We start from the raw sequence: 115,343 nt of genomic DNA on the forward strand, positions 1-115,343 counted from the left end.
TAGTGGATATGGTGCGGTTGGGGCCCATATTTCGTAGGGCCTTTGAGGCCCAAGCCGGTAACAGTCCCTTACAGGGACAGAGCAAACCACCGGCTGAGCCGGTGGTCATGATTTTTCATCTTGTGCACCCTTTCTATCAAGTGAGTCTATTTTTCACAATCCATATTTTTCGTTAGATACTAGGCAGAGCCTACCTGTGTAAAGGCTTCAAATCCGTTTTCGGAAGTTATATCGTGTTATATTTTATCAAGAATAGGGTGGGTGATTGACCCGAAATTGAATATTGGATGAATTAATATAAATTCACTATTATAAGAAAGAAGAAGGAAAAGTTCAATTTATAATTGAAGAAGTTATAATTCGCTTATTTTTTAATTTCTTGGTAAAATAGAAACAGAAAGAAGCATTACTTTGTCGATTGTAATTATCATAAATGGCATATTATAATCAGATATAAAATAGGAGGTGAGTCCAATGACAGCAGAAGAGATTTTTGTCGGTGAGACCGATAATGTTGAATTCAAAGAGGACATTCCAGCTAGAAGCGAAAAGTATATGAAAACAGTTGTTGCTTTTGCCAACGGTAAGGGTGGCAAGTTGATTTTTGGCGTGGAGAATAATACATGGAAGGTCACTGGTTTCACAAAAGAAGAGGTCTTTCAGAAGATGGATGCTATTACCAATGCCATCTTTGATAGCTGTGAGCCGAAAATCACGCCCAATGTTGGTGTGCAGGAAGTAGACGGTAAGGCAATTATTGAAGTGGAGATCCTGCCCGGTATGCCCCGGCCTTACTATATCAGGAGTCAAGGCATTTTGGATGGAACCTATATCCGAGTAAGTGGAACTACTCGCCATGCAGAGCGCTATCAGGTGCAGGAATTGATTCTGGAAGGGCAGAACCGACACTATGACTGCGAACCTGTGGAAGACCTCACGCTCACAGAAGAAGATATTACAAAGCTGTGTGCCAATATGAAGGAAATGGCTATCCGAAATGCTGTATCGGAGGTTGAGAAGGCTAAAGTCCGTGATGTTACCAAGAATACCCTGCTTTCATGGGGGGTTTTGTCCGAAAAAGATGGAGCAGTTATTCCTACCAATGCGTATGCGTTGTTGACAGGCAGGGCACAAGTCCAGCCTGTTGTGCAGTGTGGAATTTTCAAAGGCAGTGATCGAGCTTACTTCGTAGACCGTCGTGAGTTTAAAGGCTCCATACAAGACCAGATGGAGGCTGCTTTCCAGTATGTACTGGAGAAAATCAACCGTGGTATGACAATACAGGGTGTGCAGCGGCAGGATATGTATGAACTACCTTTGGACAGTGTACGCGAGTTGATTGCAAATTCGATTGCCCATCGCAGTTACTTGGAGCCAGGCAATATCCAGATTGCTTTGTTTGATAATCGGCTAGAGGTTACTTCTCCTGGTATGTTGTTGAATGGTGTTTCCATTGCTAAGATGAAGGAAGGGTATTCCAAGATCAGGAACCGTGCCATTGCCAATGCATTCTCTTACATGAAAATTATTGAGAAATGGGGCAGCGGTATTCCTCGTATTATCCGAGAATGCAAAGAATACGGGCTTCCGGAACCAGAGTTTCTTGATTTTGATGGAGATTTCCGGGTGAATATGTTCCGGCAAACCACTTCCAACGTGAAAGGTATCAGTGATACCAAAAATGAGACCAATGATACCAAAAATGATACCAATGAGACCATTGCAATGAGACTGATAGATGAAAATCCAGCAATCACCCAGAAAGAAATGAAAGAGAAGATGGGGGTTTCATTGGCGACAATAAAGAGGCTCATGTCGAATTTGCAAAAGAGTGGAAAAATTCAAAGACAGGGATCCAGTCGAAGCGGAAAGTGGTTGATTGCAGACCCGAAGGAGTAACTATAGCAGAGAACCAGGCTGAGTCTTGTGCTCAGCCTTTTTGTGTTAAGGGGAAGTATTTACGTACACATTAGTCCAGCTACTTGAACAATTTTCAGAAAAAATTCGACTATTGGAGCAGAGCTATCACTAAGCCCCGATTTGTCAACTACAACGGGAAAGCTATTTGATGAAAAAGGGAGAATAATACCATTATCATCAAAATATAATTCTGCTCTTGCAATGGAGTTATGGGAGTATAGTTTAACATTCTAAGTAAGTTAGACAGATACAGAAAAATGTTTAAACATGTACAGCTGGAGATAAACTGTAGATTGATTTTAGATGAGTATGAGCAGATGCCGCCGAAGGAAAGTGTGTATATATTCTTTGACCGTGTATATAATCTCATTGAAGAGAATACGGATAGGATTGAGAAAATGTTCAAGAATAACAAAGAGACGGACTATGCCTTTAGCAGCTTTCAAACTTATATGAGATCAAAAGTCAGAGAAATCTTCGATAAGTGCGCTCACTCATCTGACTATAAGATTCCAGCGGGAATGGTTGCGGAGCATTACAGTAATATTCTGCTGCTTGTAATGGAGTGGAGCTTTTGGAAAGGTAATAAGCTAAGCAGAAAGCAGGCACATGAATATTTGAGGGCTCTTATTGGAAATCAATAATAAAATATCAAATGAATTCTTGCTGATATTTAATAGCGTTATGAATTACTTCCAGAACTTTATCTTCAGCGACCTCTAAGGTATTCTCAACGATTGCTAGAGTTGGAATTACTCCTTTGCGATATGGAACCGTTTGGATGGGATTGTAACCAAGTTCATGCACACCAGTACTGCCTCGGCCTAGATCACCAAGGCATAAGTGACCAAAATTACGGCAGTACGTGTCAAACATAGGAGAATAGGGCTCATCGTGATAGTGAAGGAGACCATCGGTGTGCCCGCACTGCATTAATGGCGTTAGCGTAGCCAAGGCATCGTACCAACCTTCGCCAGCAATTAAGATATCTTCTGGCAGCTGCGACTTTAGGGATTTGATGAAGGAACTAATACCTTCAAAATCATCATAAGATTGTTCATTAGTCCAGGCAGCGGAAATGTCAAAAAACATGGCATCATAGGCAAAATCCCGATGAAGTGAAAGAACTTCTTCAATAAGATGAGTTTGCCACCCTGGTGCACCAATTGTCAGCATTGCATTGAAACCGTGGAGATAGTGTCTCGAACCATCCCAATCTACTAAAGTATACTGAGGGATGCCAGAGACATTCATAGAAAGAGAAGGTTGCCCCCATTGTTCAAAGTTCTCGCAAGTTTTGCTAACCATATTCATTCCGACCATTAACATAGTTCTAAACCCCATGTTGTTTAACTGAGTCATCATTTCCTCAAAGCCCTTTCTTCCGCCCATTGAATCGGCGGGAGAATATTCACCGTAATTCCAGTAATAGCGTCCATCCCAACCTGGAAGATAAAGAAGAACATTGCGTGGATTTATATGTTTTGCAATCCAGTGCGCCTTTTCAATGACGGTACGATAAGTATTAAATGTATATCCGGTCCAGTGTTCCATGTGGATTGTAACAATTAAAGAGATTTCTCTGACCCACTTGGGCACATCTGTGCGAGATTCCCAAGTGGGTATTTTGTATGTATCTTGAAGATGTTGTTGGTGCCTTTGATATATAAGGGTATCGTCAGAGCAAAAACCAAATTCCCATGGAGAAACGGAAATACTTGTAGATAAATTCTTTCCTGTTTCTTCGTATATCATTTCTAGAACCATTAGGTTCTCTTGAGGAAGTAAGCAAAAACGTTTTTCACGAACCCTTGTATCTAGTGAGCGTGCAAAAAAATAGTCATTTTCAGCATGTTTAAAAATCATAAGTGGAGTGTATAGACCTCGCCAACCACTAGGATATGTATATATAATACCCTCGTCAGGTATAGCGGTGACTCCCTCTCGCAAATTCGTGATTTCCCCACGTGGTAAGTCTAAGATAGATATTTTGACAGAGCGAATTGTTTTCGATAAATGGCAGGAAAGAGAAAACGTGCAAGATGTGGCAACAGGACAAGATATTACTAAATCATTAGAAGAAGTGCAAAAAGTTTCTGATGAAATTGAGCGTTAACAAGTAGATATATATTTTCGATATTAATATGTTAGCAAAAGAACCGGTATAAAATATAGCGGTTCTTTTGTTCCCAAAGCTGATTATCCCAAAGTATAAAGGAAGTTCTCATAATTTTGTACATAGTATTTCAGATTAGTTCTCCCACGCTGAATAACTGTATGGCCTTCGCTTTCCAGCATTTCTTTTTGCGCCAGAGTGCCGCCGGGGTATTTAGGGTTCAATTCCCCCCGGGCTTTTAAGGTTCGCCAGTAGGGGATTTTATCACTATCACGTTGATGGCTTGCCCACGCAGCAATGGATACAAATATCCCTGCGGTAATTGGTTCCGTAAAATCTGCACCGCTTTGCGTTGCGAAGTATCCCCGTATTTCTCCAATCGTGATTACCTTTCCAAAAGGCACTAATCTCATAACTTTATCGTACTCGATGGGAGGAGCAAAATACATTCTGTCCCCGCCGTACTTAGCAATACTTCTTGTATCAGTGATGATCTGGATTTTAGGCATATCCTTACTGTCGTAAAGCATCGCATTAAAATCTTTCTTATCTTCATTTGCCATTTTCAACACCTCCATATCAAGCATAGCCTCCTTTTGCGTTTCATGCAATGAGGCAATTTGAAAATTATTCTAAGACTTATAAAGCTGACGAAAGCAGTTTTTAATACCTTATGCTGCTTGCTTAACCCATTTCCGAAGTATTTCATCGCATCACCCCAACACTGCCAAGGTAAAAGCAATTGTTGAAAACAAATTACAGCCACAATGAAAGTATATACTCAAAGATATATTTTTCTTCTTATAGCTGATATATGCAACTGGTAAAAAGGCCAATATACGAAAAATATTGTTGAAAGGCAGCCAGAAATGATATAAAGAGAACAATATCGTTATTAGCACTGGCTTGATTGTACCTTGCATTTTGTAATGAGATGTCAAATAGCCTCTGAAATACAACTCTTCTGTAATCGGTCCAATCAACACGTTAAAAATACCATAGTACAGGCAAGTGGATATTAGTATTGGCCTAGAGAAAGATTTCAAATACTCATAATTTGTCCAGTCAAATCCTATTGGCAAATGGTTAAGTAAAGCGGTCCTCGCGTCGGCAAAAATACGATTTTCGATAGGGGCTACAAACGCAGATAGTAGCCCAGCGATCCCAACGAATGCAAGCACGATTATCAGTACTTGCCATGCCGGCATTTTTACCTGTCCACGTAGCACGCTTCCAAAGGAATAAACACCGGTTTCCTTTTTGCCGGCGTATAAAAGCATTCCTATCTCCATGGGAACCAAAACCACAGTGCCCAAAACGCAAAACAATAACAGATGCGGTATGTGGCAAAACCGGCCAAGCAACAAGTACAGCGAAGAAAAAACTATCGTGGGTACAAAAACCATCACCAGGAGTTGTTTAGTATTTATTGTGTTTGTCATGAATGCTCCTTTCAGGCTGGTCTTTTATTCCTTTGACAATCTATTGAACGCCCATGCAAAGCTGATACCCGACATAGCAATAAGCAAGATGATTACCTTTATCATATCCGCATATATGACTGTGCTTTCCAGTATCAATGCCCTTAACGCATTAATTACATGGGTGAATGGGTTCAGGTTCACAGCTATTCCCAATCCACCCGTTAAAGTATTAGCCGGAAACAGGGCGGTGCTTAAAAAGAATATCGGTAGTACAATTGCGTTCATTGCTGTTTCGTAGACTACCTCGTTAGGTAGTATCAAGCTAACTGCATAGGCCAATCCCGCCATAAAGAAAGCCGACAGAAATATGATGATTATGATAAATACAATGCCGATTACACCGGACGCAATTTTCACAGAAAACAACAGGCTCACTAAAAACATAATGCCGATTTCAAGAAACGTACATAATACAGCTTCTAATATCTGTCCAAGCACAATGGAGCTTCTTTGTATCGGTGCGATTAACACGCGGTAAAAGCTGCCGTTTGTTTTCATCAGGTAATTCATAATGCCGCCGCTGCTGCAAGAGCTAAAGATAACTAAAACTACAAGTCCGGGGAAAATAAACGCGGTGTAGTTTTCTATTCCTATACCCTGCATGGATTGTCTGGCGACAGCACTATACAGGACAAGCCAAAGCATGGGCTGCAAAATTGTTATAACAATTGTAAATACATTGTGAAACCGCCACTTAATATTTCGGTAAAGGATAGGCAAAATGCTCATTAACCCACCTCCTTTGCTGGGTTGCTTGTCAGACGGATAAAAACATCTTCCAATGTCGGTTTTACAATTCCTATTCCCGTAAAGATGATTTGATTGTCCAGTAAAAAATGGTTGGTTCGCTCTAACTCCATAAGCCCGTTATCCACATTGAAAACAATCTGGCTTTCCCGCACTTCCATCTTTTTGATATTCAGGCTTTGGGCGAGGATTGCGGTATGTTCCTTTGCTTGCCCTTTCGTGGCAAAGCTGATTTGCAGCATATCCTGCCGTAAATATTCACGCAAGGCCAGGGGCGTACCCTGTATGATTTCTTTTCCGTCTTTCATAATACAAATGCTGTCGCTTAACTGGTCTGCTTCTTCTAGATAATGTGTTGTCAGAAAGATAGTTGTTCCAAAGTCTGAACGAATTTTTTTCATCATATTCCACATAGCCAAGCGGGATTGAATATCCATCCCAACCGTCGGCTCGTCCATAAACAGGATTTTTGGATTTGACATCATATTCAGTGCAATATCAAGCCGTCGCTTTACGCCGCCGGAGTAAGACGAAACCGGGTATTTCATGTATCGCTCCAATCCAAAAGCAACAATCAGAGCTTTCATGCGCTCGGTGGCTTCCGCTTTCGGTATCTTGTAGAGCTTACTTTGGAACATCATGTTTTCAGTCAAGGACAAATGGGTATCTATTGATGTGCGCTGCGCTACACAAGCGATTTCTGAGCGGATTTCGGCGGCGTTTTTGTAAAGGTCTTTGCCAAGCATACGAGCATTGCCGCTTGTCGGGCGAAGATAGGTTGTAAGTATGTTTATCAGCGTGGACTTTCCTGCCCCATTTTCACCTAAAAGCGTAAAGACTTCACCTGTTTGAACGGAAAGGGAAAGTCCCTTTAGAGCTTGTACACCATTTTTATATGTTTTTTCAAGAGCTTCAACACAAATCGCGGTCATGTTACCCCTCCTGTATCGGGAACAGGATTTCCGTTACATATTTTTCGGGATTGCCCTTTAACATCATTCCCGGTCCCTTGATAAACACTTCCCGAAAGGGAGGCATTAACTGCAAGCCATTTTCAGCGGTATATCTGTCAATCTCTGCATATGCGTTATTCAGCGTTTCATAAGAGCCGATATGTGTAACACAAACCGCTTTAATTCGCGGCATTTCCTTTACCTCTATCCCATTTCCGACGGGGATTTCGGCGGTTGGCACACACAATTCCATTTCTCCAATTCTGCTTTCTGGGTTCATGAATAAGTAACTGAAAAATGGCGCACCATTTGTTTTTCCACGGACAGACTGAAAGACTTTTGGAAAAACCTTATTGGCTTCGATAGCAATTCCCTGATAGCGAATATAAGCTACGCGGATAGGTTCAATATCTCTAACTTCAATTTCATAATTCACAGGTCAATTCTCCTTTTCTTTTTTGACTGCAATCCATACTTCGGAATGGCCGCTTTGTTGGATATCTTTTCCGATAGGGTATACTTCAATGTCCGGCAGCTCCGCATAAACATATCCCGAAAACGGAAGCCATTCGGTAAGAAAACGGCGGAAAACACTTTGCACACTTTCTTTGAACCGTCCCTCGCTCTCAAAGATTACCCATGTGGAAGCCGGTATTTCGTATTCATACATTCCGGGCGGAACCGGCTTGTCTGTCGCGGCAGCAATGTAATAATAGATTTCATCGGGGGTTTGATATGCGGTAATTCCAAGTACGCCAACCGGGGAAGTATTTGAAAGCTCGCATATTTCTCCGAATTGCTTATCTTTTATTACATTATTCCAAAATGCGGGTGCAATCTGTTGATTTTCTTCCATGTTCTCCGTTATCGGCACTCTTGCGCCGACAATACGCATGGACGATTTTTCTTCAATACGATACGGCATGGCATGGCCTCCTGTAATTTGTACAGAAAATTTAATAGAGGGATAAGCGTTGAGTAATGTACCTTGCAGCTTTGCGGCGGCGTATATATTCAGACAGCGATATACCGGCTACATACGAAAACATGCGCCTAAAGTAGAATGTCGAACAATATGCAATTTTTGCAGCTTCTTCATGTGATATTTCACTATCTAAATTGTTTTCTATATAGGCAACAGCCTTTTCCAATCGCATTAGCCAGTCCATATTCTCACCCTCTGAATTGATTGTAGCATAATAAAAAATTACCTACCTCTCTTTTCGTGTTCTGTTTTGTAAACTCGAAAATAAAAACAATGTATTTTATCATATTAGACCTATGTCAATTTTTTGCGTCCACACTTATATACTAACACCAATGTGTGGTCTTACCTGGGATAACATTGATTTTTAAAAGCTGCATAGACAACAGAAAACCCTGCAAACACTAGGGCTTGCAGGGTTACCGTTTATAGTTATCTAAAGGAATGAGAGTAAAGTCTACATCTTTTTGATGCAACTTTATGAGGGGGGTGATAGATGTGTTATTCATCTATCTGAGACCTAGTATAAGGGATAAATATGTTCAAAGTTTGTCTGAAATCTTAAAGAAAACAGAAGATTCTTATGGAATGCTTAAGAAATCATCTTCATATTATATTAAGAAATTCCAAAAGTTTATCTTAAAATACTTCTGTTAATCTTGTATAGTATAAGGGAGGTGATGAAAATGAACAATATATTAGTATGTGATGATGATAAAGAAATCGTAGAAGCAATTCAAATATATCTGGAACAGGAAGGCTATTGTATTTATAAAGCATATGATGGAATGGAAGCTCTTCAAGTTTTGGAAAGGGAGGAAATTCAACTTCTTATTATCGATGTGATGATGCCAAAGCTGGATGGAATTCGGGCAACACTTAAGATTAGAGAGAAGAACAATATTCCAATCATTATTTTGTCAGCAAAATCAGAGGATGCAGATAAAATTCTTGGATTAAACGTAGGTGCAGATGATTATGTTACAAAGCCTTTCAGCCCGTTAGAGCTTGTGGCAAGAGTAAAATCTCATATGCGAAGATACACAAAGCTGGGAAGTGGAATGAATGAAAAAAAGGAACAAGTATATTCCACAGGCGGGCTGATGATTAATGATGATTTAAAGGAAGTAACAGTTGATGGAGAAGCGGTAAAGCTTACACCAATAGAGTATAATATCTTATTATTACTTGTGAAAAATCAGGGGAGAGTCTTTTCTATTGATCAGATCTATGAAAATATTTGGCAGGAAGACGCAATTGGTGTTGATAACACGGTAGCAGTTCATATTCGCCATATTCGGGAGAAGATTGAGATTAGTACAAAGGATCCCAGATATTTAAAAGTAGTGTGGGGAGTCGGCTATAAGGTGGAAAAGCTTTGAAAGGATAAAATATGAAGAAATGGTACAAAAATAATTTGACAAAAGGTATCCTGATTGTTCTTTCCTACATTGGGGTTTTGGTTATGGGGATATGTTTTACAGGAATGGCATTTTTTTCGGGAGATATCAGTGATTTATTTTCCTTAAACGCTCCGAAGAAATATGAAGAGACCGTTACATTTGAAGAGCAATTTTATAATGATATTTCTCATATTATTAATGGGATAGCCTTGAATGAGAATGTAGAAAATGAAAAAATAATTGATTTAGAACAATATTATAATTTTAGAGAGATTACCGAAGGGAAAAATGCTACGGTAGCTTACAAAGGAAGTGATTTGGTTAAGTGGGCAGATTCAGGTAGTGCACATACAACGGAGCAAAAAGACCAATTGTATGTTTTATCCCACCAAGGTGAATATACATACTATACCTATGAGGAATTGGAAAAAAGAATTGAGAATAAAATTTTAGTTCCCAATTATGATGAAGGTCAGAAGGAATTATCCACCCAGGAAGTGATACAGCTTTTTGAAAATGGAACAATGTATACTGTCATGAGCGGGATAGTCGATAAAGAGCGGGAAACGGTTTATGATGAAATATGGTTGTTTGGAGAAGAACTTTTAAAGGAAGAGTATAAGCCACAGGGATATGAAAGTCTGGTGGAAATTGCAAATACTGTTCCGGAGTGGAATGGAAGACTGGATGAGCTTTATCAAATGGTAGAGTCCTGTATTTATACTTTTGCAGACGAGTATGAAGAGGCAGTAGATGTAAATCGTTCATTTTTGGAAGGGAACACAAGCTTATCTTATATCTATGAGGATCACGAAAACAAAAAGACTTACACGAATGTAAAAGATAAAGATATAGAGGATTTAAAAAAGACAGGATTCTACGTGTCAATCAGACCCACTCTAAAAGAAGCAGAGACGAATATTAAAAACTTAAGTAAACAAAAGTGGTATGGGATGATAAAAGAGTCCGTGAGCAGTGAAAATTATACATTTATTGCCAATATAAATATTGAAAAAGGAATTCCGGATTACTATCAACAAGGGGAAGAGAATTTTAACACCTTTGGAAAGAATTTAGGTAACTACGGAAAAGGTGCCGGGGCTGCATTGTTCTTAATTCTTGTTTCTTTAATCGGACTCACCGCTGGGGCAGGAGAATTAAATTGGTTTGATCGATGGAAAACAGAGATTGGAGCAGGATGTGTAATCTTTGCCTGGATGGGAACGATGTTTACAATTGGAAGCAATCTCAATGATATCGGGCAGATAAATAGGATGGAACCCGCTGTAATAACAGCTATTTCAATTGGCTTTCTAATAAGCTGGAGTTGTTTTTTAATTGGATATTTAAGCTTGGTTCGCCGCATTAAGGGAAAAAACCTATGGAGTAACAGTGTTTTAAAGGCTTTCTTGAGTCTGGCAGGTATGCTGATTCGAAATATAGGGACGTTGTGGAAGACCCTGATTGCATTTATCGTATGGATTCTGCTTCACTATACTGCATTTGGCAGTGTGGGGACCGGTTATATCTTCATGCTTTTTGCCATTGATGCATGTGCATTGATTTATATGTTACGGCAGGCATATGGGAAAAGTGTTTTGTACAAAGGGATAAAAGCGATTGCAGAAGGGGATTTAAATTACAAAATATCTGTAAAGCATCTCAAAGGAACCCAAAGGGAGATGGCAGAGAGAATCAACTCTATTGGCGAAGGCCTTGAAAAAGCAGTGGAAGAAAGTCTGCGAAGTGAGCGAATGAAGACAGACTTAATAACGAATGTATCTCATGATATAAAAACACCTCTTACGTCGATTATTAATTATGTGGGTCTTTTAAAGCAGGAGGACTTTACAGATGAAAAGATTAGGCGTTATATAGAGGTATTGGAAGAAAAGGCAGAGAGGCTTCGGGTTTTGACGGAAGATGTAGTAGAGGCGTCTAAAGTAAGCTCAGGAAATGTTAAGCTGGAGTTTATGGACATTAATATTGTGGAAATGATTCAACAGGTAAGCGGAGAGTTTGAGGATAAATTAAAAGAAAGAAGATTAACGGAGATTTTAAATTTACCAGACCGGGAACTAATGATTTGTGCAGATTCGAGACACACATTCCGGATACTGGAAAATCTATATAATAACGTAAGCAAATATGCATTAGAAGGTACCAGGGTTTATGGAGATTTAAAAGTTGATGGGAATCAAATAGAATTTAGCCTTAAGAATATTTCGGAAGAGGCACTGAATATTACGCCAGATGAACTTACCGAAAGGTTTATCCGAGGTGATGAATCCAGGACAAAGGAAGGCAGCGGACTTGGTTTATCGATTGCAAAAAGTCTGACAGAGCTGCAGGGTGGAAGCTTTGCCCTACATTTAGACGGAGATTTATTTAAAGCAGTATTACGTTTTAATATCATAGGAAAAAAATAATAAAGCATTGAGAAATGGGTTGGAGCAAATTGCACAACCCATTTCTTGCCTTTCAAAGAAAAAAACAGTAGAATATAGATTATGAAAGAATTAGAAAAAATAGTAAATAAAATAGTAGATGAGAATTTAATCGATATAGTATTGAGCAATTCAAGAGAGAAAGAAAAAGAACAAAAAATTAAAATGCGTCCGGTTCAAAAAGGGACAACTCAGCTTTTTCAGGTTGAGACGTTTGTTGGGAAGCAAGTTTTTCATCAAAATTTACAAGGAGAGGAAGCGAAACAAGTCCTTCAGGAGAAGCTGGAGTTATACAGACAGATGCAGGCAAGAACTACATCTGCCTTTTATAATGTCATAATCAGTAAAAAAGGAAAGGTAACAGTAAAAACAAGAAAAGAGGAAAATAAAAAAATAGACGCTTCTCATAATCGGCAGAAAAACTATATTATCAATGAAGGGGATTCTGTGCCATTTCTACAGGATCTTGGAGTTATGACGAAAGAAGGGAAGATTCATAAGGAAAAATACAGTAAGTTCAAACAGATCAATCGATTTCTTGAGTTCATTCGGGACGTGCTTCCCCATCTGGACAAAAACAAGAAACTTAGAATCATAGATTTTGGGTGCGGGAAGTCTTATCTTACTTTTGCCATGTATTATTATCTGAAGGAACAACTTGGTTATGAAGTAGATATGACGGGATTGGATTTAAAAGTCGATGTTATACAGCATTGCAATCAGCTTGCCCAGAAGTATGGATATCAGGATTTGACCTTTATGATAGGCGATATTAAGGATTATGAAGGTGTTAATGAGGTGGATATGGTCGTTACATTGCATGCATGTGATACTGCGACAGATTATGCTTTGGCAAAGGCAATTCAATGGAATGCAAAAGTAATATTATCGGTTCCATGCTGTCAGCATGAATTAAATGGACAAATGAAAAGTGAACTGATGAAGCCAGTTTTTAAATATGGCTTAATTAAGGAACGCATGGCTGCCTTGTATACAGATGCGCTTCGTGCTATGTATTTGGAGAACAAAGGATATCAGGTTCAAATCTTAGAATTCATTGATATGGAGCATACGCCGAAGAATATTTTGATTCGTGGCGTGAAAGGTAAAAGTGAACAAAAGAACCAGAAAGAGATTGAGCAGCTAGAAAGCTTTTTACATGTTGATCCAACAATTAAGAAATTACTGAAATAAAGAGGTTTCCAGATGAAAATAAAAGAAAGAATTATAAATGGAGGAGTCTTGATACTCATCTTTGTAGTGGCTGTATTCATCTTTACAAAGGTTACGAACAGAGGAAATGATAGTATGACTGCAGATATGAGCAAAGCAACGCTGCCGCAAATATCTTTTTCGGCTAAGGAGTATCCTGTCAATTTGCTAAGTGGATACACAAAAGAGATGGATATTGCAGGAATGCGTGATACAATTACCCCGGTTTATAACGAAAAGCTAAAGGTGACAGTTTTGCCCTATGAGAATGAAGTACCTAAGGTTGGATACAAGATTTACACTCTCAATGGAGAAGATATTTTAGAAGAGGGAGAGGTCAAGAATCCGAAAGAGGAGATGGAACTGGATTTGTCAAAAGAGGGTCTTCTGGATGAAGAAAGAGTACTTAAAATAGAAGTATTCACAGGGACAAAGAATGCTACTAATTTTTATACGCGAATCGTAAGAGGAGATACCGGCTATTCTTATGAGTGCATAAATTTTGCTCATCAATTTCATGAAGATGCAATTACAAAGAAAGAAGACAGTGATATTGCCACATATCTAGAGCCGGAAACAAAAGATGCGAACGAAAATTATGCAGTTGCATCGATACATTCCAATATTGAGAAAATAAACTGGGGGAGCTTAAACCCGGTACAAGAGGGAAAGATATATTATGATATCACAGAAATAAGACCGTCATACACATCTGTAAAAATGCGGTATCAAGTAAGCATAGAAGTAGGGGATGGAATACAGAAAAAATTTAGTGTGGTGGAATTCTTTAAAGTCCGGTATGCTCAGGATGCAAATCTATTCTATTTACTGGACTATGACAGGACGGTGGAGCAGCAAATTGATGACGGAGGAGATATTCTTACAGAAAAAGGTGTAATTGTGGGGATTACAGGAGCTCAAACACCTTATTTGATTAACAGCGAAGGAAGTGCAGTTTCTTTTGTACAAGCAGGAGAAGTGTGGTGCTACGAAAAAACGACAGACGAGCTTTCTCATGTATTTGGATTTGAGGATGCAGAGAACAAAGATCCACGATCTACAATCCAAAACTATAGCATAAAACTTTTGAGTATTGATAAAAAAGGCAACACAACATTTGTTGTTAATGGTTACATGAATCGAGGGGAACATGAAGGAGAGGCAGGGTCTTCAATTTACTATTTTGATATAGAAAAAAATTCAATTGATGAAAAGCTTTTTATTGCTTCGGATCAATCTCCTCAAAGTGTTCGGTATAATATGGGAGAACTTCTTTATTACAGTGTGAAAATGGACTCATTTTATGCGTTAGTAGATGGAACTCTTCACAAAATTAAGCGGGAAGATAAAGGAAAGAGTCAAGAAATTCTTGTAGAGAACTTAAAGAAAGATGAGTATGTTTATTCAGCAGACGGAAGGCAAGTTGCGTATCAAGAGAATGAAGAAGTGGTTCTGTTAAACTTAGAAAGCGGTAAAGAGAGGCGAATTGCAGGGGAAGAAAAAGGAAAAATCAAGCCGCTCGGGTTTATTAATGAAGACTTTTTATACGGATATTCCAGAGAAGGAGACCAAGGGAAAATACTTACTGGTGAAGAGGTGATTCCGATGCATCAGCTTGTAATTGAAAATAAGAAGGGCGAAGTAGTTAAGACCTATGAAGGAGAGGGGATTTATATAACAGATATAGTGCTGGAAGAAAAAATGGTGACATTAAAGCGTGCGGTTTGGTCTCAGAACACTTATACACCAATAGGAGATGACTACATTATCAATAATGAAGAAGAGAAGGAGAGTAACATCAATTTAGAAAAAGTACAGACAAAGAGCTTAGGCGTGCAGACCAGAATTACATTTGCAGATGGAATTGAGGATCAAGAACCGAAGGTTTTGCGCCCAAAACAGGTGCTGTATGAGAATCCTCTAACGATATCTTTTGAACGGGAAAGTGAAAAAGAAAATTACTATGTGTTTGGCTATGGAGAACTGAAGGGAATCTATGCTGCTGGCGGAGAGGCAATAAATGCAAGCGGAAAGTATAATGGGGTCGTTACAACTTATGGGCAACGGTATTTGTGGGAAAGAGGAAACCGTTTGCTAAACTATCAGCTGGTGGATATGGATGGGACAGTTTCTTCTATTACAGAGAAGTTAAAGGCGGGACAACTTCCTCTGGATGTACTAAATGAGATGGAGGGTTATAAAAGTGTTAGCTTGAGTGGCGCTTTAACAGAAGATGTTCTTTACATTCTTGCACAGAATAAGCCAATAATAGGAGTCTTGAAGGATGGCAATATGGTAGTGCTGACAGGATACAATGAAACCAATGTTTTTTATACGGAAGTGCAAAACGCTCAGGGACAAAGCGTGCCCTATAAAGATATGGACAATATGATAAATGACTATATTGGATATGTGGAAGAGTTTTGACATCCGATAGTGCGTATGATAAACTAGAAAGAGCGTAAAATTAACGAGATTGTCGAGGTGAGAAACTTTGGATAAATACGAATATAAAGTTAAAACAGAACAGATGCTTGAGTATATGGAGAACAAACAATACGATAAAGCAATGGAGATTGCAGATACAATTGACTGGAGAAGAGTGAAGAACGCTTCGATGTTGAATAGTGTAAGTGAGATCTATGAACAGTGTAAAGAATATCAAAAGAGCAGGGATGTCCTTTATATTGCCTTTGACCGTTCTCCTACCAGCCGTAAGATTATGTATCGTCTGGCGTTACTGGCACTGAAAGTCAATGAAGTTGAAGAGGCTTCCGATTGCTATGATGAATTTGTTAAGCTTGCACCGAGAGATCCGAATCAATATATACTTAAGTATAAGATTTTGCGGACACAAGGTTCAAGCATTAATGAGCAGATTGGTGCATTAGAAGAGCTGAAAAAAGCGGAATATGTTGAACGCTGGGCCTATGAATTGGCAGAGCTTTATGATAAAGCCGGTATGACGACAAAGTGTATTGAAGAGTGTGATGATTTGATTCTTTGGTTCAGTGAAGGAAAGTATGTGTATAAAGCCATGGAGCTGAAAATGAAATACAAACCATTAACTCCTATGCAGCAAGACAAGTACGACACAAGAGAAGGGGCCAAGAAAACTTTTGAAATGCCGGAAGCACCCAAGAAGGAACCGACAATAGAAGAACTTGACCAAAAGGCGTCGGATGAAGATACGGTAGAAGATGTAGCAGAAGAAACAGGGGACGAAGAGCCTGAGGCTGAAGCTGTGGAAGAACACACCGAGGAGGCTGAAGTAAGTACACCTGTATCGGGGATTCCATTGGAAGAAGATACCCAGAGTATGAAGGAAAAAGACGAGGAGCTAAAAGCTTCTGGTCAGATGAAAATAGAAGATATCCTTGCGGAATGGGAAGAAAAGCAAAAAGAAAATGCTGCAGCCATTAAGGCACAGCGTGAGATTGATAAAGTCAGACTGGACCGGGAAAAGAAAGAAGCAGAGGTCAGAATTGCTGCAGAGCGAAAGAAGGTTGAAGAAGCAATTCAAGAAGAAAGACGGAAGCAAGAAGAAGAAAAAGCAAAACGTCAGGCTATTGATAACACATCACCGAGAGATATTATGGATGAGCTGGATGCCTTGGGTGAAGAAGAAGACTTCGAAGACTATGACATGGATACAGAAGTGGAAATCATTAATGAGTTTGATGATGATGAAGAGCTGGAGATTGTGGCAGAAGACAACCAGGAGGAAGACACAGAAGAAGATTTCGAAGACTTTGAGGAAGAGATTTTAGAAGAGTCAGAGGATTTGGAAGACTTTGAAGAAGGCGAAGAGCTGGAGGTTACAGAAGAGCCAGAAGAAGTAAGCAGCTTAGAAGAAGATGACTTAGAACTTGCCCCAGCTGAGGATATCAAAGAAGTTGAAGATGATTTTGATGAAGACGATTTCTGGGATGCAGAAGAAGATTTCGATGAGGAATATGACGACGATTTTGAGGAAGACTTCGAAGAAGACGATTTTGCAGAAGAAGAGTTTGAAGAGGAGATAGAGGAAGCGGACTTTGAAGAAGAGGCCCTGACTGCTTCAGACTATGAGGAAGAAGCCGAAGAAGAGGAAGAAGAACTGGATTTAGAGCTTGAATTGGCAAGAGCCATGGGGGAACCCACAGAAGAAGAAATCCAAAAGAGAATTAAAACTTCCAAGGGTGGTGTTCCTTTTGATACAGGCTTTGTTGTAACGGGAAGATACGATTTAAGTGCAACCAGTGAAATTGGTTTAAAGGCCGGCCTTACAGAAGAGCAAAAGAAACTATTTTCTTACTTTGTTCCGGTTCGTGGAATGAGCGAGCAGATTGTAGAAGTATTAGATAATGATCGTAGAGCAAGAAAAGAAGGTACATCTAAGACAGGAAATCTATTGATTGTTGGACGGAAAGGCTCAGGAAAGACGGTTTTAGCAGTAGATATCGTAAAAGCGATTCAAAAGCAGCGTAATCTCAAGCAAGGAAAAGTTGCAATCGTAACAGGAGATTCCTTGAATAAGAAAGAATTAACGAACATCATACAGAAGCTGAAGGGTGGAGCAATTATTATTGAAAAAGCCGGGAAGCTAAATTCCAGAACAATTAAAGAATTAAACATGTTGATGGATAAGAAAACAGGGGAGCTTCTCTTTGTTCTTGAGGATCAGAGAAAACCACTGGAGAGAATTCTGACAGCAAATCCGGAGTTTAGAAAGAAGTTTACCTCAAGACTGGAACTGCCAATTTTCATCAATGATGAGTTAGTTACCTTCGGTCAGACGTATGCGAAGGAAAATGGATATAAGCTGGATGAGATGGGAATCTTAGCACTTTATAGCAGAATTGATGCAATGCAAAGAGAAGACCATGCAGTAACGGTTGCGGAAGTAAAAGAGATTATGGATGAGGCAATTGATCATTCACAAAAAGCAAATGTGAAGCATCTTGCAAGAAGAGTATTTGGAAAAAGTACGGATGGATCAGATAGAATCATTCTAAAAGAAGAAGATTTCAAATTATAAAATTAAAAAGAAAGAGTATTGTTAAGGGAAACTCTAGCAAAACTCTTTCTTTTTTTATAGGGCAAGAGTATAATTAATTCAAACATGCAAAGGGGATTATCATATGGAAAAAGATTTTATTTATCAAGAAATTGGAGAATTAGATCACTATCTGTTTGGACAGGGAACACATTATGATATCTACAAAAAATTAGGTGCTCACATAGGAGAAAAAGACGGTAAAGCGGGAGTTTATTTTGGAGTTTGGGCTCCAAGAGCAAAAGAAGTTTTTGTTGTTGGTGAGTTCAATGGCTGGGATAGGAATCAAAATCCTATGGAGAGACAAGAACCTCTGGGCATATATACGTGTTTTGTTCCAAATGCAGCGATTGGAATGCTCTATAAATATTGTATAAAAACGTATCAGGATGAATATATTTATAAGGCAGATCCTTTTGCAAATTATGCAGAGCTTCGTCCTGGGACGGCATCAAGAATAGTGGATATCAGTAACCTGAAATGGACCGATCAAACATGGATGGAAAAACGTGAAACATTTAAGTGTGAAGAGGCGCCAGTGTCCATTTATGAGGTACATATGGGGTCATGGAAAAAGCACCCTCATGAGAACTTAGAGGAGGATGGATTTTATTCTTATCGGGAATTTGCGAAAAGTGTTACCGAATATATCAAAGAGATGGGATACACACACATAGAGTTAATGGGAATATTAGAGCATCCCTTTGATGGCTCATGGGGATATCAGGTGACAGGATATTTTGCGCCTACCTCTCGATACGGCAGTCCAGAGGATTTCGCATGGATGATTGATTATTTTCATAAGAATCAAATTGGTGTAATCCTGGATTGGGTTCCGGCTCACTTTCCAAAGGATGCTCATGGACTGGAAAATTTTGATGGAACTCCAACCTTTGAATATGCAGACTCAAGACTGGGAGAGCATCCAGACTGGGGCACAAAGATTTTTGATTATAGTAAAAACGAAGTGAGAAACTTTTTGATTGCTAATGCAATGTTTTGGGTTGAAGAATTTCATATTGATGGATTAAGAGTGGACGCAGTAGCATCCATTTTATATCTGGATTATGGAAAGCAGGACGGCCAATGGGTTGCCAATAAATATGGTGGAAATGAAAATCTGGAAGCAATTGAATTTTTCCGTCACTTAAATTCTGTGGTGTTGGGAAGAAATAAAGGTGCTATGATGATTGCGGAAGAATCCACAGCCTGGCCCAAGGTAACCAAGCCTGTGGAAGAAGGTGGACTTGGCTTTTCTATGAAATGGAATATGGGATGGATGCATGACTTTTTGGAGTATATGAAGCTCGACCCATATTTTAGAAAAGGGCACCATAATCAAATGACTTTTGCGATGAGCTATGCTTACAGTGAAAATTATATTCTGGTGTTATCTCATGATGAGGTTGTACATCTAAAAGGATCTATGATTGAAAAGATGCCAGGTGTAGGTGCAGATAAATTTGCGAATCTAAAGGTAGGATACGCATTTATGATGGGACACAATGGAAAGAAGCTTCTTTTTATGGGACAGGATTTTGGACAGTTTCGAGAATGGAGCGAGAAAAGAGAACTGGATTGGTATCTACTTGCTGAAGAAGAAAATAAGACACTTCAGACGTGGGTGAAGGATCTTTTAGGATTGTACAAGGATTATAAGGCTATGCATGAGCTGGATGACAGCTATGAAGGTTTTGAGTGGATTAATGCAGATGATGGGACAAGGAGTATTTTTAGTTTTATTCGAAAGAGTAAATCAAAGAAAAAGAATCTACTCTTTGTGTGCAATTTTACACCGGTAGAACGTGAAGATTATAAGGTAGGTGTACCAAGTTTAAAGGAGTATCAATTGATTTTAAACAGTGACGCCAAGAAGTATGGCGGAACTGGAAAAAGAAGAGCGAAAACATATAAGGGGATTAAGGGAGAGTGTGATAACAGACCGTATCATATTTCCTATAGTCTGCCACCTTACGGTGTAGCTGTTTTTGAATTTTAAATGAAAAAAGTAAAAGAAGCCTCGCAATTCTATCAGCCTTTTGGATTGCGGAGCTTTTTTGTTATACGGGCCATTGGAAGATAGTGAAAAGACGAATAGAGGAGTATTTTGTGGAATTCGTTACACTTAAATATTAACTGGGTACAATTTCCTTGAAAGGCAGATTCACATTTGGCATAATACATTATGGGGCTCGCAGTTTGCGCCTAAAAATAAAAACACCTCGCATTTATTTCAAAGTTTGTTATACTACAAAGGATGTAATAAATTAAGGAGGTTAAAAATGGAGGCGTGTAATACAGGAATAGAAAATGAACAAACGGCTGTCCAGACATGGGATATGGAAGCGGCTCGTAAGAAGCTCTTTCTCTATTGTGAGAGACTAAGAGAGGAAGAGAAAAGCAAAGCGACTATTGAAAAATACAAACGAGATGTGAAAAAGTTTTTACTTTTTCTGGAAGGACAGTGCAGTAGTGTGGAAGAGATGAATAAAGCGATCCACGGGAAATGGTGAGTTAAAAGGAATCTATATCAGGGCATATATTCCAGAAGTTGCTCAGTATATTTCCCACATGGATTCAAGAGAAGGTGCGTACGGTGTGATTCAAGGAAGAGAGCACGTAACTTACTTTATTTCTAGCATGGCACCGGGAGAAGAAAGAGACTTAAGTATTAATTATCGCCTTCATACTTGCCGGAAGGCAGAAAGTACCATTACCCCGAAATGGTATTATGAGGTGACAGGAGGAGACCAAAGACCATCCACAAACGGTTTTCGAAATCCGGAAGAAGTCATAACGATGCATGAAATTCAGGGACTTTAATCTCTAAAAAAGAGAAAGGGTGAAGAAGAATGAATGTACTTCTTGTAATCACAATTGTTGTAGGAAGCTGTATTTTCTATGGATTCTTTTTGAATCGGGGATATGTGGAGTGGGCCTGTGCAGCTCTGATACTTCCTATGGTGGTTTTGGGCGGGTATTTAGCCATTACCCTGACTATTAATGGAATGCCTCCTCTTATTATTGCTCTAATCGGAATGGGAATTGTCATCCTTCCTACCCAGATTTTCTATCGGGTACTAAGAAAGACGAAGAGATTGGTATCACCCTTTCCAATCCAAAAAGAGGCAGACAACAGAGAAGACTTGTGTCAAAAGGCAAGAAGCTTAGGACAAGAGATTGAGATGGAAGAGCGGAAGCCAAAGTTGAAACAGAAGCCTCAGCCTAAACCTCAGCCTAAACCTCAGCCTAAACCTCAACCCAAAACATCATCCGTTCCAAAACAAGTGAAGAAACCAGTGGAGAGAACGATGCCAAAATCTGTGGACGATCCTCACAGTCAGGAGATGTTCCAGAAGGCAAAGCTCCTTTTTGAAAAGGAACAGTACCGTCTTTCCTATGAGTTGTTAAACTATTGCATGCAGAATATAACGGATTTTCGTACTTTGCAGGAGCTTGTAAGCTATAAGCGCCGTTGCATGGAAGCCCTTGAGAAACAAGAGAAAAAGCGAGAGTATGAGACTGGGAGAAAAAATTCATGAACAAAAAAATGTTAACAGAAGAACCCTATTATGAAGTCAGCCAGATGTTAGCATCTGAGATAAAAGGAGGAAAGAATCCTTATCCGTTCAGACGGTTTTTTTACGGTGTTTACGAACCGCAAATCAAAAAAGTAATTTATCGTGCTCACGACATTGAAACGAAAGAGGAAATTTTCTTTTATGAAAAAGAATTTGCCGTTCAATGGTGTGAAAATGGAAAATAAAAAATATTCCTACAAACCCATCAGTCTTTGCCGTATGACATCAAAGCTGAATTCACCTGCGTTAAGTGCCCTGGCGTTATCCGGCTCATTCACGATTTCCATTATAAGGTTGAGTTCCTCTTGTAACGCACTATTAGAAAGATTAAACACATCCTTGGTTAATGGATTGGCTTCGGAAATAATTCCAGCTACTTCTCGCACGTTATTATATATCCGCTCACTGTACAGAGGCCTAGTCCTCTGGTCAGTGAGTTTTTCGCATATCACTTTAAAAAGATAGTCATTGGAAAACGAGATTACACCGTCACACACTTCAACCAGCCGCTCAATACCTGCTTCGGCTTTTGCTATACGTTCTTCTCCTTCAAAATCGAAAGGCGTAATTGCCATAGATATCACTAAGCAACCCATTTCTTTGGCAATCGTAGCAATTTGGGGCGCAATGCTTGTAGCAGTAGTCCCGCCAACACCAGCCACAAGGATAAGCAGATTAGCATTACGCAAGGCCGCTAAAATACTCTCCATATTCTGATTTACAGCAAACATGCCTAGGTCTATATCAGATGACTGCTCATAGAACCCCTCTAATTTCAACAAAACTTTATTGGTGCAGAGATTTTCTTTAAGTATAAGTTCGTCGGTATCCATGACGATAAAATCTATTCCTTTGTATATGCCAGTGTTCTGACAATTTGTCGATAGATCATATACAATGTTTGTACCGGCGCCGCCAACGCCGATGATCTTTGTTTTCTGGATCATTGGATTCAAATTTTCGTTTTCATCCCAAAATCCATCTAAGTTAATCCACATAGCGGGTCGAATATTTGGTACACCAAACCACATCCAAGGCATAGTATCCTCCAACGCCTTTTCACCATGACCATTGATGGCACCGTCCTCATCAACGTGACATGGTCCATAAAGGCCTGTCGTGCGAAGCCACCATTCATCCGAACTGCGACGATCCAAATCATTTTTAAAATACTTTTGAGCCTCATCAGCAGAGAGTAAGAATACTTTATCGCAAGTATCATTACCCTCGTTTGTGCCTAACCAATCATTTATGTTTTTATTAGTGACTTCCAACACTCTAGAACGAACAGCCGCCGGAAGGATACGATAAAAGTCATCATTAAGCCACGCCCGGAGGCTACAGTTTTCCCAGGTTTCGTGATACGTTCCATTGTCATCATATCTGTGATAATGCATAAACACGATGTTATTGGTGGTTACGGCAAGTACACGATTTTGAGTTTCATCAAAGTCTAAAATCCGCCAGTTCCATTCACCATTGACGGCATCTTGTATGGCTTTTAAAGACAGTAGATTCAGTTCATATTCATTCAGCAAATCATTTATTCTGCGTTTGGAAGTGTTCATATGGATAAAAATCGTCTTTAGATGGTCAATTGCTTCCCACAGTTCTGCAATGCTTCGTCCTCTAGGCTCATGATCAGGATTATATATTTCCATCATGCTGGGTTTTAGGTAGTCAGGTGCTTCTTTATCAAACAGAGTTAAGTTCAAACTTCGAATTGCATCAGTAAGATCCACAATACGAAGATCAAGTTGACCAATCTGACGCTTCAAAGTCTGGGCTATATCATTGGGGGGGTTATCATCCAGAAACTCCTTGACCGTTTTCATGACAATGCCTTGCCATGATTCTGAGATATGTAGACTTAAGTCATCCATAGCATGACCTCCTTATACGTTTATATGATGATTATCTGCCGCCAGAATAGTTATATTTTGTTGCATCTGCTCCCAATCGCGTGAGCAGGCACCAACTTTCGAGGCAGGAACACTTAGTAAAAATGCGCGAAGCCGAGGCAGGGACTTGCGTATACATCTTCCAGCAACAACCAAAACAGGAGGCGTTTCAAGAAACTTGGTCCAGCTCAAATGGTTGTACTCCTGGGTGGCGACAATTATTTGCTTCTCTTGCTCGAACACGTTGCTCCACGCGGATATTGCCATCCGAATGAAAGTCTCATCACCATCTTTCAAAAAATCCTGCATGTCTGACCCTGTGCTAAAACAAGAGTAAAGCACCAACGCATCTCTGAAGTGGGCGCATTCCTCCTCGCTGAAATCCTCATAAAGCCTGTAGCGCCAGATTGCTTTGACGACGTTGTAGAGGGTGGAAGCAAACTCAGCTTGGCCGTATAAATCATTCCCCCAAAGATCATGTCTTATGGCTGTAAGCCCATTTATGCAGTTAAATCGGATTACGGGTAGGCTGAGCTTGAAGGATGTCCCGCACTCCTTGCTGTAAAATGGAAGTCGGGGATTGTCATTTTCGGATTCGAGCATATAGTGGCAAAACAGCGAGGCGATGGATGCGTCTGCTGGTGTGCTTCTTAACTGAAAGCAGTGGGCAAAAACAAGATTCCATTGATTAATGTGTTTCGGGTCTTTGAAGTGCTTATTCAAATGATTTGCCAGAAAGTTCAGATGCTGTGCACCTTTCAGCCTTTCAACAAGCATCCAGTCTCCACGTTTCTCATCAAAGCTTCCGTATCTTCGCTTGTGTTCACGGGAAACATAATGGGCAATTTCGCTTAGATAAGTGGAAAACGATGATGTAAAGCGACACATCTCTCCGTCCTGTTGAAAAGAAGCAGACCATGCACACAGTGCGGTGTCCATTAACTCGCAAATAGCATCGTTTTCCGCAAAATTCTCCAGCTGTACAAACTTGGCGAATAATATCCGTTTGCTGTCTAGACCGTTTTTTGTAATATATTTGCGAATTTCATCTGGTGAATCAGGTCGTTGCACGAAGGCGTAAGCGTATTGCGCAACGCTTATATCGGTAAAAAAACGTTCTACGATTTCTTGTGTGGACAGCTGATTGATATTTAAAGTGTTCATTTTGTATTCTCCTCCTCACCAATTGATTTTTTAACTAACATATCAACAGAATATCCTGCAAAAAAATCACTATAATCGCATTTGAAGATATCAGTCAGTGCTAATAATTCGGTAAAATTGACATTATATCGACCCAATTCGATTTGTGAATATTGGCTTCTAGTCATGTTTATTCCATACAATTGAAATTTAATTACAACGTCTTCCTGTGTTAGATTATTCTTGTATCTAAGTTTTTTAAAGTTTTCCCCAAAATTTAAATCTTGCTTAACTTTCAATTCTTCCTCCTTATTGAAAACATATTAGTTATTATAAACTCTTGATATTCACTTTTGTGCTATGTATTCATTTCACAAACAAATTGTTAATATTAATTTACTACTATTATTCAAAAATATCAAAAGACGAATCGGCAATTGAACATGAGTGAGGAAGACGGATTACGAGATAACTTTAACTTTGAGAGTATTAAAATGTATTAGTAGAGAAAAACTCCCCAGTGTATCAATACCTAGGGAGTTTTCATTTATCATATCTTATATATACAATTGTTTAACAGCCGGGATTGTTTCGGAAATCAATCGACCAGTGCGGTATGATGCAAGGACAGCACCCTTTTGGTTCAGAGTCTGATAGAAGTCTGAGCCATCTAAGACAATCAGATTAGCTGGTCTTCCCACAGCAATGCCATAATTTTCGCCTAAGTGCAAAGTCTTTGCAGCATTGGTGGTCACAAGCTTGTAGCTATCAAGGATTTCTTGATACCCCATCATTTGGCATACGTGTAGTCCCATAAAAACCACATCCATCATATTGCCGGTTCCGAGAGGATACCAAGGATCAAAGATATCATCATGTCCCATTGAAACATTACAGTTGTTCGCTAATAATTCCTTGACGCGGGTTACACCACGGCGTCTTGGATAGGTATCCGTGCGTCCCTGTAGATGTGTATTTACCAGTGGGTTACATACAAAGTTAATTTCACTCATGGTGAGCAAACGAAATAACTTCAGTGTATAAGCGTTATTATAGGAATGCATTGCAGTGGTATGACTTGCAGTGACCCTATCTTTCATTCCAGACTCTAATGCTCGAGTCGCTAAGGTTTCCAGGCCGCGAGAGGCTTCGTCATCAATTTCATCACAATGAACATCAACAAGAACATCATATTTTTCAGCAAGTTTCATTGCCATATTTAAAGATTCTACACTGTATTCCCGGGTAAACTCATAATGAGGAATTGCACCCACGGCATCAGCTCCCATACGAAGAGATTCTTCAAGGAGTTTGGCGCCATTGGGATAGGAAAGAATACCTTCCTGAGGAAACGCTACAATTTGTATGGTGACATGATCTTTAAATTCTTCCCGAAGCTCAATGAGGGCTTCCATTGCGGTTAACTTGGGGTCGGTGGTGTCAACATGAGTGCGGACAAATTGTACACCGTTTGCAACCTGCATCTTAATAGCACGGCGAACACGTTCTTTTACATCTTCTTTGGTCAGAGATTCCTTGCGCTTGGACCAACATTCGATTCCTTCAAAAAGTGTACCGCTTTCATTCCAACAAGGTTGCCCAGCAGTTAAGCAAGTATCCAGATGGACGTGAGATTCGATAAAAGGAGGAAGGGCTAATTTACCGAAATAATCCTTTACCTCCTCCCCGTCTTTTGCTGTTAGACTGGGAGCAATTTCCTTGAAAAGTCCATCTTCGATTCGAACATCACTTGTTTCTTTATTATTTTCAATATGCAATCCTTTTAGTAACATATTAACTCCTATCTGTCTGCTATTAGCAGGCGTATTAATTCGATTCCCCGGGCATTTCCCAAGCGCTGCCTGGAATCTGTTCTTTCCTTCTGTCTAGTAAGGCGCCGATAAAGTAAGATATTGCTGCAATGACCATTGCATTGATGGATGAAATACCGATTGGAATAAAATTCGCACCAATGGCACCAGCAATTACACCAAGTATGGAAAAAATGCGGAAATCCTTTTGAGGTTCTTCGGATTCATAGTCTTTTTTCCGACAAAAGTAATCAAGAATCAGGATGATTCCGACTGGAGGAAGAGTCGTATTGAGAAGATTTAACCAACCTACAAAATTGTCATAGAGCCAAAGGGCAGCAACTGTTCCCAGTATTCCTCCAACCAAAGTGGTGATTTTCTTGGACTGACTTGTGATATTTGAAAGCCCGAGACCAGCAGAATATAATGCATTATCGTTGGTGGTCCAGATGTTAGCACCAAGTACTAAAATAGCAGGTATGGTAAGTCCTTGTGCAATCATTACGTAAAAGATATCTTCACTATTTGTATAGGCACCGCCAATTGCTCCAAAAAGGAACATTAAGCAGTTACCTGCAAAAAATGCGGTTACGGTAGTTGTAACAGCAATCCCCTTGCTTTTTGCAAAGCGGACAAAGTTTGGAGTGGTAGTTCCGCCACTGACAAAGGATCCAACAACAAGACCAACAGCAGTTAACATTGGCATCTGATCCGTGCCGAACATGCTTGATAAACCGCCAGATTGTGTAATAGCCATATACATAGAAATGATTCCGAGAATGGAGATTAACGGAACCGAAATACTACTTACAATTGTTAAGGCATCAATGCCAAACCAAGCCGATACAGTCATCAAAACACCGGCGATTACAACAAAGATGATTGGTGAAATCCCAAAAAGTTCGCTTAATGGATAGGCAAGCATTGCGACACCGACACCAAACCATCCAACTTGAGTTAAGGCAATCATTGCAGAGGGTAGATAAGAGCCTTTTTTCCCAAAAGAATAGTGAGCCAGTAAATCCATACTAAGTCCGGTGGAACTGCCCACATAAGCTAATAATCCTGTATATGCTCCTAAAATAACACTCCCAATTAAAATAGCTGTTAAAAAACCTGAAAATGATAAAGAATTTCCAAGTCTTGCACCAACGCTCATGCTGGCAGAAAAAAAGGTGAAACCAAGCATAATCACAAAGAGAGATAAAAATCCTTTGCGCTTGCTCAGAGGCACCTGAGATGATTCGAAATCTTTGCTTTCTTTGGTCTGTTGAACCATGATATTTCCTCCTAAGTTAAAATTATTAGTAAGAGTATACCATAAATGAATATAGCAGGAAAGAAAAAATCCAGACATCGTAGATAAACCCCTGCTAACCATAAGGATTAGCAAGGGTTTGCAATTTTCTAAATATAAAAATTATCTGCCGCTTCCATGCATTTTTTTAATAACCTTCAGTCTTGTAAACTCTTCCCGTTCCTTTTCTTCCAGCGCATTATTAATGTTTCGCACAAGAGAAGAATACATGGGAATGGTAATGTTTTTAAGCGCATTGGCGCGTTTTTGAGTCTTTTTGATATTTGTTGCAAGACGATACGCTGCATTTTCTACCATAGAAAGCTCAGCAGTCAGCTTTTTTACATCCCGAAAAGCTGCTCTTGTCATATCAATGGATTCGTGAGTTGTGCCGAAGGAATAAGTCATTTCATTTTTTCGCATATCATATTTCACGTGAGGTATTTCTGTTCCCATGATACTTCTGAGTTGTATCTGTATATTATCGTCGATTGGAACAGTAAAAGCAATTTCCTGTACTTTACTAATACCATTCTCAATATTAGCACGCTGTAAACTTTGATATGCTTTTGTAAAGGTGGAATCAATTTTATCCTGAATCTCTTTTGCCTGGTCAATAAGCCCCATAAGCTCTTTCAGAAGAATGTTTCTCTTCTTATCCATGAGGTCGTAACCCTGGTGTGCCAGAACAAGAGAGTTCTTTGCTAAAATCAAATTACCCTTTGTGGGAAACTCTCGTGGATCCATAGGCTACCTCCCTTAAATTTCTGGTACTTCATCAGGTGAATTATGATAGTACTTGTCAATAATCTTTGTATCAATACGGTCTAACTCTTCTTTTGGAAGAAGGGATAGAAGCTTCCATCCAAGATCTAAAGTTTCTTCAACCTTTCGGTTTTCGGTAGGTCCTTGTCCAATATAATGCTTTTCAAATTCTTTACCGAATTCCAGATACTTTTTGTCAATGGGTGAAAGTTCGTCTTCACCAATAACAGAAGCTAAGTTTCTTGCCTCTCCTACTTTAGCATAAGAGGAGAAGAGCTGATTTGCCAAGTCTTGATGATCTTCTCTGGTATATCCTTTACCGATACCATCTTTCATAAGACGGGAAAGGGAGGGAAGGATACTAATAGGCGGATAAATAGATTGACCGTTCAGATTACGATCCAAAACTACCTGTCCCTCGGTAATATATCCGGTTAAGTCTGGAATTGGATGGGTAATGTCATCATTTGGCATGGTTAGAATCGGAAGCTGTGTTACCGATCCTGAAGCATCCTCTATAATACCTGCACGTTCGTATATGGTTGCCAGCTCACTGTAGAGATAGCCGGGATAACCTTTTCTGGAAGGAATCTCACCCTTTGAGGAAGAAACCTCACGAAGTGCCTCACAAAAAGAGGTCATATCCGTTAAAATAACAAGAATATGCATATTACATTCAAAGGCCAGATACTCTGCCACAGTAAGGGCTACCCTTGGAGTAATTAATCTTTCTACTACAGGGTCATTTGCTAAGTTTAAGAACATACATACGTGGTCAGATACACCACTTTCATCAAAAGTTTTCTGGAAGAATTCTGCTACATCGTGTTTTACACCCATAGCTCCAAATACAATTGCGAATTCTTCGTCGGAGTTGCTTCCAAGAGAAGCTTGTTTTACGATTTGTGCTGCGAGCTGGTCATGAGGAAGACCATTTCCGGAAAAGATGGGAAGCTTCTGCCCACGAATTAAAGTGGTTAATCCATCAATTGCTGAAATTCCGGTGTTAATATAGTTTCTGGGATATTCTCTTTTTACAGGATTAAGAGGCAGACCATTTACGTCCCGGAAATCTTCTGAAACTACGGGACCCAATCCGTCAATTGGTTTTCCTACACCATTAAAGGTTCGTCCAAGCATATCTGGGGAGACACAAACTTCCATGGTATGCCCAGACAGACGGGTATGGGTGTTTTCAAGAGACATGTTTTCGGTTCCTTCAAAAACCTGAATAATTGCCTTATCCTCATAAAGCTCGATAATACGTCCCATTTTCCGTGTTGTATCATCAACAAGGAATTCTACTATTTCATCAAAAAATGCGTCCTGCAGGCCTTCCAGCACGACGAGAGGGCCGTTAATATTACTGAGTCCAAGATATTCTATAGCCATAATTTTCCCTCCTACGCATTTTTACTAATTACATTATTGTAAAACGTATCAATATCACGTTTATACATATCCAATAGTTGCAAATTATCATTTGGTACATCGTATTTGATTGCAATAACCTTTTCAAAAATACCCTCAGACTTTAATACCGACATAGGCATTCCCATTGCAATAAGTTTACGGCTTACCTTGTAAAGATACAAAATGACATCCATCATCTTAAACTGTTTTTCCAAAGTGACACTCGTGTCATCTTTATGGAATGCATTTTGCTGTAAGAATCCCAGACGGATGACCCGGGCAATCTCCAGAGTCAGCTTTTGATCATCAGGGAGAACATCTCCACCAATCAGCTTTACAATCTCCATTAATGAGCTTTCTTGATTTAAAAGTGTCATAAGACGATTTCGATAGTCAATAAATTTTGGAGACACATTATCGGTATACCATCCGCTTAAATCATTTAAATATTCACTGTAGCTGGTAAGCCAGTGAATTGCAGGGAAGTGTCTTGCATAAGCCAAAGACTTATCCAGACCCCAGAAGCAGCGGACAAACCGCTTTGTATTCTGTGTAACCGGCTCCGAGAAATCCCCACCCTGAGGGGAAACAGCTCCAATAATGGAAACGGAGCCGGTGGAACCATTTAAAGTCTGCATCATGCCTGCACGCTCATAAAAAGCAGAGAGACGAGAGGCCAGATAAGCAGGGAAGCCTTCTTCGGCAGGCATCTCTTCCAAACGTCCTGATAATTCACGAAGAGCTTCTGCCCAGCGTGAGGTTGAGTCTGCCATGATGGCTACATCATAACCCATATCACGATAATATTCTGCCAAAGTTAAGCCTGTGTAGATAGATGCTTCACGGGCTGCAACAGGCATATTGGAAGTGTTTGCAATTAACACCGTACGATCCATAAGAGGGTTTCCAGATTTCGGGTCAATCAATTCACCGAATTCTTCTAAAACCTGAGTCATTTCGTTTCCACGCTCGCCACAGCCAATATAAACAATGATATCGGCATCAGACCATTTTGCAATCTGGTGCTGAGTCATGGTTTTTCCAGTACCGAAGCCACCGGGAATTGCGGCAGTACCACCCTTGGCAATTGGAAACATGGTATCAAGGATTCTTTGTCCTGTTACCAAAGGAATACTTGCTGGATAACGGTGATGCACTGGGCGGGGAACACGAATAGGCCATTGTTGTGTCATCGTTAAATCGACGGTTTCGCCGTTGTTTTGCTTTAGGGTTACTAATACTTCGTCAATGGTATATTCTCCGTCTGGGACAACCTTAATGACCGTTCCGGAAATATTTGGAGGAACCATACATTTGTGAACAATTGCCTGAGTTTCAGGTACTTCAGCAATGATAGTACCACCACTTAAGACATCTCCCTCGTTGACAGTAATGTGGGTTTGCCACTTTTTCTGCTTGTCCAAAGAGTCAACGGAAACTCCTCGTGTAATAAAGGCGCCTCCTTCTTCTGCAATGTTCTCTAAAGGCCGTTCGATTCCGTCAAATATATTATTTAAAATACCGGGTGCCAAGGTTACCGAAACGGCACTACCAGTAGATTCTACATGTTCTCCCGGACGAAGGCCGGAGGTTTCTTCATATACTTGAATCGTTGTAGTATTTTTATCCAGAGAAATAACTTCTCCTACAAGATGCTCATCACCTACATGTACCATTTCTGACATCTTAAATGAAGTCTTTCCCTTTAGGTAGATAACGGGACCATTGATGCCATGAATTACTCCTGTACTATTCAATTCCCCCACCTCCCTTGAATGCGAAATTTTCGTACTCTGTTTCCAGAGCATCTTTAAAAGCATGATCGATTAAGATATTACGATCTTGAATGACACAGCGTACACCACCAATAAAATCCTCAGAGCTTAAGGTGAGCTTCATCCCGGTTACTTCCTGAATATGCGCCATCTTGCCTTCGTCGGAAGGGTTGATATAGATCGTCATAGAAGCACCGTTAGCATACCTGGCAGCCCCTTGTATGTAGTTGATTAGTAAATTTTCATAAGCTGGGGTTTTCATATAATCATCCAGAAGCTCACGAACTTCTACAAACAACTTTTTTTTCAGCTGCAACTGTGTGCTGCTGAGTTCCTTTTTCAGCTCTAGCTGAGCTTTTGAAGATGCCATATTTAGTTGCTGTTTTGCTGAAATACGCTCTGCCTTTATACGGGTTTCCTTTTGTAGAAGAGTCTCTTGTTTATGCTGATTAAAGACATCATTCAGAGCATTTTCGTGCTGCTTAATAATTGCATTGCCTTTTGCTCTGGCTTCCTCCATTGCAGCCTCTCTAAGAAGATCCAGTTTCTTTTCTATATTCACTCACTTCACCTCTTTACAGTTTTAGTCCTATTGCTTCGTTTACATAGGAAGTGATAAAATCTTTTTTACGTCCGGTTCCGTGTCTGTCAGGAATCTCAATCAAAAGAGGCATGGTACGTTCTAACTTAATTTCATCAATTAAGTCGGGAAATTCTCTTCCGAATTTCTCGGTCAGCAAAATGATTCCAATGCTTTTATCATTCATCGCATCTTCAATTGCGTTCCGAAGCTCTTCTTTCTCATGAACAACGATGCCGTCAACACCAGCGAGGCGCATCCCTGTCAGAGTATCGATATTATCACTGATTAAGTACATTTTCATATTAAAGCTTACCTATGATCATGAAGGAGATGATCAGTCCATAAAGACAAACACCTTCTGCAAGACCAACGAAAATTAAGGACTTACCAAGTGCGCTTGGGTCTTCACTAATTGCACCAAGTGCAGCACTGGCAGCGCTGGCAACGGCAATACCACCACCTACACATGACAAACCGGTTGAAAGTGCAGCGGCCAGATAGCCAAAGCCTGTTGCGTTAGAAGCGGCAGACGCAGTCTCAGCAGCGAGTACAGAATCGCCACCGAATAGCATAATTCCGCCGATTACAAGAGCTCCAAAGAAAAAGAAAACATTGGTTCCAATTGCCTTTTTGTATCTCTTTTTATTTTTTTCTCCGATTAGATAATATCCGAAAGGAATAATAATACTTAGAATAAGAGTTGCAACTAATAATAATTTGATTGGTAAAGTCATGATAATATCCTCCTAATTTTTTACTTTACTTTATTGTGGTTATTAAAGGGTTTAAATTCACGACCCGTCCCCTTATAAAACCGGCTAAACATTTCATAATATTCTAAACGTAGTACTTGGATGCCTACGATTAGTCCTTCAATTCCGACTACAATTAAATTTCCTACAATGATTCCAATCCAGTTAATCTGACCTTTATCAGCACCTGCCAGCATTAGAACAACCTGCATAATTGCAGCATGACTGACAGCGAAGGCACCAATACGAACATAGGATAAGGTATTGGAGAAATAGCTTAATAGTGTTTCAAAAAGTTCAAAAAATCCTTGAACAAGGAACATACCTTTTCCTTCTTCGATTTTCTTGTGGTTCCGGGTGACCAGATTTGTCAGTGGCTCCTTGAAAACAAAGAGAATAATCGGTACTCCTAAGAAAATAGCTAATATTATATTGCTTGGTGTCTTGTGTCCGGTGAAGTACAAAAAGACCACGAAGGCAAGAAAACCATAAAATACCAATCCTGCGACGCCGTTTTGTGAGAACCAGAGATTCTCTGTGTCTTTTGCACGGATTGAGTTGATAATCTGAAAGATCATTACCAGCAGATTTAATGCAATACCAAATGCAATTGCAACAATAAATACGGTATTAAGCTGTCCAACAAAAGGAAGCTTTGTCATTGCATGTACTGGCCTTAACCAGTGAGCTTCAATAATGTCTTCAAATCCAAATACACTTCCAAACATTAATCCGAAGAACATCGAAAAAATTCCTGCAATGGAAATGATTCCAGCTAAATTAGACTTTTTCGTGAAGTAAACGAGTCCACCAATGAGGAAAAGGCAGAAGCCCTGACCTAAATCACCAAACATTGCTCCAAAGATAAAAGTGTAGGTAACAGCTAAAAAGATGGTAGGATCCATTTCGTTTTGATCCGGAAGACCATACATACGTACAAACATCTCAAAAGGCTTGAAAAGTTTTGGGTTTTTCAGTTTGGTAGGAGGTTTTCCGAAGAATTTCTCTCGATCCTCCTCTACAACAGCAAAAACTTTTTCATCATGTTCGATTTCTTTTAAAAATGATGCAACATCTTTTTCCCCCATCCAACCACAAATAATGTAGTGATCTTCTTGGTTGTTTTTAATGCGGGCTGCCATTTTACGAACATCAAAGTTGTTGGAAAGCTCTTCCAGGCGATGTTTAGCCGCGATTAAGTTAGTGCTATGATCCACAACTAATTGCTTCATCTGTTTATCAAGAGCAATCATTTCCTGCTTCATACCCTTTACCTGCTTATCCAACTCATTGTATGCAGAAGCAGGGGAGCCAGTATAGGCGTCAGGCAATCGGATGCGTTCAAAATGCAGAGAACTGAATATGGAGTCTACTTTTCCCATATCTGCGTTCGCAACGAAGTAGCAGCCATATACGTAATTCTCATCTCTGGTAGATTCGATAAAAATCGCCTTAATATCTTTAAACAGATATTTTTCCAGCTTTTGATAATAATCAATGCCAATACGGCCAAAGCGTGTTTTGATAAATTCATAGTTTAAAACCTGGTGCAAATCCATTTCTAAAGAACGAAAGGGAAGAAGTAAATTTCTCTTTTCTTTCAGGACTGCACGGTCTTTGCGGATTTTATCCTGCTTATCCTGTAGCTCAATTGTTTCATGATTGAGTTCACGGATTAAATCTAAAATTTCCTCTGTGGATAATTTTGTTTCAGGAGTATCTTTATCCGGTACATCCAGAGCAGCTACAAACTTTTCGGCTTTTGCCAGTGCATCCCGATAAGGGTTCACGTCCACAAAGGGCATAAGGTTATCTGTAGTTTTTAACTCTGTTACGGCATTTTCAAGCTGCATCTCATACTTACTAAGATAGAGATCACTTACTCTGTCGATATCTGTCCTTGGACCTGTGATACTTAAAAACTTCATTTTGACTATCATTGAATCACACCTCCTATATATCCTAATATTTCTCTTGAAGATAAGCCGTAACGAATACATTCAAGGGCTGTTGTTAGTTTGGTGATTTCAGTTTCCTTTAGAAAAAAATACGTATTAATAGAGGCGACAGAATAAGGATTACTCCTTCTATCTGCCAAATAAAGCTTAATCATACAATCGTTATACATTTGTTCCAGTGTTTTGGTATTATCGATGTTATATTTCTTGGCGTAAGAAGTCTCTTGAACCTTTGCAATAAACTCGTCTACGCTTGGGGCTTCTACAAGATCCTTGAATTCATCCACGCTGAATCGATATTGTACGGGGATGGTCATGGAATAGATATCAGGAGCCAGCATATTGTAATACTTTTTTGCTCTGTATATCCATTGTAGATTTATTAAATCAATGGCTGTACCCATATCTCTTGTAAATAAATCTAATTCCTTTTTGTTAAGAGCCCTTTTTCTGGATTTCCAAATGGCGGAAAAAGAGTACAGCTCCAGTGCTAAATCATAATCAAATATGGTAGCTGCTCCAGACTCATGTATTTGTTGCAGTGGTTTATAATATTCCGTGTCCTTAATATTCTCAATCAGGTCATCTACACTTTTGGAGGTAACCAACCGATCAATTGAAAGCTGAGAGTATTGATCATAAAATGGTTTTTTATAGTCCAGGTCAAAGGGCCAGTCGTAATGGTTAAACAAAATACGAAGGCAGTAGTTAATTAAATCCACTTCGTAGTGCTTAATATAAAACTTCATGAATTTTCGTTGTGTTGCATTTGCAAAACGGTAAACTCTTGTGTAATCATCATAAAGTGATTGAATTAACATCTTTTCAACGTGACGCCGATGATATAAGGATGGATCCATCTGGTTAATATATTTCTCGTAACCAGGGCGCTGCTTTAGAAATTCAATTACCTCAGGAACATTTTTCATATTGGAGATTTCCTCAAAATCCTGCTCCGTCAAAAGCTTTGCTTCCATTGCTTTGATTTTGGTTACGATTCCACTGTATGCCATCATACTACTCATAATTATACCCCTGCCGTGATTCGATGAAGGATTTCACCTGCATACTTGCCGTGGTTCTCATCATAATCAGCGATTAATACATCGATGGTGTGCTGATTTTCTTTTTTTTGTTCTGCAAGTAAATCTGCCATCTTTTTTTCTGAATTTTGACGTATATCGCCAATTTCTTTTTTTAATTCGGCATCAAAATTACTGTCAAATTGATTTCGATTATTCTGAAGTGACTTTTCCACTTCGAATTTTTGTTCCTCAGCATGGCTTACAATAGCTTTTGCAGTGTTTTCGATTTCGGTTAATTTTTCAACTATGCTATCCATTGCGTGCCTCCCTTTCTTCATATTAAATACGGTACAGTCAATTCACTAACATATAATACACCATATAATAAAAAATACTATAGTAATTATACACCTATTTTGTAGGTATAGAATAGTTAAATTTAGCTAAATTAAATACGAAGAGGCAGTTATGACTTGACTTTTCGTTAATTTCTACATAGACTGGAAAAGATTAATCACATTGGAGGAAATTGATAATGAGACTCAGAAATATTCCCAGAGCCGACGAAGTACTTAAAGAGAACGAAAATGTAGTAAACAATCCACAAAAGAGAAAAGGGAAATGGAAGAAAGAGTTTGGAAATGAGAACCCTATAGAAGTGGAAATTGGAATGGGAAAAGGACGATTTATTTTAACCCACGCATCAAAAAATCCAGATAAGAACTATATTGGTATTGAACGATATTCCAGTGTGCTTTTACGAGGCGTGGAAAGTATAGAAGAATACGTAGAAAATCTCCGCCTTCTTTGCCAAAACGCAGTAGAATTAGAAGAACTCTTTGAGAAGGAGGAAATTGACCGTATCTACTTGAATTTTTCAGATCCATGGCCAAAGAAGCGACATGCAAGGAGACGCCTTACATCAAGAGAGTTTTTAAAACGGTATTATTGTATACTTAGAGAAGAAGGAGAACTGGAGTTTAAGACAGATAATAGGGATTTGTTTGAATTTTCCCTGGAAGAAATAAAGGAGTCAAAGGAATTTGAACTGTTAGAGCATACTTTTGACTTACACAATAACGAAGAGATGAATCAAGGAAACGTGATGACAGAATACGAAGAAAAATTTTCTGCCAAGGGAAACCCTATCCATAAGCTAATTGCAAGAAAAACAGCGCTGAAATGAGTGAAATCATAACAGCGCTTTTAAATTATATGGATATTTATAAAGATTTAGACTTTTCAGTAGCAGCAGTAACACAATCCATAACGGTGCCGCGAAACGCACCGTCTTCCAGAGCTTGAAGACCAGCCATTGTTGTACCGCCAGGGGAAGTAACCCCATCCTTTAAGACGCCAGGATGCATATCCTCATCTAAAATCATTTTTGCTGTTCCAAGACAGGTTTGTGCGGCTAAGCGGTAAGCGGTTTTTCTGGGAAGACCCATTTTTACAGCTCCATCAGCTAAAGCTTCAATGAAAACAGCGACATATGCAGGGCCTCCGCCACTTAGTCCGGTTACGACATCAATAAGAGATTCCGAAATCCATTCTACGACTCCGATAGAGGAGAAGATTTCTGCCACCTCTTTTTTGTCTTCCTCTGTGGCATTTTCATAGGGAGCTATTCCGTAGGCGCCTTCATTTACCAGAGCTGGAGTATTGGGCATAATACGAATCAGGCGTGGACGTACGTCCATCATTGCAAATAAGCGTTCACTTGTAATTCCAGCAACGATAGATAAAAATAATTTGTCCGCATCGATTTTACCGCAGTTTGCGAAAACATCTTCTGTATACTGGGGTTTTGTGGCCAAAAGAATGATATCTGCATTTTTAATTACTTCTGTATTATCCTTAGCCACATGAATTCCTAATTTTTTTGCACGGTCGGTTGCTTCAGAAGAAATGTCATAAGTAGAAATGTTTGATGCAGCAAGGACACCCTTTTTTAATGCACCTGTTATAATAGCACTGGCCATATTTCCAAACCCTATTACACCAATTTTTTTTGTAATCATTTTTTATTCTCCTTTGTATTTGCCTTTCAGGACGTCCAGGTATTCTTGTCCGAAAGTGTTTATATAATCTTTCTTTGCATTCTCAATAATCTCTGTGGCATCCTCCCCTAATTCCTTTTTCAGAGTACGACTAATGCTGTATAAAAGATGAGCTGTATGGAAATTAAAGTCCTTTATACAAGAATCGCCAAGAGCGGTCTTTTTTTCGTTTAAATAGATGAGCTCTTCATCTGTAATGGGATTTTGCCAGTCAAACTCACAACGCTGACCACCCCAGCTCATAGGCGGGGTAAGCTGTGTACAGACATTGTCGGGATTAAAGCCCTGATACCAAGCGTTATCAATATTGGAGCAATAATACTTTCCATATTCCATGAGATTGTGTTTTTCCCAAGCATCACACCAGGCACATTTGGCGATATAAGTCTGAAGAGTGGGGGTGGTTTGCATTCGACCAAAATCCATTTGGCCATCATAATCTGGCACCCATTCACCGTAGACTTGGCTCATGGCGGTACTTAAGTGATCTCCGTTTGCCAAGGCATTTCCAGCCATACGTGCACCCCGTTCTTTTCCATAGATGGTCATAGCCTTTAAAATAACTTTTTCGCCATCCTGTGGTCTTTTTTCAAATGTCCGTTTTGACAAATAGGCAAATAAAACAGCATGATGTTCAATTTTACAATTTATCTCTGTGGTTTCCATAATTCATATAGCTCCTTTCTGAATATTCGTAAGTCTATCATATCATATTTCTTTTTTTGCTTCATGGATTATTTCGGGATTTTGAATCAGTTTATAGGCGCCGTTACTCATTATCTTCGCTGCATAAATCATTCCCTTGTGTCCAATGCTCATACCTGCCTGGGCAGCGGCAGCAGGGTGATGAAGGGGAGTTCCTTTGCACATAGTTGCAGCACTAATGGTAATGGTTGGGATATCGTGGCTTATCTCAGAAACATCTGTTCCGATGGCGATTGGAACAGGGGAATCCTCTAAGGGCTCCAATCCTGTAAAAAGAGGAGAGGAAGCATTGGGATTTATCTCTTCAGAGATTTTTGCGGCAAAAGAGAGTTCTGCTTCGGTATAGGAGGGAACCTCCAGCTCCTTCATTACCTCAAAAAACAGGTGGTTTAGTGTGGAATTAAGCTTCATTTCTTTGCAATAGGAAACAAGTTCGATATCTACAGTGGTTCCAGTCATTAAGGCAGCACCTTGGGCACAGGCATCCACGCGTTTGCTTACTTCTTCCGTCAGAGCTCTTTTTGAAGACCGAATAAAGTAATTGGTTTTGGCATAGTCTGGGACAACATTCGCAGGGATTCTATTATCCAGATAAGCGTAATGCATGCGCACATCTGTGGGGACATGCTCCCGCAGATAATTTACACCAATATTCATCAGCTCTGCAGCGTCTAAAGCAGAACGACCCTTGTCAGGGTTCTTGGAGGCATGGGCACTAATGCCGTGAAATGTGTAATTCTTAATATCCTGAGACTGCCAGATATCATTGCTGATTCGGTTGCGGTCAAAGGGATGCCAGGTAATTGCGGTATCAATATCATTGAATAATCCAGCGTCTTTCATCTTTATTTTACCAGAGAGTATTTCCTCAGCAGGACAGCCGAAAACCTTTATCGTTCCTTTTAAATTTTCACGGATCATGCGATCCTTTAAATCACAGGCAGCACCGACAACGCCACTTCCAAGGAGGTTGTGTCCGCAAGCGTGTCCTAATTCTGGCAGAGCATCATATTCCGCAAGAAAGCCTAAAACAGGGGAACCCTCTCCCCAAGTGGCACAAAACGCTGTGTCAATATTAGCGACAGGAGCAGTAATTGCGAAGCCTTCTGATTCCAAGAAATGAATTAGGCACTGAGAGGATAAAACTTCCTGATAAGCCGTTTCAGGATGAGAAAAAATATATTCGGCAAGTTTGATAACAGATGAGGTGTGAGCATTTAGCCATTGATTCATGGGAAATCTCCTTTCGATTCGAATATCGTAATCTCACTATAATTAATTTTGAGAAGTACGTCAATGGATGAGAATGCCTATTTTAGCTAAAAAGGTATAATATAAGTAAGAAATAGTGTATAATGAATTGACGTTAAAAATAGGAGGAAATGAGAAATGAAAAAAATGAAACGAATGACAGGAGCAATATTGGTGATGATATTGACTCTTAGTGTTGCACTTGGAGGATGTGGAAAAAAGGCGACTCCAGAGAATTTATTTGGGGATATTGTTAAGAACTTTGAAAAAACAGAGTCTACTTCTTCTAATCTAAAGATTGAAATGGAAGTATCGGTAATGGGAATGTCTGGAACAGTAGGAATGGATATGGATATTGATACGATAACCAAACCTTACGCATGTAAAATCTTGGGAACAGTAGATGCGGATATGGCAGGTGAGAACATGTCGATGGACATGGAAGTGTATCAGGTTGAAGAGAAGGAGAAGCTCATGACCTATCTCTATACAGATGGATTATGGGATACATCAGAAGAAGACATTGAGGATAAGACCGATATGGCAAATCCACAGGCGTATCTGGCGCTCCAAAAGGATGCGGAGAAATTCACCTTGGAGGAAGAAAGTTCAAAGGTAAATGGGAAAGAATGCTTCCGTTTAAAAGGAGAAATTAGCGGAGAAAATCTTTTTGCTCTGATTGATGGAGAGCTGATGGATTCCATGGGAGCAGGCGAGCTTATAGATATGGATGAGATTAAAAGCGAAAGTTTCCCATGCACAATTGATATTTATAAAGATAAAATCCTTCCGGCAGCTCTATCCTTTGATATGAAGAACATGATGAACGGGATAGAGGGCGCGGATTCCTATGGCATGGAAATTGATAAATATCTGATGACTCTTACGATGAATGAATACAATAGCGTTAAGAAAATTGAGGTTCCGAAGGAAGCATTGGAGAACTAATTATTTACTCCATGATGAGGGGCATAGCTTTCACGGTCAAGAGCCTTAAAGACATAGCCGAGATTTTGGTAATGCTCAATAATGCGGGGAAGAGCCTCTACAGTTGTTTGCTTTGCTGCAGAGTCATGGGATAAAAGAACAATATTATTCTCAACACCAGTAGTTGCTTGGGCAACCAGCTGATCAGCAGAGCGAACGGCTCCATCACCAGAGCTTACATTCCAATCGTAGTATTGGTAGCCCTGGGCTTGCACTTCTTGAACTAAAGCAGACATAATTCCGTGAGTATAGGATGCGGAAATGGTATTGGATGAGCCGCCAGGGAAACGAATAAAGCATGGTACATATCCAATTTCTTCTTTTACGAGATTTCCTATGGCATCCAAGTCGGCAAAATAGGCATCAACGGAAGAATATACAGAGGGATAGTCATGGGAATAGGTGTGCAAAGCAATGGTATGCCCTTTGTCATACGTTTCTTTAATCATGTGGCGGTGCTCAGGCATGGCACCTGTTACAAAAAAGGTGGCCTTTACCTTGTAGCGGTCCAAAATATCTAAGACGGATTGTGTATTTTGGGAGGGACCATCATCTAAAGTTAAATAGACAACCTTTTCATCTGTCGGAGTAAGTGAACCGGCAGGAATTTCCGGATTTACAGCGAAGCTGGAGCGATCGGGAAGAATGGCCTTAGGCTCTTTGTCTTTCAGATGAAGAGCCTTTGTTTTATGTGGCACTTCTTTTGAAGGCTTTGCCTCATTTTTGGGGAACAACCTATAGGTAGCGAGAACGCATAAAAGACAGATCACTGCAATTGGGATTAACAGATAGCTGCTTTTTCTGTTTTTTCTTTTTCTTCTTCGTTTTGACATAGAAACCTCTTTTCCATTCATTTAGTACTTTTATTATTATAGCGAAAAAAAGTATGCTATACTAGCCCTTGAAGAGAAAAAAGGAGTCTAAAAAGGGAATGGAAAAAAGAGAACATGCAAGAGGAACGGCGCTTGCAATTATTGGTGGAGTATTCTGGGGATTCTCAGGGGTTTGTGGTCAATATTTATTTCAGGAAAAGTACCTTACTGCAAAGTGGCTGGTATGTGTACGGCTTTTAATAGCAGGAGGAATTTTACTATTTACAGTATATCGGAAGCAAGGAAGGAATATGTTTTTGATATGGAAGAATAAAAAAGATGCTGTTGCACTGTTGCTGTTTGCAATTTTTGGTATGGCAGCATGTCAGCTCACTTATTTCTCAGCAGTAGAGACTTCTAATGCGGGAACTGCAACGGTGATTCAGTATACGGCACCTATTTTGATTATGGCTTATACTTCTTACATCAAAAAAAGGCTTCCAACGAAGCTGGAAGCTTTGGCACTGATTATGGCGGTAGGGGGAACCTTTATTCTGGCAACGGGGGGAGATATTAAAACGATGGTGCTTTCGAAGGAAGCGCTCCTTTGGGGAATTGGCTCTTCGATAGCAATGGCTCTATACAATTTAATTCCAACCTCAATTATGCCAAAATACGGTACCTTTTGTGTGGTAGGGTATGGAATGCTGATAGGGGGAATTCTTTTAAGCCTGTTTGTGCATCCATGGAACATCGTGGGACACTGGGATGGAGGAACCTTTGCTGCATTGATAATTGTAATTATTATTGGAACTTTACTCTCTTTTGCATGCTATATGGAAGGGGTTCGAATCATAGGTCCGGAAAAAGCCAGCCTTTTTGCGGCAGTTGAGCCAGTAACAGCAACTATTGCGGTGGTGGTATTTATGCATGTTGCCTTTGGTGTTACCGATATTTTAGGTCTTGTTTGCATAATTGGAGCCGTATTTCTCCTTACAAAAGCTTAAAATCCTTATAATAAACTTGATTTTTGCCTCTATGTTTTGCTTCATAGAGGCATTTGTCTGCCCTGTCCAGAATAGAAGACATCGTATCTTCAGGTCTTGAAAGTGCAACACCTATGCTGACAGAAATCTGAATATTATTGCGAAACTTTAATGAGTGAACTGCTTTCCGCCCACGTTCGGCAATGTCAAGAGCTTCTTTAAGCTCAATGTTGTGGAGAATTACAACGAACTCTTCACCACCAAATCGAGTTAATACATCGTAAGGTCTTAATGTGCGTTGGATAGCAGCGGCAAATTCAACGAGCACAATATCGCCGAAACCATGGCCATAGGTATCGTTTATTTTTTTGAAATCATCTAAATCAAAGAGCAAAACACTCAAGGTTTTGTTGTTTTCTTTACAGGAAGATAACTCTGTTTCCAGGAACCAATCCAGATAGCGGCGATTGTATACCTTGGTCAAAGCATCCCTCTTAGACAATTCTTCTAATTGTTCATTTGTCGAAGTGAAGGCGTTACTTATGGAAGCGCTCATAATAGAAAGTCCAGCCAGGGATAGAATAAGAGCTACTAGCAGGTCTAAGAGTTTATCAAAGGGGGTATTGTGGGCAATAATCAGGGAAGGGTTAAAGTACTGAATTAAAATGCAGACCACCCATTCGAATATATTGGCTCCGACTAGAAATATCCGGATTTTTCCTCTAAATGTAATGGAAACCAGAAAAAATGCAAGAGGTGCAAAAAAAAGTGCTGTTCCATCATATCCTGCTGTTTGGAAAAAGAGGAAGGGAATATAGATAAAAGAAACGATTAATAATACAGGGTAATAAGTTTTCAAACGCGTACTTCTGGACATAAAAAGTAAGAGGGTGGACAAGGCAATAAAAGTCCATTGGAAAATAATTCCAAGTAACCCCTTTCCAAGTAATGTATTTGTTGTGGCAGAAAGGATTGATATAAAATAGCTTTCTAACAAAAATATCATATAAACCCGATATTCCAAGGGCTGATTTTTATCCAGTATATTATCATAAAAATAGGTTTTGACTCTTTTTAGCATGGCGGTTACCTCATTCATTTACGGTTGATATATAATAAGATTATACCTTAATATTCTTCCACAAAAAAGGAAAATGTGCTAGAATGGTTCAAATTGACAAAAGATTAGGGAGTGAATAAAATGAACGAGATTGAAAAATGTCGAGAAGAACTGGATTTGTGTGATGATCAGATTTTTGAGCTGTTATTGAAAAGAAATGCAATTGTAGAAGAATTAATGGTTTATAAAGAAGCAAGGCAGATTCCGATTTTTCAACCGGAACAGGAAGAACGAAAAAACAAGAAATGGCAAGCCAAGCTGGAAGGGAAAAAGCACCCGGAAGAAATTATGGGGATTATGAACCGTATCATCAGAACCAGCAAGAGAATACAGGCCAGAAAATTATTTTCACATAACATTGTACTAATCGGCTTTATGGGAGCAGGTAAAAGTACCATATCAGAATTCCTGAGCACTATGTTTGCCATGAAGATAGTGGAAATGGATCAAGTAATTGCTGAACGGGAAGAAATGAGCATCCCAGATATATTTGCAACTTATGGGGAAGAGTACTTTAGAAACTTAGAGACCAAACTTCTGATTGAGCTTCAGGAAGAAAAGAACACCATTATTTCCTGTGGAGGCGGTGTGGCAATGCGCAAGGAAAATGTGGTAGAGATGAAGAAGAACGGAAAGGTTGTGCTTCTAACGGCACAACCGGAAACCATTTTAGAGAGGGTAAAGGATAGTGATGAAAGACCTCTTTTGAATGGAAATAAAAATATCGAGTTTATCCGGGAGCTGATTGGGAAAAGGCGTGAGAAGTATGAAGAGGCAGCAGATGTTATTCTTCATACAGACAATAAGACCATTATGGCAATTTGTGAAGAGCTGATTGAGAAGCTGACGGAATAGAGAAAAATAAGTGCGCTCCATTTGGAGGCACTTATTTTTCTATGCTCATACTTTGTATAAAATCAATAAATTGGTTGGTAACCGGAGAGTGATATTTTTCCTTCATATAAGCGAGATAGATAAAGCGCTGATAATTTTCCTCTTCCAATTGGCGGATTGTTACAGGAAAAGAGTTTAACATCGGAATTTCCGGCATAATAGCAAACCCAAAGCCTTCGGAAACCAAACCTGCAATTGAGGAATCTTCACCAATCTCATAGGCAATGTCAGGAACTATGTTTGCGGATTGGTAAAGCTCCTCGATAGTCGGGCGGAGACCACTTGATTTGGTAAAAGTAATAAGAGGTTCTTCCTTTAAATCATGAAGGCACAGTTTCTTTTTCTCACCAAGTGGATGGTTCTGGGGAAGTACCACGACGAGCTTTTCACGTATGAAGGGGACAAAGATGATATCGTCCCGTAATCGTTCTTTGGAGCAAAAAGCAACATCATAAAGTTCTGATTGAAGCCCTTTAATGATATCTGTAGAATTACCAACAGAAAATTGAAAAGAAACATCATAGTTGCTATTTTGTGTTAAAAAGTTTCGCACAAGCTTGGGTGCAAGAGAACTTCCTAAAGTATAGATATATGCGAGATTGATACTTCCGGAGTTTTCTCCTGCCATTGCCTGAATCTTACGTTTTCCGGCATCGAGTGACTGAACACAGTTCTTTGCATAATCAAGGAAAAGATAACCATATTTTGTCAGGGATATATTGCGTCCTTTTTTTTGGAATAGCTTCACCTGTAATTCATTTTCAATTGAGTGAATCGCATGGCTTAAATTGGGTTGACTGACACCCAATTGATCCGAAGCCTTTGTATAGTGTTCCAGCTCCGCTAAAGTAATGAAGTAATGCAAATGGTGTGTATTCATATTTTTATAGATAACCTTCTCTTTCTAATATGTTTAAAATATTTCGACCTTCATGAACACCTTCAATAATTCGTCTTGCCCGTACACTGTCTCCAATGTTGGAAAGAGTAACATCCTCACCGAAAGCAAGGGCAAGAGAATCATAAACTGGTGAGTATGCTTTCATACCCAAGCAGACAAAGCCATAATCAAAGTCTAAATCTTGTGTGGTACCATCAGGATTTTTTACAGAAAAGGCAGAGTCCTTAACCTCTAAGAGAGCGGTATTGGTCAGTTGCGTCACATTATTGTCTGTCATCATTGTTGTCATCTGTACTTTCGATACAGGATCCAAACCATTTCCAATGATTGGCATCATCTCAACGATGCTTACATCAGCCCCTCTTGGTGCAAAAAATTCTACCACATCAAGTCCTACTGCGCCGCCGCCGATTACCACGATCTTCTTTCCTGTCAGGTCATCACCATAGCAATCAATATTTTCAATCATATGGGTGATAGAAGCTACTTTTCCACCGGGCTGATTCATACGCTCATGGAGTCCCTTGATTGGCGGCAGAAGTGGCGTGGAGCCAGTTGCATTGACAATAATGTCAGGATGAAGATTTTGAATAAAGGATACAGTAGGCTCTGTTTCAGTAAATATACTTAGGTTCTTCAAATTCTTCGCTCTTTGAATCATATAGTTTGGAAAATCAGCCAAACGTTTCTTTTCCGGAATCTTCGAGATCTGAAGGGCAAGTCCGCCAAGTTCTTTTTCCTTTTCAATGAGGAAGGTCTGACAGCCAACCTCGGCAGCAGTACAAGCGGCTTCCAGTCCAGCAGTTCCACCACCAATAATCACAACGTTACAAGGTTTTGACACATTTTGCTTTTTGTATACTTCCCCAGAAAGTGTAGAGGGGTTTACAGTACAGCGAATGGGGCGGTTGTTTCCAATTCGATTACCGGCACATCCAATATTACAGGAAATACATTTACGTATCGTTGAGACATTTCCTTTAGCTGTTTTATTTACCCAGTCAGGATCGGCAATGAGTCCGCGTCCAATTCCGATTAAGTCCGCATCTCCTCGCGCAAGAATATCCTCAGCAGCCTTTGGATCACGAACATTCCCCATAGCCATGCAAGGCTTATTGAACTTTGCCTTTACGGCCTTCGCCATGTAAGAACGCCATCCATCTTCGTAGTAACTGGCGTCAATTTGTTTGTGTATCGATCCATTAAGCCCGGCAGATACATCAAATATATCTACCTCTTCACCGATAAATTCAAGGTACTTTAAGGTATCCTCCAGGGTGTTTCCACCGGCTAAAAATTCATCCGCACTGACACGCATGATAATGGGGAAGCCGGGACCGACTTGAGAGCGAACTTCTTCTACAACCATCTTTGCAAAGCGGGAACGATTTTCAATAGAACCACCAAATTCATCCTCTCTTTTATTGGTAAGAGGGGATAGAAATTGGCTGATTAAATAAGAGTGTCCAGCATGAATTTCCACAGAATCAAAACCGGCAATTTGAGCACGTCTCGCAGCCTGGCCATATTTTTTGACAATTTCCTGGATTTCCTCTTTCAGAAGAGGACGTGGGAGCTCGCCGCCGTCTTTAGAGGGAATGTTGGATGCAGATACTGGCTGCATCCCTGTTCGTGATGACATTGCAGATGCACCGGCATGGTTAATCTGTACAGCAATACAGGCGCCATGGTTGTGTACGCTTTCCGTAAGCTTATAGAGCTGAGGCAAAAAACTATCGTGATCAATACGAATCTGGGTGGTCCCATTTGAGCCTAGCGGATAATCGATGCCAATATTTTCAACGATAATCAGACCAGTGCCTCCTCTCGCCCGTAGTTCGTAGTAATGAATATGATCGTTGCTGATTTCGCCACTCTGAGACCCGTAATTCGTTCCCATAGGTGTCATGACGATTCTGTTTTTTAAGGTCATATTTCGAACTTGAAGGGGCTCAAAAATATGGCCAAAGTCTGATTTGTTCATTGTGTATCCTCCTAATTTACATTTTTTAACTTTGTTAATTTTATGTTAAAGGAAGAAAAACAATAAAACAAATTGGTAAATATAGGCAAATCCATAAATAAAATTTATGGATTTATTGAGCATTGTCCAGAATGTACTGTTTAAAAGCTTGAGCGGCAGGAGCAACGTAAGTGTTTTTTAAGGTGGCAATATAGAAGTTTCGTTCCCATACTGGAGAGATAAGAGGGATTGCTTTTATATCCATATGACTTAATAAGGGCATGTTGGGAATAACTGCGATTCCAAAACCATGGGATACAAATCCGGCAACCACTTGATCTTCTTCGATTTCATACGCAATCTCAGGAAAATGTCCAATACTGCGGAACAGTTTATCAATAATGGATCGAAGACCACTTCGCTTGCGAAAGAAAATATGTGGATAGGGAAGAGTTTCTTCTAAATGAATGCTTGTCTGGTCTGCAAGGGGATGGTTACTGGGAACAGCAACGACTAAATCCTGTTTTGAAAAGGGGGTAAAGTCGATGAGAGGTTCATTCTCCATTTTTGAACAGAGCACAAGGTCATAAACTCTATCTTTAAGTCCAGTTAACAAATCCGGGGTCAAACCATTATCACCGGATATGTGAAAGTCAATGTTTGAATTGGGATTCTGATCTAAAAAGCCCTTGATGAGTCGAGGGACTAAATCAGAGCCTAAAGTTCGAAGAAAGCCAATCTCAATCACACCTTCACCTTTTCCAACAAGCTTTAAATTGTTAATACTAGAATCTAATATGCGCAAAGATGCCTCTACCTCTAAGAGAAAGCTTCGTCCGCATTTTGTTAAAGCGATGTTTCGACCAGCTTTTTCGAATAGTTTTACACCCAATTCTTCTTCAATGGAAGAAATGGCATGGCTTAAGCTTGGTTGAGTTATCATTAGTTGTTCAGCGGCTTTTGTATAGTGTTCCAGATGAGCTAAAGCGACAAAGTAACGTAAATGATATAGGTTCATACGGGCTCCTTTCATAATATATTCTTAAAATTTGGTATGATTGTACCATGACCTATTAGAAAAATCTATGAATTCCGACAAGAATATCAATTTGTTTTTTATTTAACGACCCAATATAATTATTTTAATAACAAATGCAACAAGATTGGACGAATATTCGAAAAAAAATGTTCAATTTTTACAATGGAAGGAGAATTGATATGTCAAAAAAATATCCAATAACAATAAGTTCATGGACATTAGGAGATCAATGTAAATTTGAGGAGCGGGTAATAGCAGCGAAAGAAGCAGGTTTTGAAGGAATCGGATTAAGAGCAGAAACCTATGTGGATGCCTTGAATGAAGGATTGTTTGATGAAGATATCATGGAAATACTTAAAAAGCATGATATGAAGGTTACCGAGGTAGAGTATATTGTACAGTGGGCAGATGACAACAGAACATACGAACAAAAATACAAAGAGCAAATGTGTTTCCATATGTGTGAATTGTTTGGTGTTAACCATATCAATTGCGGGTTGATGGAAGACTATACAGTTGAACATACTGCACAGAAACTGAAAGAGTTATGCCAAAGAGCAGGTAAATATACAATTGGTGTAGAGCCAATGCCATACAGTGGAATCCCGAATATGAAAAAAGGATGGGATGTTGTGAAAATGGCAGATTGTGAAAATGCAAAATTGATTTTAGATACATGGCACTGGGTAAGAGCAAACCAACCGATAGATCTTGAGGTGATAAAAGACATACCTGCTGATAAAATTGTGTCCGTTCAGATTAATGACGTATGGGACAGAGCATATGCAGAAGCTATTTTGAGAGATGAGTCAATGCATGACCGCTTAGCACCAGGTACAGGAATTGGTTCCACTGCGCCGTTCTTAAAAATGATTAAGGAAAAAGGAATTGAGCCAAAGGCAGTAGGAGTTGAAGTAATCAGTGATGCTATTTTAGCAACTGGTGTAAAAGAGGCTGCAAAGCATAATTTTGAAAATGCGAAGAAAGTAATCAACGAAGTTTGGCCGGAATTGTTAGACGCATAGAAAGAGAAGTGAGGTAAGATTTATGAAATTTGAAAAAATGTATGAGTCGATTCAAATCGGACCAATGACGGTAAAGAACAGGTACGTTGTTCCCCCTATGGGAAACAATTTTGCCAATACAGATGGAACATTAAGTGATCAGTCTAAAGCTTACTATACAAAAAGAGCAAAAGGTGGATTTGGGCTTATTACGATAGAAGCAACTGTTGTTCACCCGGGGGCAAAGGGGGGACCAAGAAAACCTTGTCTTTATGACGATTCAACAATTGAAAGCTTTAAAAAAGTAATAGACTCTTGTCATAATGAAGGAGCAAAAATTTCCATTCAGTTACAGAATGCAGGTCCGGAAGGAAATGCAAAGAATGCAGGAGCCCCCATCAAGGCGGCATCTGCAATCCCTTCTGTAGCAGGAAAAGATACACCGGAAGCTTTGACAACAGAGGAGATATATGAATTAGCCAAAGGATACGGCGCCGCTGCAAAGCGTGCTATGCTCGCAGGAGCGGATGCAGTGGAAATCCATATGGCTCATGGATATTTAGTGAATACCTTCTTATCTCCAAGAACGAATAAAAGAGTGGATGAGTTTGGTGGAAATCTTGAAAATCGTTTAAGATTCCCGAAACTGATTATTGAAGAAATCAAAAAAGAAACCGAGGGGAAAATTGCAGTTCTTGCTCGTATTAATAGTACAGAGGATATCCTTGGCGGAATGGATGTTAATGATAATGCCACTTTAGCAGTCTGTCTGGAGTCTTATGGTATTGATGGACTTCATGTATCAAGAGCAGTACATATTAAAGACGAGTATATGTGGGCACCTACAGCAATTCATGCAGGATTTTCATCTGATTTAGTGAAGAAGATTAAGGACATGGTTTCTATACCAGTTATCACAGTTGGACGTCATACAGAGCCTTATTTTGCAGAAATGATGGTGCGAAAAGGAATGGCAGATCTTGTAGCATTTGGAAGACAGAGTCTTGCAGATCCTGAACTACCCAATAAGGCAAAAGAAGGACGGCTGGAAGATTTAAACCCATGTATTGCCTGTCTGCAGGGATGTGTGGCAAATATGTATAAAGGTGAACCAATTTGCTGTCTTGTAAATCCAGAGCTTGGACATGAGTCGGATGAGGTGACAAAAGCAGGGGAAGCAAAGAAGGTTATGGTTATTGGTGGTGGTGTTGCCGGATTATGTGCAGCATATACTGCAGCGGAAAAAGGTCACGATGTTACTTTGTATGAGGCATCAGATGTTTTAGGTGGAAATATGCGACTTGCAGCTTATCCTCCTGGAAAGGGAGATATCGCCAATATGATTCGCAGCTACATAAAAAGAGCAGAGAAGGCTGGCGTGAAAATATTAATGAATACAGAGGCAACTCTGGATACAGTAAAAGAGGAAAAACCAGATTCTGTCATTGTTTCTACTGGATCAAAGACATTAATTCTCCCAATAAAAGGAATTGAGGATCCGGCAATTATCCATGGCTCAGACCTTTTAGATGGAAAAACAGCAGCCGGAAAGAAGGTTCTTGTAGTTGGAGGCGGAATGGTTGGTTGTGAAACTGCGGCCTTCCTGGGAGAGCAAGAGCATGATGTGACAGTAATTGAGTTTAGAGATACCGTTGGAGCGGATGTAATTCACGAGCATAGGGTATTTCTGATGGAAGATTTTAAACAGTATGGCATTAATGAAATTACAGGTGCAAAGGTATGTGAGTTCTTCACAGATGGCGTAGCTTATGAGACCAGTGACGGAGTAAAGCATGAGACGAGAGGTTACGATTCAGTTGTGCTCTCTATGGGCTTTAGAAACTATAATCCATTTGCAGAAAAGCTAGAGGAAATGGGTGAAAATGTATTCGTTGTAGGGGATGCAACAAGGGCAAGAAGAGCCTTAGATGCGACGAAAGAAGCGTATGAAGCGGCAGTACAAATATAGAAAATGCGGGGAAATATAATTATGGAAAAGAGAATTACGGGAAGAACAGGTTTACTGGCATTGTTTGGAAGTCCGGTAGGCCACTCCGGATCACCAGCAATGTATAACTTTAGTTTTCAGCATGGAGGACTTGATTATGCTTATATGGCATTTGACATCAAAGAAGACCAGATGGAAGAGGCACTAAAGTCAGTTAAGCTTCTAAATATGAGAGGCTGTAATGTAACAATGCCTTGTAAAAACATCGCAGCAAAGCTTGTGGACGAGATTTCACCGGCAGCAAGAATTATTGGAGCCTGCAATACCATTGTGAATGACAATGGAACCCTGGTTGGACATATCACAGACGGAACCGGATTTGTACGAAATCTGGAAGAAGAGGGTGTGGACATAAAGGATAAAAAGCTTGTGGTTCTTGGTGCAGGCGGTGCCGGAACAGCACTTCAGGTTCAGTGTGCTTTAGATGGAGCAAAAGAGATTGCGATTTTTAATGTAAAGGATGCATTCTTTGAAAGAGCGTTGGATACCGCAAAGAAGATTGAAAAAGAAGCACCCAATTGTGTAGTGCATGTTTATGACATTGAGGACAAAGGATTGCTAGCAAAGGAAATTGAAAGTGCAGATATATTAGTGAACTCTACCATGATAGGTATGAAACCTTATCAAGACAGATCTCTGGTAGAAAAAGAATGGTTAAGAAAGGATTTGGTTGTGGCAGATACAATCTATAATCCGGAAAAAACAAAATTAATCCTGGAAGCTGAGGAAATAGGCTGTAAGGCAATCGGTGGAAAAGGAATGCTTTTGTGGCAGGGAGCGGCAGCTTATCAGCTTTATACCGGTCAGGAAATGCCAACAAAAGAATATCAGGAGTTTCAACGAAGCCAGATATAGAACAGAGTTAAAAGGAGAAGAGGAATGAAAGAGAAAAAGTATATATTATCATTAGTAGTAGTTTATCTGTGCTATTTTACCCATGGTATGCAGGCAATTATTCTACAGCAGAATAAGGCGAATTTCTTTACACAGTGGGGATATACAGATGAAGTATTAGGGGCTGCCGCTGTATCATTGGTGGTAACAGCTACCGGATTTGGTAAGCTTTTAACCGTATGGATTGGTGGAGAAATATCCGATAAAATCGGGCGTAAGGTTATGGCAGTTGCAGGTGGAGTTTTATACGTAATCTGTTTTGCATTACTTTATTTTTCCACAAGCTTTACCGCAGCTTGTGTGGCTGGGTTTTTAATGGGAGTTGCAACATCAGGTTTTTGGGATGCATCTTTATATCCAGCTGTTCAGGAAGCAGTACCGAAGTATTCGGGTTCCGCACTGGTTGGAATCAAGTTGTTTGTGTCTATATCCGGAATTATATATCCGCTATTGGTTGTGTATTTCGCAGACCAGGGCAATTGGAAAATCAATATTTTGATTCCACTTGTATTGTCAATTGTATGTGTTGTTGTGTCAGTAATTGCACGTTTTGCTTATGATGATGAGCTAAAGACTGTAGATAAAAAATCAGTAACGGATAAGAAGAAATTTGTGGATCCAGAGGTGGAGAAGGCAAAAGCAAGACAGCTTGTGCCTCCAAACACTATGGTACAGATTATTACAATGGCATATGGTTTCTTATGTATGTTTATTATGTTCGGTGCACAACAGTATACAAAGGCATTTGGTATGAATAGTCGTGGACTTTCGGAAATGCAGGCAGCAGGATTGACATCTATTTATACAGCAGGATCTATTGTTGCAGTTATCTTTTGGGCGATTATGATGGGAAAATTGAAATGGAATCCACTCAAGGTTGTTTTGATTGATTCGATTTTCACAGCAGTAGCCTTAGTGATTACATTATTGGTACAAAACGTTATGGTTGTTTATGTTGCCATTGCTCTCTTAGGCTTCTTTGCGGCAGGTGGAGCTCTTCAGACAGGATTGGGTGTACGACAGCTCTTTTGTCCTGGCCCAAAGGGGAGAAATACAGGAATCTATTATACATTTATGAGTCTGGCAAGTTGTTTCCTTCCCTACATTGTATCAGCAATGACAAAATCAATTGGAGAAGCAGCAGCAGTAAATACGATGATGGGATTGTTGTTAGCAGCAGCAGTAATCTGTATTCTTGCAATGAGCTATCTTGTGGTACAGCATAAGAAAATGTACGGAGTAAGTGCTCTTAAGAAGGCAGAATAGTAAGAAATAATGTGGGGAGACTGTCGCAGGTACAATACCTTCGGCAGCTCTCTTTACTATTGAAGAAGAAATATACTTTTTTGTCTTTTTAAGTTAAAATAATAACAAAGTGATTTCAGGAGGTGGAACTTATAGTGAAAGTGATAAAATGGCTGGATAAGCATTTGGAGGAAGGAATATTACTGGTATTCTTAATATTAATGGTTGTAATAATGGGCATACAGGTAATTGCCAGATACCTTTTTTCGGCATCCTTATCATGGTCAGAGGAATTAACCCGCTATTTGTTTGTCTGCTCTGGATTTTTAAGTGCAAGCTATTGCATAAAACATAGTTTATCCATAAAAATTATACAGCTTATTGAATTATTACCGGAAAAGCTGATGCATATCTCTAAGCTCATCAGCTATACAATTCAAATGTTCTTCTTTGCTTATTTAACACCCTTTGCAGTTAAATTTGTAGTATCTGCCATTGAAAGTGGGCAAAGAACGGCTGCGATAGGTCTTCCTATGTGGATTGTGGAATCCTCTACAGTGCTTTGCTGTATTCTTTCCGTAATTAGATTGCTGCAAAAATGGGTGGAAAGAGTAAAATTAATGAAGGGTAGGTCGGGGAAATAATGTCATCAGGAATTGTAATGCTTTTATTTGTAGTTTGTTTATTAATTGCAATCCCCATTTCTACTTCTTTGGGAATTGCGTCTATATTACCAGGACTTTTTGATTCCTCATTTACGGCAAGTGCAACGTACGTTATCCGCTCAATGTTTGGAGGGCTGGACAGTTTTCCACTTTTAGCAGTGCCGATGTTTATTTTATCTGGACTTGTTATGGCAAGAGGAGGAATTTCAAAAAGACTATTTGATTTGTTTTCCTACTTTTTGGGAAAAAGAACAGCTGGATTGCCTTGCGCAGTAGTGGTAACCTGTCTGTTTTATGGGGCGATTTCCGGCTCAGGAATTGCCACAACGGCAGCAGTAGGAAGTATGACTATACCCATTCTGGTAAATCTGGGATATGATCGGAAGTTCTGTACAGCATTAGTAGCAGTAGCAGGAAGCTTAGGAATTATTATTCCGCCAAGTATTCCCTTTATTATGTATAGCATGTCCTCTAACGTATCGGTGAGTGATATTTTTATTGCAGGGATTATTCCAGGAGTTTTGATTGGTGGAATGCTCATGGTTTACACCTTTATTTATTGTAAGAAAAATGGTGAGGATAAGGAAAAGATTAATGAAGAAATTGGAAAGCTTCATGAAAAGGGATTATTTAGTATTTTCAAAAGCAGCTTTTGGGCATTGCTATCACCAGTAATTATCCTGGGATGTATTTATGCAGGGATTACTTCTCCTACAGAGGCAGCAGTTATTTCGGTAATCTATTCTTTAGTCATCAGTGTCTTTGTGTATAAATCCATCAAGCCGAAAGAAATCATGGGTATCTTTATTGAAGGACTGCGTACGTATGCTCCAATTCTTTTTATCTTGGCGGCATCAACTGCATTTTCAAGGGTATTGACTCTTATGCAGGTACCTCAAAGTATCAGTGGTTGGATTATGAGTCATTTTAACAGCTATGTTTTGATTATTTTGGTGATTAATGTATTTCTTCTTATTGTGGGTATGGTTATGGATACTACGCCAGCAATATTGATATTAACTCCCATTTTACTTCCTATTGTAGAAAGCTTTGGAATGGATCCCATTCATTTTGGAATTATGATGACGGTAAATTTAGCCATTGGTTTTGTTACGCCACCGATAGGTGTAAACCTGTTTGTCGCCAGCTCGATTACGGATATACCTGTAATGGAAATAGCAAAAAGAGCGATGCCGATTATTGGCTTTTTTATCCTTGCATTGCTTCTCATTGCTTTTATCCCAGAAATCAGCCTTGTTTTACTGAATTAGTTAAGGAGACTTTATGAATAGACGAAAAATAATTGGAATTCTAGGAGTGATTTCTCTGTTAGGAGGAATACTGATGGGATGCCAGAAAATAGGAGAAGCGGAAGAACAGCGCTACGCCTGGCCCCTAGCAACAGCCAGCACAGAGGATACCGTTACCCATGTATTTGCTACAACCTTTGCTGAGGAGGTAGAGCGTTTAAGTGATGGAGAGATGAAGATTACCGTGTATCCCCAAAGTACTTTAGGAGTGGACCGGGAGCTTTTAGAAAGCTGTAAGGATGGGGATATTCCTTTTATGGTACAATCACCAGCGACCCAGGTAACCTTTATGAAGGGGCTTTGTATCTTTGATACACCTTGTATCTTTGAAAATACAGAAGAAATCCGAGCGGCGATTGACCAGCCAGAGTTTCAGAGTCTGATACAAGATATTTATGTGGATTCAGGTTATCGTCTTTTGGGAATTTCGGATCAAAACTTTCGTGTAATGACCTCCAATAAACCATTTATAGGCATGGAAAGCTTTAAGGGGCAAAAAATCCGGACGATGGAGAACCCTTATCATCTTCAGTTTTGGAAAGAGGTAAAGGCAAATCCAACGCCCATGACCTTTAGTGAGGTATATATAGGGTTGCAGCAGGGTACAATTGATGCCCAGGAAAATGCATATACATTAATTGATAGTGCTAAAATATATGAACAGCAGACGTACTTAATTGAGACGGATGTTGTCCCAGATTATACAACCCTGATTATCAGCGAGGATTTTTTTCAAGAGCGAACGGAAGATGAGAAAGAAATTTTAATTGAAGCGGGGAGATTTGCCCAGGAAAAGACAAGAGAAGCTTCGGATGAAAGATGTGCGGCAAAGAAGGAAGAGCTGCAAGAAAAAGGAATGACTCTTGTACCTGTGGATGAGGAAACAAGGGAAGAAATGCGAGAGGCTAGCAAGCCAGTATATGAAAGCATTAAAAAGGTAGCAGGAGAAGAATTATTTCATTACTATACGGGTATGAATTAAATTGTTAAAAAAATAACCAAATGGGTAGTGCCTCTTACGTTTTGTGGATTATAATACATCTATAACGTAAGGGGGTGACCGTATGGAAATAGTAACTGTAGAGTGCCCTACATGTAGAAAGGTTCATGACGTAAACCCAAATACAGATTTCTTTTGTGTTGGATGCTACAATCATTTCTTTGTTTACAAAGAGGGCAAAACTGTTCAAGTAAATGACATACACAAAAATAGAAAATCACACCAATGAATGAAGGAAAAGAGAAACTCAAAAAATTTGGGTTTCTTTTTTTGCGTGAATAGGATACCATAAAAGCAAATATTGGAAGAGACGTTAATAAAAAGGAGTTCAAGATGAAGCGTTCAGAAATCAATAATGCATTAAAAGACATGGAAAAATTAGTGAAGGACAACGGGTTTAATCTTCCACCTTTTTGCAATTTTACTCCTCAGGAGTGGGAAGAAAAGGGAGAAGAGTATGATGAAGTAAGAGATAATATGCTGGGCTGGGATATTACGGACTATGGTGAAGGTCGTTTTGAGGAGCTATGCAGAAAAGTTGCTTATGCTAAAAGAAGGACAGCATTCTCCAATGCATTTTCACTGGGTAAAGAGTGAGGATATTATTAATAGAGGTGGTGGAACGCTGATTATCCATGTCTATAACGATAAAGACGGTGAATTAGATAATACGGATGTGTTAGTAAATTCAGACGGACGCTCTTACTACGTTCCAGCAGGAACAGGAGTAGAATTAAAGCCAGGAGAAAGTATTACTTTGTGGCCTCATCAATACCATGATTTTGATATTAAGCCTGGAACCGGTGATGTACTCATTGGTGAGGTTTCTATGTCCAATGACGATAATACAGATAATCGATTCTATGAAGAGCTGGGACGTTTTCCAACAATCGAAGAGGATGAGGAACCATACAGACTCCTTTGTAATGAATATCCCACAGGTAAGAAGTAGGTTTATTTTTAACCAAAGAGCAAAAGTTTATCTTTTGCTCTTTTTTAACATTTAGACTCATAAAAACAACAAAAATGTATAACACATACAAAAGAAAATGGATATAATGACTCATATAAGACATAAGTGCACAAATGTTTTTGGATTTGGAAACTGATTTTAAACAATATACACAAAACGGAGGCATCGTATGAGAAAGAGAATTATATCAATGATATTAGTTTTAACATTGTTACTGTTAACCGTTGTAGGATGTACAAATTCAAAAGATACGAAAACGGGAGAGACATCCACCAAAAAGAAAAGTATTACTCTTGCGATATGGGATAAAGTTCAGGAGCCTGGAATTCGTAAAATATGTGATGATTTCACAGAAAAAACAGGCATTAAAGTGGATATTCAGATTACGCCTTGGGATCAGTACTGGACAATGCTAGAGGCTGGGGCTACAGGCGGTTCTTTGCCAGATGTTTTCTGGATGCATGTACGGGAAATAGAAAAATATGCAAGGGCAGACATGCTTTTAGATTTGTCATCGCGAATTGAACAAAGTAGTGAAATTTCTTTGGACAACTATTTTGAAGATGTAACAGCAGTGTATCAGTATGATGGAAAACAATATGCAATACCAAAGGATATAGATACTATAGCACTTTGGTATAATAAAACACATTTTGATGAGGCAGGTATTTCTTATCCAGATGATACATGGACATGGGAAGATTTAAAAACAGCAGCGGAAACATTGTCTAATGACGAGCATAAAGGATTTGGATCTCGAATAAAGAACTATCAAGAAAGCTGGTATAACCTAGTGTATGGAAATGGTGGATTTATTATTAATGAGGGTAAAACAAAGTCGGGATTTGACGATCCGAAGACGGTAGAATCCATTGAATATTTTGTAAACCTTGTAAAAGATGGATCATCACCAGACAATACAGTTACAGCAGAAACGGACTTAATTGCACTATTTGAATCTGGGGCAATATCTATGTCATTGATGGGGTCATGGACAGCAGGAGAACTTACTGGAAATGACTACGTAAAGGAAAATTGCGCAGTAGCATCTATTCCTATGACTGAGGATGGAACAAGAGTTTCCATTTACAATGGCTTAGGCTACGCGGCGGCAGAAAATACGGAGAATGAAGAGGAAGCTTGGGCTCTGATCGAATATCTTGGCTCAAAAGAAGCACAGGAAAAACAGGCTGAATATGGGGTGACACTTTCTGCATATCAAGGAGCGTCAGAAAAATGGGCAAGCCATGCAGAGGGATTTGATCTTTCACCTTATATTGATGTTATGGAAGATACTTTAGTTTTTTACCCTCATTCTACGAACACAACAGCTTGGGAAGATATGGCAATGGAATCTTTAGTAGAAGCTTGGAATGGAACGAAGAGTACAAAGGATGTTTGTGCAGAAATTGCAGGAAAAATGAATACTTTACTTGAGGAAGAATAAATGAAAAAAGCGAATCGGAACGAATTTATATGGGGATGGCTATTTATATTACCTACGATGATAGGGCTCCTAGTGCTTAATATCATACCGATTTTTCAAACCATTTATCAAAGTTTTTTTAAGACAGGTGATTTTGGAAAAGGAAATATATTTATCGGATTAGATAATTATAGCAGATTGATACAGGATGATGCTGTATGGCAATCATTGATTAATACAATCAAATATGCAGTTATTGAAGTTCCTTTTTCTGTAATTATAGGCCTGCTTGCAGCAGTGTTGCTAAACCGTAAGATGAGAGGGCGTACAGTATTTAGAACAATCTTCTTTCTCCCTATGGTTATGGCACCAGCGGCAGTTGCAATGGTGTGGAGGTGGATGTATAATTCGAAATTTGGTTTACTGAATTTTTTGCTAGGTAAGATAGGACTTGGTCCAGTGAATTGGATTTCTGATCCGAAAATCGCAATTATATCTATTGCTGTAGTTGGAATATGGTCTGTTATTGGATACAATATGATTTTATTTTTAGCAGGTTTACAGGAAATCCCACGAGATTATTATGAGGCGGCTGAAATCGATGGGGCAAGCCCTGTTCGTCAATTTTTTCAGATTACTATTCCGCTGATTTCACCAACCATGTTTTTCGTCTGTATTACAAGGGTGATTGCTGCATTTCAAATTTTTGATTTGGTTTTTATGATGATGGATACAACAAATTCAGCACTACCAAAGGCACAGACTCTTTCGTATCTCTTTTATAAGTATTCGTTTATGCAAAATAATAAGGGATATGGGTCTGCGATTGTAATCTTGCTTCTGGCACTTATATTGGTGATTACCTTTGTACAGATGAAGATTGAAAAGCATGTTAATTATGAGTAGAAAAGGGTGAGAACAATGAAAGATTCAAAAAAAAGAACGAAGATATTGATTTATCTCATTATGTGTATTGGTGCTGTGGTTATGATTGTTCCTTTTATTTGGATGATATTAACGGCGTTTAAAACGCCTACAGAAGCCACCAGCTTAAATCCTTTTGTGTTTTTTCCAAGGAAGTGGAAACTAGATGCTTTTATAGATGCATGGTCAAAGATGGATTTTATCAAACTATACTTAAATACGATTTTGATGATTGTTGGAAGAGTAATCTGTGCAGTAGTGACAGCGACAATGGCTGGATATGCTTTTGGACGACTGAACTTTAAAGGTAAGAATTTTGCATTTTCACTGGTTTTGTTTCAGATGATGGTTCCACCCCAGATTTTTATTATTCCTCAGTATTTAATCGTGAATAAGCTAGGGTTATTGAACACAACATTTTCGCTAGTGTTTCCAGGTTTAGTATCTGCGTTCGGAACATTTTTGCTACGTCAATCTTTTAAAAGCCTTCCGAAAGACTTAGAAGAGGCAGCTAGACTAGATGGATGTAATATAGGGCAGACATTCTTACACATTATGATGCCACTTGCAAAATCGAATATGGTTGCACTAGGAATATTTACAGCAATCTTTGCTTACAAGGATTTGATGTGGCCGCTGGTTGCAAATACAGAACAATCCTCTATGCCACTATCCAGTGCATTGGCAAAGCTACAGGGACAATTTCAAGCGAACTACCCACAATTGATGGCAGCTGCACTAATCTCATGTATTCTTATCGTTGTAATCTATTTAATTTTTCAACGACAGTTTATTGAAGGGATTGCAACATCTGGTGGAAAACTATAAATAATATTTGGAGGTATGTAACACGATGATTAAAATTACTTTTATTGGTGCAGGAAGCACAGTATTTGCAAGGAATGTTTTAGGAGATTGTATGTGTACTCCAGCACTAAGAGAAAGCGAGATTGCACTTTATGATATTGATAAAGGAAGACTGGAAGATTCGGAAACCATTCTAAATGCAATCAATCAAAATATAAATAGCAATAGGGCAAAGATAAAAACATATTTAGGGGTTGAAAATCGGAAAGATGCCCTCAAGAATGCAGATTTTGTGGTTAATGCAATACAGGTAGGTGGATATTCACCAAGTACGATTATTGATTTCGAGATTCCAAAGAAATATGGTGTAAACCAAACAATCGCTGATACTTTAGGGATTGGAGGGATTATGAGAGGGCTTCGCACGATTCCTGTTTTGAGGGATATTGCAAGAGAGATGGAGGAGGTGTGCCCTGAAGCGCTATTTTTGAATTATACAAATCCAATGTCAATTTTAACTGGATACATGCAGAGATATACAAAAATCAAAACAGTTGGTTTATGTCATAGTGTACAAAAATGTACAGAAGAATTATTTACAAACTTGGACATTAAAGACCAGCTAGAGGGACATACAGAATTCATTGCAGGAATAAATCACATGGCATGGCTTCTTGATATTAAGAATAAAGAAGGAAAAGATATGTACCCGATGATTCGAAAGATGGCAAAAGCAAAAAATGAACAAGAGAAACATGATGATATGGTTAGATTCGAGTATATCAATAATTTTGGTTACTATTGTACTGAGTCTAGTGAGCATAATGCGGAATACAATAATTTCTTCATTAAAAAGCAATACCCAGAATTGATTGAAAAATATAATATTCCTTTAGATGAATACCCAAGACGATGTGAAAAACAAATTGCGGAGTGGGAAGAAGAAAAAGCGGGTATTTTAAAAAATGGAGAAATTACCCATGAAAGATCTCATGAATATGCTTCCTATATCATGGAAGCGATTGTAACAAATAAACCCTATAAAATCGGGGGAAATGTAATGAATACAGGGCTGATTACCAATTTGGTAAGCGATGCTTGTGTGGAGGTGCCATGCTTAGTGGATGGGAGCGGTGTTACACCTTGTTATGTAGGAGAGCTTCCAACTCAACTGGCAGCAATGAATATGACCAATATTAATGTGCAGCTTTTGACAATTCAAGCGGCAGTAACGAAGGATCGAAATTATATTTATCAAGCAGCTATGCTGGATCCTCACACTTCTTCAGAACTTACTATTGAAGAGACGAAAAGAATGTGTGATGAATTGATTGAAGCACATGGAGAGTATATGGTGGATTACCAATAAGTATAGAGATAAAGAGGAAGCGTTGTGCTTCCTCTTTATTTGAACGTGTGCTTTTCTTTGTGGACATCCAGTTGCTTTTTGTTTTGTGTCCATACTTTTTTGCGATAATCTCGAGGTGATATCCCTTGCCTTTGCTTAAAAGCTTTAGAAAAAACCAGAGGATTTTTATATCCGCAGGACGAGGCGATATTTTCAATCGATAAATCAGACAAACTCAACATATCCATCCCTCGGTCAAGACGAAAATCCGAAAGATATTTTTGTGGTGATATTCCCAGCTCTTTCTTAAAGAGAGTACATAGGTAGCTTCTGTTTATGCAGACAAAGTCGGCAACATTTTGTACAGTGATTTCATGCACATAGTTATTACCAATATATTCTAGCGCCTTTTTGATATAGAAGGTTTGTTTTTCGTTAGGCTTGTAAGGCAACTCTACGGTTAATTCTTTTGCAAGGTAACCAAGAAATTGATAAAAATAGCCTTGTAAAAAGTAGTCATGGTATTCGCCAATTTTACTATGATTGAGCATTTCTACAATAAGAGATTTGAGTTCAGTGCCATAGCTTGTTTTGAAAATAGGGTGCCCCATATTGATGCCTAATTTTTGCAGATATTCAGGACATTTCGTTCCATTAAATCCAATCCAAATGTAGGACCAAGGATTCTGTGAGGAAGCCTCATAATAGGTGCGTACATGGGGTTCAATTAAAAATCCTTGCCCTTTTTGCAGATGATACACTTTTTTATCTACATGAAAAGTGCCTTCTCCCTCTAAGATTACATGTAGGACGTATCCTGTTCGTGCGGCAGGACCAAAGCTATGACTAGGAGAGCACTCGCCATATCCACAAAAACACAAATAAAATTCCTGATGTTTATTTTCACTTTCGTTTAATTGAAGAACATATGCATTTTCCATAGAAGGAATCCTCCTGAATTTTTTAATATGTCATAGGGAAAAACCCTCTAATATCCATGATCAAAATGTTCCCAGTCACCACTTTCGTTCCGAATAAGAACCCAACTCCAATCACTGTAAGTTGAATTTGGGTTAAAACCATCTCCAGCAAAGGAATTAACATCAAAGGATGATAATATTACGATTACTTCAGCACTATCCCAATCTTTATATTCATCGAGGTAGGTATCTCCGGGGTAATAAAGTTCTGTTAGTGTACAGCCACCAAATTCACTATGAAAATAGTCTTTTATTGTTTGAAAGGCTGATTCAATTTCAGCATTTGAATATATTTTAGAGGGGTTACCATCAGAAATTTGAACATTGTGAATATTTCCTCTACTATTTTTTAAAATAAATACAGTAAACAATAACGTAACGAAAGCTATAATAATAAGTACTTTTTTGAGCAATTTGCGGGACCTCCAACATATTTAGAATTGAGTGCGCAGAATACTAATGACAAGGACAATCAACCAAATGATCGTTTACCATCCCAATTGCTTGCATATACGCATAGATAATCGTGCTTCCCACAAAGTTGAATCCCCGCTTCTTTAGGTCCTTACTAATCTCATCAGAGAGAGGTGTATTTGCTGGAACCTCTTCAGGTGTCTTGAAATGATTAATGATGGGTTTGCCGTCTACAAAGCCCCAAAGGTACGCATCAAAGCTGCCAAATTCTTCGACAACAGGAAAAAAAGCTTTTGCGTTTTGTATCGCCGAGCGAATTTTCCTCTGGTTTCGAATGATGCCAGCATTTTCCATTAAGCTCTTCACTTTTTCTTCGTCATAGTCAGCAATTATCTTTGGATCGAAATAATCATATGCCTCGTCGAAAGCTTTTATCTTTTTTAAAATCGTAACCCAGCTTAGGCCAGCCTGCTGACCCTCTAAAATAAGCATGCGGAAAAGCTGCCGATCATTATGCTCGGGCCTTCCCCATACCGTATTGTGATATTCCATTTCTAGCTCACTTTGCAGTGCCCAGTCACAGACTCTTTCGATGTGTTTCATCTATCCTCTTTCCTTCCATCTGGCAAACATTTGCTCGTTTAATCTGATGACTTCTATATCATCAATGCTTTCCACGAAATTATAGAATTGCGTATATCCGTAGTCTTTTACCTTAAAGCCTTTAAATTCCTCGCGAAGATCCCGTCCCAGAGTTCCAAGAGAGACTCCTTTCTTTGGAGCTTGTTTAACATAATTCTTAACGAATTGACGAACCTTATGCTTTTCGTCTTCATTTTCCCGGATTTCTACGAATACGTGATTGTTATTCTTTGTACTAAGATGAAGCTTAGGCATAGTTTCTAAAAATTTCGAGAGTAAGCTATACCCATAGCGTCTAACGTCAAAGTCAGGATAAAGCTTAACAAGACGATTCCCTACCTCTGCTAAGCCTGTTTTCTTATTGTTGTTTTGGTTTTCGGAGATAATCTGTATGATATCACTTTCAATCTTCTTTTTCCCGATAATGGTGATGTCTCCATTCCGTGTATCGTTATGATTTTCAGCTTCTTCCTCATCATCTCCCATAAGGGTTTCCAGAACTGTAAAAATATCACAAGCACTTCGCAGAGCCTGTGGTGTTTTCGCTTCACCTATTCCAATGACCATCATGCCACCTTCCCGCAGGCGTTCGGCCAGTTTTGTAAAGTCGCTGTCACTGGATACAAGGCAAAAGCCCTCCACCTGTCCGGTATAAAGCATATCCATTGCATCGATAATCATTGCGGCATCAGATGCATTCTTACCCTCTACGTAGCGGAACTGTTGAACTGGTGTGATGGAATTTTCCAGTATGTTATTTTTCCAGCCGGCGCGACTGGTATTGGTCCAGTCTCCATATATTCTTTTATACGTTACTTTTCCGTATTTGGACATTTCTGTCAAAATAGGCTTTATATATTTGGGTGATATATTTTCTGCATCAATAAGCAATGAAAATCTCGGTTCCATAGGCATACCTTTATCTTTCGTTTCTTTTTACTATAACATATTTTACTTCAATTATGGAATGCTTGGTGTTATCTTATTGCTTTCTTTGACCGATAATCATTATAGAAAGTAAATTTATGTTTGGGAGGGGCTTATGAATATTAGTAAAAGGATTTTACTGCCAACAATTTCGGTAGTTATTGGAGCGATTATCATTGTTCTAGGTGTGGTGATAGGAGTTTTTTCGAATTATTCCAAAAAGGTTTTGATGGAGGATGTTAAAACGTATTCATCTATTTTGGAAAATGAGTTTGCTGGGTTATGGGAAGGCTCAAAAGCTAGTGCTGTTATGATTGCAGGGGACGATAAAGTTCAGGAGGCACTACTGGCCGGGGATAAACAAGGGCTAATGGATCGGGTTACCGCTCTTGATAAAGAGGCAGAGATTGACTTTGTAACAGTAATGGATAGAGAAGGCAATGTGGTATTACGAAGCCACAATCCAGATAAATCCGGTGATAGTCTTGCAAAGCAGGAGAATACAAAGAAAGCATTAGCAGGTGAGACTTATACAACGGTAGAAAAGGGGAACGAAATTGCCTTATCCATACGTACTGGCACACCGATTAAAAGTGAAGATGGGAAAGTGATTGGTGTAGTATCTGCGGGATTTCGCCTAGATACCTTTGATTTTGTGGATTCAATGAAGGAATTGATGAATGCAGAGTTTACGGTGTTTAGTGAAAACGAGAGACTCTCGACTACAGTAATGGATGAGAACGGAGAGCGGGCTATTGGAACTCAGGCAGCGGAAGAAGTAAGTGCTCAGGTACTTGCTGGACAAACTTTTGAAGGAAAAACAGAGGTACTGGGAAAAAATGCCTTTGTCAAATATACTCCACTGAAAAATGCTGAAGGTGCGGTAATCGGTATGCTGTTTGTAGGGGAATACACCTCGGAAAGTATGGCGGCTATTCTGAGTATGCTTTGGATAGCAATTCTTGTAGCAATTATTTTAGTAGGAGTAGCATTTGTACTAATACGAAGAACATCAAGGAAGATTTCTACCCCAATAAAGCGCATGGTTGATGCAGCAGAGGAGTTAGCAGAAGGTGCTGTCGATCTTAGTGTGGAACCAGGGACTAACCTTTTAGAGATTACCGAGTTATCCAGAGCATTTAATGAGATGATTGTTGCTTTTAAAAATCAATCTGTGGCACTTCAGGAAATTTCAGAGGGAGATTATTCCATTGATATGGAGCTGGCCTCAGAAAAAGATATCGTGGGGAAAGCAGTGGTGCAAATCTTGGAGAATAATAATAGTCTGGTTCACGACATCAGAAATTCGGCTAATCGGGTATCTAATGGTGCCCAGCATTTGGCTCAAGGTGCTCAGGAGCTAGCCAGTGGTTCTACTGAGCAAGCAGCGGCAGTAGAGCAAATTTCAGCGTCTGTTCAGCAGGTTCTATCTCAGGCAGAAGAAAGTGCAGGTGAGGCAGGGCAAGCTTATGATGAAATTCAGAAAGTTGTGGAAAATGTAAATGTAAGCATTGAGTCGATGGGAGAAATGACTCGGGCTATGGGGGAAATTAATAAAAGCTCCAGAGATATTGAAAAAGTAATCAAGGTGATTGATGATATAGCGTTTCAGACAAATATTTTAGCTTTGAATGCTGCGGCAGAAGCAGCTCGGGCAGGTAGTGCAGGAAAAGGGTTTGCAGTAGTGGCCAATGAGGTGAGAAATTTGGCAAGTAAAAGTGCTGAAGCCGCCAGAGAGACATCAGAGTTGATTAAGGCGAGTTTAGATAAGGTAGTAGAAGGAACTGAGTTTACGGAAAAAACAAGTGAGAGCCTGCAGCAGGTGGCAGAAATTTCAAATAGTAGTGCAGAGGCTATTAGTAAAATTAATGAAATGTCTCAAGCACAGAAAGCTGCTATCACAGAAATCAGCAGCAGTGTAGAGCAGATTGCTACGGTTACTCAGGCCAATTCTGCCACTTCGGAAGAGGCGGCAGCATCATCTGAGGAAATGGCTACCCAGGCACGCAAACTTAATCGAATTGTAGACAAATTCAAACTGCGAGAGAAAAGCGGTGATTTGATCTATTATGATCGAGAAAAAAGAGCAAGATAGAATGAAAGAGATTGGTATGGATATTTCCCAATACCAATCTCAAAAAAAACGTCAAAAAAGTTCAATAAAGCCTTGCAATTTCCTGAGGCATATAATATAATATTCCTTGCGTTACATTTTATGCGCGATTAGCTCAGTTGGTAGAGCACCTGACTCTTAATCAGGGTGTCTGGGGTTCGAGCCCCCAATCGCGTATTTATAAGTACTGTTTTTGAGACTGGAATGAGCTCGGGGGCGGTGCTTTTTTTGTGCAAAAACTCAAGCAGTGCAAAGCATTTCTGAGTTGCACTGCTTGGGAGATTGTACAATCTACAACTTCATTTCTTCTCGAACTTCTTTAAAGCACTTCACAACAAAATCAATATCCTCTTTCGTATGAGAAGCACATACTTGAGTACGAATTCTTGCTTTTCCCTTTGGAACCACAGGATAGGAGAAAGCCACAACGTAGACATTTTTCTCCATCATACGTTTTGCAAATTCAGCAGTAGTCTTTTCATCATAAAGCATTACTGGAACACAAGGATGAGTTCCGGGGATAATATCGAAATTATTTTCCACAAGAAGCTTTCGATAATAAGCAGTGATTTCCTCTAAATGATCACGAAGAGAGGTATCCTCACTAAGCATGTCCAAAAGCTCGATGCTGGCACCTGCAATAGCAGGGGCAAGTGAGTTGGAAAATAGGTAAGGACGGCTTCTTTGACGCAATAAATCAATAATCTCTTTTCGACCAGAGGTGTATCCACCAGAAGCACCACCTAGTGCCTTGCCAAGAGTGCCAGTAATAATGTCTACACGACCTTCAACATTACAGTATTCAGGTGTGCCTCGGCCGTTCTTGCCGATAAAGCCAACAGCATGGCTGTCGTCAACAAGAACTAAGGCATTATACTGATCAGCTAAATCACATACGCCTTGCAGGTTACAAATAATACCATCCATAGAGAATACACCATCGGTAGCAATAAGTTTTATTCGTGCTCCATCAGCATCAGCAGCCTTTAGCTGCGCTTCCAAGTCTTCCATATTATTGTTTTTATAGCGATATCTTTTTGCCTTTGAAAGACGGATTCCGTCGATAATTGAGGCATGGTTTAATTCGTCGCTGATTACCGCATCTTCTGGACCAAGGATGGTTTCAAAGAGACCACCGTTTGCATCGAAGCAGGAGGAATATAAGATAGTATCCTCTGTATGTAAGAAATCAGACAGTTTCTTTTCGAGAGTTTTATGTATATCCTGTGTACCACAGATAAAACGTACAGAGGCTACACCGTAGCCTCGCTCATCATAAGTTGCTTTAGCAGCAGCAATGAGTCTTTTATTATTGCCAAGACCGAGATAGTTGTTAGCACACATATTTAAAACCTCTCGACCATCTGTTAAGGTGACCTTGGCATCTTGAGCAGAGGCAATGGGAACTTCGCCTTTAAAAAGGCCGGCTTCTTTTATAGCTGCTACTTCACTAGCATAAAAGTCCAGTGTATCTTTCTTTGTAAACATTTTTATATCCTCCATATCTATTAGTTAATATTTTCCCAGTTTAAAATTACTTTTCCAGCTTGGCCGGAAACCATAGCATCAAAGCCTTTTTGGTAGTCTTGGATATCAAAGCGGTGGGTGATAATTGGAGAAATATCCAAGCCAGCCTGAATCATTGTCGACATCTTATACCAGGTATCCCACACCTTTCTTCCGTATATGCCACGGAGAACTAAGCCGTTGAAGATCACAGTTTCCAAATCGATTTGCGAATCCTTTGGTTGAAGTCCCAGCAGAGAAATGTGTCCACCGTGCTTCATATGATGAATCATATCTGAAAGTCCTCCTGGATTTCCAGACATTTCTAAGCCCACATCAAAGCCTTCAGCCATTCCGATTTTTTTCATCACATCATCCAAGCGCTCTTCTTTGAGGTTTATTGTGTGTGTTGCCCCTAGTTTCTTTGCCAAATCTAAACGATATGGATTGAAATCAGTAACGACAACATGCCTTGCCCCAGCAAATTTTGCAATCGCAGCAGCCATACAACCAATAGGACCAGCACCAGTAATTAGCACATCCTCACCAATCAAATCATAATAAAGTGCGGAATGAGTAGCATTTCCAAAGGGATCAAAAATAGAATAGAGTTCCTCGGGAATATTTGGGTTACATGGCCATACATTTACATGAGGGATAACCAGATATTCAGCAAAGGCACCATTGCGATTTACACCGACACCCTTAGCATCTCTGCAGTTTTCTTTATGCCCTTCCAGACAGTTTCGGCATTTGCCACAAGTGATATGACCCTCCCCAGAGACCAAATCTCCTGGCTTATAGCCTCGAACGCCAGCACCGACTTCTACAACTTCCCCTACGTATTCATGTCCGGCAGTTAAGCCAATTGGAATAGTGTCTTGTGCCCATTGGTTCCACTCATAAATGTGGACATCTGTTCCACAAATAGCAGTTTTGTGAATTTTAATTTTCACATCATTGGGTCCGACTTCGGGAATTGGTACGCGCTTCATCCATAGACCGACCTCGGGCTTTTCTTTTACAAGAGCCCACATTTGACCATCGTCATTTTGCATATTCATTCAATTTACCTCCTCTAATGATACATACTTAGACCTATTATAGTACGTAAAATTGTCGAATTCAATAAAGAGAGTGTGCTATTTCCACAAAAAACTAAAAATAATTTAGGTAATATCATTAAATTTTAGAAAAAAGATGAAAAGTACTTGAAATAATACATAAAGAAGAGTAATATTTGCTCAAAGATGATAAAAATAGGCAAAAAACATAGTATTTAGACAAAAAAGCAAATTATAAGTTCAAAAAAGTCCTATTTAAAAAGGGAGGAAAGTATGAAACAGAAACAAAAAATCAAAAAAAGCACTGCACTATTGCTGGCAGGAGTGCTGGCAATAAGTACAGCAATTGCAGCGATAGGAGCAACTTTAGCAGCAAAACCCATTAACTGGACAGCTACTGCACCAGAAGGAATGCCCACGAATGAGAGATATCATGTAGATGCGGCAGGTATTAAGGATAACAAGAAAAAGCAATTATCCTTTGGGGCATCAAGTTCTCATACTTGGGGAAGCAGTAACATCGGAATTGCACGGGTAAAAGAAAGTACAGGGAGTAAGGCTACTTATTTGGCGGCAAAACCAGGAATTTTTATTGCCTATAGAAGCACCGAAGAAGGACAATTGGGAAGTACCACAGCCATGGTCTATGATTCCACAAAGCCTTATACCTATAGTATTTCTAAAAACCACTCGGTGATTCAGTCAGTTGGAAAAACGGATCAAATTCCAATTACCATGAAGGATATGAATGGTGCAAAGCTTGTTGATGCTGTTACCTGGTCTTCAGATGATACGGATATAGCAACAGTGACGGAAACTACGGGAGAGATTACTGCAGTAGGTGAAGGCTTAGCAAATATTCGTGGAAGTTTTGTGGATTGCTATGGACAGAGTAGAGAAATACACTATTTAGTATCCGTGAACAAACCAGTAGCGGATTTATTTGCAAGGAGAATTATATTAAAGCTGTCGAATGGGATGGAAATTGAAAGTGGAGATAAGGAGAATGTGGCAGCGGCTACGGATATTAACTTAGAAGATAGAAATCCGGCAAGTATGTTAGTTGAAGTAGGCAAAAGCCAGGAAGCACCGGAAGTCACAGTAATGCCAGAAAGTGCAGAGAACAAAAAGGTAGCATGGGAGAGTTCAAAAAGTAATATTGCTGAGGTGGATTCTGCTACTGGAGAAGTGACAGGTGTAGAGAGTGGAGTAGCAGTTATTACTGCAACAGTTGAAAATAAAGATGGAAGTAGGATAACCGCTTCTTATCCTGTATATGTTCATCGACCTGTAACGAAAATTACATTGGGGAATCCAGAAAGTTCAACGATAATTCCGGGAGGTCTCCAGAGAGGACCGACGGTAAGTATAACACCAGAAAATGCAACAAACCGTCAGATAGTATGGAGCAGTTCGGACAGTGAATCGGTAAAAGTCCTTAAAGACTGGGGAGATATAGAGGGCTGTGGAGCAGGAACTGGGTCAGCAAGGATTACCGCAACAATCACCAATCTGGATGGAAGTAAGGTGGAGGCTTCCTATGAGATGAGTTGTCCTGTATTGGCAACTGGTATGACATTAGGGGATCAAGAAAAGAAGGTATTAAGTGCAGGCGAAAAAATGAATGCACCAAGTATTAAAATTAGTCCAGAGAGTGCAGGAAATCAGCAGGTGGTCTGGAGTAGTTCAGAAAGTCGAGCTGCAATTGTAGATGAGGCTACAGGAGAAGTAACGGCATTAGAGGTAACGGATAAAAGTATAGATAGAGCAGTTAAAATTACGGCGACACTTACCAATGCAGGAGGAAGTCCGATAATAGAGTCTTACTGGATATATGTGCGTTAAAGTAGAGGAGTCATAGTATGAAAATATCAATACAAAAAAGAGTCCTATTTTGTATAACAATGGTATGTCTTTTTATTGTATTTAGTCTAACCGTTTATGGAAAGGAAGAAGATGTAGGTACAGGAATAACGGAAATCAGCTATGAAAAGCAATATAATGACGTATACATATTGTCGGTATCTGTTTTTGGAGAAGGTGCATTACACGATGGGAGCGGTACAATCAAGGAGCAGGTTAGTAAGTATGAGATAAGAGTGGATGAATCTAAAACGCTAAAGATTGTGCCCTCTAAAGGGTATCAGCTTGATCAAGTCATTTTAAATGATACGAATATTACAGATAAGGTTAAGGATGAGTCAATCACAATCTATGGGGAAACATTCAATCAAGAGCTAAAGGTGTATTTTGTTAAAGCAGCGGATAGTCCCATCATTCGCGCGTCATTAAACAGCGACAATTCAATTAAGACAGGAGATGCAGCCAGATTAGAGCTATTCGTTATTAGTTTTTTGATTTCAATCTTTACAATTTTATGTATTGTAAAAAGTGGGAAAAGCAGATGTGACGAAGAAAGGAATCAAAATGATTAAAAGCAATAAGATAAAACTACAATTATTGCTAGTTTTTATAGTAATTATAATGGTTTGGTTGATATCTAATCAGAATCAGAAGCCCAATATTGATTCATCTATTCAGGACTATGTTGCAGAGCTAAAGAGACCTGAAAACTTAGAGGAAACAAAGATACTTATACCAGCGATTACGAATATGGTTATGGATGCGGATAGTGATGTGTTGAGTGGAACAACATTGTTTAACCCTGCTGGAAATCCATGTTATTTCCAATTTACAATTGTATTAGAGGATGGAATAACGATTTTTGAAAGTCAATTAGTACCACCAGGCAAAGGAATAAGTGAAGCAAAGCTCAATAGAATAATAAAAGAAGGAACGTATGACGTCATAATCAGAATTACATCATATGATTTGAATGATCACGAGAATGAATTTAATGGTGGAGAAATCAAAAGTGTACTTAGGGCATTAGGATAGTGAGGTGAAGCGTAAGTGGAGAAAAGATTAAAAATAAAAAAGAGTAATTCATGTGCCATCATTTTACTTACAATATGTCTGGCAATTCAGTCGACCATGTTTGGCATTAGTGTAAAGGCGGAAGGGGAAGAATCACCACCGATACCACCATATACTGTTGTATACAATGAGGAGTTGAACAGTGTGAGCATCAACTTTGATTTAGAAACAATAGACCAAGAGAAATATGAGATTGCAAAACTGGTGACCGAAGGAGAGCAAAGGATATTATATGACCGAGAAGCAGATATACAAGACCTAGCCTATGAGGTAACCACGAATGGTGAGTATGAGTTTGCTCTGTACTATAAAGAAAAAGAACAACCAGTCGAGGGGGAGCAAATTATAACCGAAGAAGAGGAAACAGAAAGAGAAACAGAAGAAAATGATACACAACAAACGCTTTTTACAATTGTAGTTGAGCAAATAAAAGATGAAGAAGGGGTAAATGTGTCAGAAGGAGGGGAGGTTCCTTTTCAGAATATTGAGCCAATACAACCCACTTTGAATGAAGAAAAACCTACCACACAAATTAATTTGACTGGTCAGTTTGATATGGCAGCTGCTGCAACAAATAAAAAGGAATACGCTACCATAAGTGGAAATTCTGCTAAGCTATCTGATTCGCAAATTGCATGGTCAACAGTGGAAGGTCCATTTTCACCACATCAGATATGTCAAACGACATCGTTTACCTCAAAATATAAGATTGATTTTAGGCGAAGTTGGAGTTTAGACGGGATGTATTTCCAGCCATTTGTGGCGGATGGTTTTGCCGTTTCATTTCATAATCAAGCAGGATATAAGTCAAAAGTTGAAAACGGAAGCGGATTCTTGGGTGCATATGGTGATATTGGGTTGAAAACAGCATTAGTTTTTGAGCTGGATAGTTTCACATTCAGTAATCGAGGAGATGTAGGAACAGAAGGAAAAAAGGGGGCTCATATGCAGATTATGCAAGCAAATGGGACAGCTGAACCTGACAAGGTCAGTGATTTAATTCCTGTAGCAAGTGGGACATATGAAGATCCAAAATCAGCTTATTTTGGAACAGAACAACCCTTTTCCCTAAGCTATGAGGCGGCATCGAGAACAATTATCTGGAAATATGGAGGCAGTGGCAAGGCAAGTGTAAAAACTTTGTCCTATACATTTACAAGCGAGTCTGACATTATTGCTAGATGTGGATCTTTAACGCCATACTACACGCTTTCCTGTGCCATGAACTATTCAAATATAGTTATTAACAATCATGGAAGTGCTAATTCGGGAAATTCCCAATTAACCATGAATGAATTTAAATATATAGATATGTTACCTGCCGTTACAGAAACAAAGTATTATCGAATAGAAACAAATGGAACGGAGACAACAGAAGTACCAATAAATGGAGATGTAAATCGAGGATATTGTGCAAGAAGTGGAGATACGATTGTTATTCGTCATAAACTGAACAATACAATAAAAAGTCTTGTTGATATCAAAGACAAGATATATGTGAATACAAAAATCAATGATACTAAATTAGAGCCCATTTCAGGAAGTGCCAAATATTATATAGATCCGAATAGTAAAATTGGATTAGAAGATGCCATATTTAATGAAGGGGGAGCAGATATTACTTACCCTAAAAACAGTGGTGCCTTTTATGTAGAATACCAGGTGAAAATACCAGATTACTTTGACAGCGATCAGGTGAGTCAATTGGTTAGTGAGCAAAAATTAGGGACAAATGGGATGACTCAAGTTGTAAAAACGCAAAATATGCCGCTTATTTCCCGGGGACAGCTTTTATCAAATGGAAAAAGCATCGATAATGTACAATGCTCACCTTTAAGTAATTCGTCTGTTAACTTAGGTATAACAGAAGCACAAAAATTGTTTTTTAATAATTGGAATATAAATATACAAGGAGGCGCATTAACAAGTCTAAAAACTGTGTCAGAAAAATTTGCAAACATGGTGAATAAATCCAGTTTCGTATCGGATAGCGTGGATAATAATTGGAAACTTAAGGTGTCTCACTTTTCTGGGGGAAGTGGAACAACGCAAATAGTACCTAATGTAGTCGATACCAGCAAATTAGGGATGTACTACAGCTTTGTAGAGGTTGATGAAGCGCGTTTTAAAAATCAAAATGGGATGGAGAATCCAAACGGTAAAAGGAACTCTTTGCGTCGTATATGGGTTTGTGACAATTTTGTTCAAATGAACAATCAATATGGTATAAGTAAAAACTTTACGATGGATGAGGTTAAATTATCAAAGCTGAATGATGTAACGCTGAAAGAAGAGATACTCAAACATATTCAAGTATATAGTGAAACGGCATCTATTGATGAAATATCAAAGCTCATCACAGGAAATAAAGAAGGAAAATTAGAAAGTATTACAGTAGATAACATCACGGTTCAAGGCATCACAAATTCAAGCGTAGCAGGTGCTGCGGGAAGTAAGGATTATCCTTCAACAGCAAAAATTACAATTCATGAGAATGTATTTGATATACCCATTAAAGTGACTGTGGTTAATGCAGATGTTGCGAGCTATATTGTTATTCCAGCTGAAATTGAGCTAGAAAAAGATGAGGGAATAAATGCATCCTGTATTGGAAGACAAGCGACGATTGAACTTATAAGTGAACAACAATCAACAGATAAGAGTTTCCGAATTCAAGCAGATACTGGATTTGAATTAGAGGATGAAAAAAAGACAAATAAATTTACTGTGGAGCTCTATGATTTATCTCGTGATAAGCTAACCACTAAAGGAAGCGTTGCAAATGTTGGAACATTAAATAAATCAACAAAGAAACTAATGGTTTGGTTAAATGCAGAAAAGATCAAGGTGAAACGTGATAGTAACTATAAGGGTACTATGAAATTTTATGTGGACCTGAAGAAATAGTATATACAGTATTGAACACATTCATCAAAGAAAATGGAGGAAGAGTTATGAAGATCAAAAAAGTATTTTTAGCAGGAGCAGCTGTATTTGCAGCGACAACAGTACTAGGAACAACAGGAGTGTATGCAGCGGAGGATAAGACAGTAAGTGATACAACGGTAACTTATAATAATCAAAGTGTTGTGCCTGGGGATTCGGGGGTATGGGGAATCGTTATACCAACTGCCGTAAGCTTTAGTGATGGTGCCGGTGAAAAACAAAATTTCTCAGTAGAGCTTGTAGGGGTTAATGGATATGAGCTGGATGATTTGCATGCCGATTTAAGGGTACAGGTGTCTGCAACATCACAGGAGGGATATAAGCTTTCTGATGGTAAGGGAAATACTGCTGATTATGAAGTTTCTTATACAAAAACCAACAGTCAACAAGCAATCACAACTGGGACATCTACAGCAAAGAGTAAAACACAGGTGGCAGAACTGAGTAAGACAACAGCAAAGTCTGATGCAACTGCTACATTAAAAAGAAAACCTACGGTAAAAGGTGCGTACAAAGATAAAATAAAATATTCAATTGCACATACTGGCAGTGAATTAAAATAATGGCTTAGAAACACCCATCTTAGAATCGAGACAAGGAGTCTTATGATATCTCTAAGATGGGTGTTTTTGAAATCTAGGAAAGCCTCATATCATCATAGTACGTAGAAATCTGGAATTCAATAAGGGTTGACAAACACCTGAAATCAAGCCACAATCATAATATGAAATAATGAGAAAGAGAGGAAGATGAGATATGCTAAAAGTAATGTTTGTATGTGTGGCCGGCATGTCTACCAGCCTGCTTGTTGAGAAGGTAAATGAGGTTGCAAAAGGAAAAGGAATGGAAATAGATGTATTTTCAAGGGCTGAGACGGAAGCGAGAAGCGATTTGAATCAGGCAGATGTAATACTTCTTGGTCCCCAGGTGCGTTATTTAGAGAGCAGCTTCCGTGAGGGGATTTCAGGCATGGACATTAAGCTGGGAGTAGTAGATATGGTTTCTTACGGAAGGATGGATGGCGCAGCAGTTTTAAAACAGATAGAAGAACTGATAAAATAAAAATATGAGGTGTTGTATATGAGGGGAATGGACAATTCTGTTGTAAATAAATTGGTAACAGTTGCTTCAAAAATAGGCAGACAAAGACATTTGAGTGCGATTAGAGATGGGTTTATTTCGTTGATTCCTTTGATGATAGTAGGGTCGATTGGGACATTGATTAATAACTTCCCCACAGGCCAAACCAGCACTTTACGTATGTTTCTGTCTGAAAACGAGTTCTTATCTTGGATTGTAACCTTAAATGGAAATATATGGTGGGGGAGTATGGGAGTAATGTCCATATTCACAGTGGTAACAATTTCCTATTATCTGGCAAAATCCTATGAAGGGGATGCGTTAATGGCTGGACTGGTTTCGCTATCAAGCTTCCTGGCAAGCACACCTCAGAATGCGGTGCTTATGGCAGGAGACGAAGAGATAAGCGGATGGGGATTTATCAGTACAAGGCATATCAATGCCCAGGGACTTTTTGTGGCAATTCTTATTGCGTTAGTGGCAACAGAGCTTTTCGTAAGGTTTTCCAAAAGTGAAAAATTAACAATTAAGATGCCAGCAGGCGTTCCGCCAGCAGTATCGAAATCTTTTGGTGCATTAATACCTGGAGCACTGACGGTTATAGCCGTAAATTTCGTGACGGTTATGTTGGAGAAAATATTGCACAATAACGTGTTTGATGCAATTTATGAAAGCATAGCAAAGCCTCTTTCCAACACCTCAGGTTCTTTAGGATTTGGATTGGTTATTGTTTTTTTGACACATTTTCTCTGGATTTTCGGAATTCATGGACCGAATATGTTCGAGGGGATTTTACAAACCCTTAATGCAATGGCAATTGAAAACAATCAGAACCTCATGAATATGGGGGCATCGGAAGGGTTTACAATTTTTAATAAATCCTTTGTTGATACATTTGTCTATATGGGTGGGGCAGGAGTCGGGCTTGGACTTATTATTGCAATTTTAATGCTGTCAAAACATGAACAGATACGAAGAGTCGGGCAGATTGGAGTGGCTCCAGGAGTATTTAACATAAATGAGCCTATTTTATTTGGACTGCCCATTGTTTTAAATCCTGTTTTTGCAATTCCTTTTATTTTAGCGCCAATGATATCTCTTGTGGTTGCATATACTGCTACGACCCTTGGGCTTTTACCACCAGTTGGAGTAATCATTCCATGGACTACACCACCTATTTTATCAGGGCTGTTTGCATCCAATTTTAGTATATGGGGACCGATTGTTCAGATTATTAATTTAGGACTCTCAATCGTGATATATATCCCGTTTGTAAAAATAGCTGACCGGGTAGAAGCAAAGAAGGAGAAGATGCAGAATGAATAAGGAAAATGTAAGAATGGTGATGAATCTTATCGCAGATGCGGGAAGTTCCAAAAGCTACTCAATGCAAGCGATTGCATATGCCAGAGAAGGAAAGTTTGAGGCTGCAAAAATAGCAATGAATCAATCGGAAGAGGAGATTACGAAGGCACATGCATTGCAAACGGATTTGATACAAAATGAAGCAAAAGGAGATAAGACCGAAATGGATCTTTACATGGTTCATGCACAAGATCATGTAATGACGGCTATTCTGGCAAAAGAAATGGCAGTAGAGATAGTAGAATTGTATCAACGCCTTGAGAAACAATAGGAACAGTGAATGATATAAAAAAGCGTCAAAAAACGAAAAAGTTTTCTGACGCTGGTTTTTTATAACGTTGTAAATAAATCTATGGATTGTCCTGTCATAACCGGAGGAGCATCACATAGCAGATAAAGGGCAGCTTTGGCTACGGAGTCAGGGGTGCCCATTTTAACATCATCTTGTCCAACGGAATGATTGTACTGTCTTTGTCCAGGGGTATCTAATATTCCAGGGGAGATGGCATTTACACGGATTCCATATTCAATGGTTTGAATAGCCGTTGTTTTTGTCATTGTAATAATTCCACCCTTGGCAACAGCGTAGGCGCCCATTTGAGAAGCGATACGTCCCATTCTGGAAGAGAGATTTACGATATCTCCACTGCGTTGTTCGATCATAAGTGGAACGATATGCTTCGTACATAAGAATGGTATTTTTAGATTCGTTTTAATAATCTGATCCCATTGTTCTTCAGACCATTCCCATATCTTAATGGCTTGCTGTGGTCTGTCCTTATAAATTTCAGAAGGATATCCGCCAGCATTGTTCACTAAGATATCGATTTTACCATAACGTTCTTTTACTTCAGAGGCAAGAGAGATGACTTCTTCCTCAACGGTCAAATCTTTTGCGATAGCAAAAGATTTTCCGCCCTCTTTTTCAATTAAAGACACGGTGTTGTTAAGATCTGACATAGTTCTGGACACAACGACAGTAATTGCGCCTTCGCCGGCAATGGCTAAAGCGATTTCCTGTCCGATTCCCTTGCCGGATCCGGTTACGATTGCTACTTTTCCTTCTAGCTTTTTCATTCTCTTTTACCTCCTATATAATTTTATTATAAACAGACTGGAAAAATTCCGTATCGGTGGGATAGATATAGCTCTCACCAATGGATTTTAACAGTACTAGGTTTAGCTGATTGTGAAGCATCTTTTTGTCCAAAGACAGAGCAGGCAGAACCTGTCCAATTGGAATAGTGGCTTTATGGGGAAGCTCATAGAGAGAAAGGAGATTCAAAATCTTCTCTGCACTTCCTGGTTGGGTAAGGCATTTTTCTTCCGCTAAGCAAGTGAGCTGATACATACCAATCGCAACAGCTTCACCATGACTTTCTCTTTTATAACCATAAAACTGTTCAATAGCATGAGCCAGGGTATGGCCAAAATTGAGAAGCATGCGCTGACCCTTATCAAAAGGATCTGCCTCAACTACCTGGGTTTTGATCTGGATGCATCGGAATATAACCTCCATTAGCCGCGGTTTTAGTCCTTCAAATGAACCGGACTCTTCCAGAAGCTGGAACAAGGAAGCATCCTGTATACAACCATATTTAATCACCTCTCCCATACCGTCTTTGATAAAACGTGGAGAAAGAGTTGATAAAACTTCTGGATCAATTAGTACCAGTTTGGGCTGGTAGAAGGCTCCCACCAGATTTTTCCCCTGAGGCAAATCAACAGCAACCTTTCCACCTACGGAAGAATCCACCTGAGCCAAAAGAGAGGTAGGGATTTGAATAAAATCAATACCCCTTAGATAACTGGCGGCAACGTATCCGGCTAAATCACCGATGACCCCACCTCCAAGGGCGATAATCAAGTCACTTCTGCTAATCCCTGAATTGATAAGAGCCTCATAGACAACAGGGAGAGACTGAAAGCTTTTAGTAGCCTCTCCATGGGGCAGAATCAAATGGTGGCATTCGTAGAAGTGGCTCAAATCCTCTTGGATAGAGGCACCATATAAAGGGTATACATTATCGTCAGATAATAGAAAAATACGTTTTCCAGAAAAAATCTTTTGAATATGGGATGAGGTTTGCGATATCAAATTATTTTCAATATAAATTGGGTAACTGTCTTTCCCAAGGTTTACAAGTATCTCCATATTTTTCTCCACTAAGCTTTTTTTTCGATAACGTGTGCAATTTCTACAATGTTTTTCAAGAGTTCATCATATTTGTCCGGTTTTAAAGATTGAGCACCATCGCAAAGAGCATTGCTGGGGTCATTATGAACTTCAATCATAAGACCATCTGCACCAGCAGCGATGGAGGCTTTGGCCATAGGTTCAACAAGCCACCATTTTCCACCTGCATGACTGGGGTCAATAATAACCGGAAGATGAGTAAGCTTCTTCATAACGGGTATACATTGTAAGTCCAAAGTATTTCGAGTATAACTTTCAAAAGTACGAATTCCACGTTCACAGAGAATTACGTTTTCATTTCCGGAAGCCATTATATATTCGGCAGACATTACCCATTCCTCATAGGTTGCATTCAACCCACGTTTCAAAAGAATCGGACGATTAATATCCCCTAAGTGTTTTAGAAGATCGAAGTTCTGCATATTTCTTGCGCCAATTTGGATTAAGTCGACCTTTTCATTGAAAAGGTCAAGATATTCTGGAGACATAAGTTCACTTACGATAGGAAGACCAGTTTCTGCTTTCACCTCGGAAAGAATTTTCAGGCCATCCACCCCCATGCCCTGAAAAGCATAAGGACTTGTACGAGGCTTAAAGGCACCTCCACGCAGCATATTTGCCCCGGAGGCTTTTACTGCTTGTGCAATTTCTAAGACCTGTTCTGTAGATTCAACAGAACAAGGTCCGGCAATGAGTGCCAGGTGCCCTCGTCCTACCTTAACTCCTGATACATCGATACAAGAGTCTTCAGGATGAAAAGCACGATTTGCCAGCTTATAAGGTTCCTGAACATGCATTACCCTATCTACTGAGAGGTCCAATTCAAATTGCTTCAAATCAATACGTGACGTATCACCAATACAACCAATGATTGTCAGTTCTTGACCTTGAACAACGTGAGCCTCTAAACCTTTTTCCAGCACTTTGTCAGTCAGTCTTTTAATATCTTCTTGCTTAGATCGTGGTTTCATTACAATAATCATAACTTTTCCTCATTTCATCTTTATATACACTGGTGTAAATTATGTAAAATTGTAACTACTATACTCCAAGTTAATTCAAATGTCAATGTGAAACATAATTCATCAGAGCCTCTACTACAACAGGCAAATCCATTCCATGTGAAGCTTTTACAAGAACATTATCGCCAGTTTCCAGAAGGTTCTTCATGTTATTGATAAATTTTTCTTTTGTATCAAACCAAAGAGCCTTGGTATGAGGCTGCTTATCACTTGCACCTTCTGCAATATATTTTGCCAAAGGTCCAATGGCCACTACTAAGTTGATGTGTTTTTGAGCGGCGTATTCCCCAAGCTCTTTATGAAGAGCAATCTCTTCCGGACCAAGCTCGCCCATATCTCCCAGAATAGCAACTTTTCGTCCAATAGCCAGGCTTAGAACATCAAGGGCAGCTTTCATTGAAACTGGATTTGCATTATAACAATCATCTAAAATAATGAAATCTTTTGTCTCCAGCAGATTGTTTCTTCCCTCTATCGAAGAATAATCTAAAATTCCTCTTCTGATTTCATCGGTTGTCAATCCAAGGCAAAAACCTACACTTGCGCCGGCAAGAGCGTTTAGTACCATGTGAGAGCCGGGAACCTGTATATGGCATTCAAAAGATTTTCCGCCGGGAAGATGAATGTCACAAGTACTTCCCCGTAAGCCAATGGATTCTACATTACAGGAATAAACGTCATTCTGAGAATTGTTGCCAAAAAAAAGTGGTTTGATGCCATTTACAGGAGAGATGGTTGAAAGTAAGTCATCATCCCCATTTAAAATGATATGTCCACCGTCTTTAACGTCCATAAGCATCTGTCTTTTTTCTTCCAAAATCCCTTCTCTTGTTTTGAAAAACTCCAAATGTGCCACACCGATATTGGTCATGACACATACATCTGGAGAAGCGGTTTTGGACAGAATACGCATTTCACCAAAATGATTCACTCCTAATTCTAAAACGGAAATTTCATCTCCTTCCTCAATATTAAAAATGGAAAGAGGAAGTCCCCATTGATTATTAAAATTCCCAAGAGTTTTATGAACCTTATACTTCTGAGACAGGACACTGGCTATCATTTCTTTTGTACTTGTCTTTCCAACACTTCCAGTTATGGTAACGACCTTTAGATTAGGGAAAGAATCCCGATAATATTTGGCCATATCTAAAAGGGCCTGTGAAGTGGAGTCTACCAGGATGTATGGAAAATTGGTATCTCCCAAATCCTGATGACTTACGATACATATGGCACCGCTTTCTACGGCAGCGGGAATATATTGATGTCCATCCTGACTTTCTCCCTGTATTGCAAAAAAGAGACTGCCGTGTTGAACCTTCCGGCTGTCTATCACAATATCAGCGATAGATTCCTGGAGCAGATGCCCAGGTCCTCTAAATTCTCCCTTGCAGGCAAAAATCAGATTTTCTAATAGAATTGGTTTCATAGAGTTCTCCTAACTTAGTTTGTTTAATAAATCTTGTTTTACCTTCCAAAGCTTTGACGATAAGTCTACATAAATCTGATGTGGGTAAAATAAACGCTTTGTTTCATCCCAGAGAGTGTTTTTTTCTTCCTCACAGTATTTTGCAATTTCCATAACGGAGGGAGAGTGGTAGACGCATTCACCTTTGATAAATACAGGAAGAAGGAGCTCTCTCATATAATAGGAATTTCCAGGTAATGTAGTTTTTTTCCAAGTATCTACGGGATCAAAGAGGAGCAAATCCTCAGACTCATCAAAGGTTTCGTCTGCAAATGTAATGAGGTCAGCTTTGATTTTTCCAGACTCTTTTTCATAGATACGATAAATGGTTTTATTGCCAGGGTTTGTAATTTTTGTGCTATTTTCCGAGATTTTTATTTTGGGCACAAAATCACCAGCCTCATTTTGGATAGCAGCCAGTTTATAGACGCCTCCAAAGGAAGGGCAGTCCTTAGATGTAATAAGATTTGTGCCTACTCCCCAGGACGTGATTTTGGCGTCCTGCATTTTCAAATCATGGAGTAAGTATTCATCCAAATCATTGGAAGCAGAGATAATTGCATCTTCAAATCCTGCAAGATCTAAAAGCTTTCTTGCCTCTTTTGATAAATAGGCAAGGTCACCGCTGTCTAAACGTATGCCATAGCGTGACAGTGTGATTCCAGCATTTTTCATTTCCTGGAATACCCGAATTGCATTAGGGACACCGGATTTTAATGTATCATAGGTATCCACTAAGAGAATGCAGTTATTTGGATAGATATCACTATAATGTTTGAAAGCAGTATATTCATCTTTGAAGCTCATAATCCAGCTATGAGCATGGGTTCCGGAGACTGGCACATCAAAGGCTTGACCAGCCAGGACATTAGAGGTCCCCACACAGCCACCAATCATTGCAGCTCTTGCACCATAAATTCCGGCATCAGGCCCTTGGGCACGTCTGAGTCCAAATTCCATAATACCATCTCCATTTGCAGCAAAAACAACGCGAGAAGTCTTCGTTGCAATTAAGGATTGATGATTTATGATATTTAAAATAGCAGTTTCCACCAATTGAGCCTCCATAATAGGAGCAATGACTTTTACAAGAGGCTCCTTCGGGAATATGACGCTGCCTTCTGGAATCCCATAGATATCCCCAGTAAAATGAAAACCGCTGAGGTAGTTTAAAAAGCCTTCGCTAAATATATTTAAGCTTCGCAAATAGTCAATGTCTTCATAGGTGAAATTTAAGTTTTTAATGTATTCAATTACTTGTTCTAAACCGGCGCAGATGGCATATCCGCCATCACAAGGGTTGGATCGATAGAACATATCGAAAATCACAGTTTCATTTTGTCCCTTGTCAAAGTAGCCCTGCATCATAGTTAATTCATACAAGTCAGTTAATAGGGTGAGATTTCTCTTCTCCATGGTTGTTACTCCTTCGCGTTCTTTTCTATGGTTTTTTGTATGATTTCTTGTGTATAAGTTGCGATATGTTTCTTTTCCTCACGATCCATTTTGGAAAGATAGATGGGATCACCAAACTCTAAAATAACACGAGACTTTCGAAATGCAGGAAATTGGTTTTCGAAAATAGACGCAGTATTATTGAGACTGACCGGAACAATAGGAGAACCGCTTTTCTCTGCTATTTTAAAAGAACCGGCGTGGAAAGGCAGCATGGAAAGCTCTTTTCCATCGTTTCGGGTTCCCTCCGGGAATATAAAAATGGAAATGCCGGACTTTATAAAGGAAATTGCCTCTAAAATAGATTTAAGCCCCTCCTTTGGGTTTTCCCGATCGAGAAACACACAATGTATCCGTTTCATCCAGTTCCTTAAAAGAGGATAGCGAAGCATCTCCTTTTTGGCAACGTATCCCATGGTGCGCTGGATGTAAACATAGGTGATTAAAATATCAAAATAGCTGCGGTGATTTCCGATGAAAAGAGCAGCCTCCTTGGGGATTTTTTCTTTGCCTTTTACGACTATTTCGGCACCAGAAATACGGATGATTGTCTGAAAACCAAAGGTAACGTAGGAGAGTGCAATCTTATCAACACTTTTCTTGCTAAAGGTACCAATCAACCAAGTGAAAAATAAAACAGGAACACTAATAACTAAGTATACAATTAAAAAAATCACAGCAATAATAAATCGAATCATATTTCCTCCAAACAATACTACTCTCTTCCGTAAAGAGTTGTTAAAAATTTCAGCTCCTCAATGATGGTATCATCATAGGAGGAGATTGTTAATCGAAATTCCCAGTTTCCCCGGGGAGTGCCTGGGACATTCATACGTGCCCTGGAGCCAAGAGAAAGGATATCCTGAATGGGCAAGACAGCATACTTTGCAATGCTGGCATAACAGCACCGAATGAGTCCTTGGGAAATATTACTTCCAGAAGAATTCACGTAAGCACAGACCTTTTTCTTTGCATCTGCCTCTAACCCACGATACCAGCCTTTCGTCGTATCATTATCGTGTGTTCCGGTATAACAGACGTAATTTGAGCTGTCAAATCTGTGAGGCAAAAGGTCATTATCGGCTGTATCCATAAAGGCAAATTGCAAAACTTTCATTCCTGGAAAGTGGAAAGCATTTCGAAGCTTTACCACTTCAGGAGTAATAATCCCTAAATCTTCTGCAATAATGGGAAGAGGAGCTCCACAAGCCTTTGTAAGGGCTGTAAAAAGCTGGAATCCCGGGGCTTTTTTCCAAATACCATTTTTTGCAGTTTTTTCCTTGGAATCCACAGCCCAGTAAGACTCATAGCCGCGAAAATGATCAAGACGTATCAAATCGTACATTGAGAGCTGCATTTTCATACGGGCAATCCACCAGGAAAAATCTTCTTTTTGATGCATTTGCCAATCATACAAAGGATTTCCCCAAAGCTGACCGTCTTCACAAAAATAATCTGGCGGAACACCGGCTACTTTTGCAGGGGATCCATCTTCATCCAGTTGAAAAAGATGTGGATTGGCCCATACATCTGCACTGAGTATAGATAAGAAAATGGGAAGGTCGCCAATCATATATACTCCCTTTTGACGAGCATATTCTTTTAAGGAATTCCACTGAGAGAAAAAGAGAAATTGTAAGAATATTTCATAATCCATCTCCTGCTGAAAAAGGGAGTAAAGGGAAGTCCGTTCCTCTCTCGATGGGAATCGATATTCGCGTTCCCATTTTAGCCAGTTTTCTTGTCCGGTTTTCTTTTGTATGGAACGGAATAGAGCAAAATCATTAAGCCAAAAAGATTCTTGACTTAAAAATGTATGATATTCTTTTGGAGGCTCTTTCAAAGAGAAATTTTGATAGGCCTTTTGAAATAATTTTTCTTTTAGGGCTGTCACTTCTTTATAATGTACTCTTGCATAATTTTTATCAAAAGAAGAGGGTAAATCTTGTCTGGTTAAGAGACCTATGTCAACCAGTTCTTCTGGTGAAATCAGCAAGGTTTCTCCTGCAAACGCAGAAAAACATTGGTAAGGGGAATTTCCCGGACCAATGGGATTAAGGGGAAGAACCTGCCAAAGATGCTGGTTGGATGCAGAAAGAAAATCAACGAACTTACGTGCTTCTAATCCAAAATCTCCAATTCCAAATCCACCAGGGAGGGAGGTTGGGTGAAGCAGTACTCCAGCAAGCCTTCTTGTGTCTGATAAATACATTTCCGTACTCCTTTTTTAAACTTCTACTTATTATACTAAAGATTGATTTTTAAAGCAAACATGAGTATACTGATAAGGTAGTGTATACAAAAAACAAGAGGAAAAACAATGAAGGAAATTAAGATAAAAGGATATGGAAAAATCAATCTTAGTTTGGATATTCTCGGAAGAAGAGAAAATGGCTACCACGACTTGGAAATGGTGATGGAAAGCGTGGACTTATATGATGATATCTGTATTCAAAAAACAAATGCAGGTATTGAAGTGCGGACAAACCATAAGAATCTTCCAACAGATGAAAGAAATTTGGCATACAGAGCGGCACAGTTATTAATGGAAAAATTTGAGATCAAAGAGGGCGTACGTATTACGATTGATAAAAATATTCCAATGGCTGCTGGTATGGCAGGAGGAAGCGCAGATGGGGCGGCAGTTTTAACAGGTATGAATCAGCTCTTTTCTTTGAAATTGAGGAAAGAAGAATTGCAGGAGCTGGGTTTAAAGCTGGGGGCAGATGTTCCTTATTGCATAGAAGGAGGAAGCGCCCATGCAAAAGGTGTAGGAGAGATACTGTCTCCCTTAAAGAAAATACCGGCCTGTTGGATTGGGATTGTAAAACCAGATTTTGATGTGTCTACAAAGTGGGCCTTTGAAACTTATGACAAACTTTCAGAAAAAAGGCATCCCAATACACAGCGTTTGCTAGATGCCATACAAGAAGAAGATTTGGACAAAATTGGAAAAAGCATGGGAAATGTATTGGAATATGTTACCATAGAGGAGTATCCAGTTATTGCAGAGATAAAAAGCAAGCTCATGAAACATGGGGCGTTGGGAGCGATGATGACTGGAAGCGGACCAACTGTGTTTGGAATTTTTTTATCGAAGGAAAAGGCCTTAGATGCATTAAATCATATTGAAATAGGAGGTGTAGAGAAGTGGGTTCAGACTTTGATGTAAGCATGAATGAGTTTTTGCCCCTACGTGATGTAGTTTTTAATACATTGCGCCAGGCAATTTTAAAAGGAGAGTTAAAGCCTGGAGAAAGGTTGATGGAAGTACGATTGGCAAATAAGCTGGGAGTCAGCCGTACACCAATCCGTGAAGCAATCAGAAAATTGGAATTAGAAGGTCTTGTTGTGATGATTCCAAGAAGAGGGGCTGAGGTTGCGGAAATTACGGAGAAAAGCTTGTTGGATGTGATGGAGGTTCGTTTGACACTGGAAGAACTGTGCGTGCAGTTGGCGTGTCAGCGCATGACAGAGGAACAAGTCGTAGAATTAAAGGAAGCGGCTGATGAATTTAAAAAAATTACGACTACAAAAAACCTGACCAGTGTGGCACAGGCAGATGTGGATTTTCATGATATTATTTATCAGTCTACAGATAATAAAAAACTAGTACAGCTCTTGAATAACTTAAGAGAGCAAATGTATCGTTACCGTGTAGAGTACTTGAAAAGCGAAGAAGTATATCCTCAGCTCATAGCAGAGCATGAAGCTATCATTGATAAAATCGAACAAGGGGATGAAAAGGGCGCGAAGAAAATTATGGGAGCCCACATTGTAAACCAAATCGAGGCTGTTTTAGAAGCCATCCGGAAAAAGAAAGCTTAAGAGGGTGAAAATGACGGAACTACTGGTCAAACGTTTTGTGAAAAATTATGAGAATGTCTCTGAAGCAAAGGTAAGAACGAGCTATGGGGTCCTGACAAGTATGGTTGGGATTTTCTGTAACGTTCTATTGTTTCTTGGCAAGGTTCTGGCAGGAATTGTCATGGGCAGTGTTTCTGTTATGGCAGATGCATTCAACAATCTATCCGATGCAGGCTCTTCTGTTATCGGCCTTGTGGGGATTAAAATGGCAAGTAAACCTGCAGATGAAAAACACCCCTTTGGACATGGAAGAATAGAATACATTGCTGCTCTTGTGGTGGCTTTTGTGATTCTTCAGGTGGGCTTTCGTTTTTTGAAAGAGGGAATTGATAAAATAAGAAATCCAGAAGATATTAAGTTTTCCTACGTATCAATTTTGATTTTGCTTTTTTCGATTTTAATGAAGCTATGGTTGGGATTTTTTAATAAGAAGTTGGGACAACGGATTGATTCCACGGTTATGCTGGCAACGGCAGCTGATTCCCTGGGAGATGTGTTGGTTACAAGTACAACGCTGGTATCCATTTTGGTCTTTCGATTTTGGGGATTCAATATAGATGGGTACGTCGGTGTCATAGTCTCGTTAATGGTTATGTGGGCCGGGATTAGTGTGGCGAAAGACACGCTGTCACCATTAATAGGAGGTGCTGTCAGCGAGGAAGAGTACGAAAAAATTGCTCAGTTTGTGGAGGCTTACAAGGGGATTGTAGGAAGTCATGATTTGATTGTTCATGATTATGGACCAGGAAGAAGCATGGCCTCCATACATGCAGAGGTACCGAATGATGTTGATATTGAAGTCTCTCATGAGATTATCGACCGTATTGAGCGTGATGCACAAGTGAATCTGGGCATTTTCCTAGTGATACATATGGATCCTGTGGAAACGAAGGATGAACGGGTTTTGGCGATTAAAGAGGAGCTTAACGATTTAATCAACAGGATTGATGAGAATGTTTCCATGCATGATTTTCGTATGGTAGAAGGAAAAAAGCAGATTAATTTAATTTTTGATCTGGTTATTCCTTATACCTATGATGACAATCAGGCAGCAGAACTTGAGGAAAAAATAAAAGAAGATTTACATAAACTAGACCGAAGATATGTCTGTGTTATTACCATGGACCGAAGTTATGTAAACAGTGAGGTGGAATAAGTGTTAGAAAATTTATTGGGAAAAAAGGTTTCGTTAGAAGTTGTTAAAAAAGTGGATTTTGGGTATTATCTGGGAGAAGAAGAGGACAAAGTATTATTGCCGAAAAGTGAGGCGCCTAAAGACGTTGAGGAATTGGAAGAAGGAGATAAGGTTGAGGTATTTCTTTACAAGGATTCTGCAGACCGTATCATTGCAACTACAATTACTCCTCTCATTTCTTTAGGAGAAATTGCACTTCTAGAAGTGGTTGATGTGGGAAAAATTGGAGCCTTTGTGGATTGGGGATTAAAGAAAGATCTTTTGATTCCATTTAAAGAACAGACCACAAGCTTAAAAGTAGGTGATAAATGTCTCGTTAGTCTTTATGTAGATAAAAGTAAGCGCCTGTGTGGAACCATGAAACTGTATCGTCTGCTCAAAACCAACAGCCCATACAAGAAGGATGATGAAGTAGGTGGAATGGTTTACGAAATCAGCGATAATTTTGGAGCCTTTGTTGCAGTAGATAATGTGTATTCTGCTTTGATTCCTCAAAAGGAAGTACCGAAAGGTGTGGAGGTTTTGGACATTGTGGAAGGAAGAGTCTCTGGAATTCTGGAAGATGGAAAAATCAATTTAAGTTTACGGAAAAAAGCGTGGATGCAGATGGAAGAGGATGAAGAAATGATCCTTTTATGGATGCAGGACAACGAAGGTAAGATTCCGTTTACAGATAAAGCTTCGCCGGAAACCATTCAAGAAGAATTTGGTTTGAGCAAGAACGCATTCAAGCGTGCAATTGGTGGATTATTAAAAAAGAATAAAATAAAAATTAATGAAAATTACATTGAATTATTGTAAAGTAGAGGCTATAATCGAAATAGAAATGAGTTGACTGACGAGAAGGAGGTTTTACAAATGAAAGTTGAAAATATTACGAATATTGAAAAGTTCTTTGAAGTTGTAGATAGTTGTAAAGGTAAGGTTGAGCTTGTAACAGGCGAAGGAGACCGTTTGAACCTGAAATCTAAGTTATCCCAGTACGTATCAATGGCAAATATCTTTTCAAATGGAGAAATTCCTGAATTAGAAATTATTGCTTATGAAAAAGAAGATATCGACAAACTGGTAAACTTCATGATGAATGGAGAATAAGAGATTGATTTAGGAAGGGGACGTTATCTAAAACGTCCTCTTTTTTACTAAGAGAAGGGTAGAAGAGAATGAGTTTTACACACCTACACGTACATACTGAGTACAGTTTATTAGATGGCTCCAATAAAATCAAAGAATGTATTTCCCAGGTGAAAAAGCTGGGAATGGACAGTGTTGCTATCACAGACCATGGCGTCATGTTTGGGGTTATCGATTTTTATAGAGAAGCAAAGGCTCAGGGAATTAAGCCAATACTTGGCTGTGAAGTCTATGTGTCTCCAGGCTCCCGATTTGATAAAGAGGCTTATGGAGATGGGGACGACCGGTATCATCACCTGGTCTTATTGGCGGAGAATAATACAGGGTATCAAAACCTGATAAAAATAGTATCAAAAGGATTCACGGAAGGCTATTACTATAAACCAAGAGTGGATTATGAGGTGCTGGAAAAATATAGTGAAGGAATCATTGCTCTTAGCGCATGTTTGGCTGGAGAAGTGCAAAGAAACATACTGAGAGGCTTTTACGAAGAAGGAAAAGAGGCAGCCTTTCGCTATCAGAAAATATTTGGGGAAGGTAATTTTTATCTGGAATTGCAAAATCATGGATTGAAAGAGCAGGAAATCGTAGCACAGGGATTGGTTCGCATGTCAAAAGAAACTGGAATTCCTTTGGTTGCAACAAACGATATTCATTATACTTATAAAGATGATGTAAAGGCTCATGATATTTTGCTGTGTATTCAGACTGGAAAGAAGCTGGCAGATGAGAATCGGATGCGCTACGAAGGTGGACAGTATTACATCAAATCGGAAGAAGAAATGAGACGTCTTTTTCCATATGCCCAAGAGGCAATTGATAATACTTATGATATTGCAAAACGCTGTGAGGTAGAAATTGAGTTTGGCGTAACAAAACTTCCGAAATATGATGTGCCGGAGGGCTACACAGCCTCAGCCTATTTAAGGGAGCTGTGTGAACAAGGTATCAAGGTTCGTTATCCGGAGGTAACAAAAGAGTTGACAGAGCGTTTGGACTATGAACTCGGTGTTATTAATTCCATGGGATACGTAGATTATTTTTTGATTGTATGGGATTTTATTAAGCATGCAAAAGACGTGGGGATTATTGTAGGGCCTGGGCGAGGTTCGGCAGCGGGGAGTATTGTGTCCTACTGTCTGGATATTACAACCATAGACCCGATTAAATATCAACTCCTTTTTGAACGTTTTTTAAATCCGGAACGTGTATCTATGCCAGATATTGATATTGACTTCTGCTACGAAAGGCGTCAGGAAGTAATTGACTATGTTGTGGAAAAGTACGGAAAAGACCGCGTGGTTCAGATTGCAACTTTTGGAACTATGGCGGCAAGGGGTGTCATTCGGGATGTGGGTCGAGTAATGGATCTTCCTTATACACAGGTTGATTCGATTGCAAAAATGATTCCAATGGAATTGAATATTACCTTAAACCGGGCACTTTCTACAAATCAAGAACTAAAGAAGCTGTACTCTGAGAATGAAGAGGTTCGGGAGCTTATTGATATGTCTATGCGTCTGGAAGGGCTGCCAAGACACACATCCACTCATGCAGCCGGTGTCGTAATCAGTCAAAAGGCAGTCGATGAGTACGTTCCGTTATCCCTGGGGTCTGATGGGTCCGTTACGACCCAGTTTACGATGACAACTTTGGAAGAATTAGGACTCCTTAAAATGGATTTCTTAGGTCTGCGAACTCTTACGGTCATTCAAAATGCTGAGGAGCTGGCAGGAATTACCAGCGGTCAGAAAATTGATATAAATCAAATAGATTATGATGATAAAGATGTTTTGGCTTCTATTGGAACAGGACGAACAGACGGCATATTCCAATTGGAAAGCAGCGGTATGAAAAGCTTTATGAAGGAGCTAAAGCCGGAAAGCTTAGAGGATATAATTGCCGGGATTTCTCTTTATCGTCCAGGACCCATGGACTTCATTCCGCAATACATAAAGGGAAAAAATCATCCGGAAACCATTACCTATGCTTGTCCCCAGCTAGAGCCAATTCTTGCACCTACCTATGGCTGTATTGTTTATCAGGAGCAAGTAATGCAGATTGTTCGGGATTTGGCAGGCTATACCTTAGGCAGAAGTGATCTTTTGCGGAGAGCGATGTCTAAGAAGAAAGCAGATGTGATGGATAAGGAACGTAAGAACTTCGTGTATGGAAACGAAGAGGAAGGCGTTCCGGGATGTATCAAGAATGGGATCTCAGAGAGTATTGCAAATAAAATTTATGATGATATGTTGGATTTTGCAAAATATGCCTTTAATAAATCTCATGCAGCTGCATATGCCGTAGTATCTTACCAGACAGCATGGCTTAAGTATTATTACCCGGTAGAATTTATGGCGGCTTTAATCACCTCTGTTTTAGACAATACAGGAAAGGTTGCAGAATATATCTATTCCTGCCGGCAGATGGGAATTGAAATTCTTCCGCCAGACATTAATAAAGGAGGCGGGAAATTTTCGGTAGAGGACGGGAAGATTCGATATGGAATGGCAGCCATCAAAAGTATTGGAAGACCGGTGATTGATGCAATTGTAAGAGAGCGTGAGGCAAGGGGCTCATTTAAGACCTTAAAAGATTTTATGGAACGCTTGTCTGGAAAAGAGATTAACAAAAGAACCATTGAAAGCTTTATAAAGGCAGGTGCTTTGGATAGCTTAGGGGGAACCAGAAAACAATTCATGATGGTCTATATTCAAATATTGGAGCAAGTGAATCAAGAAAGAAAATATTCTATGACAGGACAGATGACGCTGTTCGACATGGTGGATGATGAGCAAAAGAAAGAATTTGACATCTCTCTTCCAAATGTAGGGGAGTTCGAGAAGGAAACAAAGCTTTCCTTTGAAAAGGAGATGCTTGGCGTTTATCTAAGTGGACATCCGATGGAAGAATATGCTGAAAAGTGGAAGAGAAGCATTAGTAAGACAACTCTTGACTTTCAACAGGATGAAGAAACAAAGAGACCGAAAGTATTAGATGGCAGCAGAGAGATTATCGGTGGTATTCTCACTGGAAAAACTATAAAATATACCAAGAACAACAAAACCATGGCATTTCTAATGATAGAAGACTTGGCAGGAAGTGTGGAGGTTATTGTATTTCCAAGAGAGTATGATAAGTATAGAGAGTTCCTGGAGGAAGAAGCTAAGATATTTGTGAAAGGAAAGGTATCGGTGGAAGATGATGCACCGAGTAAATTGATTTGTGAGATGATAACACCTTTTGATCATACCAAAAAAGAGCTTTGGGTGGCATTTCCTGAAAAAATGGATTATCTGGATCGAGAATATGATCTCATGGATGTGCTTTCTCAATACAAAGGAGATAGTATTGTAAAGGTGTATTGTGCAAAAGAAAAGGCGGTAAAGGTACTTCCCTTTAATCATAATGTAACGATATCGGCTCATCTCTTAACGAAGCTGCAGAACTATTTTGGAGAAGAAAGTGTGAAGGTTGTGGAAAAAGCAATTGAAAACAAATAGGATTTAGAGTAGAATAGTAACTTGTAATAATGGTACAAGAGATATGGAGGGAGAACAATGGCGAAAAAAAAGGTTCGAACAATAGGAGTTTTGACAAGCGGTGGTGATGCACCGGGAATGAATGCGGCAATACGTGCTGTAGTAAGAACGGCTCTTGGACAAGGAATTAGAGTCAGAGGAATAAGAAGAGGCTATCAAGGCCTATTAGATGAAGAGATTATAGATTTATCTGCCAGAGATGTGTCTGACACCATTCAAAGAGGTGGAACAATTCTCCAGACAGCAAGATGTGAAGAGATGCGTACACCGGAAGGACAGCAAAAGGCAGCAGCAATTTGTAAGAAGTATGGAATCGACGGTTTGGTTGTAATCGGAGGAGACGGTTCTTTTGCCGGAGCACAGAAATTATCTAATTTAGGAGTGAACACGGTAGGCGTACCAGGAACCATTGACCTTGATATTGCATGTACAGATTATACCATTGGTTTCGATACAGCGGTAAATACAGCGATGGAAGCAATTGATAAGGTAAGAGATACCTCAACATCACATCAGAGATGCTCTGTTATTGAAGTTATGGGTAGAGATGCCGGATATATTGCGTTGTGGTGTGGAATTGCAAATGGTGCAGAGAAAATTTTGATGCCAGAAGAGCATAATTATGATGAAGAGAAAATTATTGCCGATATCCTGGAAAGTAAGGAAAGAGGAAAGAAAAACTACATCATCATCAACGCTGAAGGCGTTGGTGACTCAATTAATATGGCACAGAGAATTGAAGAAGCAACTGGCACAGAGACGAGAGCGACAATTCTGGGTCATATGCAAAGAGGAGGAAGCCCCTCTTGTAAAGACCGGGTGTATGCTTCTATCATGGGGTCTTTAGCAGCGAAACTGCTCATTGAAGGAAAGACAAACCGTGTCATTGGTTATCAGCATGGAGAATACCAGGATTTTGATATTAACGAAGCGCTGTCATTGAAGAAAGAAATTCCAGAATACCAGTATGAAATAGCACAGGAGTTAGCGATATAATTATGAATAAAGATGTCTTACTTAGCATCTCAGGGCTTCATTTTGACGAATTAGATTCGGCAAATGAAGCAATCGAGGTCATTACTCCCGCCCAGTATTTCTTTAAAAATAATAAGCATTACATTATTTATGAAGAATTGGTGGAGGGAAGCAAAGAAACGATACGCAATAAGATCAAAATTGAAGAAAAGAAGGTTGAAATCATCAAAGGTGGTTTGATGAATACTCGTATTGTTTTTGAGAAAGACCGGATGAACATGAGCCATTACAATACTCCTTATGGTGATATTTCGATTGGAACAATGACCAAGCAGATGAATTATGAGGAAACAGAGGATTGTATAAATGTTCAGATTTTGTATTCCCTGGATGTAAATGATGAGTGGGCAGCAGATTGTAACGTGTGGATTCGAATAAAGAGTGTAAAATAAAAAAAGCTGATGAAAATTTTCATCAGCTTTTTGAATGGTTATTTTCGAAATCTGGAGAAGAAACCCTTCTTTTTTGCTGGGGCATCTAAACCACCTCTTAATCCGCGAACATTTGTAATATAGATTCCGCTGACTGTAGCCTTTACTTCTTTTTTTACAGGAATCAAAGGATAAATTTCGGCGTCGACCATAAGTGTCATAATCTTAGGGCCAATTTTTGCTTTTACTACCGGAACTTTTGAACGGCGTAAATATTTTGGAGAGCTTTCTACAACAACCGCAGGGAAGCCGGCGTCCTTTAGTCTCATTTTACCCTTATCGATGATAAGCATGGAGACGGTTTGCGCAACCTCATCCATTTGGGCTTTTTGTTCTTCTTGTTTCTTCTGTGCTCGTTTTCCTAAAAAGTACAATACAATCGTTGCGATAATCAGTACCGCTAGGATGATGAGTAATATTATTGATAATTTGCTCACGATAATCCTCCTACTAAATCTCAATTCTGCAACTCATTGTAGCATTTCTCGAAGAGAGTTGCAAGGTAAATAATTACGTCAGAAAATTGAAAATACTGTGAAAAAGGTTTATTCTTGGAGGCAGATATGCTATAACATAATAGTATGTGCAGACGCATAAAAAAAGTGTAGAGGTGAAATATGAAAAAAAGAGTAATTGCAGTAATTGCAACTGCGACCTTATTAATAGGAGCAGTGACAGGATGTCAGAAGAATTCATCAATTAATACAGATGAGCTAGAATTAGCAGGATATAAAGGAATTGAAGTTGCCCAGGTAGAGAAACCAGAGAAGGTTACAGATGAAGATGTTGAAAACCAAATCAACTCTACATTGGAAGCAAAAGCAACCAAGGAAGAAATTGAAGACAGAGCTGTAGAGAAGGGTGATGTTGCCAACATTGATTTTTCGGGAAAGGTTGATGGAGAAGTTTTTGATGGCGGTACAGCAGAGGGCTATGACTTGGAGATTGGTTCCGGAAACTTTATCGAGGGATTTGAAGACAGCATAATTGGTCACAATATAGGAGATGAATTCGATTGGAATGGAAAATTCCCAGATGATTATCAAAGTACAGATTTGGCTGGCAAAGATGTTGTCTTTACAATCAAGGTAAACAAAATCTCGGAAAAGAAAGTGCCGGAGCTTACAGATGATTTAGTAAAAGAGCTTACAACAGATGAAAAGTCAAAGACTGTAAAAGAGTACAAGGAAGAAGTGAAAGAGCAGCTAACCACGCAAAGACAGCAGACTTATGACAGTACCTTATACGGTGAAGTGTGGACAGCAGTATCAGATAAAGCAACAATTAAGAAGTATCCGGAAGATCGTATCAAAGAGCTTTTAGACGAAACAATTGCGCAACACAAAGAAAGCGCTGAGCAATACGGTATGGAATTTAAAGATTATATAGCACAATACCAGGTTGAAACAGAAGAAGAGTTTGAGGCGGCAGTAGAAGAGAGCATCAAAAAGTCTTTAAAGGATGAAATCATTGCTGCAGGTATTGCAAAGAAAGAAAAATTAGAACCAAGTGATAAGGAATATGAAAAAATTTACGAAGAGCTTGCAGAATCAATTGGTTATGATGTGAAAACAATGAAGGAAGCATACGAGGAAGATGTCATTAAAAATGCGGCATTAAAGCTTCATGTAACAAAATGGTTGGCAGACAATTGTGTGCAGGTAAAGGGCGAGTAGATGAAAAAACCAATTTTACTGATTATGGCAGCTGGCATGGGAAGCAGATATGGTGGACTAAAACAGATTGATCCTGTGGATTCGGCAGGACATATTATTATGGACTATTCCATCTATGATGCAAAAAGAGCCGGATTTGAAGACGTTGTTTTTATCATTAAAAGAGAAAATGAAGAGAGTTTTAAAGAAGCAATAGGGAATCGGATATCAAAACATATGAAGGTTCATTATTGTTACCAAGAGGTTTCACAAGTGCCATCGGAGTTTGAAGTGCCAAAAGACAGAGTGAAACCTTGGGGAACAGCCCATGCGGTCTTGGCATGTAAAGAAGTTGTAGAAGGACCATTTGTAGTCATCAATGCAGATGATTTTTATGGAAGAGAAGCATTTCAGCTGGTCTATGATTTTCTGATGAAGACAGAAGAGGATGAGGTCTATCGTTATGCCATGGTTGGATATGAGCTCAGAAATACAGTGACGGATAACGGTTCTGTATCCAGAGGGGTATGTGAATTGAGCCCTGAGAAAGAACTTCTATCAATTACGGAGCGTACTCGTATCGAAAAAAGAAATGGTGAGATTGCTTATACCTTAGACGAAGGAGAGACCTACCATGTACTTCCAGAGGATACTTTGGTTTCTATGAATATGTGGGGATTTAGTAAGAGTTTGATGGAGGAAATCGAAAGAGGATTCAGAGATTTTTTGAAGGAAACTTTACAATCCAATCCTTTAAAGGGAGAATACTATTTACCGGGAGTGGTAAGCCGGTTAATGGAAGAAAAAAGAGCATCTGTCAAGGTTTTAAAGACCGCAGATAAGTGGTATGGTATTACATATAAAGAAGATAAGAAGGAAGTAGAAGAAGGCTTAAGTAATATGAGAAGTCAAGGAATCTATGAGGCTAATCTATTAGAATAAAAGAAATGGAGGGAATACAATGGCAACAATACTGATAACGGGTGGTGCAGGATACATTGGCAGCCATACGGCATTGGAACTTTTGAATCAAGGTTATGACGTGGTCGTTTTTGACAACCTCTATAATTCATCGGAGGAAGCAATCAGACGAGTTGAGGAGCTGACAGGCAAAAAGATTAAATTCTATAAAGGGGATGTGCTGAACCGAGAAGATTTGGATGAGCTATTCCAAAAGGAAAAGATTGATGCAGTTATTCATTGTGCTGCGTTAAAAGCAGTAGGAGAGTCTGTACAAAAGCCAATGCTTTATTACCACAATAACATTACTGGAACATTAACTCTGATGGAAGCTATGAACCAGGCAAAAGTAAAACGTATTGTTTTCAGCTCTTCCGCAACGGTGTATGGAAATCCACAGAAAATGCCAATCACAGAAGATACACCAAAGGGAGATTGTACCAATCCTTATGGTTGGACGAAGTCTATGATGGAGCAAATCATGACAGATGTGCAAAAAGCAGATTCTGAATGGGACGTAGTTTTACTTCGTTATTTTAATCCTGTAGGTGCTCACGAGAGTGGCAGGATTGGGGAAGATCCAAAAGGCATCCCAAACAACTTGATGCCATACATTTCCCAAGTGGCTGTTGGTAAGCTGGAAAAGCTTGGAGTCTTTGGAAATGATTATAATACGCCAGACGGAACCGGTGTCCGTGATTACATTCACGTGGTAGATTTGGCAATTGGGCACTTAAATGCCATCGAAAAGATATTAGAGAATCCAGGACTTAAGGTTTACAATCTGGGTACTGGGGTAGGCTATTCTGTATTGGATATGATTAAGGCTTTTGAAAAGGCAAGTGGTAAAAAGATTCCTTATGAAATAAAACCAAGAAGAGAAGGAGATATTGCAACCTGTTATGCGGATCCGGCTCTTGCAAAGGAAGAATTAGGCTGGACAGCCAAAAGAGATTTGGAGCAAATGTGCGCAGATACATGGAGATGGCAGTCTGAAAACCCGAATGGATACGAAGACAGAGGATAACCTCTGTCTTTTCTTTTTTTCCTAATGGTGCTATAATTAACCCTGTATCGTGTGAAAAAAGGGAGAGGACCTATGGAAGAGAAGAAAAAAGCCAAGGTAAGACTCAAAGGCCAACTAAGGCTGTACATGCAGTGGCCTGGTATTATGGCCGTATTATTGGTTGCAATTAATATATGGATTTATTATACAAATAAGCGGGCAGGAAGATTTCTCTTTGTGTTTGTATTAGTGTACGTCATTATGGTGATTATCTTGTATTTATCCAGTAAGGCTATGATAATGAGAGATTTTATTGAGTTTGCTGCTCAATATGGAATTGTACAAAATACATTACTTAAGGAATTGGGAGTGCCTTACGGTATTTTTTTAGCAGATGGAAAACCGGTATGGATGAATGATCAATTTAAAGAAGTCATTGGGGGCAAGTTTAAAGCTTCTTCGCCAATCAGCAAATTTATGCCTGAGATAAATGTTCATGTTTTCCCAGAGGATTCCAATGATTTTGTGGAAATTGATGTACCTTACATGGATCGTTTGTTTCATGCAGAAATCCGTAAAGTTTCGGTAGAGGGATTTAGTGAAACAGAGCAGCTTATGGAGCTTCCAAAAGCATCGGAATACTTTATTGCAATTCATCTCCACGACATTACACAACAAGAAAAATATGCGAGAGAAAATGATGAATTAAGATTGGTATCAGGCTTGATTTATATTGATAATTATGATGAGCTTTTAACCAGCGTAGAAGAAGTGCGACAGTCTCTTTTAATTGCACTTGTTGATCGAAAAATCAGTCAGTACATCTCGAAAGTAGATGGAATTGTAAAAAAGATAGAAGTAGACAAGTATTTTATCGTCCTGAAAAAAGGGAGATTTAAGGAATTAGAAGAAGATGAATTTTCTCTTTTAGAGGAGGTAAAGGCAATCAATGTAGGAAATCAAATTCCTGCAACCTTGAGCATTGGTCTTGGTGTGAGTGTGGATACCTATACCCAAAGCTATGATTATTCTCGTGTTGCAATTGATCTCGCTCTTGCCAGAGGCGGGGATCAGGCAATCATAAAGAGTAGTAAGGAGATTACTTATTTTGGAGGAAAAAGAGAGCAGACAGCGAAAAACACCAGGGTAAAGGCACGTGTAAAAGCAGAAGCTCTTAGAGAATTTATTACGGTCAAGGACTCTATTTTTATTATGGGTCATAAGATGGGAGATGTAGATTCATTTGGCGCAGCGATTGGATTGTATCGTGCTGTTGCTGAATCACAAAAGCATTCCCATATTGTAATTGATGAAATCAGTGCATCTCTTCGGCCTATGTATGAAGCTTTTGCAAATGATTACGACTATCCAGAGGATATGTTTTTGACCCCTCAGGAAGCCATTGATATGGCGAATTCTGATTCCATGGTAATTGTTGTGGACACCAATCGTCCTCAGATGACAGAATGCCCGGAATTATTAAAAAAGACTAAAACCATTGTGGTATTGGATCACCATAGACAGAGTACGGATAATATTGATAACGCCTTGCTTTCTTATATTGAGTCCTACGCTTCATCTACCTGTGAGATGGTATCAGAGGTGCTTCAATATATTGTAGATGATATTAAATTACCGAATAAGGAGGCAAGTGCTCTTTATGCAGGAATCATGATTGATACCAATAACTTTACAAATAAAACCGGTGTTCGAACCTTTGAAGCAGCAGCCTTTTTAAGAAGAAACGGGGCAGATATTACTTTTGTGCGGAAAATGTTTCGTGATGATATAGAATCCTTCCGGGCGAAGGCAGAGATTATCAGCAGTGCAGAGGTTTATAAAGGGATGTATGCAATTGCATCGGGAAAAGCATTAGAGATTGAAAGCCCAACGATTATTGGTGCACAGGCGGCAAATGAGCTCTTAGATATCAATCAGATTAAAGCTTCGTTTGTACTGACGGAATACAATGATATGATTTACATTAGTGCAAGATCGATTGATGAAGTGAATGTACAGGTGATTATGGAGCATTTAAATGGAGGCGGCCATATGAATGTGGCAGGTGCCCAACTGGAAAACACAAGTGTAGAGAATGCAATTTTTCTGTTGAAACAGGAAATTGACAAGGTAATATAGAGAGGATGGCAGACAGATGAAAGTAATATTACTAGAAGATGTAAAAACATTAGGGAAAAAAGACGAAATTGTTGAGGTTAATGATGGATATGCCCGCAATTTTCTTTTGAAAAACAAAAAAGGCATTGAAGCAACAGGTAAGAACTTAAATGATTTAAAACTTAAAAAAGCGAATGCGGATAAGCTCCAACAGGAAAGATTGGATGAGGCAAAAGAATTGGCAGCAAAAATTGCTGAGGGAAGCATTTCTCTTACCATTAAAATTGGGGAGGGAGGAAGAAGCTTTGGAAGTATCTCCTCAAAGGAAATTGCAGAAGCCGTAAAGTCTCAGATGAATTTAGAAGTGGACAAGAAGAAGGTTCTTCTAAAGGACCCAATAAAAACACTGGGAAAACACGAAGTAGAAATTAAAGTACATCCTCAAGTAGTTGCTACATTAGTAGTTCAGGTTATGGAAGAGGCTTAGGAGGAAAAGAAATATGGATGAAGCCCTGATAAAGCGGGTTTTACCTCACAGTATTGAAGCAGAGCAATCGGTAATTGGTGCTATGCTTATGGATCGGGAAGCGATTGTTGTGGCAGAAAGTATGATTACCCAAGATGATTTCTACCATAAGGCTTATGGTATTGTTTTTGATGCTATGGTAGAGCTTTACCGGGAAGCAAAGCCTGTAGACTTGATTACACTTCAGGATCGTCTGCGGGAAAAGGATATTCCCGAGGAGGTAGCAAGTCTTGAATACGTAAGGGACTTGCTGACAACGGTTCCGACTTCCGCGAACATAAAATACTATGCAGATATCGTTGCGGAGAAGTCAATGCTTAGAAGGCTGATTCGATTGAACGAAAGTATTGCAAATACTTGTTATGTGGGAAAAGAGCCATTAGAGGTAATTCTAGAAGAAACAGAAAAGTCGATGTTTGCTCTCTTGCAAAAGAGGAATAACGTTGAATCAACGCCAATTAAGCAGGTGGCGTTAAATGCATTAGAACGAATTGAGATGGCATCAAAAAACAAGGGATCTGTTACGGGGATTCCTACGGGATTTATGGATTTGGATTATAAGCTTTCCGGACTCCAAAATTCAGATTTGATTCTGATTGCAGCGCGGCCCTCAATGGGAAAAACAGCTTTTGTATTGAATATTGCCCAACACGTTGCCTTTAAGCAGAACCTGGGAGTGGCAGTCTTCAGTCTGGAAATGTCAAAGGAGCAGTTGGTAAACCGATTGTTCTCTTTGGAGTCACAAGTGGATTCCCAGTCGATTCGTACAGGGAATCTTAAGGATTCGGATTGGGATAAGTTGATTGAAAGTGTAGGTGTTATTGGGAAATCTAAATTGATTATTGATGATACGCCCAGTATTTCCGTTACAGAACTTCGATCGAAATGTAGAAAATTTAAATTGGAAAATGATTTATCCCTTATTATCATTGACTACTTGCAATTGATGTCAGGAAGCGTTGGGAAGAGAACGGAATCCAGGCAACAAGAAATTTCAGATATTTCAAGAGGCTTAAAGCAGGTGGCGAGAGAATTGAATGTTCCAGTTATTGCACTTTCACAGCTGTCTCGTGCTGTGGAGTCTAGAACAGATAAAAGACCGATGCTCTCGGACTTGAGAGAGTCAGGAGCGATTGAACAGGATGCCGATGTGGCAATGTTTATTTATAGGGATGAGTATTACAATAAAGATTCAGATGCAATAGGTACAGCTGAAATTATAATTGCGAAACAGAGAAATGGTCCGATTGGTACTGTGGAGCTGGCATGGATTGCGGATTATACCAAGTTTGGAAATCTAGTTAGAGAGTAAAGCTTTAGAATAAAAAGGAAGTCCGAATTGGACTTCTCTTTTTAAGCACTTATTATCCTTGAGAAATTGCTTCTGTTGGACATTGAGCAGCACAGGCACCACAATCGATGCAAGAATCTGCATCAATAACGAATTGAGCATCTCCCTGAGAAATTGCACCTACTGGACATTCGCTTTCACAAGCGCCACAGCTAACACATTCTTCACTAATTACATAAGCCATAGTTGTTACCTCCTTATAAGAATTCTAAATAACCATTATGGTTATACATATAATAATACAAAGCATTAGTCTTTACAAGGAAAATAATGGATTAAATCAAGTACATTGAAGAGATAGGAGACTTAAATGATAAAGAGAATCAGTAGGGTTCTTTGCATAGTCCTAATCGTTGGATTAACTGCCGGATGTGCAAAAGAAGAACCGAAACAATCAGAAAATGAAACAGTTGAAGCAGAGGATAAAGAGACGGCTCAAAGAAAGGCTTTAAATCAGATTAATCCTTCTGCCTATGGAAATACTTATGGAGTTGATTTAGAACCGGGAAGCTACATATCTATCATCGGCAGAGCATCTGGGGGAGGATATTGGGAGGAAATAAAAAAGGGTGCAGAAAAGGCAGTTCAAGAGATTAATGAGAATCTGGGATATGAAGGAAGCGATAAGGTAAAGCTGGTTTATAGTGGTCCAGGAAAAAAGGGAGATGTGGAAGAGCAAATCAATATATTAGATGAAGAACTGGCAAGATATCCAAGTGCCATAGCCATATCTCTATCCGATTGTGTTGCATTTGAAGTTCAGTTTGATTTGGCAATGGAAAATGATATTCCAATCGTAACCTTTGATTCAGGCAGTGACTATAAAGGTGTCATGGCAAATATTGGAACGGATAATGTACTTGCTGCCAAAGAGTGTGGGAAGGAAATGGGGGAGCATCTGGAGGAAGAAGATAAAGTATTGATTTTAGTAGAGGATGAGAAGAACCGCTCGGAAATCATAAGAAAAGAAAGCTTTATTCAAGAGATGCAGGAAAGTTACCCTGGAATTGATACAGAGTCTGTTGTAGAAATGAGTACCATAGAGGATTTCAGTGAGTTTTTGAGCCAGGAAGAAAATATAGCGGGAATCTTTACAACCAACGATGGAAATCTATCTAAAATTCTTACCTTCTATGAGGAAAATGAGGAGATTGACAGACCTTTGATTTATGGCTTCTCAGATGGTGTGCAAGACACAACTAAGGCAGATGGTTTAATCATCCAAAATCCTTATGGAATGGGGTATGCCACTGTCGTTGCATCGGCCAGAGCTATTTTGGAAATGGGAAATGAAGCGGTTATTGATACCGGATATACAATGATCACAAAAGAGAGCAAATAAAAAAGTCAGGAAGAAGTATGTTATATGCTTCTTCCTGACTTTTTCTTTGGTAGAGTAAATTTAAATTCTGTGCCCACACCTTCGGTGCTGACAACATGAATATTTTCCCCGTGAGCGCCTAAGATATCTTTCACAATGGATAAACCAAGGCCGGTGCCTTTACGGTCCTTTCCCCGGGAAAGATCTGCTTTATAAAAGCGATCCCAAATCTTGCTGAGTTCATTACTGGAAATCCCACAACCATCATCTTTAACAGAGACAGAAATTTTTTCGGATATATCCGTCGTTTCAATGGTGACGATGGTGTTTGGCTCACTGAATTTTAGAGCGTTGTCAATTAAATTGTATAATACTTGTTGAATCTTGGATTTGTCTGCATAGACAGATAAATGTTTTGTGGCAAGAATCAGGTCGATAGAGAGCTGCTTTTCTTTACAGATTCCTTCCAAGGAAGAGACAACATTTTTGATGACTTCATGTATATCAAAGGTCTCACGCTCTAAAGGCATTTGGCCTTTGTCATAGGCATTTAAAGTGAGCAAATCTTTCGTAAGATCTGTAAGACGCTCAGTTTCGTTTAAAATGATTTTCAAGTACTTTTCCTGCATCTCAGGGGGAATGGTGCCATCTACAATGGCCTCGACATATCCCTTAATAGAAGTGAGAGGAGAACGGAAATCATGGGAAACATTTGCCACAAATGAACGCTGATAATTTTCCATATCCCGAAGTTGGGCAGACATATAATTTAAAGATGCGGAAAGATAACCGATTTCATCTTCTTTATTCACTGGGATCACGTAATCTAAATTTCCGGAAGCATATTGTTTTGCGGCCTCTGTGATTTTTCGAAGGGGACGATAGACTAAGAAGTTATATCCCACTAAAACAAGAAAAGAGAAAACGTATGTAATTAAAACAAAGCCATAAACGTAAAACATTAGGCGAGAGTGGAAATCATAAATAGATTGGGTGCTTTTATGAATGAGAAGGTAGCCTCCCGGACTTAATCCATGAATGACAGGAGACAAAACGGTTAGAACTTCCTGGTTAAAGTAATCATGGTAGCTTCCAACAAGATAACGATGTCCTCCCATTTCAGCAGGGTTAAAGTTTTCTACCTTTGAAGGAGGAAACTGATAGCGATCCGAATAGGCGGACGCAATCATTTCTCCGTCTCTGGCAACAAACCATACGGATGCATCTAATTGCTTTTCCACACCTTTTAGGACGGTGCTGACTTGTCGCTCATCTATTTTGTCGGTGTAGTAATCTACCAGATAATCAGAGGCAATCATACTGGCTTCTTTGTACATTGTACTGGTAATCTCTTCAAATAAGAGGTTATCCAATGCATTTGTGGAAAGAGAAGCAACGACAAAGAAGCTTAGAAAACCATATATAATATAAATGATATAAAATTTCAAATGTAATGTACTTCGCATAGGTATCCTCTTTATGAAACTTCAAATTTGTATCCAATGCCCCATACTGTGCCGAGCTTCCATTCTTTGTGATCTTTTATTTTTTCCCGCAGACGCTTGATATGTACATCTACGGTTCTGGTATCGCCAATGTAATCATAGCCCCAGATTTGATCAAGAAGCTGTTCTCTGGTAAATACTTGGTTTGGAGAAGCAGCCAGAAAATAGAGAAGCTCCATCTCTTTGGGGGGCATATCGACATGGGAACCATCTACAATAACAGAATAATTTACCAGATTAATTTCCAGGCCAGGGTAAGATACGTATTTTTGGTTGGCTTTTGGTTTTGTGTCTTGCCCTTGATTCTGGAATCGACGCAAAACGGCTTTTACTCTTGCAACAAGTTCCTTTGTGTCAAAGGGCTTAATGAGGTAATCATCAGCACCAAGCTCCAGACCTAAAACTTTGTCAAATACCTCTCCCTTAGCAGAGAGCATAATGATAGGAACCGAAGAAGAAGTTCGGATTTCCCGGCAGACTTGATAGCCATCAATCCCTGGAAGCATAAGATCTAAAAGAATTAAATCTGGATTGTATAAATCAAAGACATTGATTGCATCTTCACCGCTGTGAACCATTTTTGTATCATAACATTCCTTTGTCAAATACAGGGAAATTAGTTCAGCGATATTTTCATCGTCATCGACAATTAAAATTTTTGTTTTTTCTACCATTGGTATACTCCTTATTTAAATTCTACGATTGTAACACCGCTGTCTCCTTCACCGAATTCACCGAGGCGGAAGGATTTTATATAATTCTGTCTTTTTAGATATTCATGTACGCCTTTGCGAAGAGCGCCAGTTCCTTTTCCGTGGACAACACGAACAGAAGGAAGGTGGGCAAGATAAGCATCATCCAAGTATTTATCCAAGGAAGAAATTGCCTCATCTACTGTTTTACCCAGAAGATTTATTTCCGGCCGAATCTGGAAAGATTTTCCCATTTTCATCTTCTGATTTCCCTTTTGTTCCCGGCTTTTCTTTAAATACAAAGGTTCTTCATCAATGATTTCCAAGTCTCCAATAGGAAATTTGGATTTGATGATACCCATTTGAACTTGTACAAGACCTTTACGATCGGGAGGAGCAATAACGTGTCCTTTTACATTCAGACTTAAGACTTTAACGCTTTCTCCTAGCTTGAATTCCTCGGGCTTATGAGCCTTAGCTGGTTTGCTTTGAAGAGAGGCATTTTTGTCTTGAAGGCCGGACATTTTCTTTCGAAGACGTTCCCGTTCTCTTTCAACGTCTGCCATAGTTACAGGTGCAGAGCCCATCTTCCGAAGGGTCTTTACGATTTCATCGGCTTCGGCCTTTGCACTGCTTAGTATTTCTCGTGCTTCTTCTGTGGCCTCCCGGATTTTTCGCTCCTTTTCCTGACGCAGTTTTTCTTTTTCTTTTTCCACACTGTTTTTCAAACTGGAAATTTCATTTTTATACCGTTTGATTTCTTCCCGGTCTTGTTCTAATTCTTTTCTGGAAGCATCTAAATCTGTAAGAAGATCTTCGAAGGATTCATCTTGTGAGGAAAGCTGTTCTCTGGCTTTTTCAATAATGTTATCAGAAAGTCCAAGCTTACTGGCAATTGCAAAGGCATTACTCTTTCCGGGAATGCCAATCAGTAGGCGGTAGGTAGGCCGTAGAGTCTCAACATCAAACTCACAGCTGGCATTTTCAATACCTGGAGTAGACATTGCGTACACTTTAAGCTCACTATAATGTGTTGTAGCTACGCAGCGCACTTGCTTTTGAAAGAGATGGTCTAAAATTGAAATTGCAAGAGCAGCACCTTCCGTAGGGTCTGTTCCAGCACCGAGTTCATCAAAAAGAACTAAGGAATCTCTATTGGCTTCATCTAAAAAAGATACGATATTTGTCATATGGGAAGAGAAGGTACTGAGGCTTTGCTCAATGCTTTGCTCATCTCCAATATCAGCAAACACATTTTTAAAAATACAGAGCTTTGAACGATCCAGAGCTGGAATATGTAATCCGGATTGTCCCATTAAAGTAAATAAACCGATGGTTTTGAGCGAAACTGTCTTACCTCCGGTATTAGGACCTGTAATAATTAAAAGATTAAAGTCTTCTCCTAAAGTAACCGTAATAGGAACGACTGTCTTCTGATCCAGAAGTGGATGACGGCCGCTTCGTATATGAATAATGCCCTGAGTATTAAAGAGTGGTTTTGAGGCGTTTTCTTCTAAAGAAAGAGAGCCTTTTGCAAAAATAAAATCAAGCTCACAAAGCACATGATAGTTTCTTCGGATTTCTGGGACATACTCGCCAGTGCTTGCACTTAAGGTGGCAAGAATTACTTGAATTTCATCATTTTCCTTTGCGTACAATTCTTTCAGCTCATTGTTTAAGTTTACAATGGTCATAGGCTCAATAAAAAGAGTAGAGCCGGTAGAGGATTGGTCATGAACCATCCCGGGCACTTGGTTTTTATACTCTGCTTTCACAGGGATACAGTAACGATCACCTCGCATGGTTATAATAGGATCCTGTAGATAAGTACGATACCTTCCGTTTACCAGTTGGGTTAAAGTGGAGTGTATTTTATCATTGAGCCGCTGCATCGCAATACGAATATGTTTGAGTGTAGGACTGGCCTCATCACTGATTTCATCTTCAGAAAGAATGCATCTTGCAATCTCAGTAGAAAGAGGAGTAAGAGGCATGAGCTGATCAAAAAGTTCATTTAGTAAATCCTGCGTGTCATCATTTTGTTCCTGGCGGCCATAGGATTTTACTTGTCCGGTTATGCGGAGAAGCTTTTGTATATTTAGTAGTTCACCGCTGCCAAGGGTTCCTCCGATTTCCAGACGTTTCAAGGAGCCATCCACGGGAATAAGACCGTAAAAGGAAGGGTTTCCTTTTTTAACCAGACGAGTAAAGGCACAAGAGGTTTCTTCTTGGGCACGGTTGATTTGCTCTAAGCTGGTCATGGGTTTTAAGTTTTCGCAAAGGCGTTTTCCTCCTACAGAGGAGGCATGGTTTTTCAGTTGTTCAATTATTTTTGGATATTCTAGTTTTATTAAAGTTTTTTCATTCATATTTTTCACCTAGACATATTCTACCTTATTGAACATTTAATAGCAATCAGTTATACTGTAAAAAGGGCAATAAAGGAGATATACATATGGATGAGGAAAAGCGCCCAAGTGGGGAAGAACATTCTTTTTTCAAGGAAACGATTAAGGATGAGAAGGTAGATAATAAAAAAATTTTAAAGGCATGTATGAAGTTTGCTGGTAAAGCGCTGATATTTGGTCTTCTCGCAAGCATAGCTTTTGGTGTGTCAAAACCTTGGTTTGACCCTTCGTCCAACAATCAGCAGATTACGATTGAGGATCAGGAACAAGAAGAGAATGAAAAGGAAGAGGAGCAGGTAGAAGAAGATTTAACCCCACAGGAACAGGGAGAAAAAAACTACCAGGAAATGAATCGCGCAAGAAATACAGTAGCGAACACAGTATTTAAAAGTGTTGTAGAAATAGAAGGTATTTTAGATGACGAGCAATGGAAGTCCAGTTCTTTTGAAAAGACAAATGTGGTTTCCGGCTTGATTTTAGCAGAGACAGGAAAAGAAGTGCTCATCTATGGCAGAACCAATATTGCCAAAGGCGCGACAAGCTTTAAGGTTACCTTTAATGATAATAAAACCTATGTGGCTTCTTTGCGAAATAAGGAAGAGGTTCTGGGCTTTGGAGTCTACTCTGTGGACAAAGAAAGTATGGATGAAACGACGATTAATCAAATCACGATTCCTCAGCTCGGCAATTTGGCAGGTGTGGGAAGAGGAGATAATATTATTGTTCTGGGGCATCCATTTGGGTATAGTAATGGTCTTGGCTTTGGAAATGTATCTTCAATCAAAAAGGTGGTTTCTAAGTATGATGGAGAATTTCATGTTATTGCAACAGATGTTCCGGCAGCAGAAAATGGGACAGGTTTTATTGCAAATATGGAGGGAGAAATCATTGGTATGGTTGACCAGCAGCTATCAGAATCGCCAAGCATGAGTCTCATAACTGGCTATGGCATTTCGGATTTAAAAGTGCGCATTGAAAAGCTGTTAAATAATATCTCGATTCCATATGTCGGAGTACTGGGAATCGACGTTACAGAAGAGATTGAAGAAAAAGGTATTCCAAAAGGAATTTATGTAAAGAATGTGGCTGGAGATTCACCGGCGATGAATGCAGGAATTCAACCGGGAGATGTCATTACTGAAGTTGCAGGAAACCCTGTGGCAACAGTGAGTGGATACGGTGCAGAAATCATGAAAATAGAACCAGGAAAAGCAGTGAAAATAGAAGGACTTCGCAAGGGAGCGGGAGAGGAATATGTAGATGTGACTTTTACCGTAGAAGTAGGGACAAAACAATAAATCAGAAAGAGGAAAGATATGAAATATATTAATGAATTGCGGGATGGAGATAATGTGAGAGGAGTCTATCTGTGTAAGGGTAAAAGAGTGGCTCAGACAAGAAATGGAAAGCCTTATGATAATCTCCTGATTCAAGATAAAAGTGGAACCATTGATGGGAAAATCTGGGATCCAAATTCTGGAGGAATTGCAGATTATGACGAAAAGGATTTTGTTGAAATTGTAGGAGAGGTAATTAGTTATAACAATAATCTGCAGTTAAATATTAGACAACTGAGAGTTGCAAAAGAGGGAGAATATAATCCGGGAGATTATATGCCAACGACAGAGAAAAGTGTGGACGAAATGTACGATGAGCTTTTAAGCTTCATAAATCGTATAGAGAATACATACCTAAAGAAGGCACTATCCTTTTATTTCGTAGAGGATGCAGCTTTTATTCAGTGCTTTAAAAACCATTCTGCGGCAAAGACCGTTCATCATGGGTTTGCTGGAGGACTTTTAGAGCATACTCTAAGTGTTGTAAAGTTCTGTGAATATATGATTGGAGCCTATCCGATTTTAAATGCAGACTTGCTTTATGCAGCTGCGCTCTTTCATGATATCGGAAAAATAAGAGAGCTTTCTGCATTTCCAGATAATGATTATACAGATGCGGGTCAACTTTTAGGCCATATTGTGATAGGTGTGGAGATGATAGATGAAAGTATTCGTCATATAGAAGGATTTCCTGTTGTTTTGGCAAATGAGTTAAAGCATTGTGTCGTGGCTCACCACGGAGAGCTGGAGTATGGTTCGCCAAAGAAGCCGGCTCTTGCAGAGGCTTTAGCTTTAAACTTTGCAGATTGTACAGATGCGAAGATGCAGACGATGACAGAGCTTTTAAAGGATCGAGAAGATACAGGTTGGATTGGATATAACCGTCTCTTTGAATCAAATATAAGAAAGACAAGCGAATAGAATGAAAAAGAATGATGTTGTAAAAGTGACAATTGAAGATATAGGAATTAATGGAGAAGGGATAGGGAAGATACAGAACTATCCCCTCTTTGTTAAAGGCGGGATTCCAGGAGATGAAATTCTGGCTCGTATTACGAAAACGAAGAAAACATATGGGTATGGCCGAGTAGAAGAAATATTACATCCATCACCGGATCGAATTGAGCCTCCTTGTCCCATTGCGGAACCCTGTGGAGGCTGTCAGCTTCAAGCATTGTCTTATGAGAAGCAGCTGACGTTTAAAGAAAAAACCGTAAAAGGAAATCTGGAAAGGATTGGGAAAGTTCCTTCCCCATTGCTGGAGAAAGTGATGAACCCAATTGTTGGAATGGAAGAGCCATTTCGCTATCGCAACAAAGCGGCGTATCCTATTGGACGAAATCGAGATGGAAGAATAGTGGCAGGGTTTTATGCTGGAAGAACTCATCAGATTATTCCTGTAGATGATTGTCTCCTAGGAAAGAAAGAAAATAAAACCATATTAAACAAAATAATTTCTCATATGGAAAAACATCAGATTGAACCTTATGATGAGGTAGGACACAGGGGACTTATTCGTCATGTTTTGATTCGGTATGGAGAAAAAACGGGAGAGTGGATGGTTTCTATTGTCATTAATGGAAATACAATTCCCAAGAAAGAGGAGCTAATAGAGGCACTTGTGGGGATTCAGGGAATGACGAGTATTTCCTTGTCTGTTAATAAAAAGAACACGAATGTTATCATGGGAAATGAGATTATCACAATCTGGGGGCAAGAGTATATTACAGATAAAATTGGCGATTTGAGCTTTCAGATTTCCCCCCTTGCTTTTTACCAAGTCAACCAAAAACAAACAGAGAAGTTGTATAATCTGGCTCTTACCTATGCAGACCTGAAAGGAAAAGAAAAGGTTTGGGATCTTTATTGTGGAATCGGCACAATTTCTTTGTTTCTGGCTCAAAAAGCAGAGATGGTATACGGCGTGGAAGTTGTTCCAGAGGCAATTGAAAATGCAAAAGAAAATGCAAAAATAAATGGACTTGCAAATGCCCGGTTTTATGTGGGAAAGGCAGAAGAAGTTCTGCCGGCACATATAAAGGAGCATGGAAGAGCCGAGGTAATTGTTGTAGACCCTCCAAGAAAGGGTTGTGCAGAATCGCTTTTAGAGACTATGGTAAATATGGAACCAGAGAGAATTGTGTACGTAAGTTGTGACAGTGCCACTTTAGCAAGGGATGTGAAGTATCTAAGAGAGAATGGATATGAGTTGAGGGAAGTGACACCTGTGGATCAGTTTGGGATGACGGTGCATGTTGAGTGCGTTTGCTTAATGACGAGAAAAGAGACGTAAAAGTACCGAAAAAGCCGATAAAATGGGCGTTTCTCGGAAGTTGGAGCAAGATGTGAATGACTGGAGAATTTGAAAAAGAGGGTGAGATTTCAATGATGCCTTGATGGGATTTTGAAACCTGCCCTATGACTTATTATTCGTTTTTGGCTTGGTGAGTGTGCAGACGATTATTGAAAGCAATCGAAGAGACTGAAAAGATAGATGAATGGCTGATGTATGGAATTGATGTCAAATGAGCAAGGAGAAAATTCAAATGATGAATTTAGGAAAATTGAAAGAAATAAAGGATTTGAGGAAAGTGTGGCCACATGAAGCATTGGATTTCACACCGTGGCTTGCTGAAGAAGAAAACCTTGCTTTGTTAACGGATGCAGTAGGTTTGGAGATTACTGTAGATGAAACCGAGTCAAGTGTCGGCGATTTTAATGTAGATATTTATGCGACTGAAACCGGGACGGATAGAAAAATCATTATTGAAAATCAGCTGGAGGACACCAACCACGATCATCTTGGCAAACTGATTACATATGCATCAGGCAAATCAGCGGATATTGTAATTTGGGTGGTAAAGCGCGCTCGTGAAGAACACAGGGCGGCAATTGAGTGGCTCAATAACCACACTGATGAGAACATAGCATTCTTCCTTTTGGAAATAAAGCTGTATCAAATTGGTAATTCGGACATTGCGGTAAAGTTTGAGGTGGTCGAGAAGCCCAATGACTGGACGAAAGAAATTAAACGACAGGCAAGCAGTTCTCCCACGCTGCAGGCAAGATATGATTATTGGGTTGCCTTTAACGAATATGCTTTCAATAATGCGGCGTTTGCTAAGGCTTTTAACAGAAGAAAAGCCAGCACTGACCATTGGATGACATTGAGTGTTGGATCTTCTGCCTGCCATATCGGTTTACTGCAAGTCAGGAAAGATAACAATATTACCGTAGAATGGTACATTACTGACGATAAAGAGCTTTATCAGAAATTTTATTCCCACAAGGCGGACATTGAATCAGATATGGGAATGATGCTAGATTGGAGAGAATTGCCGGATAAGAAGGCAAGCAGGATTCTGGTAATTCATGATGCAGATTTTGATAATAAGGATAAATGGTCGGAGCAGTTCGATTGGGCGATGGATGTTGCGATGAAGATGAAGAAAGCGTTTAAGAAGTATTTGTAATCCAAAGTACAGAACTTAGAAGAGAATAGTATATGGAAAAGATAAGTACTGATATCGTGAAAGAATATTTGCAAAAGGGTGGGAGTGCTGTTTTAGATATTGCAAGAGAAGTTTATGAAGACAGAGCCGATTAAGCATTTTCAGAAGCAATCGAAATGGGAATAACAAATACGATTGCGGCTCTCTATGATGTGGGTGTAAATGATGAAGAGATTGCACGGGTTCTTAACAAATTTTGGGGTATCAGCAGCAGGGAAGTGGACGAGAGGATACTGTTTGAAATGCATAATGCTGCGAAAAGAGAATTAAGGCACTATTTAAAAATGCAGGGATATTCGGATGTGGATATCCAACATTTTATGATTTCTACTAAAGCAGATGCCAAGATCAGTCATGATAAAGACTTATGGAAATTGAGCAAAACACCTGAGAAACTTTTCAAGGCTGTGAAAAAGGAATCCAAGTAAGGATTTTAGATGTATCACGATGTTCCAGCAGGTGCAAATGCACCGGCTACCATTAAATAATGTTACCTGTGTGAATTTGTTGATAAGTGGGTTAAATTTGCATTGTATAGCTTTTAGAACAGCAATAGATGAAACAGTTGTGTGATTGATACAAAGAACAAAGCCTGGATGTGGCTTGGATAAGGGTTTCTGTAAATGACCGAATGTAGCGGTCATATTTTTTGCCCGGAAGTACGAAAATGGCTGAACCCAGAGTAACGAGATATGGCGGATTTAGCATACGCTTTTACCGATTGCTGTGGGGTATCGTTATTATGGTTAATGGTTGTAACGATAGAAAAAGCCCCGATGAATATGGAATTCATCAAGGCTCATTCCATGCGTACCTTATCCCACTGCTTTATATGCGGTCATGTTCATGATGAACTGATTATTGAGTGCAGCATGGGAGTTTCCCTTGATGCCGTGTGTGAGCAGATGGGCAGAACTCCGACTTGGATTTCAGGACTTCTGCTCCGAGTGGACGGGTTCGAATGCAGCTTCTATAAAAAAGATTAGGAAAACGTCAGATTA

104 protein-coding genes, 1 tRNA gene and 2 pseudogenes are annotated in these 115,343 nt (G+C 39.4%); 60 read left to right on the plus strand and 47 right to left on the minus strand.

All coding sequences use genetic code 11. The annotated features are described in order from the left end of the window. The first annotated feature begins 474 nt into the window (after window positions 1-474). Together NHH15_RS00005 and NHH15_RS00010 are read left to right on the plus strand one after the other, a co-directional pair. Entirely contained in the window at window positions 475-1,899 is a 1,425-nt protein-coding gene (locus tag NHH15_RS00005; protein ID WP_262064586.1) for an ATP-binding protein, read from the plus strand. A gap of 278 nt (window positions 1,900-2,177) precedes the next feature. Continuing rightward, window positions 2,178-2,564 (plus strand): hypothetical protein, encoded by a 387-nt coding sequence (locus NHH15_RS00010; RefSeq protein ID WP_262064587.1) that lies wholly within the window; start codon window positions 2,178-2,180, stop codon window positions 2,562-2,564. Window positions 2,565-2,571: 7 nt separating this feature from the next. On the opposite strand, the gene NHH15_RS00015 is transcribed toward NHH15_RS00010, so the two are convergent. Next, on the minus strand, window positions 2,572-3,786 hold the full coding sequence (locus NHH15_RS00015; RefSeq protein WP_262064588.1) for a hypothetical protein: 1,215 nt from the start codon (window positions 3,784-3,786) through the stop codon (window positions 2,572-2,574). A gap of 124 nt (window positions 3,787-3,910) precedes the next feature. Here NHH15_RS00015 and NHH15_RS00020 point away from each other — a divergent pair, with 124 nt between their 5' ends. Further along, on the plus strand, window positions 3,911-4,036 hold the full coding sequence (locus NHH15_RS00020; RefSeq protein WP_262064589.1) for a hypothetical protein: 126 nt from the start codon (window positions 3,911-3,913) through the stop codon (window positions 4,034-4,036). Window positions 4,037-4,119: 83 nt separating this feature from the next. On the opposite strand, the gene NHH15_RS00025 is transcribed toward NHH15_RS00020, so the two are convergent. The 6 genes from NHH15_RS00025 to NHH15_RS00050 all read right to left on the minus strand — a co-directional run bounded on the left by NHH15_RS00025 (window position 4,120) and on the right by NHH15_RS00050 (window position 8,145). Further along, on the minus strand, window positions 4,120-4,614 hold the full coding sequence (locus NHH15_RS00025) for an MGMT family protein (RefSeq protein ID WP_465221028.1): 495 nt from the start codon (window positions 4,612-4,614) through the stop codon (window positions 4,120-4,122). Between the two features lie 135 nt (window positions 4,615-4,749). Continuing rightward, window positions 4,750-5,316 (minus strand): CPBP family intramembrane glutamic endopeptidase, encoded by a 567-nt coding sequence (locus tag NHH15_RS00030; RefSeq protein ID WP_262064590.1) that lies wholly within the window; start codon window positions 5,314-5,316, stop codon window positions 4,750-4,752. 186 nt (window positions 5,317-5,502) lie between these two features. Then, complete coding sequence (locus NHH15_RS00035; RefSeq protein ID WP_262064591.1) at window positions 5,503-6,249, minus strand: ABC transporter permease; 747 nt, start codon at window positions 6,247-6,249, stop codon at window positions 5,503-5,505. Further along, window positions 6,249-7,199 carry an ABC transporter ATP-binding protein gene (locus tag NHH15_RS00040; RefSeq protein WP_262064592.1) on the minus strand — a complete coding sequence of 317 codons (951 nt, stop codon included), beginning with the start codon at window positions 7,197-7,199 and terminating at the stop codon, window positions 6,249-6,251. The genes NHH15_RS00035 and NHH15_RS00040 overlap by 1 nt, the downstream gene beginning before the upstream one ends. A 1-nt stretch (window position 7,200) precedes the next feature. Beyond that, window positions 7,201-7,656 carry a GyrI-like domain-containing protein gene (locus NHH15_RS00045; RefSeq protein ID WP_262064593.1) on the minus strand — a complete coding sequence of 152 codons (456 nt, stop codon included), beginning with the start codon at window positions 7,654-7,656 and terminating at the stop codon, window positions 7,201-7,203. Window positions 7,657-7,659: 3 nt separating this feature from the next. Beyond that, window positions 7,660-8,145, minus strand: a complete 486-nt coding sequence (locus NHH15_RS00050; RefSeq protein ID WP_262064594.1) for a GyrI-like domain-containing protein — start codon at window positions 8,143-8,145, stop codon at window positions 7,660-7,662. A 746-nt stretch (window positions 8,146-8,891) separates the two neighbouring features. Between NHH15_RS00050 and NHH15_RS00055 the strand changes: the two genes are divergently transcribed. From NHH15_RS00055 to NHH15_RS00100, 10 genes are all read left to right on the plus strand, one after another. Beyond that, window positions 8,892-9,587, plus strand: coding sequence for a response regulator transcription factor (locus tag NHH15_RS00055; protein WP_262064595.1), 696 nt, complete (start codon window positions 8,892-8,894; stop codon window positions 9,585-9,587). Window positions 9,588-9,598: 11 nt separating this feature from the next. Then, complete coding sequence (locus tag NHH15_RS00060; protein WP_262064596.1) at window positions 9,599-12,037, plus strand: sensor histidine kinase; 2,439 nt, start codon at window positions 9,599-9,601, stop codon at window positions 12,035-12,037. Window positions 12,038-12,118: 81 nt separating this feature from the next. Continuing rightward, on the plus strand, window positions 12,119-13,249 hold the full coding sequence (locus tag NHH15_RS00065; protein ID WP_262064597.1) for a class I SAM-dependent methyltransferase: 1,131 nt from the start codon (window positions 12,119-12,121) through the stop codon (window positions 13,247-13,249). A 12-nt stretch (window positions 13,250-13,261) separates the two neighbouring features. Next, complete coding sequence (locus tag NHH15_RS00070; RefSeq protein WP_262064598.1) at window positions 13,262-15,694, plus strand: hypothetical protein; 2,433 nt, start codon at window positions 13,262-13,264, stop codon at window positions 15,692-15,694. A 67-nt stretch (window positions 15,695-15,761) separates the two neighbouring features. Continuing rightward, window positions 15,762-18,287 (plus strand): hypothetical protein, encoded by a 2,526-nt coding sequence (locus NHH15_RS00075; RefSeq protein WP_262064599.1) that lies wholly within the window; start codon window positions 15,762-15,764, stop codon window positions 18,285-18,287. Window positions 18,288-18,390: 103 nt separating this feature from the next. Further along, window positions 18,391-20,304, plus strand: coding sequence for a 1,4-alpha-glucan branching protein GlgB (gene glgB / locus NHH15_RS00080; RefSeq protein ID WP_262064600.1), 1,914 nt, complete (start codon window positions 18,391-18,393; stop codon window positions 20,302-20,304). Between the two features lie 283 nt (window positions 20,305-20,587). After that, a complete protein-coding gene (locus tag NHH15_RS00085) occupies window positions 20,588-20,818 on the plus strand; it encodes a hypothetical protein (protein WP_262064601.1) in 231 nt (76 codons plus the stop codon). 58 nt (window positions 20,819-20,876) lie between these two features. Next, window positions 20,877-21,128, plus strand: coding sequence for a hypothetical protein (locus NHH15_RS00090; protein WP_262064602.1), 252 nt, complete (start codon window positions 20,877-20,879; stop codon window positions 21,126-21,128). A gap of 29 nt (window positions 21,129-21,157) precedes the next feature. After that, window positions 21,158-21,847 (plus strand): hypothetical protein, encoded by a 690-nt coding sequence (locus tag NHH15_RS00095; RefSeq protein ID WP_262064603.1) that lies wholly within the window; start codon window positions 21,158-21,160, stop codon window positions 21,845-21,847. Then, entirely contained in the window at window positions 21,844-22,071 is a 228-nt protein-coding gene (locus NHH15_RS00100; RefSeq protein ID WP_262064604.1) for a hypothetical protein, read from the plus strand. Before NHH15_RS00095 ends, NHH15_RS00100 begins: the two co-directional genes overlap by 4 nt. A gap of 9 nt (window positions 22,072-22,080) precedes the next feature. Here NHH15_RS00100 and NHH15_RS00105 read toward each other — a convergent pair whose 3' ends face one another. From NHH15_RS00105 to NHH15_RS00170, 14 genes are all read right to left on the minus strand, one after another. Continuing rightward, the gene (locus NHH15_RS00105; protein ID WP_262064605.1) at window positions 22,081-23,769 is read right to left on the minus strand and encodes a DUF6273 domain-containing protein; all 1,689 of its coding nucleotides are present in this window, start codon (window positions 23,767-23,769) and stop codon (window positions 22,081-22,083) included. Window positions 23,770-23,781: 12 nt separating this feature from the next. Then, window positions 23,782-24,951 (minus strand): hypothetical protein, encoded by a 1,170-nt coding sequence (locus NHH15_RS00110; protein WP_262064606.1) that lies wholly within the window; start codon window positions 24,949-24,951, stop codon window positions 23,782-23,784. Then, window positions 24,948-25,229: a helix-turn-helix domain-containing protein gene (locus NHH15_RS00115; protein ID WP_262064607.1), complete on the minus strand. Its 282-nt coding sequence runs from the start codon at window positions 25,227-25,229 to the stop codon at window positions 24,948-24,950. Before NHH15_RS00115 ends, NHH15_RS00110 begins: the two co-directional genes overlap by 4 nt. A 258-nt stretch (window positions 25,230-25,487) precedes the next feature. Next, window positions 25,488-26,723: a cytosine deaminase gene (gene codA, locus NHH15_RS00120; RefSeq protein WP_262064608.1), complete on the minus strand. Its 1,236-nt coding sequence runs from the start codon at window positions 26,721-26,723 to the stop codon at window positions 25,488-25,490. A gap of 34 nt (window positions 26,724-26,757) precedes the next feature. Then, window positions 26,758-28,020 (minus strand): cytosine permease, encoded by a 1,263-nt coding sequence (gene codB, locus NHH15_RS00125; RefSeq protein WP_262064609.1) that lies wholly within the window; start codon window positions 28,018-28,020, stop codon window positions 26,758-26,760. Window positions 28,021-28,161: 141 nt separating this feature from the next. Then, complete coding sequence (locus NHH15_RS00130; RefSeq protein ID WP_262064610.1) at window positions 28,162-28,785, minus strand: V-type ATP synthase subunit D; 624 nt, start codon at window positions 28,783-28,785, stop codon at window positions 28,162-28,164. 12 nt (window positions 28,786-28,797) lie between these two features. Then, window positions 28,798-30,195, minus strand: a complete 1,398-nt coding sequence (locus NHH15_RS00135) for a V-type ATP synthase subunit B (protein WP_262064611.1) — start codon at window positions 30,193-30,195, stop codon at window positions 28,798-28,800. Between the two features lie 11 nt (window positions 30,196-30,206). Further along, entirely contained in the window at window positions 30,207-31,973 is a 1,767-nt protein-coding gene (locus NHH15_RS00140; RefSeq protein ID WP_262064612.1) for a V-type ATP synthase subunit A, read from the minus strand. Continuing rightward, window positions 31,966-32,553, minus strand: coding sequence for a V-type ATP synthase subunit E (locus NHH15_RS00145; protein WP_262064613.1), 588 nt, complete (start codon window positions 32,551-32,553; stop codon window positions 31,966-31,968). The genes NHH15_RS00140 and NHH15_RS00145 overlap by 8 nt, the downstream gene beginning before the upstream one ends. A 13-nt stretch (window positions 32,554-32,566) precedes the next feature. Then, window positions 32,567-32,875 carry a V-type ATP synthase subunit F gene (locus tag NHH15_RS00150; protein ID WP_262064614.1) on the minus strand — a complete coding sequence of 103 codons (309 nt, stop codon included), beginning with the start codon at window positions 32,873-32,875 and terminating at the stop codon, window positions 32,567-32,569. A gap of 1 nt (window position 32,876) precedes the next feature. Next, window positions 32,877-33,308 (minus strand): ATP synthase subunit C, encoded by a 432-nt coding sequence (locus NHH15_RS00155; RefSeq protein WP_262064615.1) that lies wholly within the window; start codon window positions 33,306-33,308, stop codon window positions 32,877-32,879. Between the two features lie 20 nt (window positions 33,309-33,328). Further along, complete coding sequence (locus NHH15_RS00160) at window positions 33,329-35,266, minus strand: V-type ATP synthase subunit I (RefSeq protein WP_262064616.1); 1,938 nt, start codon at window positions 35,264-35,266, stop codon at window positions 33,329-33,331. Continuing rightward, window positions 35,263-36,309 carry a V0D/AC39 family V-type ATPase subunit gene (locus tag NHH15_RS00165; RefSeq protein ID WP_262064617.1) on the minus strand — a complete coding sequence of 349 codons (1,047 nt, stop codon included), beginning with the start codon at window positions 36,307-36,309 and terminating at the stop codon, window positions 35,263-35,265. Before NHH15_RS00165 ends, NHH15_RS00160 begins: the two co-directional genes overlap by 4 nt. A gap of 2 nt (window positions 36,310-36,311) precedes the next feature. Then, entirely contained in the window at window positions 36,312-36,626 is a 315-nt protein-coding gene (locus NHH15_RS00170; protein WP_262064618.1) for a hypothetical protein, read from the minus strand. Between the two features lie 218 nt (window positions 36,627-36,844). On the opposite strand from NHH15_RS00170, the gene trmB reads away from it, so the two are divergent. Continuing rightward, window positions 36,845-37,495: a tRNA (guanosine(46)-N7)-methyltransferase TrmB gene (trmB, locus tag NHH15_RS00175; protein ID WP_262064619.1), complete on the plus strand. Its 651-nt coding sequence runs from the start codon at window positions 36,845-36,847 to the stop codon at window positions 37,493-37,495. A 37-nt stretch (window positions 37,496-37,532) separates the two neighbouring features. Here the strand turns inward: trmB and proC are convergent, their stop codons facing one another. Genes proC through NHH15_RS00190 form a run of 3 tightly spaced genes read right to left on the minus strand, consistent with a single transcriptional unit; the run spans window position 37,533 to window position 40,307 of the window. Then, entirely contained in the window at window positions 37,533-38,330 is a 798-nt protein-coding gene (gene proC, locus NHH15_RS00180) for a pyrroline-5-carboxylate reductase (protein WP_262064620.1), read from the minus strand. A 3-nt stretch (window positions 38,331-38,333) separates the two neighbouring features. Further along, window positions 38,334-39,035 (minus strand): L-2-amino-thiazoline-4-carboxylic acid hydrolase, encoded by a 702-nt coding sequence (locus tag NHH15_RS00185; RefSeq protein WP_262064621.1) that lies wholly within the window; start codon window positions 39,033-39,035, stop codon window positions 38,334-38,336. A gap of 42 nt (window positions 39,036-39,077) precedes the next feature. Further along, a complete protein-coding gene (locus NHH15_RS00190) occupies window positions 39,078-40,307 on the minus strand; it encodes an amidohydrolase (RefSeq protein ID WP_262064622.1) in 1,230 nt (409 codons plus the stop codon). Between the two features lie 156 nt (window positions 40,308-40,463). Between NHH15_RS00190 and NHH15_RS00195 the strand changes: the two genes are divergently transcribed. Continuing rightward, window positions 40,464-41,273: a DUF6612 family protein gene (locus NHH15_RS00195; RefSeq protein ID WP_262064623.1), complete on the plus strand. Its 810-nt coding sequence runs from the start codon at window positions 40,464-40,466 to the stop codon at window positions 41,271-41,273. Here the strand turns inward: NHH15_RS00195 and NHH15_RS00200 are convergent. Further along, on the minus strand, window positions 41,270-42,145 hold the full coding sequence (locus tag NHH15_RS00200) for a polysaccharide deacetylase family protein (RefSeq protein ID WP_262064624.1): 876 nt from the start codon (window positions 42,143-42,145) through the stop codon (window positions 41,270-41,272). The genes NHH15_RS00195 and NHH15_RS00200 overlap by 4 nt on opposite strands. Window positions 42,146-42,243: 98 nt before the next feature. Between NHH15_RS00200 and NHH15_RS00205 the strand changes: the two genes are divergently transcribed. Next, window positions 42,244-43,131, plus strand: a complete 888-nt coding sequence (locus NHH15_RS00205) for a DMT family transporter (RefSeq protein ID WP_262064625.1) — start codon at window positions 42,244-42,246, stop codon at window positions 43,129-43,131. Here NHH15_RS00205 and NHH15_RS00210 read toward each other — a convergent pair. Beyond that, the gene (locus tag NHH15_RS00210) at window positions 43,118-44,191 is read right to left on the minus strand and encodes a GGDEF domain-containing protein (protein ID WP_262064626.1); all 1,074 of its coding nucleotides are present in this window, start codon (window positions 44,189-44,191) and stop codon (window positions 43,118-43,120) included. The genes NHH15_RS00205 and NHH15_RS00210 overlap by 14 nt on opposite strands. A 120-nt stretch (window positions 44,192-44,311) precedes the next feature. Here NHH15_RS00210 and NHH15_RS00215 point away from each other — a divergent pair, with 120 nt between their 5' ends. Beyond that, a complete protein-coding gene (locus NHH15_RS00215) occupies window positions 44,312-45,085 on the plus strand; it encodes a shikimate kinase (RefSeq protein ID WP_262064627.1) in 774 nt (257 codons plus the stop codon). 31 nt (window positions 45,086-45,116) lie between these two features. Here NHH15_RS00215 and NHH15_RS00220 read toward each other — a convergent pair whose 3' ends face one another. The 3 genes from NHH15_RS00220 to NHH15_RS00230 form a co-directional block, all read right to left on the minus strand. Beyond that, the gene (locus tag NHH15_RS00220) at window positions 45,117-46,004 is read right to left on the minus strand and encodes a LysR family transcriptional regulator (protein WP_262064628.1); all 888 of its coding nucleotides are present in this window, start codon (window positions 46,002-46,004) and stop codon (window positions 45,117-45,119) included. A 4-nt stretch (window positions 46,005-46,008) separates the two neighbouring features. Next, entirely contained in the window at window positions 46,009-48,009 is a 2,001-nt protein-coding gene (locus NHH15_RS00225) for an NAD(P)/FAD-dependent oxidoreductase (protein WP_262064629.1), read from the minus strand. 112 nt (window positions 48,010-48,121) lie between these two features. After that, window positions 48,122-49,006: a LysR family transcriptional regulator gene (locus NHH15_RS00230; RefSeq protein WP_262064630.1), complete on the minus strand. Its 885-nt coding sequence runs from the start codon at window positions 49,004-49,006 to the stop codon at window positions 48,122-48,124. Window positions 49,007-49,206: 200 nt separating this feature from the next. Here NHH15_RS00230 and NHH15_RS00235 point away from each other — a divergent pair, with 200 nt between their 5' ends. From NHH15_RS00235 to melA, 12 genes and pseudogenes are all read left to right on the plus strand, one after another. After that, entirely contained in the window at window positions 49,207-50,052 is an 846-nt protein-coding gene (locus NHH15_RS00235) for a sugar phosphate isomerase/epimerase family protein (protein WP_262064631.1), read from the plus strand. A gap of 22 nt (window positions 50,053-50,074) precedes the next feature. Beyond that, window positions 50,075-52,000 (plus strand): NAD(P)/FAD-dependent oxidoreductase, encoded by a 1,926-nt coding sequence (locus tag NHH15_RS00240; protein ID WP_262064632.1) that lies wholly within the window; start codon window positions 50,075-50,077, stop codon window positions 51,998-52,000. Window positions 52,001-52,021: 21 nt separating this feature from the next. Next, on the plus strand, window positions 52,022-52,894 hold the full coding sequence (gene aroE / locus NHH15_RS00245; protein ID WP_262064633.1) for a shikimate dehydrogenase: 873 nt from the start codon (window positions 52,022-52,024) through the stop codon (window positions 52,892-52,894). A gap of 24 nt (window positions 52,895-52,918) precedes the next feature. Further along, entirely contained in the window at window positions 52,919-54,199 is a 1,281-nt protein-coding gene (locus NHH15_RS00250; protein ID WP_262064634.1) for an MFS transporter, read from the plus strand. 134 nt (window positions 54,200-54,333) lie between these two features. After that, a complete protein-coding gene (locus NHH15_RS00255) occupies window positions 54,334-54,822 on the plus strand; it encodes a TRAP transporter small permease (RefSeq protein ID WP_262064635.1) in 489 nt (162 codons plus the stop codon). Further along, window positions 54,822-56,114 carry a TRAP transporter large permease gene (locus NHH15_RS00260; protein WP_262064636.1) on the plus strand — a complete coding sequence of 431 codons (1,293 nt, stop codon included), beginning with the start codon at window positions 54,822-54,824 and terminating at the stop codon, window positions 56,112-56,114. Before NHH15_RS00255 ends, NHH15_RS00260 begins: the two co-directional genes overlap by 1 nt. Window positions 56,115-56,127: 13 nt before the next feature. Further along, window positions 56,128-57,135 (plus strand): TRAP transporter substrate-binding protein, encoded by a 1,008-nt coding sequence (locus tag NHH15_RS00265; protein WP_262064637.1) that lies wholly within the window; start codon window positions 56,128-56,130, stop codon window positions 57,133-57,135. 351 nt (window positions 57,136-57,486) lie between these two features. After that, a pseudogene (locus NHH15_RS00270) lies at window positions 57,487-58,105 on the plus strand (D-lyxose/D-mannose family sugar isomerase). Window positions 58,106-58,295: 190 nt separating this feature from the next. Continuing rightward, the gene (locus NHH15_RS00275; RefSeq protein ID WP_262064638.1) at window positions 58,296-59,573 is read left to right on the plus strand and encodes an ABC transporter substrate-binding protein; all 1,278 of its coding nucleotides are present in this window, start codon (window positions 58,296-58,298) and stop codon (window positions 59,571-59,573) included. Further along, a complete protein-coding gene (locus NHH15_RS00280; RefSeq protein WP_262064639.1) occupies window positions 59,574-60,458 on the plus strand; it encodes a carbohydrate ABC transporter permease in 885 nt (294 codons plus the stop codon). A gap of 15 nt (window positions 60,459-60,473) precedes the next feature. Then, on the plus strand, window positions 60,474-61,304 hold the full coding sequence (locus tag NHH15_RS00285) for a carbohydrate ABC transporter permease (protein ID WP_262064640.1): 831 nt from the start codon (window positions 60,474-60,476) through the stop codon (window positions 61,302-61,304). A gap of 25 nt (window positions 61,305-61,329) precedes the next feature. Continuing rightward, window positions 61,330-62,652, plus strand: coding sequence for an alpha-glucosidase/alpha-galactosidase (gene melA / locus NHH15_RS00290; RefSeq protein ID WP_262064641.1), 1,323 nt, complete (start codon window positions 61,330-61,332; stop codon window positions 62,650-62,652). Between the two features lie 35 nt (window positions 62,653-62,687). Here melA and NHH15_RS00295 read toward each other — a convergent pair whose 3' ends face one another. The 4 genes from NHH15_RS00295 to NHH15_RS00310 are packed head-to-tail and all read right to left on the minus strand — an operon-like array spanning window position 62,688 to window position 65,576. Next, window positions 62,688-63,572: an AraC family transcriptional regulator gene (locus tag NHH15_RS00295; protein ID WP_262064642.1), complete on the minus strand. Its 885-nt coding sequence runs from the start codon at window positions 63,570-63,572 to the stop codon at window positions 62,688-62,690. Window positions 63,573-63,619: 47 nt separating this feature from the next. Next, window positions 63,620-64,024 carry a hypothetical protein gene (locus NHH15_RS00300; protein WP_262064643.1) on the minus strand — a complete coding sequence of 135 codons (405 nt, stop codon included), beginning with the start codon at window positions 64,022-64,024 and terminating at the stop codon, window positions 63,620-63,622. Between the two features lie 43 nt (window positions 64,025-64,067). Next, window positions 64,068-64,628 (minus strand): DNA-3-methyladenine glycosylase I, encoded by a 561-nt coding sequence (locus NHH15_RS00305; protein WP_262064644.1) that lies wholly within the window; start codon window positions 64,626-64,628, stop codon window positions 64,068-64,070. Next, window positions 64,629-65,576, minus strand: a complete 948-nt coding sequence (locus tag NHH15_RS00310; protein ID WP_262064645.1) for an NYN domain-containing protein — start codon at window positions 65,574-65,576, stop codon at window positions 64,629-64,631. 133 nt (window positions 65,577-65,709) lie between these two features. Here NHH15_RS00310 and NHH15_RS00315 point away from each other — a divergent pair, with 133 nt between their 5' ends. Next, window positions 65,710-67,689: a methyl-accepting chemotaxis protein gene (locus NHH15_RS00315; RefSeq protein WP_262064646.1), complete on the plus strand. Its 1,980-nt coding sequence runs from the start codon at window positions 65,710-65,712 to the stop codon at window positions 67,687-67,689. Between the two features lie 122 nt (window positions 67,690-67,811). Further along, window positions 67,812-67,884: transfer RNA gene (locus NHH15_RS00320), tRNA-Lys, on the plus strand. A 114-nt stretch (window positions 67,885-67,998) separates the two neighbouring features. Here the strand turns inward: NHH15_RS00320 and NHH15_RS00325 are convergent. Both NHH15_RS00325 and tdh read right to left on the minus strand, forming a co-directional pair. Beyond that, window positions 67,999-69,195 (minus strand): glycine C-acetyltransferase, encoded by a 1,197-nt coding sequence (locus NHH15_RS00325; protein ID WP_262064647.1) that lies wholly within the window; start codon window positions 69,193-69,195, stop codon window positions 67,999-68,001. A gap of 20 nt (window positions 69,196-69,215) precedes the next feature. After that, on the minus strand, window positions 69,216-70,277 hold the full coding sequence (gene tdh, locus NHH15_RS00330) for an L-threonine 3-dehydrogenase (RefSeq protein WP_330639082.1): 1,062 nt from the start codon (window positions 70,275-70,277) through the stop codon (window positions 69,216-69,218). A gap of 273 nt (window positions 70,278-70,550) precedes the next feature. On the opposite strand from tdh, the gene NHH15_RS00335 reads away from it, so the two are divergent. The 8 genes from NHH15_RS00335 to NHH15_RS00370 all read left to right on the plus strand — a co-directional run bounded on the left by NHH15_RS00335 (window position 70,551) and on the right by NHH15_RS00370 (window position 78,876). Then, entirely contained in the window at window positions 70,551-72,122 is a 1,572-nt protein-coding gene (locus NHH15_RS00335) for an Ig-like domain-containing protein (protein ID WP_262064648.1), read from the plus strand. A 17-nt stretch (window positions 72,123-72,139) separates the two neighbouring features. Continuing rightward, a complete protein-coding gene (locus NHH15_RS00340; RefSeq protein ID WP_262064649.1) occupies window positions 72,140-72,712 on the plus strand; it encodes a hypothetical protein in 573 nt (190 codons plus the stop codon). 49 nt (window positions 72,713-72,761) lie between these two features. Next, window positions 72,762-73,175, plus strand: a complete 414-nt coding sequence (locus NHH15_RS00345) for a hypothetical protein (protein ID WP_262064650.1) — start codon at window positions 72,762-72,764, stop codon at window positions 73,173-73,175. A gap of 15 nt (window positions 73,176-73,190) precedes the next feature. Beyond that, complete coding sequence (locus NHH15_RS00350; protein WP_262064651.1) at window positions 73,191-76,121, plus strand: hypothetical protein; 2,931 nt, start codon at window positions 73,191-73,193, stop codon at window positions 76,119-76,121. Between the two features lie 47 nt (window positions 76,122-76,168). Continuing rightward, on the plus strand, window positions 76,169-76,723 hold the full coding sequence (locus tag NHH15_RS00355; protein ID WP_262064652.1) for a hypothetical protein: 555 nt from the start codon (window positions 76,169-76,171) through the stop codon (window positions 76,721-76,723). 193 nt (window positions 76,724-76,916) lie between these two features. Then, window positions 76,917-77,222: a PTS sugar transporter subunit IIB gene (locus NHH15_RS00360; protein WP_262064653.1), complete on the plus strand. Its 306-nt coding sequence runs from the start codon at window positions 76,917-76,919 to the stop codon at window positions 77,220-77,222. Window positions 77,223-77,240: 18 nt separating this feature from the next. Beyond that, complete coding sequence (locus tag NHH15_RS00365) at window positions 77,241-78,566, plus strand: PTS sugar transporter subunit IIC (RefSeq protein ID WP_262064654.1); 1,326 nt, start codon at window positions 77,241-77,243, stop codon at window positions 78,564-78,566. Beyond that, the gene (locus tag NHH15_RS00370) at window positions 78,559-78,876 is read left to right on the plus strand and encodes a PTS lactose/cellobiose transporter subunit IIA (protein ID WP_262064655.1); all 318 of its coding nucleotides are present in this window, start codon (window positions 78,559-78,561) and stop codon (window positions 78,874-78,876) included. Before NHH15_RS00365 ends, NHH15_RS00370 begins: the two co-directional genes overlap by 8 nt. 59 nt (window positions 78,877-78,935) lie before the next feature. Here the strand turns inward: NHH15_RS00370 and NHH15_RS00375 are convergent, their stop codons facing one another. The 7 genes from NHH15_RS00375 to malQ all read right to left on the minus strand — a co-directional run bounded on the left by NHH15_RS00375 (window position 78,936) and on the right by malQ (window position 86,959). Then, window positions 78,936-79,682 (minus strand): SDR family NAD(P)-dependent oxidoreductase, encoded by a 747-nt coding sequence (locus NHH15_RS00375; RefSeq protein ID WP_262064656.1) that lies wholly within the window; start codon window positions 79,680-79,682, stop codon window positions 78,936-78,938. Window positions 79,683-79,695: 13 nt separating this feature from the next. After that, window positions 79,696-80,760, minus strand: coding sequence for a 3-dehydroquinate synthase (aroB, locus tag NHH15_RS00380; protein ID WP_262064657.1), 1,065 nt, complete (start codon window positions 80,758-80,760; stop codon window positions 79,696-79,698). An 11-nt stretch (window positions 80,761-80,771) separates the two neighbouring features. Next, entirely contained in the window at window positions 80,772-81,785 is a 1,014-nt protein-coding gene (aroF, locus tag NHH15_RS00385) for a 3-deoxy-7-phosphoheptulonate synthase (RefSeq protein WP_262064658.1), read from the minus strand. Between the two features lie 82 nt (window positions 81,786-81,867). Next, entirely contained in the window at window positions 81,868-83,253 is a 1,386-nt protein-coding gene (locus tag NHH15_RS00390; protein WP_262064659.1) for a UDP-N-acetylmuramoyl-tripeptide--D-alanyl-D-alanine ligase, read from the minus strand. Between the two features lie 9 nt (window positions 83,254-83,262). Beyond that, a complete protein-coding gene (locus NHH15_RS00395; RefSeq protein ID WP_262064660.1) occupies window positions 83,263-84,708 on the minus strand; it encodes a nicotinate phosphoribosyltransferase in 1,446 nt (481 codons plus the stop codon). A gap of 5 nt (window positions 84,709-84,713) precedes the next feature. After that, window positions 84,714-85,445 (minus strand): lysophospholipid acyltransferase family protein, encoded by a 732-nt coding sequence (locus NHH15_RS00400; RefSeq protein WP_262064661.1) that lies wholly within the window; start codon window positions 85,443-85,445, stop codon window positions 84,714-84,716. Between the two features lie 17 nt (window positions 85,446-85,462). Next, window positions 85,463-86,959: a 4-alpha-glucanotransferase gene (malQ, locus tag NHH15_RS00405; protein WP_262064662.1), complete on the minus strand. Its 1,497-nt coding sequence runs from the start codon at window positions 86,957-86,959 to the stop codon at window positions 85,463-85,465. Window positions 86,960-87,067: 108 nt separating this feature from the next. On the opposite strand from malQ, the gene ispE reads away from it, so the two are divergent. The 8 genes from ispE to NHH15_RS00445 all read left to right on the plus strand — a co-directional run bounded on the left by ispE (window position 87,068) and on the right by NHH15_RS00445 (window position 95,912). After that, on the plus strand, window positions 87,068-87,919 hold the full coding sequence (gene ispE / locus NHH15_RS00410; protein WP_262064663.1) for a 4-(cytidine 5'-diphospho)-2-C-methyl-D-erythritol kinase: 852 nt from the start codon (window positions 87,068-87,070) through the stop codon (window positions 87,917-87,919). After that, window positions 87,898-88,575: a GntR family transcriptional regulator gene (locus tag NHH15_RS00415; protein WP_262064664.1), complete on the plus strand. Its 678-nt coding sequence runs from the start codon at window positions 87,898-87,900 to the stop codon at window positions 88,573-88,575. The genes ispE and NHH15_RS00415 overlap by 22 nt, the downstream gene beginning before the upstream one ends. A gap of 10 nt (window positions 88,576-88,585) precedes the next feature. Continuing rightward, window positions 88,586-89,770 carry a cation diffusion facilitator family transporter gene (locus tag NHH15_RS00420; RefSeq protein WP_262064665.1) on the plus strand — a complete coding sequence of 395 codons (1,185 nt, stop codon included), beginning with the start codon at window positions 88,586-88,588 and terminating at the stop codon, window positions 89,768-89,770. After that, window positions 89,771-90,610, plus strand: coding sequence for a CvfB family protein (locus NHH15_RS00425; protein WP_262064666.1), 840 nt, complete (start codon window positions 89,771-89,773; stop codon window positions 90,608-90,610). 57 nt (window positions 90,611-90,667) lie between these two features. After that, complete coding sequence (locus tag NHH15_RS00430) at window positions 90,668-90,904, plus strand: polya polymerase (protein WP_262064667.1); 237 nt, start codon at window positions 90,668-90,670, stop codon at window positions 90,902-90,904. 68 nt (window positions 90,905-90,972) lie between these two features. Then, complete coding sequence (locus tag NHH15_RS00435) at window positions 90,973-94,446, plus strand: DNA polymerase III subunit alpha (protein WP_262064668.1); 3,474 nt, start codon at window positions 90,973-90,975, stop codon at window positions 94,444-94,446. 57 nt (window positions 94,447-94,503) lie between these two features. Continuing rightward, window positions 94,504-95,481 carry a 6-phosphofructokinase gene (gene pfkA, locus NHH15_RS00440; protein ID WP_262064669.1) on the plus strand — a complete coding sequence of 326 codons (978 nt, stop codon included), beginning with the start codon at window positions 94,504-94,506 and terminating at the stop codon, window positions 95,479-95,481. A gap of 2 nt (window positions 95,482-95,483) precedes the next feature. Beyond that, the gene (locus NHH15_RS00445; RefSeq protein WP_262064670.1) at window positions 95,484-95,912 is read left to right on the plus strand and encodes a YwiB family protein; all 429 of its coding nucleotides are present in this window, start codon (window positions 95,484-95,486) and stop codon (window positions 95,910-95,912) included. Window positions 95,913-95,950: 38 nt separating this feature from the next. On the opposite strand, the gene NHH15_RS00450 is transcribed toward NHH15_RS00445, so the two are convergent. Next, entirely contained in the window at window positions 95,951-96,388 is a 438-nt protein-coding gene (locus NHH15_RS00450) for a hypothetical protein (RefSeq protein WP_262064671.1), read from the minus strand. Between the two features lie 180 nt (window positions 96,389-96,568). On the opposite strand from NHH15_RS00450, the gene tig reads away from it, so the two are divergent. The 6 genes from tig (at window position 96,569) to dnaB (ending at window position 103,528) form a co-directional block, all read left to right on the plus strand. After that, window positions 96,569-97,627, plus strand: coding sequence for a trigger factor (gene tig, locus NHH15_RS00455; protein ID WP_262064672.1), 1,059 nt, complete (start codon window positions 96,569-96,571; stop codon window positions 97,625-97,627). Beyond that, complete coding sequence (locus NHH15_RS00460; protein WP_262064673.1) at window positions 97,628-98,548, plus strand: nucleotidyltransferase family protein; 921 nt, start codon at window positions 97,628-97,630, stop codon at window positions 98,546-98,548. Between the two features lie 19 nt (window positions 98,549-98,567). Then, window positions 98,568-99,593, plus strand: coding sequence for a UDP-glucose 4-epimerase GalE (gene galE / locus NHH15_RS00465; protein WP_262064674.1), 1,026 nt, complete (start codon window positions 98,568-98,570; stop codon window positions 99,591-99,593). A gap of 72 nt (window positions 99,594-99,665) precedes the next feature. After that, entirely contained in the window at window positions 99,666-101,711 is a 2,046-nt protein-coding gene (locus NHH15_RS00470; protein ID WP_262064675.1) for a DHH family phosphoesterase, read from the plus strand. A gap of 16 nt (window positions 101,712-101,727) precedes the next feature. After that, complete coding sequence (gene rplI / locus NHH15_RS00475) at window positions 101,728-102,177, plus strand: 50S ribosomal protein L9 (RefSeq protein ID WP_262064676.1); 450 nt, start codon at window positions 101,728-101,730, stop codon at window positions 102,175-102,177. Window positions 102,178-102,190: 13 nt separating this feature from the next. After that, on the plus strand, window positions 102,191-103,528 hold the full coding sequence (gene dnaB / locus NHH15_RS00480) for a replicative DNA helicase (protein ID WP_262064677.1): 1,338 nt from the start codon (window positions 102,191-102,193) through the stop codon (window positions 103,526-103,528). A gap of 52 nt (window positions 103,529-103,580) precedes the next feature. Here the strand turns inward: dnaB and NHH15_RS00485 are convergent, their stop codons facing one another. After that, on the minus strand, window positions 103,581-103,751 hold the full coding sequence (locus NHH15_RS00485; RefSeq protein ID WP_262064678.1) for a DUF362 domain-containing protein: 171 nt from the start codon (window positions 103,749-103,751) through the stop codon (window positions 103,581-103,583). Between the two features lie 126 nt (window positions 103,752-103,877). Between NHH15_RS00485 and NHH15_RS00490 the strand changes: the two genes are divergently transcribed. Next, window positions 103,878-104,909, plus strand: a complete 1,032-nt coding sequence (locus NHH15_RS00490) for a substrate-binding domain-containing protein (RefSeq protein ID WP_262064679.1) — start codon at window positions 103,878-103,880, stop codon at window positions 104,907-104,909. Between the two features lie 20 nt (window positions 104,910-104,929). On the opposite strand, the gene NHH15_RS00495 is transcribed toward NHH15_RS00490, so the two are convergent. From NHH15_RS00495 to NHH15_RS00505, 3 genes are read right to left on the minus strand one after another with little or no spacing between them, the layout of a single operon-like run. Then, a complete protein-coding gene (locus NHH15_RS00495) occupies window positions 104,930-106,354 on the minus strand; it encodes a sensor histidine kinase (RefSeq protein ID WP_262064680.1) in 1,425 nt (474 codons plus the stop codon). 11 nt (window positions 106,355-106,365) lie between these two features. After that, window positions 106,366-107,067: a response regulator transcription factor gene (locus NHH15_RS00500; RefSeq protein ID WP_262064681.1), complete on the minus strand. Its 702-nt coding sequence runs from the start codon at window positions 107,065-107,067 to the stop codon at window positions 106,366-106,368. Window positions 107,068-107,078: 11 nt separating this feature from the next. Continuing rightward, window positions 107,079-109,454, minus strand: a complete 2,376-nt coding sequence (locus NHH15_RS00505) for an endonuclease MutS2 (protein ID WP_262064682.1) — start codon at window positions 109,452-109,454, stop codon at window positions 107,079-107,081. Between the two features lie 86 nt (window positions 109,455-109,540). On the opposite strand from NHH15_RS00505, the gene NHH15_RS00510 reads away from it, so the two are divergent. The 6 genes and pseudogenes from NHH15_RS00510 to NHH15_RS15725 all read left to right on the plus strand — a co-directional run. Next, entirely contained in the window at window positions 109,541-110,791 is a 1,251-nt protein-coding gene (locus tag NHH15_RS00510; protein ID WP_262064683.1) for a S1C family serine protease, read from the plus strand. A gap of 18 nt (window positions 110,792-110,809) precedes the next feature. After that, window positions 110,810-111,751 carry a 3'-5' exoribonuclease YhaM family protein gene (locus NHH15_RS00515; RefSeq protein WP_262064684.1) on the plus strand — a complete coding sequence of 314 codons (942 nt, stop codon included), beginning with the start codon at window positions 110,810-110,812 and terminating at the stop codon, window positions 111,749-111,751. Window position 111,752: 1 nt separating this feature from the next. After that, a complete protein-coding gene (rlmD, locus tag NHH15_RS00520) occupies window positions 111,753-113,123 on the plus strand; it encodes a 23S rRNA (uracil(1939)-C(5))-methyltransferase RlmD (protein ID WP_262064685.1) in 1,371 nt (456 codons plus the stop codon). 253 nt (window positions 113,124-113,376) lie between these two features. After that, window positions 113,377-114,303, plus strand: coding sequence for a DUF4268 domain-containing protein (locus tag NHH15_RS00525; RefSeq protein WP_262064686.1), 927 nt, complete (start codon window positions 113,377-113,379; stop codon window positions 114,301-114,303). 155 nt (window positions 114,304-114,458) lie between these two features. Continuing rightward, entirely contained in the window at window positions 114,459-114,770 is a 312-nt protein-coding gene (locus tag NHH15_RS00530; protein WP_262064687.1) for a hypothetical protein, read from the plus strand. Window positions 114,771-115,148: 378 nt separating this feature from the next. Continuing rightward, window positions 115,149-115,328: pseudogene (locus tag NHH15_RS15725) on the plus strand (DNA polymerase family A protein); the annotation flags it as partial. Window positions 115,329-115,343 lie beyond the last annotated feature (15 nt).

The sequence above is a fragment of the Aequitasia blattaphilus genome, assembly GCF_024721305.1.
In the GTDB taxonomy this organism is placed as follows: Bacteria; Bacillota; Clostridia; order Lachnospirales; family Lachnospiraceae; genus Aequitasia; species Aequitasia blattaphila.

Bases quoted from the DNA above. Each gene is read 5' to 3' on its own strand.
- NHH15_RS00005 (WP_262064586.1), top strand. From the start codon at position 475: ATGACAGCAGAAGAGATTTTTGTCGGTGAGACCGATAATGTTGAATTC.
- NHH15_RS00010 (WP_262064587.1), top strand. From the start codon at position 2,178: ATGTTTAAACATGTACAGCTGGAGATAAACTGTAGATTGATTTTAGAT.
- NHH15_RS00015 (WP_262064588.1), bottom strand. From the start codon at position 3,786: ATGATTTTTAAACATGCTGAAAATGACTATTTTTTTGCACGCTCACTA.
- NHH15_RS00025 (WP_465221028.1), bottom strand. From the start codon at position 4,614: ATGGAGGTGTTGAAAATGGCAAATGAAGATAAGAAAGATTTTAATGCG.
- NHH15_RS00030 (WP_262064590.1), bottom strand. From the start codon at position 5,316: ATGCTTTTATACGCCGGCAAAAAGGAAACCGGTGTTTATTCCTTTGGA.
- NHH15_RS00035 (WP_262064591.1), bottom strand. From the start codon at position 6,249: ATGAGCATTTTGCCTATCCTTTACCGAAATATTAAGTGGCGGTTTCAC.
- NHH15_RS00040 (WP_262064592.1), bottom strand. From the start codon at position 7,199: ATGACCGCGATTTGTGTTGAAGCTCTTGAAAAAACATATAAAAATGGT.
- NHH15_RS00050 (WP_262064594.1), bottom strand. From the start codon at position 8,145: ATGCCGTATCGTATTGAAGAAAAATCGTCCATGCGTATTGTCGGCGCA.
- NHH15_RS00055 (WP_262064595.1), top strand. From the start codon at position 8,892: ATGAACAATATATTAGTATGTGATGATGATAAAGAAATCGTAGAAGCA.
- NHH15_RS00060 (WP_262064596.1), top strand. From the start codon at position 9,599: ATGAAGAAATGGTACAAAAATAATTTGACAAAAGGTATCCTGATTGTT.
- NHH15_RS00065 (WP_262064597.1), top strand. From the start codon at position 12,119: ATGAAAGAATTAGAAAAAATAGTAAATAAAATAGTAGATGAGAATTTA.
- NHH15_RS00070 (WP_262064598.1), top strand. From the start codon at position 13,262: ATGAAAATAAAAGAAAGAATTATAAATGGAGGAGTCTTGATACTCATC.
- glgB (WP_262064600.1), top strand. From the start codon at position 18,391: ATGGAAAAAGATTTTATTTATCAAGAAATTGGAGAATTAGATCACTAT.
- NHH15_RS00085 (WP_262064601.1), top strand. From the start codon at position 20,588: ATGGAGGCGTGTAATACAGGAATAGAAAATGAACAAACGGCTGTCCAG.
- NHH15_RS00090 (WP_262064602.1), top strand. From the start codon at position 20,877: ATGGATTCAAGAGAAGGTGCGTACGGTGTGATTCAAGGAAGAGAGCAC.
- NHH15_RS00095 (WP_262064603.1), top strand. From the start codon at position 21,158: ATGAATGTACTTCTTGTAATCACAATTGTTGTAGGAAGCTGTATTTTC.
- NHH15_RS00100 (WP_262064604.1), top strand. From the start codon at position 21,844: ATGAACAAAAAAATGTTAACAGAAGAACCCTATTATGAAGTCAGCCAG.
- NHH15_RS00105 (WP_262064605.1), bottom strand. From the start codon at position 23,769: ATGGATGACTTAAGTCTACATATCTCAGAATCATGGCAAGGCATTGTC.
- NHH15_RS00110 (WP_262064606.1), bottom strand. From the start codon at position 24,951: ATGAACACTTTAAATATCAATCAGCTGTCCACACAAGAAATCGTAGAA.
- codA (WP_262064608.1), bottom strand. From the start codon at position 26,723: ATGTTACTAAAAGGATTGCATATTGAAAATAATAAAGAAACAAGTGAT.
- codB (WP_262064609.1), bottom strand. From the start codon at position 28,020: ATGGTTCAACAGACCAAAGAAAGCAAAGATTTCGAATCATCTCAGGTG.
- NHH15_RS00130 (WP_262064610.1), bottom strand. From the start codon at position 28,785: ATGGATCCACGAGAGTTTCCCACAAAGGGTAATTTGATTTTAGCAAAG.
- NHH15_RS00135 (WP_262064611.1), bottom strand. From the start codon at position 30,195: ATGGCTATAGAATATCTTGGACTCAGTAATATTAACGGCCCTCTCGTC.
- NHH15_RS00150 (WP_262064614.1), bottom strand. From the start codon at position 32,875: ATGAAAATGTACTTAATCAGTGATAATATCGATACTCTGACAGGGATG.
- NHH15_RS00155 (WP_262064615.1), bottom strand. From the start codon at position 33,308: ATGACTTTACCAATCAAATTATTATTAGTTGCAACTCTTATTCTAAGT.
- NHH15_RS00160 (WP_262064616.1), bottom strand. From the start codon at position 35,266: ATGATAGTCAAAATGAAGTTTTTAAGTATCACAGGTCCAAGGACAGAT.
- NHH15_RS00165 (WP_262064617.1), bottom strand. From the start codon at position 36,309: ATGAGTAGTATGATGGCATACAGTGGAATCGTAACCAAAATCAAAGCA.
- NHH15_RS00170 (WP_262064618.1), bottom strand. From the start codon at position 36,626: ATGGATAGCATAGTTGAAAAATTAACCGAAATCGAAAACACTGCAAAA.
- trmB (WP_262064619.1), top strand. From the start codon at position 36,845: ATGAGACTCAGAAATATTCCCAGAGCCGACGAAGTACTTAAAGAGAAC.
- proC (WP_262064620.1), bottom strand. From the start codon at position 38,330: ATGATTACAAAAAAAATTGGTGTAATAGGGTTTGGAAATATGGCCAGT.
- NHH15_RS00185 (WP_262064621.1), bottom strand. From the start codon at position 39,035: ATGGAAACCACAGAGATAAATTGTAAAATTGAACATCATGCTGTTTTA.
- NHH15_RS00190 (WP_262064622.1), bottom strand. From the start codon at position 40,307: ATGAATCAATGGCTAAATGCTCACACCTCATCTGTTATCAAACTTGCC.
- NHH15_RS00195 (WP_262064623.1), top strand. From the start codon at position 40,464: ATGAAAAAAATGAAACGAATGACAGGAGCAATATTGGTGATGATATTG.
- NHH15_RS00200 (WP_262064624.1), bottom strand. From the start codon at position 42,145: ATGTCAAAACGAAGAAGAAAAAGAAAAAACAGAAAAAGCAGCTATCTG.
- NHH15_RS00205 (WP_262064625.1), top strand. From the start codon at position 42,244: ATGGAAAAAAGAGAACATGCAAGAGGAACGGCGCTTGCAATTATTGGT.
- NHH15_RS00210 (WP_262064626.1), bottom strand. From the start codon at position 44,191: ATGCTAAAAAGAGTCAAAACCTATTTTTATGATAATATACTGGATAAA.
- NHH15_RS00215 (WP_262064627.1), top strand. From the start codon at position 44,312: ATGAACGAGATTGAAAAATGTCGAGAAGAACTGGATTTGTGTGATGAT.
- NHH15_RS00220 (WP_262064628.1), bottom strand. From the start codon at position 46,004: ATGAATACACACCATTTGCATTACTTCATTACTTTAGCGGAGCTGGAA.
- NHH15_RS00225 (WP_262064629.1), bottom strand. From the start codon at position 48,009: ATGAACAAATCAGACTTTGGCCATATTTTTGAGCCCCTTCAAGTTCGA.
- NHH15_RS00230 (WP_262064630.1), bottom strand. From the start codon at position 49,006: ATGAACCTATATCATTTACGTTACTTTGTCGCTTTAGCTCATCTGGAA.
- NHH15_RS00235 (WP_262064631.1), top strand. From the start codon at position 49,207: ATGTCAAAAAAATATCCAATAACAATAAGTTCATGGACATTAGGAGAT.
- NHH15_RS00240 (WP_262064632.1), top strand. From the start codon at position 50,075: ATGAAATTTGAAAAAATGTATGAGTCGATTCAAATCGGACCAATGACG.
- aroE (WP_262064633.1), top strand. From the start codon at position 52,022: ATGGAAAAGAGAATTACGGGAAGAACAGGTTTACTGGCATTGTTTGGA.
- NHH15_RS00250 (WP_262064634.1), top strand. From the start codon at position 52,919: ATGAAAGAGAAAAAGTATATATTATCATTAGTAGTAGTTTATCTGTGC.
- NHH15_RS00260 (WP_262064636.1), top strand. From the start codon at position 54,822: ATGTCATCAGGAATTGTAATGCTTTTATTTGTAGTTTGTTTATTAATT.
- NHH15_RS00265 (WP_262064637.1), top strand. From the start codon at position 56,128: ATGAATAGACGAAAAATAATTGGAATTCTAGGAGTGATTTCTCTGTTA.
- NHH15_RS00275 (WP_262064638.1), top strand. From the start codon at position 58,296: ATGAGAAAGAGAATTATATCAATGATATTAGTTTTAACATTGTTACTG.
- NHH15_RS00280 (WP_262064639.1), top strand. From the start codon at position 59,574: ATGAAAAAAGCGAATCGGAACGAATTTATATGGGGATGGCTATTTATA.
- NHH15_RS00285 (WP_262064640.1), top strand. From the start codon at position 60,474: ATGAAAGATTCAAAAAAAAGAACGAAGATATTGATTTATCTCATTATG.
- melA (WP_262064641.1), top strand. From the start codon at position 61,330: ATGATTAAAATTACTTTTATTGGTGCAGGAAGCACAGTATTTGCAAGG.
- NHH15_RS00295 (WP_262064642.1), bottom strand. From the start codon at position 63,572: ATGGAAAATGCATATGTTCTTCAATTAAACGAAAGTGAAAATAAACAT.
- NHH15_RS00305 (WP_262064644.1), bottom strand. From the start codon at position 64,628: ATGAAACACATCGAAAGAGTCTGTGACTGGGCACTGCAAAGTGAGCTA.
- NHH15_RS00310 (WP_262064645.1), bottom strand. From the start codon at position 65,576: ATGGAACCGAGATTTTCATTGCTTATTGATGCAGAAAATATATCACCC.
- NHH15_RS00315 (WP_262064646.1), top strand. From the start codon at position 65,710: ATGAATATTAGTAAAAGGATTTTACTGCCAACAATTTCGGTAGTTATT.
- NHH15_RS00325 (WP_262064647.1), bottom strand. From the start codon at position 69,195: ATGTTTACAAAGAAAGATACACTGGACTTTTATGCTAGTGAAGTAGCA.
- tdh (WP_330639082.1), bottom strand. From the start codon at position 70,277: ATGAATATGCAAAATGACGATGGTCAAATGTGGGCTCTTGTAAAAGAA.
- NHH15_RS00335 (WP_262064648.1), top strand. From the start codon at position 70,551: ATGAAACAGAAACAAAAAATCAAAAAAAGCACTGCACTATTGCTGGCA.
- NHH15_RS00340 (WP_262064649.1), top strand. From the start codon at position 72,140: ATGAAAATATCAATACAAAAAAGAGTCCTATTTTGTATAACAATGGTA.
- NHH15_RS00345 (WP_262064650.1), top strand. From the start codon at position 72,762: ATGGTTTGGTTGATATCTAATCAGAATCAGAAGCCCAATATTGATTCA.
- NHH15_RS00355 (WP_262064652.1), top strand. From the start codon at position 76,169: ATGAAGATCAAAAAAGTATTTTTAGCAGGAGCAGCTGTATTTGCAGCG.
- NHH15_RS00360 (WP_262064653.1), top strand. From the start codon at position 76,917: ATGCTAAAAGTAATGTTTGTATGTGTGGCCGGCATGTCTACCAGCCTG.
- NHH15_RS00365 (WP_262064654.1), top strand. From the start codon at position 77,241: ATGAGGGGAATGGACAATTCTGTTGTAAATAAATTGGTAACAGTTGCT.
- NHH15_RS00370 (WP_262064655.1), top strand. From the start codon at position 78,559: ATGAATAAGGAAAATGTAAGAATGGTGATGAATCTTATCGCAGATGCG.
- NHH15_RS00375 (WP_262064656.1), bottom strand. From the start codon at position 79,682: ATGAAAAAGCTAGAAGGAAAAGTAGCAATCGTAACCGGATCCGGCAAG.
- aroB (WP_262064657.1), bottom strand. From the start codon at position 80,760: ATGGAGATACTTGTAAACCTTGGGAAAGACAGTTACCCAATTTATATT.
- aroF (WP_262064658.1), bottom strand. From the start codon at position 81,785: ATGATTATTGTAATGAAACCACGATCTAAGCAAGAAGATATTAAAAGA.
- NHH15_RS00390 (WP_262064659.1), bottom strand. From the start codon at position 83,253: ATGAAACCAATTCTATTAGAAAATCTGATTTTTGCCTGCAAGGGAGAA.
- NHH15_RS00395 (WP_262064660.1), bottom strand. From the start codon at position 84,708: ATGGAGAAGAGAAATCTCACCCTATTAACTGACTTGTATGAATTAACT.
- NHH15_RS00400 (WP_262064661.1), bottom strand. From the start codon at position 85,445: ATGATTCGATTTATTATTGCTGTGATTTTTTTAATTGTATACTTAGTT.
- malQ (WP_262064662.1), bottom strand. From the start codon at position 86,959: ATGTATTTATCAGACACAAGAAGGCTTGCTGGAGTACTGCTTCACCCA.
- ispE (WP_262064663.1), top strand. From the start codon at position 87,068: ATGAAGGAAATTAAGATAAAAGGATATGGAAAAATCAATCTTAGTTTG.
- NHH15_RS00420 (WP_262064665.1), top strand. From the start codon at position 88,586: ATGACGGAACTACTGGTCAAACGTTTTGTGAAAAATTATGAGAATGTC.
- NHH15_RS00430 (WP_262064667.1), top strand. From the start codon at position 90,668: ATGAAAGTTGAAAATATTACGAATATTGAAAAGTTCTTTGAAGTTGTA.
- NHH15_RS00435 (WP_262064668.1), top strand. From the start codon at position 90,973: ATGAGTTTTACACACCTACACGTACATACTGAGTACAGTTTATTAGAT.
- pfkA (WP_262064669.1), top strand. From the start codon at position 94,504: ATGGCGAAAAAAAAGGTTCGAACAATAGGAGTTTTGACAAGCGGTGGT.
- NHH15_RS00445 (WP_262064670.1), top strand. From the start codon at position 95,484: ATGAATAAAGATGTCTTACTTAGCATCTCAGGGCTTCATTTTGACGAA.
- tig (WP_262064672.1), top strand. From the start codon at position 96,569: ATGAAAAAAAGAGTAATTGCAGTAATTGCAACTGCGACCTTATTAATA.
- NHH15_RS00460 (WP_262064673.1), top strand. From the start codon at position 97,628: ATGAAAAAACCAATTTTACTGATTATGGCAGCTGGCATGGGAAGCAGA.
- galE (WP_262064674.1), top strand. From the start codon at position 98,568: ATGGCAACAATACTGATAACGGGTGGTGCAGGATACATTGGCAGCCAT.
- NHH15_RS00470 (WP_262064675.1), top strand. From the start codon at position 99,666: ATGGAAGAGAAGAAAAAAGCCAAGGTAAGACTCAAAGGCCAACTAAGG.
- rplI (WP_262064676.1), top strand. From the start codon at position 101,728: ATGAAAGTAATATTACTAGAAGATGTAAAAACATTAGGGAAAAAAGAC.
- dnaB (WP_262064677.1), top strand. From the start codon at position 102,191: ATGGATGAAGCCCTGATAAAGCGGGTTTTACCTCACAGTATTGAAGCA.
- NHH15_RS00485 (WP_262064678.1), bottom strand. From the start codon at position 103,751: ATGGCTTATGTAATTAGTGAAGAATGTGTTAGCTGTGGCGCTTGTGAA.
- NHH15_RS00490 (WP_262064679.1), top strand. From the start codon at position 103,878: ATGATAAAGAGAATCAGTAGGGTTCTTTGCATAGTCCTAATCGTTGGA.
- NHH15_RS00495 (WP_262064680.1), bottom strand. From the start codon at position 106,354: ATGCGAAGTACATTACATTTGAAATTTTATATCATTTATATTATATAT.
- NHH15_RS00500 (WP_262064681.1), bottom strand. From the start codon at position 107,067: ATGGTAGAAAAAACAAAAATTTTAATTGTCGATGACGATGAAAATATC.
- NHH15_RS00505 (WP_262064682.1), bottom strand. From the start codon at position 109,454: ATGAATGAAAAAACTTTAATAAAACTAGAATATCCAAAAATAATTGAA.
- NHH15_RS00510 (WP_262064683.1), top strand. From the start codon at position 109,541: ATGGATGAGGAAAAGCGCCCAAGTGGGGAAGAACATTCTTTTTTCAAG.
- NHH15_RS00515 (WP_262064684.1), top strand. From the start codon at position 110,810: ATGAAATATATTAATGAATTGCGGGATGGAGATAATGTGAGAGGAGTC.
- rlmD (WP_262064685.1), top strand. From the start codon at position 111,753: ATGAAAAAGAATGATGTTGTAAAAGTGACAATTGAAGATATAGGAATT.
- NHH15_RS00525 (WP_262064686.1), top strand. From the start codon at position 113,377: ATGATGAATTTAGGAAAATTGAAAGAAATAAAGGATTTGAGGAAAGTG.
- NHH15_RS00530 (WP_262064687.1), top strand. From the start codon at position 114,459: ATGGGAATAACAAATACGATTGCGGCTCTCTATGATGTGGGTGTAAAT.